Source organism: Fodinibius halophilus (genome assembly GCF_011059105.1).
GTDB classification, from domain to species: domain Bacteria; phylum Bacteroidota; class Rhodothermia; order Balneolales; family Balneolaceae; genus Fodinibius; species Fodinibius halophilus.
This window is the reverse complement of the sequence record NZ_JAALLS010000019.1, coordinates 1-95,712: the sequence shown is the minus strand read 5'-3', so window position 1 is coordinate 95,712 and position 95,712 is coordinate 1. Positions and strand designations below refer to the sequence as shown.

The window sequence follows — 95,712 nt, the reverse complement described above, 5'->3', positions numbered from 1 at the left end:
AAGAAACGGGAGTACAACTCCCTCAGAGCTGTAGTTGTTGGTGGCTGATTATATCACCAACAAAAAAGTAGCAAGGTTTTCGAAGCTGGTTGTCATATTAAAATATTACTAGCTCCAAGGGAGTTGTACTCCCGGCGGGTATTTAATGCCTTTGTGTTTTCGTCCAGCTATCTGTAGACAGCCTGTAATCAATATGATGAGAGGGGGGGGATTCGAAAATGCGTGAATCGTTAAGAATTAAAAATTCCAGCCCTGTTATTTTCAGCTTTTATTACTTAATTACCAAAAGCAATTACGTAGTTACCTAATAACCTTTAACAAATAACTGATCACTGAAGTCCCAAATTAAAAGTGAACAACGGTACAGCCTGCGCCTCCCTTTTGGATAGGGGCAATCTCATAGCTTGATACTTCTTTTCGTTTGTTCAGGTACTCATGCACAAGGTTCTTAAGAATTCCCTCGCCTTTACCATGCACAATATGCACCTCATTGCGTCCCGCTGCCAGGGCATTATCGATATAGTGTTCTACCTCCTTCATCGCTTCGCGACCGCGCATGCCGCGAATACTTAATTGGGGTTTCACCATTTTATAACGACTTCCCTCCTCAAAGTTGACCTTCACCTTCTGTTCTTTCTTCTGTTTTGAAGCATCTTCAACCTTGATGAGCTTTTTGTATTTCGTTTTGACGCGCAGTCCGCCTGCCGATATTACCGCTTTGTTGCCGTTAATCTTCTTGAGTTCGCCGGTAGTATTGGCATCTTTGAGCCTCACAAGGTCCCCGACCTCCGGTTGCTCCTTTGCATCTTGGTAGCGCTCTTCCTGTTCCTCTTCCAGTTCCTGGAGCTCCGTTTGTACTTGCTGACGATGTTCTTCTACCTCTTCACGTGCTTTTTGTATAGTTTCATCGTCCTTTTCTCCTTTTGTAACAATGCGTTCAACAGCCTCTTCGATCTTCTTGTTGGCCGAGTCCATAATCTGCTTGGCCTCGTTAAGGGCTTTTTCACGGATTTTCTCCTTTTCCTTTTCAATGGCCGATCGCTTCTCTTTGTAGCGATTTCGTTCCTTCTCCGTATGAGCCTTTAGTTTATCATATTTCTTTTTGAGCTCTTCGGCTTCCTGGCTCTTGGTCTCCAATTCTGTGATCAGCGTTTCCATATCGCCCTTAGCTTCTCCGAGTAGTGTGCGTGCATTATTTAGAAGTTGTTCCTGCAATTGCATGCGTTCCGCAATCTCAAAAGCGTAACTGCTACCCGGTACGCCTTTCTTAAATCTATAAGTGGGCGATAAGGTATCTTGGTCAAACTTCATTGACCCATTGACAGCATACTCATGGTCATGGGCAAAAACTTTGAGTGATCCGTGGTGAGTGGTGACCAATATTTTGGCATTCCGTTCCATCAGTATCTCGATGAACGCCTGAAAGAGCGCTCCCCCTTCTTCGGGATCGGTACCGGCAGCCGCTTCATCAATAAGAACCAAGCTGTGTTTATCCGCATTTTCCAGGGTATGTTTCATCCACTCCAGTCGCGAGGAAAAGGTACTCAAGTCATTTTCTATAGACTGATCATCGCCCATATCCACAAAGATACTGCTAAAAATAGGAATCTCGGAGCTGTCGCGAGCGGGAATGGCAAAGCCAGCCTGTATCATCATGGAGCAAAGTCCCAGCGTTTTTAGTGCCACCGATTTACCCCCGGCATTGGGACCCGTAATAACCAGGCATCGCTCTTCCTCTTCAAGCTCCATATCCAAGGGTACGACTTTTTCTTGCTTGCTTTCCGGAAGGCCGCGATTCTTGAGCAATAACAGCGGATTATAAGCCTCTTTAATGTACAAGTGAGAGCTCTCGGAGATGACAGGGGTAAAGCCATCGAGATCTATACTGAGTTCCGCCTTCGCCCGAATAATATCAAAGGTGGTAAGGCAATTCATATTTTGCCGAATTTTATCGCTTCGGCTACGGATTTCTCCCGTTAGTTCGCGCAGGATGCGCTCAATCTCCTGTTTCTCTTCTGACTCAAGCTGACGTATTTCATTATTAATATTCAGTGCTTCTACCGGTTCCAGGTACACCGTTTGTCCCGATGATGATACATCATGTACAAAACCTTTGACTTTACGCTTATACTCCACCTGTACCGGCACTACCATACGTCCGTTGCGAATAGTAGGTCCCTCATCAGAAGCCATACCCTTTTTTGAAAGACGTCCCATGACCCGGTTGATGGTAGTGCGAAGATCATTCTTCCGTCTATTAATTCTTTTCCGAATAGATCGCAGTTTGGGACTGGCATCATCACGGAGTTCTCCGTTTTCCGTGAGTATCCCTTGCAAGGTTTCTTCCAGCTCTTTCAAGGGGATCAGTTGAATAGAAACTTCTTTCAGGGCCGGGTAGTGTTCTTCGCGCTGCTCAATATAGGTTTTGATGCGGCGGGCCGTGATGCTGAGTTCCAGTATCTTAACAAAAGCCTGAAGCGGGATGATGCTATTCTGCGGGCGCGCCTTATCCAGAAATTGTTGCACATCATGCAAGTTATTGAGCGGAAAGGCCGAATCATTTAGCAGCAGGTCCATCATTTCGGCGGTCTGTTCCAGCCGGCGTTCAATGACCTGCCGGTCAGAAAAGGGCTGCATCGTAGCAAGCTTCGTTTTAGCCATCTCTGATCGGGCTTTGTCTTGTGTAGCCGACCGGACTGAATTAAAGCCAATTTTCTCGCTCAGATGTTCTGGAAATAGGTGCATATACAAATAAACTTCAGGCTGTCCTGTATCAAAAAAGGAACAGGTTAGGTATTTTAGATTAGCTGTCCTTCTTAGACTCTTCCCTTTTGTTGTAGACAAATAAACCGACTAAAGAAACGAGGGAGGTGAAAAATGCTGCGAAACCGAACCACGTGGCACCGGTTAATGCTAGGTATAATCCGCCACCAATGCCTATTAGTCCCAAGATAAAACCGAATATCTGACCAGCTGAATAATAGCTTAATTCCTTTCTATCCATTTTGTGTCGATGTAATTGCTCAGCCTTTGTATACTCCATTAGCCATTTTGCTCCACCATCAACAACTTTTTCATAACCTTTTAGAACTTTAGGTGGGGGTACAGGACTTGATGTAATTTGACTAAATTTAGCAATTAACTGCTTTCTCTCTTCAGGATCTTCTATATCTAAAGCATCCGCCAATTCTCCAACCGAATCAGGATCTACAGTATCACTTTCTTCACGTTTTTCAACCGAATTGTCATTGTCTTTTTGTTTACTTTCTTCTTCGCTCATTCCCTAACTTTTTTACGGTCTTCAAATTCAAAAGTAATATTGCCCCAATCTTCATCCACCTCAAGTTCTAATATCTTATTTTTTAGCTCAAGCTTCTTCTCTGGCGGTAATTCTTTTATCAATTGAATAAATGCCTCAATAAAATCTTCACGTAAGTATCTTATGTCATGATTCAAAGCATCTAAATAATTATAAAATTTTCTAGTCTTAGGTTTTTTACCCAAAACTAAAACTTCAGACATACCCTTGAGAAAAGCATTACGTAACCTTTTCTCTTCTGATTTTTTTATGTCTTCCATTTTATTGTAATAATCCTTCATTTTATAACTTAGGTAGTATTAACGCAACAATTAGCTAAAACATTCTACCTTAATTGAGAAGATAATAAACTAAGTCTTAAACGCCTAACCCTTGAATTAGCTCTCCAGACGATGATATTATCAATAATATAAAACTAAAATAGCACTAAGGGGACCCAGCATATAAAGAAATTTCAAAATTTTGCAGACATTGTTACTCATTGCCCTAAATATAAGCTTCTTTCAACGGAAATGATGAATTTGAAAAGAGGAAAATAATTGTTAATTGAAGGGGAACCACTAAATCAAAAAAACAGAATACCCATGCGATTGGATATCTACCAGGTAGATGCTTTTGCAACAAAACTTTTCGAAGGTAATCCCGCAGCCGTTTGTCCACTGGAAGAGTGGCTGTCTGATGCACAAATGCAGCAAATTGCGATGGAGAATAACCTTTCCGAGACCGCCTTTTTCGTAGAGAATGAGAACGGTTTTCACCTGCGATGGTTCACCCCTACAACCGAAGTAGATCTCTGTGGACATGCCACACTGGCAACATCTCACGTTATTTTCGAGCATTTCAACTATCCCCAAAAGGAGATACATTTTGATTGCCGCAGTGGAGAGCTCGTAGTTCAGAAAGAGCAGGACAGGTTGGTTATGAACTTTCCGGCTGCTAAGCTTGAAGAAGCTGATGTGCCCGATTTTCTAGAAGAAGCAGTGGGCGTGCCGTGCCAAGAACTCTACCGCGACACCGATTACCTGTATGTGGTGGAAAATGAACAACAGGTCCATAACCTCAATCCCGATATTCGATTGCTTGCCAAAGCAGATGTGCGCGGTATTATTGTGACGGCCTCGGGTGAAGAAGTTGATTTCGTATCCCGTTTCTTTGCCCCAAACGCCGGGGTCGACGAAGATCCCGTAACCGGTTCTGCCCATACCATGCTCACCCCATATTGGAGCAAGCGGCTGGAGAAGAACGAATTGATAGCCCGGCAGGTATCACAACGAGGAGGCACGGTGTATTGCCAACAGATGGGGGATCGGGTGCAGCTGGCCGGAGAAGCGTGCACCTATATGCAGGGTGAGATACAGTTATGATAGAGATTGCCGTACTATTGGTTTTAGGTATTATCGCCGGAATTGTTGCCGGACTTTTTGGCCTGGGCGGAGGCGTACTGTTCACCCCCATCCTATTTGTAGTTTTTAGCGATGCCGGTATTCAAGATCCCGTCGTACTAACGATAGGCAGTTCCCTGTTTTGCACCTTTATTGCCGCAGCGGGCAGCTCCGTACGGCAGTACCAGCAGAAGAATATTTTCTGGAAAGATGGACTCAAAGTGGGACTTATGGGGGCGGCCGGGGTGTACCTGGGAAAGTTAATTATCACCTCTCCATACTACAGCAAACAAGAATTTGTGATTTTCTTTAGCCTGTTGCTGTTTTATGTAGCCTACATGTTTTACCGAAGAGGTACCAAGAAGTCCGATAGTATCGAGACCCATAATAATACGGTAACTATTTCCCAGTCTTTTATTACCGGGGGTTTTGGGGGATTTGTGGCAGCCTTAGCCGGTATCGGTGGTGGGGGCGTAATGGTGCCCCTCCTTAACCTGCTCTACAAAAAGCAGTTTGTTCGTGCGGTAAGTATCTCATCGCTCGCCATTGTAATGATCTCACTGTCGGGTTGGGTGCAGCTTGGTTTTGCAGGCAATGGTATCGATACCCTGACCGCCTTTCACTGGGGCTACGTAGATTTTGGAGCTGCTCTGCCGTTGGCAGCCGGTGGTATGTTCGGTGGTTTCGCCGGGGCGCTGTTCAACCTAAAAATAGATCGGCGTTACCTGCAATATGCATTCTCTGCATTGGCCGTGGGCATGGCCATAAAACTAATCGCTGAAGTTTTCTAGGGGGTGTCAGCCTAGAAAATTTTCTACCACGCTTTTTCCTCAATATCAAAATCGTATGATTCGCTTTGTTCTGTCAAGGTAGTCTTTAAATTTTTAAACTCGTCGGCAGTTAGATAGGGCAGACGAAATCGCTCCTTGGTTCCACTCTCATAGGTAATACGAAGACCAAACTTTGTAAGGGTGAGCTTGTCCAGCTTATGCCAATAGGCAGTGCGTGTCATAGCATCTTCGGTGGTACGCAACGTCTCATCCGTAATGTTGATTTCTATATCGGATTCAATAGAGGTTTTGGTAATAGCTGCAATGATGATTCCCAAACCTACAGCACTGTTGAGCACGCCCAGTGCTGTAACGTTCCAATGCGGCAGCATCTCCGTAATTCCATCATAAAACATGAGTATTCCCCAAATACCCAGCACAACACGGAATATATTGCTATAAAAATTAGCTTTATCAGATTTAAGCGTTAGCTCAGCCATAGCTTATGATGTATAGTTTAGTTCGAGGTATTAAAAAACTGAGTTATAGGCGATACCGTTCTTTTCAGCGCGTTGTTTAATCTCTTGTTTTGCGTTTTGGATATCCCCGTAGTTAAGATATTGAATATTTATTTCTTTTTGATCATCTGCAAGTACTACAATAATGGAAGTGCTGTCTATGGTGATCTCCTTAATTATGTCCCAAGGGAGTTTTTCCTTTTCCTTTCCTTCTTCTATGATGATCTCTTTATCTGAAAAGGTTAGTTCCGGATAGGGAAAGAAATATTGTTCAAATCGGAAAAGACCGATAAATATTTCTATCGCCCCCGTAAATAAATAGATGTATGAAGTCCAATCTATATCATATTGCCAGTAATGTATTCCAACAGTAGAAAGGTGGAGGACTCCCAAGCTGATTACAAGATAACGAAGCCAAGTTAAAGATTGGTTGTCCCTATAAGTGATTGTAAAGTCATCCATTGATACAGATGAGTTTTTACCACCAGCTCTTGATTTTAAAGCGTGCTCCCTTTTGGTCGCTGAGCTGACGTAATTTCTCTTTGATGGAATCAAACTGTTTTTTGGTATAAAAGGGGAGGCGGTAGGTTGTTGTAGCGGAATGTTCATTTAATACTTCCTCCACTACTTCTATACTAAAATTATTGAGTGTTACTTCGGTAATATATTTCCAAGAAGAAAACTTTTCTTTTGCATCGTCAAAAGCGGTTTCCGGTGCTGTGTAACGAATACCTTCTTGCCCGATGGTGATAGTATCTCCTTTCCAAAAGTGATCAAATATAAGGCCGTTAAACAGGCATGCAATACCTACACCAATTCCAGCAAGGCTTGGGCCTTCTCCAAGATACAGCTTATGGAGTTCAGTGGCTAGTAAAGCCATGCCACCAATTAGCAGCATTCCTCTGGCAAAGAGCATGCTCCTGGTATCGGTATCTGTTTTATAGGTGGCCATATCCATAAGAAATGGGTTTGAAAAATAGCTCACACCTGTTTAAAAGCATGAGCTATTATTAAAATAATAATTTATGGATAAAAATCTACTCGGCTGCGTTGTCTTTCATAGTTGGTCGTTCCAGGTAGGGCAAACCATCGGTAATCCATTCAGGAGCTTCTTTGCCCAAGAGATAATGCTCGTGCCATTGGAAGGCACGGTTAGCATAGTCGATCTGGTTTTCTTCGCGGGCCAACCCGTGATTCTCTCCTTCATAGACCAGCATCACAAAAGGATTTTGCATGCGGCGCATGGTATTGTATAGCTCTACCCCTTGGTTAAAGTCCACGGCACCATCTTTAGTACCAAATTCTACTAATAGCGGAGTGCTGACACCCTCCATCTGAAAGATGGGGGAGTTTTCAACAAAGTTATCCCAGTCTTTCCACCATGGTTCAGGAAAGCGTCCCTGGCTGGTTTCAAATATTTTAGCGTCGGGAGTACCCGAATTCCAGTACACCGAATTGTACATGCTGATCATATTGGTAAGCGGCGCTCCCGCTACTGCAGAGTTAAATAGGTTGGTCTGTGTGATAATAAAGGTCGTTTGGTAGGCCCCCCAGGAGTGGCCGGTAAGTCCAACTTGGTCCTTATTAATCATGCCGGTATCAATCATCTTCTCAACAGCCGGTACAACGCTTTCAACGGCAGACATTCCGGGATCACTCAGTTCGTAGGTGATATCGGGCTGGAAAACGAAATAGCCTTCCGAAGAAAAGCGTCGGAAGTTATAGGGACTTCTTTTGGTGGGTATGCTATACCGGTGCGTTGTTTGTGATCGCTCCTCATAAATATAAGTGATCATCGGGTATTTTTTATCCGGATCATAATTCGCAGGGTAGAGAAGACGTCCTTCTAGCTGTTCTCCGTCTTTATTGGTAAAAGTGACTACTTCATCATCAGCCCAGTAATAGTCTTCTTGCTGAAGATTAGTGTGAGTCAGGGCAACAGGATTATCAAAGTCGTGATCTACGTGGAAGAAATCCGGAGAGTCGGTAGCCGATTGTACCTGGTAGATATACTGTTTGGTAGAATCTGCTTTGGAAATGCGATTGTACATCTTATCCTCATAAAACAAAGCTTTGGCTTTATCTCCATCAGAAAGACGTGCATACCCGCGTTTTTTTGTTCCATCACCATACAGAGAAAAATAGAGGTCTTCATCTTTAGCCATACCATCGTTTTCATAATCAAAGCGTACTTGACGATGGCGGATTTTATCTTGGCTGCCCGAAGTCAGCTTTTGGGTCTTACTGCCATCAGCCCAAACTTTGTAGGCATCATATTGATCATAAACAATAAACCAGCTGTCGTCTTCGGCCCATTCTCCACGACCAAAGGGACGCCGGTTTTCGCGTCCGTTGACATTCGTAAAATCTTGAAATCGCGTATCAATATTTTTGGTCAGGTTGGTATGCTTTCCTTCTTCAATATTATAAACCCACCAGTTTTTATCTTTAAAGTACTGCAGGTAATTACCGTTCGGTGAGTTCCTAACATATTCATGTTTTGTCAGAATTTTTTTGGTATCACCGGATGTTACATCAACCAGGTAGATATCTTTCCACTCTTCCTCAAAGGTGGGTTCATAGGGTTTAGGGTTGTAGCCCACCGCATATTGCTGGTTTCCTGTCAGGAATGTTTCTTCAAGTTTTTCATTTCCTATTTGTACAAAAGTGTTTTCGTCGAGGTGCCAGGCCGAAAGGTGATTTTCTTGTTTTATTTGTCCGGCCAGAACTTCTTGTTTGGCTTGGATATCGTCATCTTGCCAGTGCCAAACTTCTACATTCGAGGGATCCAGTTCATCATTCTTTTTCTCATTTGTGGAGTCTGATTCTGCCTCTTTCTCCTTTTTCTCCCATTCCTTAATCCCAAAGAAAAGGGTATTGCCATCTTCAGACCAACGGAGATCACGATAGTCAACAACCCGAAAGTCGCCCGGGAAAGAGGTCTGTTTTTGCTGGTTGAATAAATACTTTTCGGGCTTCCCATCAATATTTTTAAAAGCCAGAACATGGTGGGTCGGCTCTTTATAGTCTTCATTCTTTTCTTCTTTAAAGAATGCCAGGGCTGTTCCATCTTCATTCCATTCTAGGCCTTTGTATGCTGTAGCGTCACTATCTAGTACGGTGACTTTTCCTGATGACAGGTCATACAGATGGGCCCCATTACCGAGTGTGGAGTGAGCATCAAGCAGTACGGCAAGTTTGGTACCCCCATCATTAAATGAATAATCAGAAACATTACCTATAAGCTGGTTCGTTTCTTTATTAAGGTCCCGTAAGATGAGATCTGAGCCCTTGGTTTTTATTTTCTCAGCCTGATACTTTTTCATTGCCAGGTAACGGCCGTTATCAGAGAAGGTATAGTTTGCAATATTCTTAAAAGTATCAACTTCAGCCGTTGCCAGGTTCATGAGGCCAAGCTTGAGGTGAACCTTTTTCTCCTGTTTTTCGAGCTTTTCTTTTTGGTTCTCAGAAACGCCGATCTGGAATGCCGCCCATTGGTTGTCCTGGGAGAAGTCGAGCTTTTTGCCGTGCATAAATTTATGATCCCCGGTAGAGTCTGTGCCTACTTTTTTGATGGTAAGCCAACCATCGCCATCTACCAGGTTGATGTTGTAGCCAAACCATTGTCCATTGGCCGATAGTTCGGTTGATCCAATAGATTGCCACTGATCATAATCATCAGGGGTAAGCTTTTGCTTTTGGGCAAAAAGGGAAGAGATGACGAATAATGACAGAATTATTGTAAGGGGAAAAAGCTTGATAAACCGCATTGTAACCACATTTGTTAAAAATTGAACACACTGCTTGTAACAGTACAAAATTTGAACCGGATTGGAAAGTCGGGCTTTTAATTTCCCTTGTCAATATTTGGGCTTTATTTGAGGTGTTTTTCAAGTGTGGGAATGAGCTTTTTACCTTGCAGTGTGTTTTCGGTCTCTACTATTTTTCCATCGGGATCTACTAAATAGTAGGTTGGGTATCCCTGGACCAAAAATTGAGAACCAAAATCTCCCTCTTCATCAAGGATATGAAACCAAGGCATCTTGTATTTTTCTAAGGTTTTGGTAAGCGATTTTTCATTTTCATACGCAAATCCAACAATCTCAAAATTCTCGGTTTTAAACTGGTTGTATGCCTTTTGAAGCTTGGGAATAGCATCAATACATGGGCCGCACCAACTTCCCCAGAAATCCAAAAGCACATATTGGCCTTGCAACTGTTTTGAGCTAATGGCGTTGTTGTTTATTGTAATCCCTTTCCAAGACGGGATTTTGTCGCCCTTTTTTAAAGCTCGTCTTTTTTGGGATCTATCACCGGGGCGTAATCTAATCCATCGGCCATGAGGGTCTATATCAGCAATAGTCCAGAACTTCTGTCCCAGTTGGAAGGAGGGGATTTGATAGAACTTTTTCTTTTTGTGCATTTTATTAAAGTCAGCAACATATACTTCATTTGAGCCGGAACCAATCTCGAGCGTGTCGTTATTGTTATAGTCAACAAAAAGCCGATTAAAGGTATTAAAAGGAGATGTAGTACTGCTTATTACATAGAAGGGATTATTGTTTAATGTCCCTATACGTTCTTTAAAAGGAAGACCGTAGATAAGGTCTGGAGCACCTTTAATAGCACTGGATCGATAATTAGCCGGGAGGTTCTTTGCCAGCTTTACTTTTAAGATAACAGAATCAATTACTGTTTCACCGTCTATAATATTTCGGACCGGTACAGGACCTGACCACTTGGTATTATTGCTGTCTGCTATAGTAAAGGCATGCTCTGATTTTTCAATGATTTTATTTCCATCGGTATCTACATAGACATGCCATAGAGTATCGGTATTGGTTTTTGCTGCAGTTATAAGTTGGAGATCATCAGTAGTAGCTGACACTTTTTGATAGTAGTGTACGGTTTTTGTGAATGACTCCGGCACTTTTTTAACCGATGTGCTTTCGTCGGTATATTCGACAAATTTGCTACCCATTTGTTTATCATAGAGAAGAGTAGAGCTACCGTTCATGACTGTTCCATTGTAAGTAATGGTGGGGTTAGCGGTGTCGAGTTGGATGATTGGCCAGGAATCAGACAGTGATTTTGGAGGCTTATCACGCCAGGCTTCTACTGTGTCGTGGACTGTTTTGTCATGATCAAACTCCACTTTTCTGGCAGGTCGGAAATTGAATCCGGATTTTTCTTCGGCGTTATAGATAGATCCCCGGGTATATTTATAAGAGTGCGTACTTCCTTTTGGGGCGGTGAGGGTAACTACCCAGTGCCCATTTGGGGATGTTAGGGGTTGGGCGAATTCTTTGGAACTAAATCCAAATCCCTGGTCCCCCGGATCCCAATTGTTTAGTGATCCTGCCCAATAGATAGTTGCATTTTCGGGGGTAGATTCGGGTACACTGACTTTAAAGGTAATCTTTACACTATCCGGGCTAATGTTTTGCCCCAAGAGGGAAATAGGGAGTAAAATGGTAAGCAAAGCGAAGAAAATTGATAGTCTCATGATGAAGATGTTTGTTATCAAATAATTACTATAAGGATAGTATATATTCAGAAACGTAAATACAAGTCCATAAAATAATCTAATAAAAAAAAGGAGTCCCCGGTCAGGAGACTCCTTCTGTATTATAGCAATCAAATCCGCATAAACGCGGGAGAGATATCACTGATAAAATATCAGCATATCAACATACATACAGCAATGAACATCGCGTTCACTGTACTGCGTTAATCCATAATTTTTCGCAGAAACGCCGGTTGGTCAGAATCGGACTTGTCGATTCGTTCCCTGCGATTGTTGAGCAGTTCATCGCCCTGTTTCTGCTCGTCCTGCATTTCCTGGTTCTGGTCGTTTTCATCATCGTTATCTAAAGAGCGTACATTCTTCAGGCCACGACGATGGAATGCAGGTTGATCCATATGCTTGAGGTTTTTCTCCCCCTTATAAAATGGATCATTGGTTGCAGAATGCTTGGTTTGACCGGTCATATCTTTGGCTGACGGCATTTCCATGTCATTTGATTTCTGCTTTTTATCAGGTTTCGAGTTCGGAGCAACCCGGGCTTCGTTATTGCTTTCGGCCAGATCAAATCCAGTGGCAATGACCGTTACACGCAATTCATCCTCAAAGCTTTCGTCGAGTACAGTACCAAGAATAATTTCGGCATCTTCTCCGGCCTCTTGCTGGATAATGCTGGTTGCAGTGGTGGTTTCTCGCATTCCCAGGTTGGCACCCGAGGAAATATTGACCAGCACATTGCGTGCTCCGCGGATACTTACACCGTCAAGCAGTGGCGAGTTGATAGCCTCGCGAGCTGCAATTTCGGCGCGGTCTTCGCCGGTAGAACTTGCTGATCCCATAATGGCAGCACCTCCATCAAGCATGGTAGTGCGCACATCAGCGAAGTCAAGGTTGATAAGTCCGGGCATTAAGATCAGGTCTGAAATACCACGTGTGGCATTATACAGTACTTGGTTAGCCTGGTCGAATGCCTCAAGAAGGGTGGTGTCTTCATTGGCAATCTCCATCAACTGTTCGTTGGGGATTACTATGACGGTGTCACTGTTTTTCTTGAGTTCAGTAATGCCTTCAAGGGCATATTTCATCCGCTTGGGCCCTTCACAATCGAAAGGGGTAGTGACGATACCGACCGTCAAAATACCTTTTCGTTTGGCAATACCCGAGACCACAGGAGCGCCCCCGGTTCCGGTGCCGCCCCCCATACCGGCGGTGACAAACACCATGTCGGCGCCCTCTATTGCTTCTTCAATTTCGTGTCGATTTTCTTCTACCGCTTCTCGACCAATTTCGGGTCGAGCACCGGCACCGAGTCCATTGGTGAGGTTTGCCCCCACTTGGATCGTGATATCTGCCATGCTATTCTTCAAGGCCTGGGCATCAGTATTGAGTGCGATATACTCTACACTGGTCAAGCCTTTGTGGATCATGTTGTTAACGGCATTACCGCCGCCGCCTCCAACACCCACGACTTTAATTTTCGCATTGTCTTGACCGTCGATGTCAAAACTAAAACGAGAGTTGAGGTTAGACATAATAGTTACTCCTTATTTTGATTGCTGTATGCTGTTTATGTTGCTATTTGATTGCTAGTGTTTGTTGCTATAATTCCTTGAACCAGCTTTTCATACGATCAGCGATGCGATTCATCACCTTCTCGACACTGGAACCTTGGGTTGATGAGGGCACGATAGCTTGGTTTGCAGGACCGCTGCCCGTCTCAATGGCGTGCATCACTAAGCCCACGCCGGTTGCATAAATTGGATTATTAACTTCTTCAATAAGTCCGCCGCTGAGTCCGAGCGGCTTGCCGATTTTGGCATCCATGCCGAGTACTTCGTTGGCAAGGGGACATACGTTCTTTATCAGTGAGCCACCGCCACTAAGCACCACACCGGCACTCAGGTTATCGGCATATCCACTGCGTTTAACTTCGATAGCCACAATCTCCAGGATCTCTTCCATACGTGCCTGGATGATTTTTGCTAAAATGCTCTTTGTAATTTCTTTGGGCGGACGTCCGGCAATACCGGGTACGGTAATTGCTTCATCCTCCTGGATCATATCCACATACGCTTCGCCGTGTTCACGCTTCAGCTTTTCGGCCTGGTCGTCAAGTACGCTTAGTCCTACACGGATATCATCAGTCACTTTTTTGCCGGCAATGGCGATAACTGCTGTATGACGAATGGTGTTATCCTGAAAGATCGCTACATCAGTGGTACCGCCACCGATATCCACAAGCACAACGCCTGCTTCTTTTTCTTCATCATCGAGTACGGAATAGGAAGAGGCCAGGGGCTCAAGAATGATGTCGGCAACCTGGTAACCGGCACGTTCTACACAGCGATAAATATTCTTTGCTGCTGATACGAGACCGGTGATAATATGTACTTCGGCTTCCATTCGCATTCCGCTCATTCCCACAGGATCGCTGATACCGTCTTGTCCGTCAACGACAAACTCTTGGGGAATCACGTGGATAATCTGCTGGTCGGTAGGCAGCATAATCTGCTGACAATCTTCGAGCAGACGCTCCACATCATCTACCGTAATTTCATTATCACGGTTATTGATGGTGATAACGCCTTTGCTGCGCATGCTGCGGATGTGATCCCCGGCAATGCCGACATTTACCGAATTTACCTCGATACCGGAGGCAAGCTGTGCCTGCTCTACGGCAGTCTGTATGGCATTAACGGTCTTGTCAATATTGACAACCACACCGCGATTTAGCCCATCACTCGGGGCTTTACCAACGCCCAGGATATGGATCCGGTCCTGGGGATCGATGGATGCAACAATAGCACATACTTTGGTTGTGCCAATATCCAATCCGACGACAATTCGATCTTCTTGTTCTTCCATAATACTATCCACGTACTGTTATATGATTGATTTTCATCATGTCATGCTGTCCGCCAGCTGGCGGATCAATATCTATTCAGCAAGATTCTTTGAGATCCTGATCCGCCGTCCGACGGACAGGATGCTATTTTTCTATTCCTGTTTATGTTTCTTTTTCGCGCGTTACGATCTGCCCCTGAAAGCGCAGATCAACCGAACGCATTGCCTTAATTCCTTTCTGTTTGATGACTTTACCATAAAATGCTTCCCAGTTTCGCAGGCGGTTCGCATAATCACCTTTGCCAAAAATCAGTTTTACGCCATTTTGATTGGTCAACGCTACAATGCCTTCCTTCTTGGTCCATGCAACTTCACTTATGGTGGCATTGCTGACGTTCTTATTGTGTACCGTTTTCAAAAAGTTTGATGCATATTCAAAAGCTTTGCTGTTGAGTGTATCTCCCAGGGGAGTAGCACTAAATCCGTAAAGAATGGGCACGTCAACGGTTTTGCCCAGCACCTTGGGAAGTCGTATTCCTTCATGGTCTACATATACTTTGGTAGTCCCCTCAGCCAGTAAGGCAATAGGTTTTCTCTCGGTAATATCTACCAGCAGTTCACCGTTTGGTTCAACACTAATGTCAGCCCTGCGAACATAGGGCAGTTGTTCAAATTGGCGGCGTATATCTGCATAGTCGAGGCTGTCGGGATTAATACCCGTGGGTACTTCAACCTTTTCGAGCTCATCAGAGGAAACAAAATAATTACCTTCAAAACGAACCTGCTCTACGGTCATGTTGGCACTCCAGTAGAGTCCTCCCACGATTGCCATACCCAGAATAAGCACAGCACCAGCGATCCACGGCAGTGGATTTTTGCTACTTTTTGTATCGTTATGTGTTTCGTCTTTTGTCATTAATTACTTCATTTTATGTCATCCCGTTTCGAAAGTATTCGAGTTCGGGACCGTCAGCTTAAAGTCGAGATGCTGAAACAAGTTCAGCATGACATTTTTAAGTGTTTATTAGTTCTATTGAGTCAGTGATTCCGTGATTCATGATTTCAAAGTTGAAATTCCCGCATCTAATGCTTCTACAAACTCTTCGCCGTATTTATAAATATCACCGGCGCCCATAGTGATGATAACATCACCGGGTTCAACAATTTCTTTGAGTCGTTTGGGTAGTTCGGTCTTATCTTCCACGTAATGTACTTTGCGATGGCCGTATTCTCTTGCTGAATCGGCAATAAGCTTCCCGTTTACTCCTTTGATGGGATCTTCACGCGAGGGATAGACATCCGTAATGACAGAAACCTCCGCATCAAAAAATGAAAGCCCGAATTCTTCATATAAATCTTGTGTACGCGAGTACAGGTGCGGCTGGAATACAGCCACAATACGGCGATCTTTCCATCCTTCACGAGCAGCGCTAAGGGTTGCCTGTACTTCTGTGGGATGGTGTGCATAGTCGTCAATAACGATTACATCATCCTTTTCAGCTTTAAGCTGGAAGCGTCGGAATACCCCCTGGAACCGTTCCAGGCCGGATTTTATCTTTTCGAAATCAATATCTAGTTCAAGTCCTACGGCTACTGCCGCCAGTGCATTTTTCACATTGTGTTCGCCGGGTGCTTGAAGGACGATTTCACCCAGTTTTTTACCTTCATCGATAACGGTGAAGGTGCTGGTGAAGTGATCGATCTCTATATCGATTGCTCGAATTTCGGCTTGTGGTGTTAACCCATACGTAATAGTCCGTCTTTCTAAATCCGGGATGATGCTCCGTACATTGGGATCATCCAGGCAGAGGGCCACGGCGCCGTAAAAGGGTACCTTGTTGGCAAACTCAATAAAAGCTTCCTTCACATCTTCAAGGTTATCATAGATATCCAGGTGCTCGGCCTCGATATTGGTAATGACACCCAGCGAAGGAGTAAGGCGTAAGAAGGTGCGATCAAATTCATCGGCTTCTACGACGATAATATCTCCTTTGCCCACAACAGCGTTGGTTTCGGAAAAACTGTGCACTTTGCCGCCAACCATAATTGTAGGATCAAAACTACCATCCTGAATAACATGGCCGATCATCGTAGTGGTTGTGGTTTTACCGTGCGTACCGGCAACTCCAACACCGTACTTCATGCGCATGAGTTCTGCCAGCATTTCGGCGCGTTTAATAACGGGAATACCTTGGTCTAAGGCGGCCTTGGTCTCAATATTTTCTTCCGCTTCTACAGCGCTGGTGTAGACGACGACATCGCAACCTTCAATATTTTCTTCGTCATGACCAATGGCGATATCTGCTCCAAGTTCTTGCAGCCGCTCAATGGTCTCGCCCATACTGGCATCCGAGCCGGATACGTTATATCCTTTTTGCAGCAGAATTTCGGCCATGCCACTCATGCCGATTCCGCCGATACCTACCATATGAATATGGCGGGTTCGCCCGAATATGGGTTGTGTTTGTATTTGTTTACTCATTTAACTACTTCAGTTTTACGTATTATGTCATCCTGAATTTATTTCAGGATCTTCAACATCTAATCTATAGATGCTGAAACAAGTTCAGCATGACATTGTCGTTTATATTTCTGATTTCTTCTGTTTTACCAGTGCTAATATCTTATTTGCAATGGTTTTTGCAGCTTCCGGTCGCGCTAATTCTTTAGCTGCCCTTTTCATTTGTTCCAGTTTATCGTCACTGCTGATAACTTTTTTAACGAGGGCCGGCAGTGTTTCTTTAAGCTCTTCGTCTGCAGCCATTTCAGCAGCACCTTCTTCAACCATCGATTGTGCATTTTTTGTTTGATGATTACCCGCCACGTTGGGCGAGGGCACAAGTATGCTTGCGTTGCCCGTAAGTGCTAATTCTGCACATGAAAGTGCACCGGCACGGCTAACAACGATATCTGCTACTTCGTAAGCTGATGGCATATCATGTATAAAATCTTTGAGTAGCAGATGCTCATATGTCTGGGGGTCAATATCTCGACGTAACTGGTCGTAATATCGCTTACCGCACTGCCAGATAATTTGTAATTCCATATTATCGTGAAGCTTCTCAATATTCTGTAGCATCGCTTCATTGATGCTTTTTGCTCCTCCACTGCCGCCCAACACCAGCAGGGTCTTTTTATCTTCACTAAAGCCAAAGCTTTTATAAGCCTGCCGGCTATCAACATCGGTAAGGGATTTCCGTGTGGGATTTCCGGCTACTTCCGTTTTTTCAATGGGGAAATAGTGGTCTGCATCTTTAAAGGCCGTAAAAATATGTTCAGCACTTTTGCCCAATATACGGTTAGTAACTCCCGGATAGCTGTTTTGCTCTTGCACAATCAGGGGAACTCCTTTTTTGGCAGCGACCCACCCAATGGGACCGGCTGCGTATCCCCCGCAAGAGATAACAACATCGGGTTTGAATTTGCCGAGTATACCAAGACTTTGCACCAAGCTTGTCGCCAGTTTAAACGGGAATAGCAAATTTTTAGGCGTCAATCGACGGTGGAAGCCGCTAATCCAGATACTGGTAATGTCGTAACCGGCCTTGGGGACGGTTTTCCACTCCATATGATCTTTGGTGCCTACAAAAAGGATATCGATATCATCATAGCTCTCCCGCAGCGCATCGGCAATAGCGATGGCCGGGTACACATGGCCGCCAGTACCTCCGGCTGCTATGAGCACTTTCACTTCGCTCATAGCAGCAGAGGCTGGTCCGCCTTGTGATGATATGTCCTTTGTTGCAGCGCTATGCATAAAAAACTGCTTTCTTATTGTTACTGTGTTTCGAAATATTCATAAGGATGCCAATCATTAATCCTGCAAAAAGAATGCTTGTCCCCCCGTAACTCACAAAGGGCATGGGAAGCCCGGTTACCGGCAATAATCCGCTGGCTACGCCTGCATTAACAAATCCATATAAGACGATTGTGAGCGTACAACCCACAGCCATGAGCATGCCGAGTGTATCGGGTGCATTTTTGGCAATTTTGGCAATACCCCGGAACAGAATTACGCTAAAGAGGGTGATCAGAGAAACAGAACCGACCAGCCCATATTCTTCGGCGATAATGGCAAAAATGAAATCATTATATGGAGCCGGGAGGAAGTTACGCTGGGTACTTTTTCCAATACCGACTCCAAAAATTTCACCCTGTGCAATGGCGATATGGGCCTGCTGGGCCTGGTATCCTTCTTCTATATTAAATTCGTCGCTGTTGATATCTGTAATTTGATTGACATACTGGTCAACTCGGCTCTGGCGTTCCGGTGATTGCCAAATGAGCAGCCCGGCACCCATTACGGCGATAAGCATTAAGGAGCCCAGCTGAAGCGTGCTTATTCGACCGATAAACATTACAAGCAGGGAAAGTCCCATAAGTAGTGCGGCGCTACTGAAATCTTCAATGCCGATAAGCCCGCAAGTAATAACTACCCAAAACATGATAGGTAGAAAGGCCCGCTTAAAATCTTTGATATAATCCTGTTTTTCTTCCAATAATACAGAGATATGAATCAGCAGGGCCAGCGAAGCAAAAGGAGCCGGCTGGAATGAAAACCCACCGATGTTCAATGAGCGTTTTGCTCCAAATACCTCGTTGCCGAAAACCACCACGGCAATAAGCAGTATCCAGCTGACCACCATGCCCAGTCGACTGAATTTGGCTAACAAGTGATAATCTACTTTGGATGCAATAAGCATGGCCAAAAAGGCAATACCCAGCTTTACGGCATGGCCTATGACCAGGCTGCCTGCAGTCGTGTGTTTAGTTTCAGCGAAGTAGGCAATAGAAGAATACACCGCCAGTACCCCGATAATCATCAGGAATATCACCGATATAAGAAGCACGCGATCGCTACCCTGCTTGGGGGTATCGATGTCATCCGGGCTGGTGCCCATGATGGATGATATATTTTTATTTGGCGTTGTATATAGCATTTTTTTGTGATCAGTTTACAATCACCAGTGAAAATTGATCACTGGTCACCGTTTACTGTTAATTATTTAAAGTCTGTTTACTGCTTTCTTAAATTCGTTACCTCTGTGTTTATAATTGTCGTACATATCGAATGATGAGCAGGCGGGGCTCAGTAGTACAGCTTCACCTCGTTTTGCTCCTTTTTTGGCCTGCCGCACGGCTTCGTTCATGTTCTTGGCGGTTTTAAAATGAGGAACCACTGTTTTTAGTTGCTCTTCGATAAGGGGTTTTGCCTCGCCGATAGCGATGATGGTATGCACTTTTTTCCGGATCTGGTCAACCAGTTCTGAATAATCGTTACCCTTGTCGCGCCCGCCGAGAATGAGCGTGAGCGGCACATTAAAGCTGTCGAGAGCATACCATACAGCGTTGATGTTTGTTGCTTTACTGTCGTTAATGTACTTGACCTCGTTTGCTTCACGTACCAGTTCCAGCCGGTGTTCAACACCTTCAAAAGTGCGTAAGCTTTCACGTATCACATCATTATTAATTTCAGAAGCACGAGCAGCCAGGGCTGTTGCCAGGCCGTTTTTTAAATTGTGCTTTCCGGAAAGTTGTACATCGCTGATTGGCATCAGTACCTCTTCTTCTTGGTTAATTTTGAGAATGATGTTTTGATCGCGAACAAAGGCCCCATCGCTTTCGTCCGGTTTTTGCCGGTTCGAAAAAGCCAATAACCTTGGGGCATCGGCTTTTTTTTGGAGTTCGTTTACATAATCAGTAATCGTTGGATCATCATAATTATAGATGAACCAATCGTTGGTTGTTTGGTTTTCAGTAATTCTAAATTTTGATGCTGCATAGTTAGAAAAATTCTCTTTATATCGATCCAGGTGATCGGCCGTTACGTTAAGCAACAAGCTCACATGGGGTTTAAAAGTATCAATATGATCAAGCTGGAAGCTGCTTACTTCCAAAAGAGCATCCGTATTCTCTGTAGTTTGTGCTACAGCATCAGAAAACGCATGTCCGATGTTTCCGGCGGTAATATGTTCTCGGTTTGCCTTTTCCCATGTATGGTCTAACCAATTGGTGACGGTCGTTTTACCGTTACTGCCGGTGACGGCCACAATAGGACCTTTGTTGAACCAACTGGCAATTTCAATCTCTGAAAACACCTTTTTGCCGGCGTTGATATACTCTTGTACTAATGGTGCCTCTGTAGGCACACCGGGACTTATTGCCAGGAGGTCGGCACCGCGTGCTTTTTCGGTATGTCCGTTTTCTTCAAAAGGAATTTGCTCCTGTTCTAAATTTTCTTTCACATTCTCAGCAATAGCACTATGGTCCGTTACAAATACACGAGCCCCTTTGCGCTTCAGCAACGAAGCGACAGCCAGCCCACTGCGGGCAGCTCCTACAACAACGATATGTTTGTTTTGTACTTCTATCATCGCAGTTTCAGGGTTAAGAGGCTTAGAATGCCGAGGAGTACCGCAATAATCCAGAAACGAACAACGATTTTGGATTCCGGCAGTCCTTTTTTCTCAAAATGATGGTGAATAGGGGTCATCAGGAATACACGTTTGCCTTCACCATACTTTTTCTTCGTGTATTTGAAATACGTTGTTTGAATAATGACTGATACCGTTTCCACGAAGAAAATTCCGCAGATAATCGGCAGTAATAATTCTTTGTGCAGCATAAGCGCAAGAGCACCAAAGGATCCGCCGAGCGCCAGGGATCCGGTATCTCCCATAAAAACAGAAGCGGGGTGCGTGTTGTACCATAAAAAGCCCATGCAGGCTCCTACCAATGAGGCGCAAAAGATGGTCAGCTCTCCCGACCCGGGCAGATAGATAATGTTCAAAAAATCCGAAAAGTCGGTACGCCCGGAAACGTATGCAAAAATACCTAGTATCAGACCTGCTATAGCTGATGTTCCTGCCGCCAGTCCGTCGAGACCATCCGTTAAATTGGTTGCATTGCTAACTGCTGTTATTACAAAAATCACCATTGGGATGTAGATAACCCACCCGAGTGCTTCTCCTAAAAAGGCATAGTCAATGTTCACGCTCTTTAAAAAGGGTACTGTTGACAGCGTATTGAAACTCTGGAAGTCGGGCCAAAAGTAGAGGGTTAATCCCAATAAAAGCCCTACGGTTACTTGGCCGGCTACCTTAAACTTTCCGCTAAGGCCGCTTTTATCCTTTTTAACAACTTTGATATAGTCATCTACAAAACCGACAACGCCCAGCACGAAAGTGACAAGGATAATCATCCATGTATATACGCTGTCCATCTTCATCCAAAACAGGGCAGGGATGAGCACAGCCAATAGTATGATAATTCCACCCATGGTAGGGGTATGTGCTTTGCCCAAGTGATTGTCGAGACCAATATCTTCGCGAATAACTTCGCGCAGCTGCATTTTTTCAAGCCACTGGATAATACGGCGACCTATCATCACGCTGATGAACAGGGCCATAGCGGCAGCAACGGCAGCTCGCGTTGTGATAAATTCAAATGCGCCAAAGCCGGGCGGTTGATAGTTGATTTCCAGCCAGTGTAAAAGTTCGTATAGCATCAAGAACCTCCAATATTTTGATTGGAGTTCCTGCTTGCCAGGGCTTTACTAGCAATAGCCCGGTCGTCAAAATCGTGGCGTTGGCCTTGCACTTCCTGGTATGTTTCGTGGCCTTTGCCGGCAATTAAAATCATGGTGTGATGGTCACCATCTTTAACAGCTTTCTCAATTGCTTCTCTGCGGTCGGTTATACGTTCGGCACTATCGGTTTCCTCAAAACCGACCATGATCTCGTCAATAATTTCATCGGGATCTTCGCTTCTGGGATTATCGGATGTCACCGTCACTTTATCGCTATAGCGTTCGGCGATTTTAGCCATTTTGGGGCGCTTCGTTTTATCTCTGTCACCGCCACATCCAAAGATGGTGTGCAATAGCTGGTTTTCTTGTTTGAGTTCTGCCAGTGTTTGTACTACATTTTCAAGTGCATCAGGGGTGTGAGCGTAGTCCACTAATACAACGGGGTTATTTCCATTCGCGGATTCTTGGACCCGTTCCAGGCGACCTGCAGCACCTGATGCTGTTTCCAGGGCGTTAGCTATAGCTTCTTTTTCATATCCCAGCGCTCTACAGATTAAAAATGCCTCTGCAATATTATAGGCGTTAAAGGCACCAATCAGTGGACTTTCAATAACTTGGTCGCCTATACGGGTGACGACCCCTTCAATGCTATTTGACAAGATCTGACATTCAACATCAAGGGCCTTATTAAAGCTGAAATCAATAACCTTTGCCGAACAATCCATTGTAATAAAGGCAGCCTGGTCGTCATCCCCGTTAATAATAGCATGCGCATCGTCATCGAGATTGTCGAATAATTTCTTCTTTGATGCCGCATAGGATTTAAGGTCGTCGTGATAGTCAAGATGATCGTGGCTTAAATTGGTAAATACAGCTATATCAAAGTTAACTCCTGCCACGCGTTCTTGGTCAAGTGCATGAGACGAGACCTCCATTACCAGGTGCGTAGAATTTGTTTCTACCATTTTGGCCATATCAGCGGCCAGCTCAATAGGATCTGAAGTAGTAAGCAAGCTCCTGAGTTCTTCGTTGCCAATGCGTTTTGCTACAGTGCCAAGCAGGGATGGCTGCTCTCCCAGCTGTTGCAGTACCTGAAATACCAGGGTCGCTACAGTCGTTTTACCGTTTGTTCCGGTAATGCCGATGATGGTAAGTCGATCCGCGGGATTCCCTTCAAATGCCTGGGCTAGTTTTCCGACAAGTAATCGGGTATCTTCTACCTCCAGTACACAAACCTCTTTATCGGTATAGTATGACTCTTCACAAATGATTACCGAGGCCCCATTTTCTACTGCATCTTCAATAAAGATATGGCCGTCAACATTGAACCCACGAACGGCAATAAAAACATCTCCTTCTTCCACTGCACGAGAATCCTGGGTAAGCGCACCAATGGCAGTCGGCTCCGGTCCGGAGACGTCAATTGGCTTACAAAGGGATATGAGTTTTTCGTAAGTCACTTTGTGGTTTTGCTAGTCAGGGTTTCCATTGCTTTTGCTTTACCGCGAACCGTAATAGTCCGGCCTTGTTTCATCATATCGCCGGGCCGTGGGAACTGGCTATAAACTGTTCCAGAACCAATCATCTTGGTTTCGAATCCTCGGGCGTGAATTACTACTGTTGCTTTACGCATGCTCATGCCACCCACATCGGGTATGATGGAGTAGCCGTCAGGAAGCTCGGAGGTATCGGCAACGGCGACGGTGTTTGAAAGTTCAAGCGTGATTTTATCTTTTGGAGATAGTTTTGCACCAGCTTCGGGTTGTTGTCCGCTGATCCAGTTGCCATCTCCGTCGGTCTTATATTCTAATTCCTGTTTTGCAAGCAGTGATTGGGCTTCCTTCTTTGTGAGGCCTGATAAGTCAGGAGCATGGGCCCAGGTTTTGCTTGTTGATTCGCTTTCGATAATCTGTTTTTCAATTTCGTTATCAAGTCCTGCAATACGTTTCGCCGATTCACGGAAGATCGGTCCCGCTGTAACACCACCGTAAGGGGGGTAAGTGTCGGGGTTATCGAGAACTACAAGGCATACATATTTTGGGTTTTGAGCCGGAAAAAATCCCACAAAAGAAGATCGATATTCACTGCGGTATTGCCCGTCAATAAGTTTTTGGGCGGTACCCGTTTTTCCGGCAATAGGAAGTCCTTGGATCTGGGCATATTTTGCTGTGCCCGAGTCTGTAACAACACTGCGGAATACCGGGTACAGCTGCTCCAATGTCTCACGCTCGGCGATTTGGCGCACTTCTACATCTTCATGTTCCCAGGTGATATTGCCTTGTTTGTCAGTGATTTTATCAACAAGGTATGGCCGCATCATTTGGCCTGTATTAGCAAATGCTGCATAAGCTTGGGCCAGTTGCAAGGGCGTTACCTGGAGCTCATACCCAATAGACATCCATGGAAGTGACACTTCGCTCCATTCGTACGGTTTGGGCAGCCGACCGGTTTCTTCGTTCGGCAGATCGATATTTGTAGGGGTGCCAAAACCCAGGTTGCGGGCATACTGGTAGAACGTATCCTTGGAAAGCCGCATGGCGATTTCTGCCGTAGCCACGTTAGATGACTTCTGGATGACCTCGGGGAAGGTAAGTGTTCCCAGGGGTTCGTGATCACGCATCCACTGACCGTGAATTTTTGTTTTCCCGTCTTCAGGAGTTTCAAAAGATTCGGAAAATTGCACTTTTTGCTGCTCAACAGCGGCTATAGCAGTAACCAATTTAAAAGTAGAGCCGGGTTCGATCATATCCGAGATCGCAAAGTTCCTGCGGTTCGTGCTGTTAAGGGAAGCAGGATTATTGGGGTTGAATGTGGGATAATTAGCCATCGCTTTAATAGCTCCTGTATTGGGATCCATAACAATAGCAGAACCGTAGGATGATCTCGTTCGGTCTATCCCGGCTTTAAGTTCTTCTTCAACAATTGCTTGAATATGGGCATTAATGGTGGAGTGGAGCGATTGCCCTTGTTGTGGTTTTTTGGTCGGTGCTCCTACATATGAAGAAATACGTCCATTTCGTTCTCGCCGAACTTGCTGTACACCATCTTCACCACTGAGTCGGTTGTCGTACTTTTTCTCAAGTCCCGTGATACCTTGGGTGTTATGGTTGACAAAGCCGAGAGTATGAGCGGCAAGAGATCCGAAATTATACCGTCTCTTATAATTTTCTTCCAGAATGACACCGCGAATATTCATCTGCTGTAACGCTTGGTGTGCCTCAGGCCCTACATTCTTGCCCAGTACTATATAGCGGGAACGGGGCGATGCGCTGCGAATCTTCTGTGAGTATTGGTAGGAAGATTGCGAGGTGTATTTTGCCAGGGTATCACAAACTTGTGAAATTTGAGATTGTTCAAGTCCGCCTATTTTAGGGTCGATCGCAATTTTATAGGCTACAGAATTTGTTGCCAGCAAGCTGCCATCCGTACTATAGATGTTTCCTCTTTGGGCCGGAATGGGGATGTAGTCAATGGCTTGTTCGCTCCAGAGTTGGCGAAGTTCGGGACCTTCTATAAAGTTTACGCGAAAAAGTTGTACACCAATGGCACAAGGTACCAAAAGTACCAGCCCAAAGACGATAAACATCCTGTTTAATATGGCAGAACGTTCTTTTCGCATTTACTTTTCCACCTCAATTACTTTTTCTGCAGGTCCGCCATTGATGAATCCTGCATCTTTTGCATTTTCATAAATATCGGCCGGCCCGATCATCCGATCGTAGGTAAGCCGATAGTCTTCATGCATCCGTTTAACCTGATTGTACTCGCGTTCCAGTTGCTGTACTTCTTGTAACAACTGTTGTGTAGCGAACACATGGTTCAGGTACAGGATGCCAAGTGCGCCAATTGCAAGAGCGCCGACGATAACTTTCCACGGCTTTAGCTTGGGGAACGAAAATCCACTGTCTTGGTTGCCAGGTTGTTTTCGTCTGCCATAGTGATTTCCCTTTGAACGGGCTGCCCCTTTGATGGTACTTCGTTTCTTATCTTTCGAAGAAGAACGACGTTTATTTTGTTTTACCTTTTCTTTTTTGAGTGGAGATTTTATAAGCATGCTACACCTCTGGCTCTTCTATCTTCTGTGCAACGCGCATTTTGGCGCTTCGTGCAGCAGAATTTCGTTCTATTTCTTCTTCGGTAGGACGAATAATCCCGCCAGAGATCTCTTCTATGGGATTCTGGGGGTTGCCATAAAAATCCTTCTCGATTTTTCCTTCATGGTTGCCTGCTTTAAAAAATCTCTTGACGATTCGATCTTCAAGTGAGTGATAGCTAATGGCAACAATGCGACCATCAATGGTCAAAAGTTCAAGGGCTTGTTCCAGCACTTGTCGCAGCATATCCAGTTCTCTGTTTACCTCTATACGGATTCCCTGGAATACACGAGCCACACTTTTTATTTGGTATTGGCCCTTGACAACGGCTTCTACAGCCTCACGAAGCTCGGTCGTCGTTTCGATAGGACGACGATCAATTATCTCGCGAGCAATTTGGCGACTCATTCGCTCTTCGCCGTAGTGGAAGATGACATCACGAAGATCTTCGTAGGAGTATTCGTTAACTACTTGATATGCCGTTACGCCACGGAGGTTACTCATGCGCATATCCAGCGGACCTTCTTTTTGGAAGGTGAAACCGCGTTCTTCTTCTTTTATCTGGTGCGTAGAAACGCCCAGATCCAGGAGAATTCCGCTAACGTTTCCATGCAGTTCTGGGGGGAGCAGCCTGGAAAGATAGCCGAAATTACCTTTAACGGATGAGAAGCGGGGATCATCGCCAATGCGGGAGTTTGCTGCAGCGAGGGCTTCGTCATCCTGATCGATACCAATAAGTTGGGCGTCGTTATTGAGTGCAGATAACAATGCCTGGCTGTGTCCTCCACCGCCTAGGGTAGCATCAATATAGATACCGCTGGGGTCCGTAATAAGGTATTCTACGGACTCATCAAGCAGTACCGGATGATGTTCATAATATGTGTCATTGTTGTTCATGGCTGTCATCGTCACCCATTACGCCCTCAAAAAGTTCTTGGTACGATTCAAAGTCCAGGTCGTCATCAACGGGCTTGAGTTCCTCTGGCGACCATATTTCAACACGTTCGCCTGTGCCAATAAATATGGCTTTACCGTCGATGCCGGCCCATTCTGTAAGTTGTGAAGGAAGTGGAATGCGATTCTGGTTATCCAGGTTTACATCAACTGCAAAGCGAAGAAAGTTACGCTTGAGTGTGCGACCTTTTTTTGTAAAGCTGTTTATCTGGGAAAGCTGGTCTTCAACTTGCTGCCATTCATCTTCTGGGTAGAGATAAAGGCATTTGTCAAGACCTCGTACTATAGTAAAGTGCTCTTTCGCTTGGGGATTCAGAGCTTTACGCAGTTTAGCCGGGAAGCTAACGCGTCCTTTATTATCAACACTATGTTCGTATTCGCCTTTAAAGCTAGGCATATATGGATCCCCAGAATTACAGCATTGTTATCGAATTCGATCGTGGATATGAACTCCCACATTCTACCACTTCACCCCACAATGTACCCCGAAAGGGTGTAATATGTCAAGGGTTGATTTCAGAAAGATTAAAATATTCTCAAAAACGGTAGGCGGGATGATTTTGTCTATTACCTAAAAGGGGGGCTATAGGACGTATAGGGGATTTGGTAATCTTGTTTAGAAGATAAACCGTTTTTTGTATCGATTTGGCATTGCCGTGGTAGAAAGTGGTAGAGTTTTTTATTTAGGGATAAAAAGCTGAGCTATATAGTTGCAACGCATGATTACGTTACAACTTTTTAAACATTGGACAAAACATTGCCTTCGCATTTTCAATAGATTATCCTTGGATAAATAATTTACAGAGCACTTGGAATGTAAGAAGGATGTGCGACATTACAATTCTGAGAATCATCTTAACAATTAACTACTAATATATTATGCAACGGTTACTCATACTTTTTCTGACAGCTTTTCTTATGTCCTTCTCGGTAACTTCGGGGTGGGCGTTACAACAGGCTTCGGTTTCTGTACAAGTAGGCTCCAGTACTTCAACAGTTACGGGAGAAGATTATAAACGTGCAGAGCAGTTTTTGAGACAGCATACTTCTGACAAAGTATATAATCGGGTGGTGGGGCAAAACTGGAGTTCGGGAAACGTTTTAATATATAATACGCGCACGCCCGATGGTAAAGTATATTATAAAGCTAACCCACAGACTGGAGAGAAAGAGAAAGCGTTTGATCACAAGCGTTTGGCCAAAAGCCTGGCAGAAGAAACGAATCAGGAAATGGAGCCCGGCAAACTTCCTTTGCGCTCGGTGTCTCTCACTGATGGGGGCAATAAGTTACGCTATCATTTTATGGGGAAGCGCTATGAAACCGATTTTTCAGATTATAAAACGACAAAGCTTGCCCAAAAGAAAAAGAGGAATGAGGTATTGTCGCCGGACGGCAAAAAAGCCGCATATATCAAGGATTATAACCTTTGGGTGCGCGATACCGAAACCGGGGAGCATACCCAGTTGACTACCGACGGTGAGCGGTACTATGGATATGCCACCAATAATGCCGGATGGGTGAAAAGTGATACGCCGGTGCTGCTTTGGGGACCGAATTCTGAAAAACTTGCTACCTTTCGTCATGATAGTCGCGACGTTAAAGAGATGTATCTCTATAATACAAAGGTAGGACATTCTGATCTGCAGCGATGGAAGTACCCGTTGCCCGGCGACAGCACTGTTTTTAAAATTGAGCGCGTAATTGTGCACCTGGGTGATAATCCCGAGGTGGTGGAGCTAGATATGGATCCCGACTATCACCGCTCTACCATCTCCGATCATATTGCAGACTGGGGTGGACGCTTTCTCGATAACGAGTGGATCAATGATGGAGAGCAGCTGGCTTTTGTATCTTCATCACGCAATCACCAGGTTGCCCAACTGCGTGTAGCTGATGCCCAGACAGGAGAAGTGCGGGATGTGTTGCGTGAGGAGGTCGACACCTATTTTGAATCCGGCTATAGTACGGAAAGCTGGATGGTACTGGATGATACCGATGAGGTAATCTGGTTTTCGGAGCGCGATAACTGGGGACATTTATATTTGTATGATCTGAATAGCGGGGAGCTAAAGCATCAAATAACCAAAGGGGATTGGCGTGTTCTGGACTTGCAGCATGTGGATGAAGATGAACGCATGGTCTATTTTACCGGAGCCAACCGAGAGAAAGGGAATCCCTATTATCACTATCAATATAAGATTAATCTGGATGGCTCTGGATTACAGAACTTAACGCCCGAGCAAAAGAATCACCGGATTACCTGGTCACAATCGAAAGACTATTTCACGGATTATTATTCTACACCCGATACGCCGTCGGTAACCGTGGTTAGAAACACGGATGGCGAAAAAGTGATGACCTTGGAAAAGGAAGATATCAGTGAGCTGAAGGAGAGCGGTTGGGTTGCGCCCGAGCCGTTTACAGTGAAAGCGCGGGATGGAGAAACAAACCTCTATGGACTGATGTACAAGCCGTCCGATTTTGATCCCGACAAGTCATACCCGGTGCTAAACTACCTGTACCCCGGACCACAATCGGGTAGTGTGGGCGGACGATCATTTATGCCGTCACGTTCTGATAAACAAGCGGTAGCTGAACTCGGATTTATTGTTGTAGAAGTTGATGCGATGGGGACGCCCGGTCGATCAAAGTCATTCCACGATGCATACTATGGTGATATGGGCGATAACGGGCTGCCCGATCAGATTACTACCATCAGGCAGCTGGCCGATCGTCACTCCTGGCTGGATACTACCCGCGTAGGTATTTGGGGGCACTCCGGTGGCGGTTTTGCTTCTACCCGGGCTATTCTCGAATATCCTGATTTTTATAAGGTAGCCGTTTCAGGTGCCGGTAATCACGATAACCGAAACTATGAAGCCGACTGGGGTGAAAAGTGGCATGGTTTACTAAGAGAGAACGAAGATGTTAATAAGAAAGAGCTGGCCCGTTTTGCTCAGGGCGATAACTACGACAAGCAGGCGAACCAGTTGTTGGCTGAAAACCTGGAAGGAAAACTCTTAATTGCCCATGGGATGATGGACGACAATGTGCCGCCCACAAATACGCTGTTGGTAGCCGAAGCACTCATCAGGGCCAATAAGGATTTCGATATGTTGATGATCCCCAATGTGGGGCACGGCTTTGGGTATGCCCGTAACTACTTTATGAATAAGCGCTGGGATTATTTTGTGAAGCACCTGAAAGGCGTAACGCCTCCTGAATATGTGATCGGCGAAAATGATTAGTGAATAGGATGGGTAACAGGAACCTTTGCAAAACCAGGCAGTCATCCTGAATGTAATGAAGGATCTCCCTTTCAACGGCAGCAGATGGATACTGGAGATTCTTCGACAAGCTCAGAATGACGAAATCAAAGGTTTTGCAAAGCCCTCTAGCAATAAAAGAGGATGGGTCGTCAGATCAGTCCTCTTTTTTATACCATCAATCTGCTGTCACTCGCGGACCAAAGATTGATAACCCAGACACACAAATATGGACACTACCATGTAGGCCGTACTTCAGTGCGGCCATGACACATCTTGTATCATTCCCAAAAGTAAAACAAACATATTTATTCGCCCTTTTTCTGACCCACCCTTAGTCCCTCCCTAAAAGATAGGGAGGGAAACTCCTTTCCCAATAGAAGCAATGTCATTTCAAGGGGCGCGTAGCGGAGTCGAGAAATTTCCCAGAATAAGTTCGCGTAGTAGTTAAAGGATGCCTTTAGAATATTATAAAGCTATGTCTGGGAGACGAACACCTCCCGACCAATTCGAAACCCACGAATTGCCCCCCCTCCTCAAGGAGGGATTCCTTTTCCGAGTTGTGTTAAAGGACAAGAAAAAGTCCCCTCTGCGGAAGGGCGCTGAGGAACGAAGCGGGGTGGGTTTATACCGGGTGATTACGATATTTGGCAGTTTAGCTCAGATCGTTATTAGATGAAGCAGTGAGTTTGAGATCGGCAATCTCTCCCTGGGCTAAGCTGTAAATCCATCCATGCACGTTTAGATCCTGCCCGTTATTCCAGGCATTTTGCACGATAGGTGTTTGGCAGAGATTGCGCACCTGTTCCGCTACGTTCAGCTCACAAAGTCGGTTGAGCTTGTCTTCTTCAGAAAGATTCTCGAGCTCTTCAGAATGCAGGCGTCCCACATCCTGGATATGGCGCAGCCAGTTGTCAATAAGGCCGTGACTTTGGTCATCAAATGCTGCCTTAACACCGCCGCAGCCGTAGTGTCCACAGATAATAACATGTTCTACTTTGAGTACAGCTACCGCATACTGGATGACCGATAAGCTGTTGAAATCCGTGTGTGCAATAACGTTTGCAATATTCCGGTGCACAAACATATCGCCGGGAGCCAGGTCTATCACTTGGCTTGCAGGAACGCGACTGTCGGCACAACCTATCCACAGGTAGTTCGGTGATTGTCCTTTGGAGAGTTGTTTAAAGAAGTTGGGGTCTTCCTTTTTAATACGATTGGCCCATTCTTTGTTCTGGTCGAGAAGGTCGGTTGGTGTATTCACAGTGTCTGTTTTGTTTTAAACCATGGTTTCCGTAAATGCCTTAGAGGCTACGGATTTAACAGTATTTTTGCAAGCTTTCACCAGTTGTAATTTCGCAATCGGGGAGAAAAGGATAAGGGTAAATATTAAGAGAGACATTAATAAAAAGGGAGCTTTGCAAAACCCGGCATGTCATCCTGAATTCAGTTCAGGATCTCGGTTTTAAGGTTAATAACTGTATATGAGATGCTGAACCGTGTACTGAGCTTGTCGAAGTATCTCTTTCAGCATCTCAATCGGTAAAACTTCTACTTTTCTCGAAAGTAATTGCCGAGCTCATTTTGTAAATCTTGTGTACTATATTGACCCACACCTGCACTATCAACTTCGCCAAGGTAATAGTTTTGCAGATTATAAAAGTTTCAATGTGCTTGTTTTCTTTCTAGAATTAGAAAGGAATCTTCTTTTGTTATTCATTGTCATTTAAACTAAATAGCACGAGTGGGACGCTCGCGCTATGTTGCTCATGATTTTCCGAAGGTCTTGCTTAATGGGCATACGGTCAGGGATGACCGTGATACAGTCGGCATCGTTTCTTTTGTGATATACGCCAAGGCATCACGCAATGAAAAACATGAAAAGAAGATCTCCTTAAAAGGTTCGTGAAATAGCACTCGTACTTGGACTACTCATTGTGTATTTGGGAGCGAGCAATAAATAAGCCATAAGTCATTTCGAACCGCCGAGAGGTGGTGAGAAATCTCATCCGCCTGCCTGGCCCCCTCTTAACCATAATGCTAAGATTAGCTTCAAAATATTGTTAAAAGCAATGTCATTACGAGGAGGCCTGCCGACGAAGTAATTTCCCGGAATAGGTGTGCAAAGTGTACCAAATTATTGGCCTAGGTGTGCCTGGTATCGAAAGGATTAGAAAAAAACCACATGGGAGAGGGCTGACGAATGGCTTAGTTTATGGCAATTCGGTAGATCCCATCAGAAAACGATCACACTCGCGGGCCGCACCACGTCCCTCATTGATGGCCCAGACGATCAGGCTCTGTCCGCGACGCATATCACCGGCGGCAAATATCCCCTCGATATTGGTGCGGTAATCTCCGTGATCAGCTTTGGCATTAGTTCGACCATCACGTTCAATATTGAACTGGTCGAGCAGGGGGCTTTCCGGTCCCAAAAAGCCAAGAGCAAGTAAAATTAAATCAGCCTCCCACACTTTTTCGGTGCCGGGGATCTCTTTGGGCACCTTTTGGCCTTTACCATCTGTTTTCCACTCTACTTCCACCGTATGTAGTGCCGTGACATTCCCTTTGTCATCCCCAACAAACTTTTTGGTCATTACCTGGTATTCCCTCGGATCATCACCAAATTTCGCTTTTGCTTCTTCCTGCCCATAATCCACCTTATATATATGGGGCCATTCGGGCCAGGGGTTGTCGGTGGATCTGTTGCCGGGGGGTTTAGGCAAGATTTCGAATTGGGTAATATCTTTGCAGCCGTGGCGCATCGAAGTGCTCACACAATCGGTGCCCGTATCGCCGCCGCCAATTACAATAACCTCCTTGTCTTTAGCAGAGATATAGTTGTCATCCTCATGGTTGGAGTCCAGCAGGCTTTCCACATTTTTATGTAGAAACTCCATTGCAAAATGGATGCCATCGAGCTCTCTGCCTTCAATATCGAGGTCGCGCGGTTTAGTTGCTCCGGTTGCCAGAATTATCGCATCATGGTTATCGGTAAGTTCCCGGGTAGATAGGTCCGTGCCAACTTCAGTGTTCGTGACAAACTTAATGCCTTCTTTTTCCAACAATTCTACCCGCCGTTGCACAACCGACTTATCCAGTTTTTGGTTGGGGATGCCGTAAGTTAGCAGACCTCCGATTTTATCGTGTCGTTCAAAGACAGTAACCCAGTGTCCGGCTCTATTAAGCTGATCTGCGGCGGCAAGACCGGCAGGCCCCGAACCCACAATTGCCACCATTTTGTCCGTTCTGTTTTTCGGCGGTTCCGGTGTGACCCAGCCTTCTTCAAAACCTTTGTCGATAATGGCCTGCTCAATACTTTTAATGGCTACCGGCGGATCAATAATACCGAGGACGCATGAGCCTTCACAAGGAGCAGGGCAGGCACGACCGGTAAACTCCGGGAAATTATTGGTCTTATGGAGGCGATGCAGGGCCTCTTTCCACTTGCCGTGATAAACTAAGTCATTCCATTCAGGAATTAGATTGTGGATAGGGCACCCCATCGTACTCCCGTTTCGTTCTTCTCCCGTTTGACAAAAGGGGATGCCGCAATCCATACAGCGTGCTCCCTGCTTTTGTAGTTCATCCTCTGATGGATACTCGTGAAATTCATCCCAATCGTTAATACGTTTTTGAGGATTGCGATGCGGCTTTTCTTGCCGCTCAAATTCCATAAATCCGGTAGGCTTACCCATAACGGTGTTGTGATTTTGTACTCTGCTTATCGATTGATTACTGCTTTTTTTGTAAAAAGGCTTTCATTTCGGCTTCATCATCATTGAGACCTTTTTCTTTGGCCTTTTGAATAGCCTTTTGCATCTGCTTATAGTCTTTGGGAAGTACTTTTACGAATTGACAGATCATTTCTTCCCATTTGGCCAGCACTTTCCAGCCGCGATGGCTGTCGGTATATTCGGCATGGCGGCGAATCATCTCATAGACCTGGTTGATCTCTTCATCGTCGCGAAGCTTTACCAGTTCAACCATCTCTGTGTTGCAATACTTGTGGAAATCCTGGTCTTGGTCCAGGACATAGGCAATACCACCAGACATCCCGGCCGCAAAATTTCGGCCCGTGTCTCCAAGTACAACCACCCGTCCGCCGGTCATATATTCACAGGCATGGTCGCCCACCGATTCCACTACGGCATGCAAACCGCTGTTGCGCACGCAAAATCGTTCCCCGGCTTTGCCGCGGATGTAGGCTTGCCCATCCGTAGCCCCATAAAATGAGACATTACCCACTATGATATTGTCAGCCGGATCAAAGCGAGAATCTTTCGGTGGATACAGGATCAGCTTTCCGCCCGAGAGCCCCTTTCCAAAATAGTCGTTGGCATCGCCCTCCAGCTCCAGGGTCATTCCCTTGGGGATAAAAGCCCCGTAGCTTTGTCCTGCTGAGCCGTTAAATGTAAGGTGGATGGTATCTTCCGGGAGGCCTTCTGCTCCGTGGCGCCGCGTTAGCTCACTGCCTACAATAGTGCCAACAACCCTGTTGGTGTTGGTGATGGGGAGCGTGGCCCGGACACTTTTTCCTTCGTTGAGGGCCGGATCGCAAATATCCATCAGCGTTTGAATGTCCATGGCATTATCAAGCCCGTGGTTTTGGCAGCTCATACAGCGATTACCGACTTCCTGGGCATTTTCAGGCTGGTTGAGGATCAGCGAAAGATCCAGGAATTGTCCCTTCCAGTGATCAGTCTCTTTTTGTTTCAGCTTGTCAACACGACCGATCATCTCGTCAACCGTACGGAAGCCCAGCTTAGCCATATATTCGCGCAGGTGTTGAGCTACAAATTTCATAAAGTTGATTACATACTCCGGATCACCGGTAAACTTTTCGCGCAGCTCCGGATCTTGGGTAGCAATACCTACGGGACAGGTATTCAGGTGACAGACCCGCATCATTACACACCCCAGCGTAATGAGGGCGCTGGTTCCGAACCCAAACTCCTCGGCACCCAGAAGGGCAGCAACGGCAATATCACGGCCGGTTTTTATTTGGCCGTCGGTCTCCAGGCTCACCCGGCTTCGGAGATCATTAAGAACCAGCGTTTGCTGTGTCTCGGAAAGGCCCAGCTCCCAGGGCAGTCCGGCATGTTTAATACTGGTCTGCGGTGAGGCCCCGGTGCCCCCGTCGTGGCCGCTAATTAAAATGACATCGGCATGACCTTTGGCAACACCGGCTGCAATAGTGCCCACCCCCACAGCCGAAACCAGCTTGACGTTGATACGGGCCTCGGTATTAGCATTTTTAAGATCATGAATAAGCTGCGCCAAATCTTCAATAGAATAGATATCGTGATGCGGCGGCGGAGATATTAGACCCACGCCTGGGGTGGAGAGTCTTACATCGGCAATCCAGGGATATACTTTTCGTCCCGGCAGTTCGCCGCCTTCGCCCGGCTTGGCTCCCTGGGCCATCTTAATCTGGATCTCCTCACTTTCAGTCAGGTATTCGCTGGTGACGCCAAAACGTCCGGAAGCCACCTGTTTAACAGCACTGCGTTTGGAATCCCCATTTGCTTCGGTAGTGTAGCGGCTAGGGTCTTCACCGCCTTCGCCGGTATTGCTTTTTCCACCAATACGATTCATGGCAATAGCCAGTGTCTCATGGGTTTCCTGGCTGATGGATCCGTAGGACATCGCCCCGGTTTTAAAGCGCTTACATATTTCCGAAACCGATTCCACTTCTTCGATGGAAATAGGCTCAGAGTTTTGGAAATCAAAGTCCAGCAGTGAACGCAAGTTTGGAGGCGGATCATCCTGCTCGTCAATTAGATCAGCATACTCCTTATAGAGCTGATAGTCACCGTTTTTGGTCGCCAGCTGTAGCGTGTGTACTGTTTTAGGATTGTAGGCATGATACTCACTGCCCTTTCGCCATTTGTATTCTCCGCCCTCATCCAGTACCTGTCCGTTAGTTTGGTATTTGGGGAAGGCGCGTCGGTGTCGCATTTTCGCTTCTTTGGCAATGGTATCAAGACCAATGCCCCCGATGCGTGAGTCGGTCCAGGTGAAGTATCGGTCGATAACCTCTTGGTCAATACCCAGGGCTTCAAAAATTTGTGCCCCGCGATACGATTTGATCGTAGAGATTCCCATTTTTGACATCACCTTAACAATGCCTTTTACTGCGGCTTTGATATACCGGTGTTGAGCCTGCTGGAAGGGCAGCTCCAGGTGTCCTTCCTCAATAAGATCATACAAACTTTCATAAGCCATATAGGGATTAATCGCCTCTACGCCATATCCCAGCAGGGTACAAAAATGGTGTGTTTCCCGGGGTTCGCCCGATTCCAGTACAAGGCCTACTTCGGTACGTGTACCGGAACGTACCAGGTGATGATGCAGTCCTGATACGGCAAGAAGGGCAGGAATGGGAGCGTGATCGCTGTCGAAATCGCGATCGGAGAGAATGAGTATATTCGCCCCATCTGCAATAGCTTGATCAGCTTTAGCAAAGAGATTATCCAACGCCTTTTCTAAGCCGTCACCGCCCTTCTTAACTTCAAAAAGGATAGGGAGGGTACAGCTTTTAAATCCATCCCGGTTAATGTTTTTAAGCCGGTCAAGTTCTGTATTTTTCAGGATGGGCGTTTCCAACTTAATCTGTCGGCATGATTCTGGGGTAGGATCTAATATATTTCCATCCGAGCCCAGCATCGTTTCCGTAGAAGTGATAAGCTCTTCCCTTATGGGATCGATAGGCGGGTTGGTCACTTGTGCAAAAAGCTGCTTAAAATAGTTGTATAACAGCTGTGGTTTCCGGGAGAGTACGGCGATGGGAGCGTCGTTGCCCATGGCACCCACCGGTTGCAGCATATTTTCAGCCATCGGACCAATATTGACATTCAGGTCCTCATAGGTATAGCCAAAAGCTTTTTGGCGATGTATAATGCCTTCGTGTTCAAGATTGAGTTCATCTTTAAAAGTGTTTGGTAACTTATGAAAATCAACCAGCTTGTCATCCAGCCATTCACGGTAGGGGTGTTCTTCGGCAATCTCCTGTTTGATCTCTTCATCGCTTTTGATACGTCCCTCTTCGGTGTCGATAAGGAGCATGCGGCCGGGCTGCAGTCGGTCTTTTTTAACAATATCTTCCGGGGGGATATCGAGCACGCCTACTTCTGAGGATAGAATTACCGTATCATCGTTAGTTACATAGTATCGCGAGGGGCGCAGCCCATTGCGGTCCAGGGTTGCACCTACGACTTTGCCATCGGTAAAAGCGATAGAGGCGGGACCATCCCACGGCTCCATGATACAGCTGTGGTACTCGTAAAAAGCTTTCAGATCTTCATCCATACTTTCATGTTTTTCCCAGGGTTCGGGAATCATCATCATAATAGCATGGGGCAGTGAGCGACCGCTCAGCATCAAAAATTCCAGGCAGTTGTCAAACTTCGCAGAATCACTCCCGTATTCTTGGATAATTGGTTTTACCTTGTCGAGGTCATCTCCAAAAAGGTCGGTCTCAAGCTGGGCTTCGCGCGCATGCATGGCGTTTTGATTTCCGCGCAGGGTATTGATTTCCCCATTGTGGATGAGGTAGCGATAGGGGTGAGCTAGTTCCCAGCTGGGAAAAGTATTAGTACTAAAACGGGAGTGCACCAGCGCCAGTGCCGATTTCATCTTAGGATCAGAAAGATCAGGATAAAACTCTTTAAGCTGAGTAGGCGTCAGCATTCCTTTATACACAATGGTACGGGCTGACAGGCTGGGGATGTAGAAATAATCTTTGTCCGTAAGGGTACTTTCAGCAATTGCCCGAGCGGTGCGACGGCGTATCACATATAATTTGCGCTCAAAGTCGAGTTCTGTTTTTAGATCTTCATTTCGGCCAATAAAAAGCTGACGTACCGAAGGTTCGGCATCAATGGCAGATTTGCCGAGGTAGAAATTGTCGGTAGGCACCTTGCGCCATCCCAATACTTCCTGGCCTTCTTCTTCAATGATCTGTTCAATAAGTTCCTCACAAGGCAGGCGGTTTTCACGATCGGGAGGCAAAAAGAGCATGCCTACTCCATAGTGTCCCGGTCGAGGCAGATCAATTCCTAATCCGCTGCAAGAATGAGCCAAAAATGTATGCGGAATCTGCATGAGAATACCCGCCCCGTCACCGGTGTTCGATTCGCTGCCCGTAGCCCCGCGATGATCGAGGTTATGCAGCACGGTTAACGCTTGTTCCACGATGGAATGTGATTGTTTCCCTTTCATATTAACGACAAATCCTATGCCGCATGCATCGTGTTCATGGTGGGAGTGGTATAAGCCTTGATCGGAATCCATGATGAACTTGGTAAGGTCCTTTTAGTATGTGGTTAAATAAAATTAGTTACATCGCATTTGTTAGTTAATAAAATTAGATATTAAATGTAGCGTCTCAGAAAGTTTGGAAGCGGTTGCAGTTAGGATAAAGACCGTGCCGTCTTCAAAATATCGGCTAAAACGCCGGCAGCCGTTACCTCTTTGCCAGCACCGGGTCCCTGAATTACTAAAGGTGTTTGGTTATATAGATCAGAGAAAATCTGGATCAGGTTATCCGTTCCTTTGAGTTGACCAATGGGAGAATCTTTGGGTAGTACCTCGATCCCGATATTTACTTTACCATCTTTAAAACGTCCGGTATAACGCAGTGTTTGGCCTTTGTTTTGGGCAGCCGAAATGCGTTGTTCCCAAGTCTGGTCATAGTTGCTGAGTTGATCCAGGAACGTATCCTTGTCGACATCGCGAAGAGCTTCGGGAATCAGGGATTCAACCGCTATCTGCTCGCGTTCAATTTTATAGCCCAGTGTGCGGGCCAGCGTTAAAAACTTTCGGGCCACGTCTTCGCCGGAGAGGTCATCGCGCGGATCGGGTTCGGCATAGCCCTTTTCGCGGGCATCAACAATAGCTTCACTAAAAGGCACGCCCTGTTCCAGCTGGTTAAAGAGGTAGGTCATGGTGCCGGATACCACCCCCGATATTTCTGTGATACTATCACCGGCAGATTGCAGTTCGTTGAGGGTAGAGATCACCGGCAGTCCGGCCCCGGCCGTAGTTTCATAGCGGAAGGAGGTGTTGTTTTCTTTGATCAGAGACTGCAAATCATCAAAAAATGCCTGCTCAAACGTATTGGCAAGCTTGCTGGGCGTAACAATATGGGTGCCGTTTTCAAACAGTTGGGGATACAGGCGGGCCACTTCTTCACTGCCTGTCGCATCAACAAAAATAAGATTATTACGATGCGGCGCGGTGAGTTTATCGATCAGCAGCTCCCAATTGGTAGGTTCGCTGTCCGACCAGTCGATATCATTTTTAAGCGCAATGCCTTCTTCCTGCCACAAGGCATTGCGGCTGTTACAGGCCCCGATAAGTCGAAAGGTAATGCCTTCCGGCTCCAGGCTTTTTAGTTGTTTCAGCAGGGTATGGCCAACGGCCCCGGTACCGGCCACAAAAAGATCGATAACCTTTTGGTCGCCCTGCAGATAATCGTTGAGCAGGCGCGCTGCCAGCTGGGCATCTTGTCTGTCAAAAAGAAAAGAGATAAACCGTTCATCAAGGTTGCGTTCGGCATTAATGGGCTGCAGGTTGTTCGACACTAACAGATCCCAAATGCGTTTGGATAGCGATTCATCATCAGAGAAGTGATTGCTGAACTTTTTGACTTTGAAGAGGTTGCTTTGCAGATCCAGCACCACATCTCTGCTGGATGCCCATTGGCCGAGAAGGTTCGAAACCTTTTCAAAGAACGATTGTCTTAAGATAAATCGTGCCGGCTCGAACTCTGAGCTTGTTTTAAACCCAACTGCTTCGGAGTCGGTTTCTTGCTCCGACCATTCTGTTAGTTTTGAAAATAGTTCAAAAGCGTGTGTTTCATCAACTTGAAGCTTCACAAAAGGACCGGTAACAGTAATTGTTTTAAGTGCCCCATTCGATTCAAAACCCGAGGTGATAGAGGTGCCGGGGTGGGAGGGGTTATAGCTGTTTTTGACCAGTACAGTAGTACCTTTATCCTGTATAGGGCGTATGGTTTGCGGATGAATAACTTTTGCCCCATGAGCGGAAAGCTCCGTAATATCCCCAAAACTAAGTTCCTTAATTGACTGTGCAGTAGGTACCCAACGTGGATCAGCAGAGAGTACACCGTTCACATCGGTCCAAATTTCTAGGTGGTCGGCATTGAGGGCATCGGCGACAAGGCCTGCGGTATAATCAGAGCCGGAACGCCCCAGGGTAGTGATTCGATTTTGAGAATCGGAACCGATAAAGCCGGTAACTACGGGCACAAACTTAGATTGTTGCAAGTACTCCCGAATTAGCTTGCGGGTAGTATCCTGCTTAACCTTCGCCTTGCCAAAGGTAGAGTCGGTTTTAATAAATTGATGGGCCTCAAATGATTCTGCCGGCAGCCCGTTACTGGATAGCACCGAGGCAAAAATAAGCGCAGAGGCACGTTCGCCAATAGAGAGAATGCGATCTTTGAGAGCTCGCTTATTTTCTATATCAAGGCTGAGTTTATGCAGGTCTTGAGTAAGCTCATCAAACAGTTTGTCAAGCCGGTTGCGTTTTTTGTGCTGCCCGTCGGTAAGTTTATCAAAAATGGTCAGATGCTTTTGTCGTAAATTGTCTACACCGGTTTCAATTAAATCAGTTTTTTTGCCGATATCTTTCGTGAGCTCAATAAGAGCATCTGTAACGCCTTCAAGGGCCGAGACTACCACAAAAGGATGGGCCTGCTGGGTTCGGTCCATAACAATTTGGGTAGACTGCTTAATGTAATTCGGGTTTTGCAGTGAAGTACCACCGAATTTGAGAACATGTGTTTCAGAAGTATTCATCGATTAGTAGTGTACTATTCTTGTTGGCGTTTCTATTAAAAAGGGTTTTATAATCTTGTTGAGCTGGTCAAATTCAATCAGGAAAGCATCATGGCCGTGGGTAGATCGTATACGGCGATAACGCCCTTTGGGTAAAAGCTGGGCAAGTTCATGCTGTTCTCGCACCGGGTATAGTAAGTCTGAATTTATGCCGATAACCAAAACGGGAATATCAATATCACCCAGTACTTCTACATACGAAGATCGATTGCGGGCCACATCGTGGCTGTCCATAGCCTGGGTAAGGCGTACATACGAAACAGCATCAAACCGCTCCACCAGCTTTTGCCCCTGGTAATCGAGATACGATTCTACCTGGAATTCATCAGAATCGGCCTCTTGCAGGCGTGCAAACTTATGCTCATAATCGGTATCGCTGCGATAACTAATCATGGCAATCATACGGGCGAGTGCCAGTCCCTTTTTGGGAGGATGCTCTTCGGAGTAGTATCCTTTGTTCCAGTTAGGGTCATTGTAGATCGCCTGCCGTTGCGTATGGCTTATACCGATGGCCCAGGGACGGTGGGCTTTGCCCATCCCAATAAGTACGGCGGCCTGTGGGCGGTCATCCATGATCGTCCATTCCAGTACTTGCATACCCCCCATGGAACCGCCAATGAGCAACTCAATGCCGGTAATCTCAAGAGCATCGACCAGTTGCTGCTGCAGACGCACCATATCACGAATTGTAATTTTTGGAAAATTGGCTCGGTAAGGCGTACCGGTTTCAGGATTAATACTGGTTGGGCCGGTGGTACCGTAGCAGCTGCCCAATACATTAGGACAGATAATAAATTGGTTCGTTGGGTCCAGGGTTTTTCCGGGCCCCAAAAGTCCATTGAACCATTCATCCGCATCGGCATTGCCGGTTAGGGCATGGCATACTACCACCACATTATCACGGGCCTCATTCAGATCTCCCCAGCTGCGATATGCGATCGTAGGCTGAGGTATAGAAGCGCCATTTTCTGTGATAAAAGGCTCTTCAAAAGTTATAGTATTTTTGTTGCTCATTATAAACTCAGTGACTCTTTTGCTGGTTCAAGCGCCCGCGCGAACCAGACGTACATAATGCGCGGGCGCTCTAGACAGCAAACTTATTTATACAGGTTGTTTGATCTGCTTAAAAGCGATCTCAAAATCTTCCTTGAGATCATCAATATGCTCAATACCAACAGATACGCGGATCAGGTCCGGTTCCACACCGCTGGAAGCTTGTTCCTCTTCGCTAAGCTGCTGGTGGGTAGTTGATGCCGGGTGAATAACCAGCGTTTTGGCATCCCCTACATTGGCCAGGTGGCTTGCTACTTCTACATTTTCAATAAAGGTGCGGGCCGATTCAAATCCACCGTTAACACCGAATGTGAGTACGGCACCAAACTTGTCGCCTTCTAAATATTTTTTAGCACGTTCGTGGTAGGGGTGGTCTTCGAGTCCGGTATAGTTAACCCAGTCCACGACGTCTTGTTTCTTCAGCCATTTTGCCAGCTCTAATGCATTTTCGCAATGGCGTTCGGTGCGCAGCGATAGTGTTTCGAGCCCCTGCAGGAACAAAAAGCTGTTAAAGGGCGACTGCGCTGACCCGAAATCACGGAGTGCTTCTACCCGTGCACGGATGGCAAAAGCGATATTGCCAAAAGGACTGTCAGGGCCAAAGGTTTCCCAGAAATTAAGTCCGTGATAGGCCGGCGAAGGTTCGGTAAAGACCGGGAAGTTGCCGTTGGCCCAGTTAAAGTTTCCGGCGTCAACGATGACTCCACCGATGCTCGTACCATGACCGCCAATCCACTTGGTGGCCGATTCGGTAACGATGTTAGCGCCGTGTTTAATGGGCTGAACAATAGCTCCGGCTGCACCAAAGGTATTATCTACAATCAGCGGAATTCCGTGCTTTTTGGCGATGGCAGACAGCCCATCAAAATCAGGCACATTGCCACGCGGGTTCCCGATAGATTCTACATAGATTGCCTTGGTATCTTCATCGATAGCCGCTTCATAGCTTTCGAGCTTGTCGTCTTCCACAAAATTGACGTCGATACCCAAACGGGGTAAAGTTACTTTAAATTGATTATAGGTGCCCCCGTATAAAAAGCTGGTTGAGACAATATTGTCGCCGGCCTGTGCAATAGTAGCAATGGTCAAAAATTGGGCCGATTGTCCCGATGCAGTAGCTACAGCTGCGGCACCGCCTTCGAGTGCTGCAATCCGATTTTCGAACACATCGCTGGTGGGATTCATAATCCGGGTATAGATATTGCCGAATTCTTCGAGTCCGAATAGGTCGGCGGCATGCTCGGTATCATCAAACTCATAAGAAGTAGTCTGATAGATGGGAACGGCGCGCGATCCTGTAGTAGGGTCTGGCTCTTGCCCAGCGTGTAGCTGGAGCGTTTCAAATTGTAAGTTTCGTTCTTCTGCGTTAGTACTCATAGTGTTTTGGTTATCAGTTATTTGTTAGTTGTTACTTAATTTTATTTTCTGGATCGTTTTAAAAATTGATAACCTAATTAGGTCGTCAATTTTGTACCATTCATTGAACATTGATCACATTTTTGTTTCAGTTTTTTATAATCCACTGCAAATAAAAAAGCCTCTCCTAAGATCTTCGCCGGTGGGGGAGAAGATCTCAGAAGAGGCTTGGTAAAAATTGTTCGCAGTTTATTACGAATGACCTCATTTCTCATCTTTCCCCGGAAACCGGAGCAGGAGGTGGCACCTTTCTCACACAAAAATTTTATGTGCAGGATGGTTGCCAAGACGTCTTCGGGCCTGATCCCTCAGTCTTTCTGGATAAGAGTATTCAGTAAATGAAAAGAACTACGATCAGATACTAAAAAAGCCCTTCGGGATCTGACCGAAGGGCTTTAAAAATCTGTTCAAAAAAGTTGAATCAAATCAGTCCTCCGGTTGCAAGTATGGCATAGGCATACACATGCAACAGAGGCAAATAATATGTTTGACGATTTGATTCATTGACTTGTGGTTAGAAATTTCAGTTTTAATTTAAGCGATTATTGGATAGCAAACAAGTATAGAATAACTATTTTTTGACTTGGTTTTTTTTTTTTTAGCTAGATTAGAAAAACTATTCAATTATAATGTAAAATACAGACTATATTATGAAAAAATTAAGTTGTTTTATTGTTACTTTAATGTTTATTCTTTTTTCTTTTGCAAATATCGGAAATGCACAAGCGGAATTTTTGCAGGATGTTGAAGTTTCTTCATGTGCTTCAGATGGAGGCTGTGAGGTAATAGTCCGACAATATACTGGCCTAGTTAATGCTTACAGCATTAATGTAAGATGTATGGATAGTTCTGGTAATTTTGGATCATGGAGCAATTGGTCATATAGTGGAATATATTCAGGCAGTGCATGTAACGGTGAAATATAATCTAGAATTAAAAGGAGCTCAGAGATCCAGGGCTCCTTTTAATATTTTCAGATAATGAGATATTATATTTTTTTCCTATTTTTTCTAGTCGTATTAGCATGTCAAAAAAGTAATGATATCAATAGCTTTGATGTAAGCAAAAGCAAAGCAACTACTGTCATTGCGAATAAAATGGATATTAATTATAGCTTTTTCATTTCCTTGTATTCATTTATTCAAGCTAATAATTCGGGATTATATATTACTCCTAGCAATGTAATTAATGACACAGTTTTATATAAATATCCTAAAGAAGCGTTGAACAAATGCTGTGGTGATTTAGAAGGGATAATAAGAGAAGGTAGAGGACCGAATGAACTTTCACAAATCTTTGCAAGTTCAAAATCAGTTACTGGTGATACTTTACTTTTTTATTCCCCTAATAGTGCAAAATATTTAGGAATAAATAATGATGGTGTTGTAATTGATAGTTTGGAATTTCAAAATTCTAAAACTTTAATGAATACAGGAAATAGTTTTTCTTATAGTAAGGGCTATTTTTTGATTCCATCATTTAATAGATTTTTCAGTTCGAAAAACTTATTCTCAATAATAAATACCAACAATAATACTAGTAAAGATATTTTTGAACCGAGGGTGCCACCTGGATACGAACCGGCAATACGTAATCAAGTTGTTGCAATGGGAGCTTTACCTAATGGTTTTGCAGTTTCCTTCGTTGGTGATAGAAAAATATATATTATTGGATTTAATGGTGAGGTAAAAAAACAACTAATATTTGGTGAAAGTGAACCTATACCAGAACCATTTAAAGTAAAAAATCCTAAACAAGCTCCTTCGTCTAAACCTTATATAACAAAAATTGAATTCTATAAAGGACATATATTGGTATTAATGGATAATTTAATATGGATTCTAGATTATCCTTCATATCAAACTAATAATTTATTAAAGATATTACGTGATCCTAAAGAAAATTCAGCACCTGTTATTGATTTTTCAATAACCGAAGATGTTATCTATGTTAGAATGGGTCGCGGTGGTCTACATAGCGTTAAAACAAATCCTAATTGGTTTAAATAGTGGTGTGGCATGATTGGAAGTCTTGGTGGAATCGATATACTTATTGCAATTACAGCTTTTGTAATTATTGGATTGATAATTTACTTATTGATCAAATTATCAAATAAGTAATAAAGTTATTATTTTCTTCGCTCTGGATTATACATTTTAAATCAAAGAATTCCTCGACGCTTTGCGTCGGGGTCCGAAAAATATGTCATTCCGAACCCCGAATAGTTCGGGACAGGCTTTGATTCGGAATCTAAATAACAGAATTTCGGATTTTGACCTTTAGGTCAAAATGGAACTAGTGAAATACTCGGTAGACTTGCTTCGGAGGTCGTTTGTTCTAAGAAATTCTTTAATATTCTTTTTCAAAAGTCATGGTGAATTGGGTACCATTATCAGATGAAAATGAATACTCAGCTTTTAGTTGTTTAGCAAGTGAGTCAACGAGTTTAAGTCCAAGCGATTGGGACGATGTTACATCCAACCCCTCTGGGAGGCCTTTTCCATCATCTTTAACTTCAAGAGATACAGTGTTGTTCTCTTCAGTACATTTTATTGAGATTGTCCCACCTTCTTCATCGAAAGCATGTTTATGGGAGTTTGTTACTAGTTCATTGATGATTAAACCCAATGGCACAGCCTGCCTTGTTCGAATGGAGATCGGTTTTATATCTATCTCAAAATCGATTTCAGAAAGTCCGTCAATATTTTCAATCGAACTGTCAACTTGCCGAATCAGGTCTTCCAGGTAATCGTCAAGCGTGATGCTGGCCAGTCCTTCTGTTTCGTATAGTTTTTCGTGAATAGAAGCAATCGACTGAACTCGGTTCATACTTTCTGAGAGTACCTCTTGAACTTCTTGGGAGCTACTCTTCATAACCTGTAGCTCTAGCATCCCTGTAATAGTAGCCAGGTTATTTTTTATACGGTGATGGGTCTCTTTGATGAGCATTTCACGTTCTTCAATAATATCCTTCATCTGTTGGCGCTGTTCCCACTCTTTAGTAACATTTCGCTGAACAGATACATAATGAGTAATTTCTCCATCTTCATCCCGAATAGGATCAATACTCCAGCGGACCCTGTATGTAGAACCATCTTTTTTGTAATTGAAAGTTTCTCCTTCAAAATGCTCTCCCTTACTCACTTTTTCTACAAGCTCTTTGATAGTCTCTTTGTCAGTTTTGGGCCCTTGCAAGATGCTGAGTGACTTACCTATAACTTCTTCCCTGGAATATTGGGTAATCTCCTCAAAGGCCTTATTAACAAAAACAATTTTCTCATCACCGATTTTATCGGGCGCATCTGTCACAACAACCATCTCCTTGGTTGTTTGGATCGCTTGAATAAGTGTCTTAGCTATCCTTTGATCTACAGACTGGAATAAGTCTTCAGTTAGTTGGTTATTCCGGATGTTTTTGAAAATATCTTCAGCCATGGTAATAAGAGTAAATTCCTATGGACCTACCTTCCTGAAATAGTATAAACCCTATTCAGAAGGCCTTGGGGTAACAGTTACAGAGTCTTTTTTAACATAATAATTATAATTTATGGAAAAGTTTGCAGGTTTTTTTAAATCCAGCTTTGTATTTTTCCATTGGCTAGAGGTAGGGTATATAAAAGTATATGAGTTGCTGTCGTTCAAAGTTACTTCCAGAGGCATATCAAAATGGGCAACATCAGCATCCCAGCGATAATAGAGCAGATCATTTTTAATGTAGTATTTGAACGTAGGAATATCCGGATAATGCAGGTATTGATCGAAAATATCGTCTAAGTCTTTTCCTGATTTTTTAATGATATATCGTTCAACTTGACCAGCAGTAACCGTTTCATGGCGGAACTTTTGTTGGATCCCTCGCAGGATACGCTTCCAGGTAGAGTCATTATCTACAATTTGGCGAATGGTATGCAGCATGTTGTGTCCCTTATAGTACATATCACCGGAACCTTCATTATTAAGCCCATATTTGCCCGTAATGGGCTCTTTGTTTTGAATTCGCGTTCGTAATCCCCTGGTATATTCCGAAGCAGCTTCCTTCCCATAACGACATTCGGTGTAGATAGATTCAGAATAGCTGGTAAAACTTTCGTGTACCCACATATCGGCAATATCTTTGGTCGTTACATTATTGCCCCACCACTCATGTCCCGATTCGTGGATGATGATAAAATCCCATTTGAGGCCCCAGCCCGAACCGGATAGATCTGCTCCGTTGTACCCATTTTGGAAATCGTTACCGTAGGCAACAGCACTTTGGTGTTCCATCCCCAAGTGGGGCGTGTGGACAAGTTTAAAACTGTCTTCATAAAAAGGGTAGGGGCCAAACCATTTTTCAAAACACTGCATCATTGGCTTTACCTGCTTAAACTGCTCTTTGGCCTTTTCGAGATCCTGTTCCAGTACCCAATAGCTGAGGTCAAGCGTACCTTTTTTGCCTTGGTAGGTATCCTTAAAATTAACATAATTGCCGGCATTTACAGATACGTTATAATTATTTATGGGATTGGAGACGAACCAGCTCCAGGTTGTCATCCCGTTGTTGTGGCGTGTGGTATCCCGTAATCGCCCGTTGGATACATTTTTTATGTCATTTGGTACCGTGATGTTAATGCTCATACTGTCGGGTTCGGCAGTTTGGTGATCTTTGTTGGGCCACCAAACGCTGGCTCCCAGTCCCTGGTTTGCCGTTGCAAGCCAAGGGTTGCCCAGTGAGTCCTGTGCCCATACGAAACCACCATCCCAGGGAGCGTTTTGTGCAACTTTGGGATGCCCTTGGTAATAAACAGAGATGGTATAGGTAGAATCTATTGCCAATCCTTTGGGCATTTTTATCATATAAGCGTAACTGCCGGGTATTCGCCGGTAATCCAGCGTTTGGCCATCCTGCTTTATCTGATCAATCTTCAATGGATCCTGCAGGTCGATCTGCATGCGCTTGGGCGTATCGGTAACCCGGTAGGTAATATTGTTATAGCCGGTTATAGAAGAATCGGATGGCTGAACTGTTACATTCAGATCGTAAAACTCCACATCCCACCAGGCGCGCTGTGGAGTAATAGAGCCACGCAGTGTATCGGCTTTGGTAGCAAGTACCCCGGAATGTTGTGCTGTGGCAGACAGGTTGAGGGCAATGAGGAAACAAGTAAGGAATCCAGCCAGGATCAGGTTGTAGAGCTTTTTCATAAAGATCATTATTTGCGAAATGATGAAATCAGGTTATCGAAAGATCGTAATATCGAGAAAAGATAAGCATTCCATTTTCTTTGTAAAGAAGAAATTATAGAAACTTATTAAGTGCTGTGGCGAGTTTCTGAATTCTGCGACTTCAGTGAACAGCTTACAGTTATCAGAGACCCGCAAAAAGAACAGTAAGATTGCTGAGTGTCCTAAGTGGTTGTTTGTAGTGATCAGTTATTTGTTAAAGGGTNCTTATGGTATTACTTAGCTCTTGTGTATCCTCCTTGTCTGTAGAAACTATCAGATGGATATGATTTAACATAATTACATAGGCATAAATTTTGAGCCCTTTTTTCTCTCTGCAATATTTCAAACTCTCTATTACAATATCAAAGTAGCCATCACTTGTAAAAACAGGATATCAAGCAGTTACTGTTGAAGTAATAAAGTATAGCGATACTTCTTCAAATATCTTCATTGATATAACAGTCTTTTTATAAGTAAGACTGTTATTTGGTTAAAACCTTACAGTTTGTCAGAATATCGGGAGTACAACTCCCTTGGAGCTAGTTTTAGTAATTAAGTATTAAGTACTAAAAGCTGAAAAGTAACAGGGCTGGAATTTATAATTCTTAATTTTTAATTCTCAATTCCTAATTATTCAACCACCAACTTCTAACCTCTAACTTCCAAGCTCCAACATCCTAAATCCTGTCTTCACGCATCACTCACCCATTTTTCAAAATCCTAAAACCTATTCCCCTAGTAGCCATAATGACGAACATGACTAGGATTCTCACGCCATTTCTCTCGTACTTTCACATGCAGGTCCAGGTACACTTTTTTATCCACAAAGGCCTGTATAACTTCACGGGCACTTTTGCCCAGCTTTTTGATCGCTTTGCCGCCTTTGCCAATGAGAATTCCTTTTTGCGATTCCCGGTTTACAATGATATCAGCACTGATATAATCGAGATCGTCACGCTCATCATATTGTACAATATCAATAGTTGAAGAGTAGGGGATCTCCTGATGATAGAGTAAGAAAAGTTGCTCGCGAATCATTTCGGCAACAAAAAATCGAACCGGCTGCTCACTGAGCATATCCTTGGGATAGAAGGGAGGGCCCGAAGTGATATTTTCTTTTATGGTATCCATGAGCTGTTGCAGCCCCTCGCCGTTGAGTGCCGAAACAAAGAGCGTATCATCAAAATCGAACTTCCCTTGGATCTCTTTGGCTACCGCCTGGCACTGCTGGTCCGAAGTTTTGTCAATTTTATTAATAATCAGGAAAATCTCCTTGTTCTTCATCGAAGAAAACATCTTGAAGATTCTGCCCGGCACGTTATAATCGGTCACATCAACGATCAATAAAATAATATCTGCGTCTCGTCGTGCCCGGTCCACCGTTTTCATCATCGCTTTCTGCAGCTCATAGCTGGGGTCGATAACGCCCGGCGTATCCAAAAAGATAATCTGCAGATCCTCTTCGGAGTGGATGCCCAAGATCTGGTGTCGGGTGGTCTGGGGCTTGTGGGTAGTGATCGACACCTTGTTGCCGAGCATACGGTTCATCAGGGTAGACTTACCTGCATTGGGCTTACCGATGATAGCGACATATCCGGATCTGTGTTCAGGAGTATTTTCCATAGCTTGTATATATTGATCGCAATAGCTGCGATATCTATTAGTTCGTAGTTTGTTTTGTGGTAAGCATGACGTCGAGGAATTTCTGGACCGTATTGTCCAGACCCAAATACAGTGCCGATGATACCAGGGCATGACCAATACTAATATCGTTGAGGTGGGGCACGGTTTCTACCAGTGGAGGCAGATTGACAAGGTTGAGACCGTGGCCGGCATTTACTTTCATGCCCAATTCATGAGCTTGTATAGCCCCTTTCTTTAGACGTTCCAGTTCAGCTGCTTTTTCCTCTTCGGTGTCAGCGTTGGCATAGGTACCGGTATGCAGTTCAATGGCATCACTCCCCAAATCGGCAGCCAGTTTGATGTCCTCTTCATTAGGATCAATAAAAAGACTGATTGCGATATCTGTTTCCCGGTATGCCGGAAAAACGCGCTTTTCAAAATCGTCATAAACTACCTCCATATCCAGCCCGCCTTCGGTGGTCAGCTCTTCACGACTTTCGGGCACCAGCGTAATAAGATGCGGGTCTACAGCTTTACTGATTTTAATCATCTCATTAGTGGCAGCCATCTCAAAGTCGAGCGTGCCCTTCACATTTTCTTTTAACCTGTGAACATCATCCGTTTTAATATGACGGCGATCTTTACGAAGGTGAAAAACGATACCCGATGCTCCGGCCTGCTCACATACTTTTGCAGCTTCTACAGGATCGGGATATCCTTCACCTCGGGCATTACGTAGGGTGGCAACATGATCAACATTTACCAAAAGTTGCATAGATAAAAAATAGCGCTTATTTACAGTTGTCTTTAAACCTCTAAATATAGATCATTTAATGGAGAGTTTAAGTCAAAATTGACAGAAAATGATGATACGATTACAATTAGGGGTAATAATTTTATTAATAGGTATGTTAGCAGGCGGTTGCGGCGTTGTTCCTCGCTCCACAAATCCACCTGTGACGACGGTAAGTAAAGATACAGCCTCTTCACCGGAACCGGTTTCTACCACACCCTCATCCTCAACGAAAACGGCAGAAAAAGGAAAAAAGGAATCTGAGGCACCCCCCTCTGATTCAACTCCACCACCCTCAATGGCCGTAACTTCGCTTAGCGAAGCAAAATCATCGTTAATGAAAGCTTATCGTGAGTGGAAGGGCACCCCCTATCAAATTGGAGGGGAATCCAGCAAAGGTGTCGATTGTTCAAGGTTTATGGAAATTGTTTTTGAAGATTACCTGGGAATAGATCTCCCCAATAACACGCGAACCCAGCTTAATGTGGGCAAAGGGATCAGAAGGCCGGGGATTCGAACAGGGGATCTGGTGTTTTTTAAAACGGGACGCAAAACATTACATGTGGGAGTGGCCGTTAACAGGGGAGAGTTTTTGCATGCTTCTACCTCTAACGGCGTTATGATCAGCAAGTTGGGAAATAGCTATTGGCGGGATCGTTTTTTAGCAGCACGACGAGTTTTGTAACCTTGAATACAGCATTCAAATAATTCATAGTATGCGTAAATATATATTAGCAGCAGTTGCTCTGTTCTGTTTGTTTTCACTTTCATCTTTGGTATATGCGCAGTCCGGACCAACCTTTATTAAGGGCGGGCAGTATTTTGATGTCGAGACCCAGCAGATGGTTGACAATGATGGGATCTTGGTGCGTGGTGGCCGTTTCTATGAGATAGGCGATGTACCATCCCAAAACAATGAGGCCGAATATGAAGTTATTAGGCTAGAGGAGGATGAGTATATCCTACCCGGTATTGTGGATGTGCACGCTCACTTTCGAATGGATGCTTTTGGCTCGGAAGAAGGAAAGGAAATTGATGAGTTTAAATATAACTCACTTGTCTACCTGGTGAATGGCGTAACGTCTGCCTTTGCCAATGGCGTCTATTATCCTCATATGGAACTGGCCGCCAAACGATTGATAAATAGCGGTAAGTGGACCGGCCCTCGTATTTGGGCCTCAGGTCCGTACTTTGGCAGGGCTCGCCCCGATTGGGAAGATTACTCCAAAGAAGAGATTTACGAGCAGGTAGATCATTGGGTGAGCCTGGGTGTTGATGGATTCAAGACCAAGGGCGGAGATCCGCAAACAGTTAAACACTTGGTAAATAGGGCACACCATCACGGATTGACTGTGGCCGGGCATCTTGGTTCAGGCTATAAAGGAACAACCAATGCAATTACTGCTATTGATGCCGGTATTGATCGTGTGGAGCATATTCTTGGCGGATTTGTGCTGGAGCCCGACCGATATGCCTATCCTGTGTGGAATAAGGTAGATACGACTTCGAAAGATTTTAAGAAAACGGTGCAGTACTATCTTGATCACAACGTTTATTTTGATGCTACTATTAATGCGCCGGTTTACTTTACAACGTTGAAAGAAGGCTTTGACTACTGGAAAGATGAGAAAGGGATGTTCACTTCTTACGTACGTAGTATATTGACCCTGCGCAAAGATCAGGAGGGCAATGAGCTTATGGATGGGCTCTATAAAGCGATGCGCCGTTCTACAAAAGCATTTTATGATGCCGGGGGCGGTGACTTAATTACGCTTGGCACTGATGCGCCTACGCACGGTTACTTTTTGGCCGGTTTCGGAGCTCATCGCGAAATGCATACTATGGTAATGGCGGGTATCCCCGAAAAAGCGGTGCTGAAAATTGCATCCCAGAACGGGGCCAATGCTCTTGGTAAAGGAAGCCTGCTTGGATCGATAGAAACAGGGAAGATGGCTGATCTGTATGTGGTGCAGGGAAATCCCCTAAAGGATATTACTAATACCCGAGATGTCCAGCTGGTCATGAAATCGGGACAAGTATATGATCCCCAAAAACTACTGGAGCAGGTGAAAGGAAAAATAGGTCCCGAAAGTAAATCCGAGATCGATGACTGGTTCAAATATCCCGCATTGATGGAAGAAGTTACGCAAACGAATGGTCAATAGCATTGCCTGTGGAGATACTATAGTTGTGTCTCCACAGCAATGTAGTGAAAGCTGTTATCCTAAAACTCGAAATCGTTAATGCCCTTGGGGTTGGCACCGTATTGATTTTTGCCGGGATGGCTTTCTTCAACTAAGAAGATAAATAGGGCAATAGGACCAACTAGCGGGACAAAGTTAATGAACATCCACCAGCCACTTCGATTGGTGTCGTGTAGTCGCCGTATGGTTACCGCAAGGCCGGGTATTACAATAGCTAGCGAATACAGTGTTAAAAGGATAGCAGGTACTATAAAAGCTGTCGGTTCTGAAGTTATCAGGGCTAAAAGTCCAGAAAGAATTAAAATACCAAAGGTTATACCCATGTTAATTAGGGCAAACATCCAGTACTCTTTTCGCCGGGCTCGGCCTTCAAAATCTGCATACTGGTTTAATACTTTAAGATACCACTCCATGAATTCTGTTTTTTATTAAAAAATTATTTGATAAGTAATTTTAAACGAGCCCTAAAATATCGGTTTGTAACTGAACTGCAAGTTATTTATTTAGGCAGATCAAATTTAAAAAACACAGATGAAATTAGTGTGGTTATATTGTTACTGGCAATAATATTGGGAGCTGCTTTTTTGGTATGGCTCTGGAAAGTACCGATCAAAAAAATGGCTAATGCGATGAAAGAAAGTGGAAGCAGTACCTTTGAGGCTTATGCTATCATCTTTTTGCTTCTTGCGGGACTTACCGGGGCCGTTTATATGATCAGCCGTGTTATTTAGGTTGGGGGCTGGTTTAAAAAGGGACGTCGTGATCCATATCTGACATGTCGATAGTAGGCTCTTGGTCATTAAATGGAGCTTCTTGACTGGGAGCGCCTTCTTCACCTCGCTCTACTTTCCATGCTTTTACATCGGTATACCAGTTTCCTTTGTATTCCCGGCTTTGGATATCGATAAAGACGGTAAGTTCTTCGCCTTCCTGCACATTGAACTGGTCAATTTTGTCGCCCCAATGGGTGATGCATATTTTTTTACCATACTTGCCCTGCGTTTCCAGGATAAAGTCTTGCTTTTTCCAGGGACCGTTTTTGCCTTCGCCCGATTGTGCTTCGAGAATTTGTGTAACCTTGCCTTTAACCTGTAAATCCATAGTTCTGTGTGCTCATATTTAAATTGGTATAACCTGCACAGGATAGGCATGAACCGGCTCTATATCAATTAAAAAACATACAAATTTTGTGTTGTCAGCAATAGCAGGAGTAAGGGCGATGTTTGGTTTAGAAGTATTGATAAATTACGAGTTGTCGATTGATTACCCAGCTATTATTTCGGAACGGATATGTTTTTTGAGAGTAATGTTTTCCCGAATAACATACAGTGTAGGCCGTACTTCCAGTGCGGCCATCCCACACTTGTAGTTAGACTGGCCTCTTAAACCTTTTGGGGTTGTTATTTTAAGTCCACCGAATGCCCGTTCTTCGAACTCATTTTATGGCCCAGCCTTGGCCCCTTCCTACGGCGCAGGGTGGGGAAATGTTGTACCCAGTAAAATCAATGTCATTCCGAGGGGAGCGTAGCGGAGTCGAGGAATCTCCCAAAATAAGTTCGCGTTGCATCAAAAAAGCAGCTGTCACGCATTAACCAATCGATTCAGGGAGATAGTTCGACTACGCTCACCATGACGGGCGTTGTTGTTAGAAGCTATGGCAGCTGTTGAAGAGCAAGAAAATTAGGAGTGCCGAGGAACAAAGCGGGCGGGGTAAATAGCAATGCCATCACCGGGAGTGATGGCATCGCATAAAGGGTTACTGGTAATTTTGTTGGGCCGTTCTAGATCTCCGGCTCTTCGTTCATGTTGTAAAGGGTAAACGAAAAGATATCAGTAAGCTGCTTTATCGTTTTACTGGTCGGTGTCCCGGCTCCGTGTCCGGCGCGTGTTTCTATACGAATTAATACGGGTGTATCTCCGCTGTGGTACTCTTGCAGTCGAGCCGCAAACTTAAAAGAGTGAGCAGGTACTACGCGGTCATCATGATCGGCCGTAGTAATAAGAGTAGCAGGGTAACCGGTACCTTTTTCCAGGTTGTGGTAGGGAGAATATCCGTAGAGGTATTCAAACATCTCTTCGGAAGCATCCGCGCGCCCATAATCTGATGCCCATGCTGCTCCAATAGTAAACTTATGATAGCGCAGCATATCCAGCACGCCTACCTGTGGAATGGCAACCTGTGCAAGGTCGGGACGTTGCGTCATGGTAGCGCCTACCAGCAGTCCACCGTTGGAACCACCCATAATAGCTAACTTGTCAGAGCTGGTATAGTTTTCTGATTTCAGGTATTCACCCGCTGCAATAAAATCGTCAAAGACATTCTGTTTCTGCATCTTGATCCCGGCTTTATGCCAGCTTTTACCATATTCACCGCCGCCGCGCAGGTTCGCCATGGCAAAAACCCCACCCATCTCCAGCCACGATATCCATCGCGTACTGTAAGAAGGGGTGAGGCTGATGTTAAATCCACCATAGCCATAGAGTAGAGCCGGGTTATTTCCATCGAGCTCAACGCCTTTTTTGTGGACAATAAACATGGGGATTTCGGTACCGTCTTTGCTCTCGTAAAATACCTGTTTGGTTTCGTATTGTTCGGGATCAAATGCAACCTCGGGTTGTTCATATAGCTCAGAACTGCCCGATTCAATATCATAGCGAAAGACCGTACTGGGATAGGTAAAGGAGGTAAAAGTGTAATAGAGTTCAGTATCCTCCGATTCTCCTCCAAAGCCACCGGCAGAACCTATTGCCGGAAGGTCTACATCCCGCACATGTTCACCATCTAAAGTGAGTTGTTTTACTTTTGACTTAGCATCTTCGAGGTAGTTTAAAAATAAGTACCCACCGGCCGAAGAAGCACTATTGAGAACATGTTCTGATTCGGGAACTAATGTTTTCCAGTTTTCGGGATTGGGTTTATCAATGGTTGTCTCGACGATACGATAATTTTGGGCGTCCAGGTTAGTGTAAATGAGCAGACGGTCGCCGTCGCTGTGGAGTATGCTGTGGTTGTTCTCAAAATTATCTACAAACTGAACAAAATCGCCATTGGGATCTTCAAGATCTTTAATATAAAGTTCATTACCGCTGGTTCCTTTCCAGGGAGAGAGCACCAGGAAGCGCTCATCTTCGGTAAGTCCTGCTGAAATACCGCGACGCTGAATATCGTCGCCAAATACTACCCGGTCTTCGGATTGTGGAGTGCCCATTTCATGGAAGTATACCTTCTGATTCTTATTGGCCGCTGTAAGTGCTTCGCCCTCTTTGGGACGTTCATAGCTGCTGTAATAAAACCCTTCGGTGCCTTTCCAGGATATGCCCGTAAATTTTAGATCGGTCAAGGTATCACCGACCACTTCTTTGGTTTCAGTATTCAGGGTAATTGCTTTACGCCAGTCCGACCCACCGTCAGAGATAAGGTAGGTCATCAAAGAGCCGTCGCTAGAGAAAGAGGTGCCGGCCATAGAGATGGTACCATCCTCCGAAAAATTATTGGGATTTAGAAATACTTCTTCCTCATCACTTTTCAGATCCTTGGTGCGGTAATAGACGCTTTGGTCTTGCAGTCCGTCATTTTTGTAATAATAGTAGTAGTTGCCGTGTTTGTCGGGGGCACTTACTTTTTCATAGTCAATGAGGTTCTTAACAGTTCCCTTAACTTGGTCTCGGAAGGGAATGTCGTTGAGATAAGAAAAGGTGACCTTGTTTTGTTTCTTTACCCAGGCTTTGGTCTCTTTGGCATTGTCATCTTCAAGCCAGCGATAAGGGTCGGGTACCTCATTGCCAAAATAGGTGTCAACAGTATCAACTTTTTTGGTATCCGGGTATTGGATGTCAGAAGCGGAAGGTCCTTGCTGCTGGTTACAACTAAATACAAAAGCAGCAATAAGAATGAGGGACGGAAACAGAAGTTTGCTCTGCATAACAGCGTTTTTTTATTTGATGTCTTGGGTTAAAAGCTAATACAAAATAGATAATCAGCAGAAAAGTGCAATCTCAGAACGTAAAAGCTTGTTTCAACGGTCGTACATTAATAATCTTTAATTCGTAGTTGGTAAGACTTTTGTAATCAGGGTTGTTATCTTATTAACAGGGAGCTTTGCAAAACCCGGCATGTCATCCGGAATTCAGTTCAGGATCTCGGTTTTAAGGTTAATAACTGTATATGAGATGCTGAAACAAGTTCAGCATGACAAGATGTGACTAGTTTTGTAAAGCCCCCTAACAGAATAACTGCCAAAAGCTATACCCTTGATATTATGAGTGAACAAGCGCTGGAATCAAGTCTTTTGGATAAGCTTATAGACTACCTTGAGAAGCCGGACTTTTATCCTCACAAACCGGAGCACGTAGAGCATATTCAGACTCATATATCCCACGTATTTATCGCCGCCCCCTATGTATATAAGTTCAAAAAGCCGGTCGACTTTGGCTTCCTGGATTATAGTACCCTCAAAAAACGGAAAAAGTATTGCCACCGCGAAATAACACTAAATAGGCGGCTGAGTGATGATATCTATCTGGGAGTGGTATCGGTGGTGGAGCAGGATGGCACTTTTAAGATTATAGAAGAGGAGCCGACCCCCAATCAAGTAGTAGAATATGCCGTTAAGATGAATTTGCTGCCGGAAGAATATTTCTTGCATACCTACCTGGAAGATGATTCTTTAACTTACGATCAGCTGGAACGGGTTGCTGATAAGCTGGCAGAATTTTATAACAGTCAGGAGCCTGATGAAGAGATCTTGCAGTGGGGAGAGGTAGAAAATATCAAAGTCAATACCGATGAGAATTTTGAGCAGACCGAAGATTTTATTGGGGATACCATAGCGCAAAACAGCTTTGATGCAATACAGTATTTCACCAACGAATATTTTGATCGTCAGCAGCCCCTTTTTGAGCAGCGGATAGAAGACAAACGCATTGTCGACGGGCACGGAGATCTGCACCTGGAGCATATCCATATTACCCCCGATAAGGTGCAAATTTATGACTGTATCGAATTCAACGAGCGGTTTCGGTACGGTGATTTGGCTGTAGATCTGGCATTCTTGGCGATGGATCTGGACTTCAATAACCGTTGGCAGGAAGAGCGCTACTTTATTAATCAAATGGCTAAAAAGCTGGAAGATCCCGACCTGCCTGAGATTATCAATTTCTATAAATGTTATCGGGCCTATGTAAAGGGCAAGGTTAAGAGCCTGCAGAGTGGTGAAGAAGAGGTGCCCCAAGAAGAGCGAAAAGAAGCTGCTCAAACAGCACGCCGCTATTTTAATCTGGCATTGCGTTATGCACTGTTGGGATCCCATCCCCGGGTGCTGGTGGTAATGGGCAGGGTAGGATCGGGCAAAAGTACCATTGCACGGCACCTTGCCCAAAAACTCAATATCAAACGCTATTCCAGCGACCGCATTCGAAAGAAGATGGCCGGTTTGCCGCTCCGTGAACGGTCACCGGAGTCGAAAAGAGATGAGTTATACTCAAGGGAGATGTCAGAACAAACGTACCAAAAGCTAACAGATAATGCTTTGCAAGCGATAAAGAATGGAGAGAGCGTAATTTTGGATGCCACTTACAGTGAGAAACCTGCCCGTAATAGGTTGCTCGAAACGGTAGATGCTCCGGTACTTTTCGTGGAGACCCAAGCTCCGAATTCTACCATTAAAGAGCGCCTCGCCGATCGAGAAAGTCAAAATGAAGTGGTTTCAGATGCTCGACTCGAAGACTTTGACACGCTGAGTAATACCTTTGAAGAAGTAACCGATATTCCAGAGAGTAAGCTTGTAAAAGTATCAACCGATTGTACGGTAGAACAGACAAAGCGGCAGCTCTATCAAGCATTTATTGATATTAATATTAAGAATGGGCTCGACCGTTAATGATGGTGCATTTCCATTTTTCGCTTCTTACCTTCGATCTATGAGTGAAGATCATCCGCAGAAAGATAAGTTAGAGCGGACGCTGGGCCGATGCCAGTCAGCCTACCCATTACCATTCTAATTGTAGATACCGAGGAGCAAGATATCGATGTGGAGGGCATACAGCTGTTATCCAAAGAACAGCTTGAGATGGCCGGCTTAAAGACACGTCAGATTCACACTAAAAAGGTAGAGATCCCAAAAATAGTGAAAGTGGTTACCCAGATAGCGGGCGAGAAAGATCTGTTGGTGCTGGTAGAATCTGTTTCTCAAAAAAAACAGGCATTTATTAAAAGTTCAACGGCTAAGATAAAGGGTACGGTAACATGTCCCACGCTGGTAGTATTGCCTGAGGAAAAAGAGAGCTCAGATTAAAAGAGGATATTTCGGCCAATTGGTGATTAATACACACGCAACTTTTTAGAGTTGTACGTTAAGACCTACGCGAGTTATTCCCAGACCTATGCCAATAGTTTTTATCTGGATGTTGAGGGGCTCTATTGTGAGCATTATTGCTGATCCGGATGTGGGTCTTAATCCCAATTTTATATTTGGCCCAAACTCCATGCCCCCACTGTGGTCCTGTACAGATACTATTGCACCATCGGGGTGATCCTCATTTTCAACATATTTTTCTCCTTTAAAGTAGTAATAGCCGATAGAGGCTCTTCCGCTAAGCCGTAACTGTATGAGGCTTTTTGTTTTGGTACCGAGAATTCTGGTATTACCAACTAAGCTAATATTGTAGAAATGGTCATAGAACTTTTTATCTTTTATGAATTCTTTTGTTTCCCGTCCCCATTTGCTAATTGAAGAGCCATATTTTATTTGGGCGCCATAAGATTGAGCTCCCCGGTAGTACCCAATTTCCATACCAAATGTATGGAAATTATTTATAGAAACCCCAAACAGATAACTATAGCGAGCAACTTCTTCAATGTTATAAGTGTCTCCTGAATAAAAAACATCAACGGAATAGATGGGCTGGAAGTACAATCCATCGGGATCAACATAGGTTTTGTTCTGCCCCTTTACAGCAAAAAATGGAATTGTGAGGAATAACAATAGAAAGTAATACTTCTGGCTCATTGGTAGTTTATTAGGTGATGAATTTATACCTATATAACAACTTCTTAAGAAATATACTATCTGTTTAGTTTTCTTAATAAAAAAATGGAGTATCCCTTTCGGAATACTCCATTGCAATACGTTTGATTTTTTTATTTATGCTTCATCGCGGCACGCTTCGGCAGCCGTGGCTCCGCATTTCGAGCATTTTACGACTTCTCGAGCACATTCATTTTTAGGTTCATGTTGACAAGCTTCTAATGCGGTAGCACCGCATTCCGGACATTCATCTCTTTTGCACATAACCTCTCCTTCTTTTGTTTAAGATTATGTAATAAAGGTATCTAAAGGGGATACTAATTTCTAGCAGGAAAGAAAATATGAAACAAGTCTAAATAAAGGATGCTTTTAGTTATGTGGGTAGCGAACCTCTGGTACTACCCTAGCCAATTTTTTAATATGGATTTTACATTCTTGCAAGATTGTATCGATCTGACGAATTTCGTTACCAATGTTTTGGGGGATGGTGCTATCCGGTAAAACCCCAATACTTTCATCACCTTCGGAATCGGGGCCCAGCTGAAACTTCATGGAAGATACCCGTAGAGATAGCTTTGTGTTGGGCAGTTGAAAAGAGAGGGGGTGGGCATAGAAAGTGCCACCTTCTCCTCCGGTTTCGCGACCAATTAATGTGCCCAGTTTTTTGCGTTTAACAGCAGAGGCAAAAGTTGTAGCTGTCGAAAAGGTCCCTTCATTAATCAATACATATAACTTGCCCTTAAACCGCTTAGAGGGGGCTTTAGGTTGGATAGGCGTGTCCTCAACTTCAACCAGGGAGCCTTCTTCGGCGCGCCATATTGTTCGTCCTCTTTTATCAAAATATTGGAGAGGTAACCATCGTACGAGTCCGGGAATACGTTGCTTCATCTTTTTCTTAAACTGACTGCTTGCTCGCGGTGCAACACTAGTTTCAAGTAGAAAGGGGGCGTCTGCCAGGTAGCTGAGTAGTTCTTCGGCCTGATCGCTATTGCCGCCTGCATTATCTCTGATATCAATAATGAGGTTGTCAATATCCGATCTATTGATCTGTTCAAATGAAGAAGTCAGGAAACGATCATACTTTTTTTTGTCTTCACCAAAATAATTAATGGTTAACAGCCCGGTTTTTTCATCAACAGGTGTAAAGTTGAATGGGGGATGCGCTGTTGAGTCGCGTTGACTTCTTAAGGCGCTCCTACTAATCCCCATTACTGTTTCCTGGTAGGATTGTCCATCATGAGAGAAAACGATATCAAACGTATCGACCCACTGGTAGTTGATCCAAAGCAGGGCTTTAAAAAAATCACTCTGCTTTTCCATACGCCGTAGACGCCAAGCTTTATTTTTGCCGGCAAACATAGCCGTAAATTTGGTTTTGATCTCTTTTACAGGTGTTTCATTAATTGAGCGTATTTTTAAGCCTGCTTTAATTTGATCCTTTTTTGAATAATTGCGGTATACATAGGTCCCATCCTCCCCAAAAATGATATCAAAAGGGAAAATGCGCCCGTTATTTTTTAAGTAATAATTCACTTCCTTCCAGGGAAGACCAACTGTTGTATGTCCATCTTGGATAGCTGTAATCTCGGGGGCTAATTTCAGAAAAAACTCTTGCCTGTTGAGGCGGTGGTCCATGGTGTTTTTCAGGGAGTCAATTTGTTGTTGAAAGGACGTGACAATCTCAGGCTGATTGTAAAATGCCGGATGGACTTCCTGTATGGTTCGGGAGGTAAAATTGAGATCTTGTCGCAGGGCATCCGCAGAAAATGTTTGGGATGGTACAATTTCTGGAGCGGGGTTGGTGGTTTTACATCCCCAAAGAAAAGATGTAAGTACTAATAAATAGACAAAAGTTGATCTATTAAAAGGCATAAATTTTTCTCTTTGTGGATGTATATAGGCTCTCCTCAAAAGTTGACGTGTCAATAGATTTCAATATAGAAGAAAATAGCATTTATGCGAATTTTGTGAACAGGTTTATAAAGAGAGATAGGAGGAGGGTTTTAGCTAACTTTGAATTGGTATGGTAACAGTTTGCGTGTCGAAATATTTCAGAAAACGATGTGCTCGCTTAAAGGGATGGTGTGTTAAAGCTCTTGTTTAGGTTTTGGGAAAATCCGGACAGCCATCATTTTAGTATGCTGGCAACGGTACTTTTATTTCGGATACAGAAGCTTGTCAAACTATAAGTAGAATTTTAAACCGATGCCTCCACCATAGCTGTACGTCAGAACATTTTTACAATAGATCATATCAGCGGCAGGGGTTAGGGTGATGGCCATGTTGTTTATTTTAAAACCAACAGTGCCTGTTAGCCCCAGAAATATGCTGGCATAATGATTCGTCTCAATACTTGATGAATTCGTTTTTTTCCTTGAGTATCGCAGGATTCCGGGGCCAATTTTGGCATCAGCCTCCAATATGACTTTTCCGATTTCGGTATAGCTATTGAGGCCAAGTATCACCGACAGGTTCCAATAATTTGTTAGCATTTTTTGATAGACTGCTTGGGAGGAATCACCAGAACCCCAAACACCTGCAAGCCCAATTTTAAGTCTGTCCATTTTATATCCCAGTTCCAACGCCTTACTGTTTACGGAAATAAAATCTGGAAATATTGAATTGTGGTCAGACTTATTACTTGCACTGGCTTGTCCGGTAAGCCAGGCTGTGGATACATAAATATGGTTATCGTTAAATTGCGCCTGTTGAGGATAGAGCTGCTTTTTTGAAAAAAACAGGCTAAGTAAACAGGTGAAGAAGAGGATTCTCTTTAGAGTATTCATAACTGGGTTTGTCGTAAGAAATGAAGAGCAAAATTATGGGATGAAATTTACAGGCCAGTGAAGTTCATTTTAGTGTTTAGATTATGATTGTTTTGTAAGTAAGACGCCTGTCATCAGCCATAAATATGAGCCCTTTAAATTGAACCGGTATGTCGATAAAAGTGGGTATCTTTGCTAGTGGACTGGTTTTAACCCCAATTCAGTGAAAATGCCGTCAAGGTCACGGAAGTTAGGTATGTTAAATGTGCTTTTAACACTATTGCCGATTCCAATAAAATGGTATCCTAGCTGTTTGCTCGCCATCTTATCCCACGAGCCGTCACCAAAATATGTTTTCTTATGGGCGGTGCTCCCCTGCAAAGCACGCTGTTCGGCAATTTGCATAATCTCTATGCGACTGGGTGAGTCAGAGGCTGTTGCGAGGGGGAAATTATCAGGGTCGATTCCGATAGCCTGAAGTTTCATTCGGGCAGTTTCTTTCCATCCACCGGTGGCAATAGCAGGAATTACCTTTTTTCGCATATTGAGGGTATCAATAAGTTTTTTTGCACCTGAGATTTCAGTGACTGAACCGGTAGACCTTGATATATAGTTCTTTGTTTTCTTTACAAAACATCGACGGACTTTCCTGTGAATATCAATATCGAGGTGTTCGAAGTTATGTTCTTTAATAATTTGATCCAGAATTCCACTATCCGTAACGTGCTTGTATTCACCCCAATTGGCATCGATCTCAATATCTAGCACCTCTTGTATTGTCTCGATATATAAATCACTGTCAAACCCTTGTGAATCTACCAGAGTTCCATCTATATCAAAAGTAATAAGGTACATAAAATGTATTTAGGTGCCGCAAAAAACTTATGCATAGTCTACAATTGCCGGCATGATGATTAACTTTAAAAAATAAAGAGTATCTATAAATAGGGAAGCAAGCAACAGCCCATGCTCAACAGACTGATGATTCCTTTTTTTGCAATTCCTTAGTTAACAGTGATTTCTAGGTTGATCCACTTCATGCTTTTGTTAGGGCTTGATCCCCTTTTGTCAATACCTTTAAAACCCTGTTGGGCTTTATACTTATATACAGCTTCCCAATAGGTAGTTGGGTTACGTACTATCGAACTGACTTCGCTGTTTTCGGGGGTGTTGGGTTATGGTAGCCATCTCTTCATCCCCGGAAATGCCTGTATGGTATTTAAATACTTCAGAACTGCTGATTGATACCTTAGCCATGGTCGAATGCACCAGCAACTAGGTAGTTTCATAAGTGATGACGAAAACGGGTTTTAAACGTTTTGTAGGCTCTTGCAGCAGGCATTGGATCTGACAGCGTTTAACAGATGTAGCACACTAACTATTTTTATAACTGTTGCAACTCTTTTTGAGTTTTCTTTGGCAGTTTGTCTACCACCAGGCGGTATGAGTCCGAGATCCATTCTTTAAGAAGGTGATCCGGAACAGCTTCATCCATTTTGATGCTGTTCCAATGCTTCTTATTCATATGATAGCCGGGAATAACGAACGAGTATCGCTCCCTGAGATCAATGGCTTTTACCGGATCACATTTTACGTTAACCAACTCAAAGGTATCTACATCGGTTGCGCTAAACATTTTTCCTTTGACTTTAAAGACCAGCGTTTGCTCATCAAAGGGAAATCCCTCTGTAACACCCGGAAACGAAAGGCAGTATGTTCGGTATTCTATAATATCCATTATGTTAACGTATCTGAGAATGTGAGAATAAACCCATTGGGGTCCTGTATTGCAAACTCATGTGCTCCATAAAAAGTCTCGTGCATCTCTTTGACGATTTGAACCTCATCTTTAATATTTTGAAATAGATGGTCAAGATCTTCTGTCTTGATATAAAGCGTTAGTGCTCCGCCTTGCTGTTGAGCTTTAAGTTCAGGGTATTCACTTTTGATGGAGCTATCCTTTTGGAACATGATGAGCACGTCATCTTTTCGTACGAAGCCCCAATCTAGCTCTCCTTCTTCAGGGACCGTCTGAAGCACCTCAAAATTGAGAATACTGGTGTAAAACTCTATTGTTTCGTTTACATCCTTAACCATTAGGTTGGGGGTAAGTGATTTTAATTTCATATCATATATATGTTAGTTACGATTATTTGCTGCCAAGTTAATCGATCCTAAACAGTGAAGCTTTGTAAAAAAACGACATTATCGCATTTTCGATGGGGGCACGCCCGCCATCTTCTTAAACTCCCTTGTAAGGTGTGCGTGATCATAGTAACCGTTATCAAGGGCAATATTGAGCAGACTTTGGTTTGGGTATTTTCATATTAAAGATTTGGTATGCAGATATCGAACGATACAGGTATAGCTTTTCATGCTGACCCCAATGCCGGATCGGAAGCGCCGTTCAAGCTGCCGACGACTGATATTCAAGCTCTTTACCAACTCCTTGATAGGGATATTCCCTGCATACTCTCTGATACATGCCGCGGCAGCAGCGGCAATAGCATCAATGTTGTTATCTGAATTGTTATTCATTTTTAAAAGCAGTTGATCTAAGTGTGATACTAACTGCTGCCGGGAATTAAGATCCGCTATCTTTGCCCAGGTAGCCTTATTTAAAGTGGGCGACAGCTCCCCGGCATCAATATTTATATCCTGAATTTTGTGAAGGGGTAGGGTGGTGAGGGCACCTATGGCTCCCGTTTTAAAACGAATGCCCACAAGCCTGCTTTGAGGTGAGACCTCAACCTTTTTGCATTCGGTCATCATACCAACCGCCGAGATACTCTCGGGTGACAGCCCCGCTTGTTGAATATCCGCTGATACCGTATCCCCAAAATTGAATATCAGGTCGGTGCATCCGTCCGGTCGTATATATTGTACCTGTCGGTCAGTGGGGGCGGAGACCCAATAGCAGTCCACTATGTTTTGTAGTGCGTTTCCCGGTTCAAATTCTTGATAGATATTCATGCAAGAGTAAATAATTGGGTGTAGTAAATAAATCCTGTTTTAAAGAAACTCTTGTAGATGGATAAAGTTAATTTGCCGAGATAAGAAATGAAATAATTATGGAGAGAGAATAATTACTTGGAATTAGCACTCAAATATTTATCTAACCCGAACCTTGTTGCCAAGGCACAACCTCCAATGAATACTGAATAAAAAATTTGGTGAAGAAAACTTCTCTCACTTCCAATTAAGTAGTAATCAATTAAAAAGAATATAATTGTAAATAATACAAACCAGAGAATCAGTTTATTAGGCTTCATAAATTATAAAATGATTTTATTCCAGTTTACAGTTAACAACAGTTTGGGAATAAGCTGTGGGGGCATATGAATCTTAATCTATTAAGTAGTGAACAGAAAGTTAAAAAGCCAGGCGCTGGTAATACAAATCGTTTAAATCACTCTTCTATACAAATATCAGTTATTTTTAGCGTGTTATCATAATGGTTGTTTACCAATTCCTGTAAGTTCTGATATTCTGTTAGTAACTTTTTTTGAATACGAAAAAGTTCGTTAATTACTCCTCGCTCTCCTTCCTGATGCATTTCTTCCCCTTGTTCAAATTGAAGACCATTTGTAAATAGGGCTTCTATATAAGCTTGTACGATGGATCGATGATCACTTTGATGGGCATTGATTTCGCCAATTTTAGAAGCAAGTCCATATTCAATATATGAAGCTGCTCCAGTAGTTTTAGCAACATCCCAAGCATCGTTGCGTAGAAATCCGATTTGTATTCCCTTAGTAGTTTGCTCGCCTTTTACTACCGCTTGGTGATATGATTGAACGTTTTCAATTCGAGAACAATTTGCTTGGACTTCATCAACGACTTCTTGTAAAGAACGTTCTGCTAAATCCTGATGAGATTGGGCTTCACGCCAACTATTTAGTGCAAGTGCCAATAATACACTTAAAACTACAAGAAGGCCTTCAATGATGAGACGTTTCCAAGGGAAATTAGAAAAAGGTTTCTTAGTAAATAACATGACATGGAAACTTAATTCATTTAACTTTTTGTATAAGGATCTGGTTCATAAGGTGCCTCTGTATTGCTGTTGAATTGGTAACTAACGAAAGAAGAGTATCAAAACCAAAGTTGGCTGGCAGAGTAGTTGGGGCAAGATTATGTTTATATGCTGTATAGGTGCACGGTACTTTTCCTATTTTTTAAAATTCACAGGTATAACATATGGAACCATAACAGGCTGTCCGTCTTTTTGGGCAGGTTTAAAATCCATTTCCCGAATAGCTTCTATAGCAGCTTTTTCAAACTTCTTCGGGACCCTTAATACAGATTCAAAACATTTTGTCATTCCTTGTTTATCTACAAGAAATTTCACAATTACACGACCGGAAAAATCACCTTCAGGGTATTCAAGTTCGTTGTACAATGATTCTATGCTTCCAATTAATTCCGGATTCTTATCGACAAGTGAATCATTGCTTTCTTCTTCAAGCTTTTGCCATTCTTGATATTTCGACTGACAGTCAAGCGAGTCTGCTTGTGCAAAAGCTGATTGTGTTGAAATTAACAAACCAACAATTATTGCAAATAGTGTTCGCATAATATTTTTTCGTTTAAAAGTGTACTCAACGACTTTGTATATAAGTTACAGGCACAAGCATGTTGAAGTTATTTACAAACGAAATGTTAACCAATAGATTCGAAGCGGGCAAAAACTAGCCGCTTGTCCACCAAAGCCATTCCTGCGCTGAAGCTGTGTAGCGTAAGAGATTGAAATTTCGGCTGTACTTAATCAGCATACGAATTCTTGTGAATGCAATTGCAGTTTAATATTTGGAAGCTATAAAAATAAAACTGGAAGGGGTAGCTTAAAACTCATCCTGATCACCAATGTCGGTAGCCAGAGCTGCCCTAGTCCATGGGGATTTGCTTGATGTTTCCTTTTTGAAGGGGATAAACATATTTACGCCCCCAATAATCAAATCGGAAAATAACACTATCAGGAATTGTAAATTCTATCTTAGTTCCACATTCAATTGTATGAGTACCAGGAGAGATCGGCCCAGCTTCATTTAGTTCATATTGCCAAACTTTACCATCAACTAAGATAGGTCCACATTTGCCTCCATTATCATCAACAATAGATAGATAAGTTTTTCCATCCTCTGAGGGTTTTGTTGAACCGCGCAAATGTCTATCCCTACAACCAGAACTGAGGACAGATAGACCAACCAAGATAAAAGACAAAACGGTTATCTGAAATTGCCTCATCTAAAAAACTGGAACAAGCATTCCTTCATAATACATATCGACCGGGGGATTAAATACCTTTTCAACGCTTTGTGATTTTCGGTCAATCCAGACCTCTAAAACCGAGGTCTTGTTTATCGCCTGAAGCAATATCTTTTGTCCGTCTGCTTGACCATTGGGGCCAAAATGAGCCAGGGAGAAAATAATTTTGTAGTGGCTTTGGTTTTTATCACTTGGCCATTCATGAGTAGGTACTGTTCCTTCGGGCATTGCCATTGGTACCTCCGACACAAACAGAGATGCAGGCATCACATAGTTAATAAATCGGTGATTTGTATCCTCGTATTCATTTAAGGATGCTACAACTGACGAATCTGATTTTATGATAGTGACCATTTCGGCTATTTCATCAGGGTTAAGTTTACCAAGCGAAAGATAAACCTCTTGTTCTGTAGTGTAGGTATAAAGGTTACTTACGGTATAACCATGAATGCCCCTTGCGGCAGTAAAGGCCAAGAGTATGATAAGTACATAAAATCCAACAGTCCCAATGATCTTACCAATCCTTTTTTGAGGTCGTGGTATATAATGAAATAGCTTTTCAATACCCTGCGGAAGAAACATGCCGGTCTGCGAACGATAGTTCTCATAGTCAGCAAAAGTTTGCTTGCACTTACGTTCTTCTATTTTAGCCAGAAAAAAGTACGCAAAACATACCGTAACAAATCCAAATAGCACGAGATACCGGGGCCAGACTAGCACCATCCCAAAGCTGGAAATCATGAGGGCAAGGTATTGAGGATGGCGAATATAGTGATAGATGCCTCCGAAAACGGCTCCACTCTTTGTCAACTTATTCCAATAAATTTGTGCTGCACCTATCAGAAAGGCAGTGAGCCCTCCTAAAAACAGCGTCATTCCAATCACTTCGTGCCAGGTGATAAACAGTGATTGGCTTTCGCGGGCAATATGCGGCATAAAAAAGCCGATAAGCCAGCTGGTCGATTCCGAAAGGTTTAGCGCCTGGAGTCCAGGTCCATAAATACTATAAATATAAGCAGCAAAGGGACTGAACATATAAAAGAATTCGAAGGCTATGAGGCCGTAGTATAGTATGCTGGCCCAAAAAGCACTGCGTGTGGCATTGGTGGTTCGGTGGTTGTTATCTTCTTGTTCCATTGGTTATAAGCTATTTAGTTTGCGAAAGGCAAATTGAGGTGCAATGCGGGAGAGAAAGTAGAGCAGTTTGACCTTACCCACCTTCACCTCTTCGGCTCCTGTAGCAATTCCCGTCATCATTTTTTTGACTGCCTCTTCTGGCGAAATAGCGATATCAGGAGGGGTCCCCTTGTGCCAAGGGGTGTCAACAGCCGGAAATTGGACTTCAATAATATTAATCGGCAAATGTTCTGATTGGGATCTCAGAACCTGAGTAAATGAATGCAATGCCGACTTGGTAGCATTATAAAATGGGTAGATCGTACGCGGCACATATACGAGTCCGGTTGTGATATTTATAATAGCGGGATTTTCGTTGGTGCTCAGGATGGGGGCAAACAGCTTTGATAGTCTGATGGGAGCCATCAAGTTGGTCTGTATTTCTGTATCTGCCTTCTCAAGTATATCATCATCTTGGTGAAAATTTTCGACGTGAACAGTGGCAGCATTATTGATCAAGATATTACAATCAGCATGTTCTTCTCGGACCCAGGTGCGTAATCGCTCACAATCCGACGGATTTGATATGTCACATTGCAGGTAATGAAGGTCCGGCAATTGTTGCTTGGCTCGTTGCAGCCTTTCGAGGGTTCTGCCGCATATCAGGACTTTATTGTTCCTTTTCAAAAGCCTTTTGGCCAGTTCTAAACCAATGCCAGAACTACCCCCGGTTATAAGGATGGTGTTGTTTTCAAGTACCATAATTGTTGTATTAGTTTTTGATTATGGTACAACCTAGGGACTTACCGGTGGGCGATCATTGATCTATGTTAATAGACCTTATTTTTTTCGGATTCTGCTGAGCGATTCAGGAGTGATCCCTATGTAGGAGGCAATAATATGCTGTTTGACTCTCTTTTCCAGATCAGGATATCGTTCCAAAAAAGAATGATATCGCTGTTCGGCATTCATCAATAAAAATTCGCGTTCTCGCCGTACCTTGGCCAGATATCCTTTCTGAAGAAGAGCGACCAAAAAATTATTCCAGCAGGGATCTTCTGAAAATAATTGGCGAAACTTGTAGTAATCTACGGCCTCAATGATAGCGTCTTCCAGTGCCTCGATGGAGTAGTGGGCCGGACTGTTTTCAAGAATTGCATCATAGGCACTTAACACCGAATTAACATCAAAGAAACCCTTAGTGAACTCTACTCCATCCTCACTAGTATAGTAATACCGGAATAACCCCTTTTTTACAAAGGCAATAGTTTTAGAATTCCTTCCCGCCCGAACAAAGTGCTCTCCCTTGTTAATATTTTTGACAGAAATAAGAGCCCGAAACTTATCTTCCTGTTCAGCAGGTAAGTCCGTAATAGTTTTGATAAACTCTATAAATTCACTTTCACTATTCATATTGCCTACATTGTTTCAAGCTCTTGTATAAGCTTTTTAAAATCTGATGTTTCTAGAATATAGCAGCTATCTAGCGATATATCCCATTACATAATGTTAAGAAATAATGAGGAATAATGAACAGAGAACAAAGCAGAAACCGGCAGTGGTCTGCTACCGAAGCCATACCTGTTGCTAAAAGGAATCCCTCGGTGCAGGGAAGCGGGGCCTGTCTGTTTGAAGCGCTGGCCAGCCTGCTAAATCTACTAGTACGGTCTTCTTTTATTATCAAAAACTGATTTTACAATTACTTTCGCATCTGAAGACGGCTCCACATCAGGAAACCTTTTATTAATATGTGCAATGGCTTTTTCAATAAAACTTTGAACATAAGGGGTTTCTAAGTCCTTGTCCTTTTTTATTTTTAAATGCCGAGTTCGTTTACCGGAACCATTTAGAAGATTATCAGGATCTTCCAATGCTGTACCATGGTTAAATCCCAAATTTAGGTGCTTACTGTATAACGCGATATGGCAAAATGCATTACCTAAATCACTTGTAAAGCTGAATGCGGTAGAAAGTGCATTATATGAATCGTAGATCAGCTCGAATGAATTTGGGGCTTGCCTGAGTACCAATGCTCTTAGCCCAAGTGCTTTATTTTGCACATGATTGGGATAGGGAGTCATAAATTCTAATAACTTTTCACTTGGCCTCTTATTGAAGACATAATGAAAATGTTTTATCAGCACGTTAACGACCTTGCGAATAATTGGCATATAGAATTGTTATTAGTATACCAACTAAAGGGGTAAGGGCATGCTCACCGAAGCTTTGGGGTTAAAGCGTAGGAGAGCGAGGCACGTCCCGTTGAAGCGCGGGTTAACGCAAGCTCAGACAAACTACTTCTAAAAAGGATAGGCCCGAATTTCGCCTTTTTCAGATGCAGCAAGTATTCGACTATTGGCAAAATCAATATCAAGAACAGGAGTAATATTTTTGGAAGAAAATTTATATTTATGCAGGAGTTTACCAGCATTATTATACTGATGAATCATCACTGGACTTGTATTAACCACTAGGTAAAGATCGCCTTCATTATTACTGAATCCTGAAGAATAATATTCTAAACCAACTCTATCTCTTATATCAGGAGAATTACTCATTCGGTCCATCGCGTCAAAAAAACGGGTTCTAATACTATTCGTTTCTGTAGTATTTATATTTTTTTCCCACAGCTTCCCTCCGTTTGCAGCATACTTAGCTATTTGGGAAAGAGAACTGTAGATAACAAAGTATTCATTAGGATTGTCACGATCTTGAACCGGAAAACTGTTGGGTTTATAAAATGAGGGGACTTTTCCATCGGTCGCTTCATTTCTCAATTTTTGATTATCCAGTACAAAGGAGCTTCCCTCGGGAACTTCACCCAACTCTGAAAGCTGTTTTTTCTTCTCCCAGTCTATTATTTGAAAAATATGTTCACTTTTATCCCCTACATTCACATTAGATAATATAATATCTCCCTGCAGGTTTACATAAGGCTGGTTATCAATTTCATTTGCCGTTACTAGACCGATTCCTGGTGGCGGTATCGTTGGTTGACCCGCTATTTCACCAAAATTAAATGAGGATACGAAGTTACCCTCCATATCGTATTTATGAATCATGAATTGAACAATATCAATTATATATAGATGTTGCTCCCTCACGAACATGTTATTAACGAATAAATATTCTCCGGGACCTCGACCTGTTCTGCCTATTTTATTTATAATTGTACCTTTTTTATCCATTTTCAATACTTGTTGTTGCCTGACATCATAGACAAAAAAGGTAGAATCACTCCCATGCCTAATTATAACAGGTGTTGCTAACTTATTTTCCTCCAGATCCACAAGGGTTTCGTAGTTTTTAAGCTCCGTTGATTCTACAAAATCTGTTTTTCCCGCAGAATTAGATGAGTCTTCATGATTGCAACTTTGCACAAAACACAAAAGACATCCACATAGAAAAAGCTTAGCTTCTGGTCTTTTAAGCAATAGGTTTGTCCAAAAGAAAAAGTATTCCGAGAAAAAGTTCCTTAAAATATTCATGATAAGAACTTATTTGTAAGTAGCGCTAACGGGATGGCGGATAACCTGCGTGGCACCAAGTACCGTATTAGATTAATATTTGTACAAGTCTGCAATCAAACCGGGCCAAAAGAAAGGCCACGTCCGATTGATGCGCTTGCTAGGTACATTTTACCGTGATTTGAGGATGTTAAGATGAAGCAACTGCTCGGCTCTCATAACATGGATGATATAAATCGTACCATTGTCAATTCGGTAGAAAATGCGACAAGGAGAAAGATCCAACTGCCGATAAACTGACTCTCCCAACTCAGGAACAGCTTTTCCCAGTTTGGGATGTTGATTTAAATTCTCGACTCGGTTAAAACAACGATGAACTAATTTTTTGGCCGCAGCTGGATTATCGAGAGAAATATAATCGGCGATTTGATCCAAATCTTGAAGAGCAGGCTCGGTCCAAATTACTTGAGCCATCGTTCCATTCGCTTTTTAGCCTCCTCATGTGAGACAACACGATCTTGTAAAATAGCTTTTTCACCACGTGCTAATCCTTCGAGCAGCTTAAGTTTTTTCTGGATTTGTTCAAATTGCTCAACATCAACTAGGTAAGCGGATGGTTTTCCATGCTCGGTAATAAGCACCGGTTCTTTCTCTTCCCGAAGTTCGGCAAGAAGCTTGGTAGCCTGGCGTTTCAATGTGGTCACGAGTTCTGTTTTCATAGTGATACTAAAGTAGTACTTTTTTAGAAAGGAAACAATTTTCGGAAATGTGCCTAACGGCCTGACGGATAAGCTGCGTGGTGATTACAAGTGAATTTAGAAGATAATACGGGAACTGCAAGGGAAGGGGTTGTTGAAAAGCCCGTACCACATCAGGTTAATCTGCTTGTTAGCGAATCCTATTCGGGTTTATCTGGTAATTCCTGGCTCGTATGCCAAATAGTAAGCATATCGACTTGGTTGGTCTTGACTTCGTAAATCAACCGGTAATTTCCATGAATCAGTTCCCGGATTTCAGGTTGTCCAAATTCCGGAACAATACGCCCACTTTCCGGATGAGATCGCAGTTGTTCACATTGGTCAAAGATCTCATTTGCCCAATTTACAGCCGTTGGAATATCATTAAGCGCTATATAATCTGAAAACTCTTCAATACGCCCCAGAAACCGATCTGTTAAAATTATTTCCATTTAGACAGGTGCTTTTCAATACGTTTCCTGGCTTCATCCATCGTGTAGGTTTCTCCTTTTTCTACCTGTTGTTTGGCTTCGAGTAAGTCTTCCAGCAATTCCAACTTCTTGGAAAAGCGCTCGTATTCGGTCACATCCATCAATACTGCCGCACTTTTACCGTGTTGTGTCAGAATGATGGGTTGTTTTTCTTTTTTAAGGCGCTTAATAAAATCAGCTGATTTCTTGCGAAACTCCGAGAGGGGTTCTATATCTTTGGATATCGAAATGGAATTCATAATGGTATATATTTTGTCTTTTTATATACTATAAATATACTGAAAGAAAGCACAGGTGACAAAGAGAGAATAGGTTAGCTAGCGGGATGGCGGATAAGCTGCGTGGATGCAAATCCGCTATTGAATTAATATTTCTACAAATCTGCAATCAAGCTGGGCCAAAAGCAAGGTCACGTCAGGTTGATGCGCCTGGTAATGTGTACACGGCTATGGGGCAAACATTTCGTGAAGAGTACTTAGCGTTTTTTCTTGTGCTGTTGAACTAATCGTTCCCAGCTTTTTGATGAGTCGTTTTTTGTCGACCGTCCGGATTTGATCTAACACGATTTGTCCGCGTTTTTTCTGCAAAGTTATGGTCACGCGTGTTGGATAGTTTTTAATAGCTGAGGTCATCGGGGCTATAATGACCGTTCGGATATGCCGGTTCATTTCATCAGGGGAGATGATCAGGCAAGCAGGTGTTTTTTTGATTTCAGAGCCTTCGGTCGGATTTAAGGAAATAAGGTAAACATCAAATCGTCCGATCTTTTATTTTTCTACCATTTCCACTCAGCAAGCAAAACTTCAAGCCCAGATCGCTCGCGTGGAGCCGCGATTAGATGAGTTGGCTGAGGAACATTACAAACGTAGGTTGGCTGCGTTGCTAACAATTCTGGGGATTGGTCGGGAAACAGCAATTCTGCTGTTATGCATCACGGATGGGTTTCTGCGATTCCCAAGCGCCCGCCAGTTAGCCAGCTATGTTTGCTATTTGGCAGTAAGAAAACAAAACGAGCAGGGTCGGGCGAGGTGCGTCTTATGCCTTCTTTTTAAAACTTTTATTTGACTCTTAGCTAAGGGTAAGCGCCGGTTAGGTGTTTGCATTATATTTCCAGGGATTGATCAATTCTACCCCTGAAGCTTTCATATCGTTTGTATTTCCGGTTACGACAGCAAAGTCATGGACCAAAGCAGTTGCTGCAATTAATGCATCGATAGCTGGAATCGCCGTTCCCATTTTTTCTGCTTTGGCTAAAACTTTTCCCCATTGGTTTACTTCGGTCAAGCTAACATCTAAAACTCGATTTTTAAATCGATGCAACAAATCTTCGTTTATCCAGTGATTAAGCCTACGTTTTCTTTTGGAAGAAGGCAGCTTTTCGATTCCTTTTCGTAGTTCTCCAAAAGTAATAACACTCAGATACAGGTCAAACTCATTATGATCGGAAAACCACTGGATAACATTTTCGTCAGGATTTGATTTTGCTAGTTCAGAAATACAACACGTATCAATCAAATAGCTCATAAAGAAATATCTCGGGCAGGGGATTTATCTCGTTCAAGGTCCAAATCAACGGAAGCAAGGGGAGATTGTTGGAAAAAATCAACAAGACTCGTCTTGGGCTGTTCCATTTTTTGGTAGTCTTCCACTGAAAGCACGACCACACTGTCTTTCCCGTGCTTGGTGACGGTTTGGGGACCTTCTTCAGTGGCTTTTCGGACGACTTCACTGAATTTGTTTTTGGCTTCTTGGAGTTGCCACTTTGCAAGCTTCATAGTTACCTCCTGTTTTTATGTCTAGTCTGTCTAGAAAATAGATATTAATAACTAAAATAAGAAGGAATTATTTTCCAAAAGATGGGAGACTGGACAAACACCTAACGACCTGGCGCATAAGGGGCGTGCAAAATAGCGTTGTATTTGTTAAAAATGTACTACGGAAACTGACTTTATTAAATGCCTGGGAGTAATCCCGGCCGGAATGCTATTTAGGTTTTGGTAATACCATCGGCGGGAGGACTGACTGGGGCGTTAGGCTCGAGGCCTTATGCGCGGGCTAGCCTGTCTCCCGCCGTGCTGGTATTGTTAAATATGAGAGATGGTTTTGCACATCTCAACTCGGTAGGGTAGTCTAATAAATGCGCTGGTTAGGTTTAACTTATTGCCCGTAATGGACTTCTCGATGACAATTTGGGCACAATGCCATCGCATTTTCTACTGTGTCATTTCCACCTTCTGCTAATGGTTTTTTGTGATGAATTTCTAAATATGGTGTCCCATCACTGGCTCTCAAAAATGGAGCATCGTCTTCACATCTTTCACATTCACCATCGGCTCTTTTTAAAACTTCCACAATTACATCTGGATTTCGACGATAACCTTTCGATAAAACCTGGATCTGTTCTGGTTTTTTCGATGCTTGAGACAGTCTCTCTTGTCTAGCCTCATCACTTAGTTTTGAGGATTCTTCAATTCCCTTTTCTAATTCTTCTTCAAGATTTTCTTCTGTTGAAGTTTCTTCTAAGCCAAACCAGTTTGGTAACTCTTTGACATATACCCAATTACCAGATTGTTTTCTAGGCTTAACTGGTTCACCATTTCTGGTTTTGATGAGATTTTTAACAGAAAATTGGTTAGGTAGTTTTTTAAGATTGACTATTGATATTAGGTTAACGGATTCTGTCCCATTTGCAGTGAGATAAATCTCTTCCTCTTTAGGTTGGTACTTACTAATGTGATTATTTAAGACTTCTCGCCGTTTAGGAGGGATTTCTTGCTTATTTTCCCAATCAATAATTTCAGCTGAATAACAAATCTTATCTAAATTTTTTGTTGTAGAAATGTAGAGAGAGGTTGGATTATCTTTTGTTGGAGGATTCTCTTTTAACTTTACAATTCGTTGACTTGAGTGAGGCTGAAGGTAGAAAGTCTTGCCAGGGTGATCCTTTTGAGCTTCTAAAATTTCTTCTAGGACACTTTTAAAAACACCATTTAGAAAGAGAGAATCTTTCATTAGCAGAAGTTTTAGTTAAACCTAACCTATAATTATATCAACTAGGTATTTGTATAATAATATTATCATGCAGAGCTATAATGTGCCTAAATCTGTTTAAAAGCCAAAAAATAATATTATACGGGCATGTTATCTCAACTGAATGCAGCATAACATGTTGACATAATATGACGGCTCGTAGGTCTAAGAAATAGGGCGGGGGAGAGCATAATCACAAAATAAAAAAGCCGTACCCGGTGGGGTACAGCTTTTAGCGGTGTGCCCAAGAGGAGACTCGAACTCCTACGAGCGTTAGCTCACATGCACCTGAAGCATGCGCGTCTACCAATTCCGCCACTTGGGCAATTATCACTATGTCAACTTTTTCAAGATCGTCCTCCGAAGCTTCTGCGCAGGTGGACGCCACTTGGGCTCAACGAAGCTTTAGCATAGTTGAGCTTTGCATCTGAGTAAATAATAAAGTTCAAAGGACAAATATTAAGTCTTCAAGTTATTTCTGGAGAAGATATCGTATTGTCTTTTTGAGCGGTTCCAAATATAGGACTTTTAATAATGAATTTGAAACCCTTTGATCTACTTTTTTAGGATGGGCATTGAAACCGGCCCCGGCAAGGGGTAAACTGTTAGGGCAGCGGTAGAAATGGAAGTGAAAAACCCCAAACATCCCCAAACAAAAAAAGCCCGCTTAAAAAAGCGGGCTTTTTAGTATCAAAAAGAATAGTAAAAACTATTTGTAGTCCAAGCTTCGGACGTTAACAGCGCTTAATCCTTTAGGTGTCTCTTCAACGTCGAACTCAACAGCTTCGTTGTCTTCAAGTCCTTGGTTGTAATCTAAATTTTCGACATTGTTTCTGTGAACGAATACGTCTTTACCACCGTCGTCGGGTGCAATAAATCCAAATCCTTTCTGAGTGTCGAAAAATTTTATTTTGCCTTGTGCCATAATATATAACTGTGTCTTTGTGTACACCTATCGAGTGGTATCAGATGAAAGGAGTTGAATTAACGCGTCGTTCCAAAAAATATACTAGTAGGTGGGTAATTAAATGTAACGCTCCATGATACGGCTAATCTGGCACAATACCTAGTGTTATTTTCTTTTTTAATTCGCTGGTTGTTTAAAGCGCAATACAATGCGGGTTGCACCTTTTTCGTGGGACTCCTATATATGGTTTGCCGGTTTATCAGGCGGTACCTTCGTGGTGTTAACGGTGGTTGGGGGTATGGCGAGTAGGTTACTAAAATATTTAATCAAGCATTTTTTATATGGCAAGGCAATCATTTCAGTGGGGCAACGGCATCGGTTTTATGGCAGGTATTGTGGTATTCGTGTCCCTTTTATTGTTCCCGGTTCCGCAAGGTCTGTCGGTTGAGGCCTGGCGCACAGCGGCACTGGCTCTGTTGATGGGGGTATGGTGGCTCTCCGAGGCCTTGCCCATCCCCGTAACGGCCCTGCTGCCCATTGTGCTGCTTCCGGTACTAAATATTACCTCTATTTCCGGGGCTACTTCTCCTTATGCCAATCCGCTAATTTTCTTGTTCCTGGGAGGATTCATTATCGCCGTGGCCATGGAGCGCTGGGACCTGCATCGCCGAATTGCGCTGAATATCGTTCGGTTTGTGGGAACGCGTCCTGCTTCTATTATTATGGGATTTATCTTGGCCTCTGCCTTTTTGAGCATGTGGGTCAGTAATACGGCTACGGCCCTGATGATGCTGCCTATCGGGCTTTCTATTTTAAAGCTGGTTGAGAATCAGAAAGAAGGTGCGGGAAAAATGAATTTTGAGATCGTGCTGGTTCTGAGTATCGCCTATGGTTGTAATATCGGTGGGATGGCTACCATTATCGGTACGCCGCCCAACGCTTTACTGGCGGGATTTATGAATGAAACCTACGGGCTTGATATCGGTTTTGCCCAGTGGATGATGGTAGGGGTTCCGCTAATGGTCGTGGCGCTTCCCATACTCTATTTTATGTTAACGAAAGTTATCTATCCCATCGAAATCGACGTACTTCCCGGCGGTAAGGCCCTTATTGATGAGCAGCTGTCAAAGTTGGGGGCCATAAGCAGTGCCGAGAAGAAGGTAGCCGCAGTATTTATAGGTACGGCACTGTTATGGATTACGCGTCCGTTATTAGCAGAGGTTCTTCCGGGTTTGTCGGATGCGGGCATCGCCATTGCAGCGGCTTTGACGCTTTTTATGATTCCGGAGAACGTTGCAGAAGGGCGGTTCTTGCTTTCCTGGACCGATGCTGAAGAGTTGCCGTGGGGTGTACTTATTCTATTCGGCGGGGGATTGAGCCTGGCTTCGGCCATCAGCGAGACGGGCCTGGCAGACTGGATAGGAGGTGGCGTCGGGAGCTTGGGCAGCTGGTCGATCTTGGCATTGGTCGGCTTGGTTGTGGTGATGATCGTCTTTTTGACGGAGATAACGAGCAATACTGCTACAACGGCGGCTTTTTTGCCTATTGTGGCTTCGGTGACTATAGGATTGGGAGAGAATCCATTATTATTAGCAGTACCGGCCGCCTTGGCAGCAAGCTGTGCCTTTATGTTGCCGGTGGCAACGCCGCCCAATGCCATTGTGTATGGCAGTAAAAAGATTACGATTCCCGAAATGTCGCGGGCAGGCTTATGGTTGAATATGATTTTTATTGTACTGTTGACGGGCGCTGCTTTCTCGCTGATAACCTGGGTTTTTGGAATTGAAACAGGGGTTCTGCCTTCCTGGGCCGGCTAACTCAGGAGATTCGGTTTTCGAAAATATGCGTCATCATTTGTCGGTATTCGTCGGTCAGCGGAACGTCTCGGCGAACCATCATTGCTTCCATCGCCTCAAAGGCTTTGTCCAGTTTATAGGTCTGGATCACATTGGAGCCTACCCAGCTGAAAGAAGGAATTAGTTTGGGCGGGAAATTTGCGGAAAAGATGTTGCAGCTTAGCCCGCAAACGGTACCGGTATTGAGCTGGGTGTTGATAGCTGTTTTGCAGTGGTCGGCCATAATAGTACCAATAAACTGTTGGCCGGTCTCAACCTGTTCGCGACTGTTCCAGTTGGTCATGCGAATGGTGCTGTAGTTGTTTTTGAGGTTCGAGGTATTGGTGTCGGCCCCGATATTGCACCACTGCCCGATCAGCGAATTCCCCATAAAGCCTTCGTGGCCTTTATTAGAGTAAGAGTGGAAAATGGAATTTTTGATCTCGCCCCCCACCTTGCAGACGGGACCAACGGTGGTGTCTTCATAAATGCGGCTGCCCATTTTAACAGTGGCTTCTTCACAAATGGCTACGGGACCACGAATATGTGATCCGGCCATGACTGTGGCATTCCGGCCAATATAAATGGGACCTTTTTCGGCAATGAGAATGCAGCCCGGTTCTATAGTCGCTCCTTCTTCAATAAATATTTTATCAGGGTTGTGGAGCACGGCATCTTCAGAGATAGTGATTTCAATATCTTCTTCCAATGGTACCAGGGAGGTATCGAAGCGTATCTGTTGTCCGTTAAGCTGAAACAAATCCCAAAGATAGTTTATAGAAAGGAAGTCGGATGTCTCCAGAATAAAGAGATTACTAAAGTCAGTGGTATTTTTTTTGTGCCATTCGGCTGATGTGGCCCCGTCGACACAAGCGGCAATTACAGTTTGCCCGTGTTGCAGGCATTGCCCCACGCTCAATTCATTAACTTTTTGAATCAGGCTGTTGCTGGGCAGGTAACGGCTGTTAAGCCACAGGCATTGCTCCGAAGCATTGATAGTACCCCTGGAAAAAACGGTTTGCAGATGGGAACGAAGCAGTCGGGCCGGGGCAGCAGCATCTAATGCCAGGGCCCATTTTTTGGAAATCGTATGTATCCCTATCCGTAAATCGTCAACCGGACGTGTAAGGGTAAGAGGTTGGAGGTTCTCAGAAATAGTATCTTCAAAAAAGCATAATTGCATGTTTATGCAAGTGACTAAAAGTTATAAGGAGTTTGTTTTAAAATATAATATAGAATGATAACTTTACCCATGGTTAAAAACTGACTCGGAGAGGCAGTATAACAAAAATCTTTACGCAAATTATAGGATATACCATATGTGCGGAATTGTAGGATATGTTGGAGAAAATAAGGCAAGTGATGTTATTGTTAAAGGGCTTGAGCGATTGGAGTATCGTGGTTATGATTCTGCCGGCATCGCTTTATACAATGGGCAGCTAGATATCAAGAAAGGGAAAGGCAAGGTCCAGATCCTGAGAAATAAGTTGGAAGCCGACCCTTCTGACGCCTGTATAGGTATAGGCCATACACGCTGGGCTACGCATGGGGCACCCAACGATGTGAATTCTCATCCCCATGTAAGTGGATCCGGGAAGATCGCACTGGTCCATAATGGTATTATCGAGAACTATAATTCACTTAAAAAAGAGCTTAAAAATAAAGGTCGCAGTTTCTATACCGATACCGACACGGAAGTCATCGCCCAGCTTATTGAAGAGATTTATGAAAGTGAGGAGGATATCGATTTTGAAAAAGCAGTACAGCTGGCGCTGAAACAGGTTGTTGGAACCTACGGGCTGGCAATTATGAATGTAGAAAAGCCCGACCGCATTATCGTGGCCCGCAAGGGTTCGCCCTTGTTGCTGGGTGTTGGAGATGGCGAGATGTTTATTGCTTCGGATGCTTCGCCTATTGTAGAGCATACGAAAAAGGTGGTATATCTCGACGACGGTGAGATGGCTATTGTAACTAAAGATGAGTACCAGGTGAAGACCATTGAAGATGTGTCACTCACCAAGAAGGTGCATGAACTGGCCATGAGTGTAGAAGAGATTGAGAAGGGCGGTTATCCGCACTTTATGCTCAAAGAGATTTTCGAACAACCCCGGGCTATTTCCGATTGTTTGCGCGGACGCCTCGATGTGGAAAGCCACTCTGTTCAGCTGGGAGGTATTGCGGATGTGCTTGACAGGCTTGTTAATGCCAAAAGGGTAATTATTGCAGCATGTGGAACCAGCTGGCATGCCGGCCTTGTTGGCGAATACTTGTTTGAACATCTAGCAAAGTTATCTGTGGAGGTAGAGTATGCGTCAGAATTCCGATATCGTGAAGCCCTTATCGATGAAGATGATGTGATGCTCGTTGTTTCTCAAAGTGGGGAGACTGCCGATACCCTGGCAGCTCTACGTACCGCCAAACGACACGGGGCATTAACGCTGGGCGTTTGTAATGTGGTGGGATCAACCATTGCCCGTGATACCGATGCAGGAGTGTATACCCATGCCGGCCCGGAAATTGGCGTTGCTTCTACCAAGGCTTTTACCACCCAGGTGTCGGTGCTGGCGATGATGGCGATTATGCTGGGACAGCGAAGAGGGACACTAGATTCAGAATATGCGGCTCGCCTGATTGAAGAGCTTGATCGTATTCCTGATAAAGTAGAGAAGATTCTTGAGCAGAAAGATTCTATAAAAGAGATTGCAAGGTTATTCACTTATGCACCTAACTTCTTGTACCTGGGCAGAACCTATAATTTTCCGGTGGCCCTCGAAGGTGCATTAAAGTTGAAAGAGATTTCCTACAGCCATGCCGAAGGGTATCCCGCTGCCGAAATGAAACATGGGCCGATTGCCCTTATTGATGATATGATGCCGGTGGTGGTAGTGGCAGCTACGGATCATACCAATGAAAAGATGATCAGTAATATCGAAGAGGTTAAGGCGCGCGACGGACGTATTATTTCTATAACCGGTGAAGATAATAGCGAGGTTATTGATCTTTCGGAGTTCTATTGCTCTATTCCGGAGACCGAAGATTGCTTGTCTCCGTTATTAACATCTATTCCGTTGCAGCTGCTTTCTTACTATATCGCAGTGAATCGCGGTTGCGACGTGGATCAGCCTCGCAACCTGGCCAAAAGTGTGACGGTAGAGTAAGTCGGTAAAGTGTATGGATCTTTCGAACGGGGAGAAAGATCAAGGCAGCTAAACGAAATTGTAAAGCTCCTCGTTGAATAATCCTATGGCTACTGTAAATATCAAAAATATGGTGTGCGATCGCTGTATCGCATCGGTGCAAGATCTGCTCGTGGATATGGGCTATACCATTGAATCGGTAGAGCTGGGCAAGGCTGATATCACCGAGGAGCTTAACGCCAAAGAGCGAGAAAAGATCGCCCGAGAGTTGCAGGAGCGCGGTTTTGAGCTGATCCGGGAGTCCAAGGATCTACTCGTTGAAGAGGTTAAAGCCCAATTAATTACCTACCTGGCTCTTACAGAACAGCAAGATGATGCTCCTAAACTATCCAAATATTTGTCGAGGAAGCTTCATCGAAATTACAGCTATTTGAGCAGCCGTTTTTCTGAGGTCGTGGGCATTACCATTGAACGCTACGTGATCCAGCTTAAAATTGAACGGGTCAAAGAGTTACTGAGCTATCAGGAATATACCCTGAGCGAGATCGCCTGGAAATTGAACTATAGCAGCGTGCAGTATTTATCGAATCAGTTTAAGGATGTGACCGGTGAAACTGTAAGTAGTTTTCGTACCCACCTTGATACCGCTGATCGCCGGTCACTCGATGACGTAAGCTAAGTCACCCAAAAATTTTACACATCTATTTTATTTAATTGTAATGGGCTGTGCCTGGCAAATCTCTATGTTTAGAGCGATCACAAAAAACCAATAAAAAAATATAGTATGAAAAAGTCGTTGCAGATTGAAGGGATGCACTGTGCAGGCTGTGCTAACAGTGTGGAAGATGCACTTTCGGAAGTTGAAGGCGTAAAACAGGTATCGGTGAACCTGGCTACCGAAAAAGCCCTGGTTGAATTTGAAAATGGTGCTGTAGAAGAGAGTCTGCTGCAGCAGGCCGTGCAAAGTGTCGGTTACGATGTGAAAGAAGAAGACGAGCAAGGCTCTATTGAAGATTCCGACAATGAAAAGCTGGAAGCGGCTCGCACTAAGATGAAGTGGGCGTGGGGGCTAACGATCCCTATTATGCTTTGGATGCTGCCCGAAATGATTTGGGGTACAACTATTGGTGGAGAGTCGTTATACCATGCTATAATGATCGCCCTTTCTACAGCTGTAATCTTTTATCCGGGCATGGAAACCCTGCGAGGTGCATGGAAGTCGACCTTGAATGCCGCACCCAATATGGATGTCCTTATCGTTATGGGAAGTTTGGCTTCGCTGGCTACAGGCATTGTTGCGTTGCTTCATTCTTTTGGGATGGCTCCACCTTTTCACAGTTTTGCCGCTATTGCCGGTATGATTATGGCTTTTCACCTGACGGGACGATATGTAGAGACGAAAGCAAAGGGACGAGCATCGGAAGCAATTAAAAAGTTAATGACGCTGGAAGCGAAAGAAGCCCGTATTATCCGTAACGGTAAAGAGATGACCGTATCGGTAAGAGATCTTAATGTGGATGATGTAATGATTGTACGTCCCGGCGAAAAAATACCGACCGACGGGAATGTTATTGAAGGAGAAAGTAGGGTGGATGAATCTATTGCTACGGGCGAATCGATGCCGGTGAAAAAGTCAAAAGGGGATGAAGTGATTGGGGGTACCATCAACCAGAATGGTACCATGAAGGTGCAGGCGACCAAAGTGGGCGAGCAAACCTTTTTGAGCCAGGTTATTCGGATGGTAGAAGAGGCACAGGGCTCAAAAGTGCCTATACAGGAGTTTGCTGATAGAATTACAGCTATCTTTGTACCGGTAATTCTGGTTCTGGCAGCCGCAACCTGGGCGGCCTGGATGATATTCCCTGAATTCTTCCACCAAATTGTGGTCTGGGGTTCCAACTTTATCCCGTGGATCAATCCTGCTATGGGTGATGTAGCCCTGGCTTTTTATGCGGCCATTGCTGTTCTGGTAATCGCGTGTCCGTGTGCTTTGGGATTGGCAACGCCTACCGCCCTTATGGTTGGTACCGGACTTGGGGCAGAAAATGGTATCCTCATACGCCAGGGCAAGGCGGTGGAAATTCTCCGTGAGATCGATACGGTCATTCTTGATAAAACCGGTACGATAACGAAAGGTACTCCATCAGTGACAGATGTTGTTGCTCATCTTGAAAAAGAGAAACTCCTCAAATACGCGGCTTCGGCAGAAAAAGGTTCTGAGCATCCTATTGGTGAAGCAATTGTCAATTATGCAGAGTCCGAAGGAATTGAACTGTACGATGCTACTGAGTTTGAGGCCGTGACGGGAAAAGGAGTTCGAGCCCGAATAAATGGCGAAGAAGTATTGATTGGCAATCAAGCATTTATGAAAGAGGCTGATGTAGATGTTTCCGCTGACTTTTCGGAGCAGGTTATTGCCTTGGAGAATGAGGCAAAGACAACAGTATTGGTTAGTATAGAAGGAGCATTTGCAGGTATTTTATCGGTGGCAGATCCCATAAAAGATGATAGTGCGCAGGCGATAGCTCAATTTAACGAAATGGGATTAGAGCCGATAATTATTACAGGTGACAATGAACGTACGGCAAAAGCCGTGGCCCAGCAGGTAGGAATAGATAAGGTTATAGCTGGCGTGTTACCGGATCAAAAATCGGAGGAGATTAAAAGACTCCAGCAGCAGGGCCGAAAGGTGGCCATGATAGGAGATGGAATTAATGATGCCCCCGCTTTGACGCAGGCCGATATTGGTATCGCTATAGGTACCGGTACAGATGTGGCCATTGAATCCGGGGATATCGTCTTGGTAAAAGGGGAGCTGTCTTCGGTAGTGCAGGCAATGAAATTGAGCCAGGCTACTTTCCGAAAAATAAAGCAAAACTTGTTCTGGGCCTTCTTCTATAATGTGGTTATGATTCCGCTTGCCCTTTTAGGAATGATGCACCCGTTGTTGGCAGAAGCGGCGATGGCTTTTAGTTCTGTTAATGTAGTCTTCAATTCACGTCGTTTGCAGAAAATTGATCTGTCCGGTTAGTCGTAGCCTCGCCTGTGGATAACTATGTGGATAATTAGAAGATTTTAATAAAAAAAGATTAATTTGTAACAAAAGTGCTTCTAAATACTCTTGACAATAGATGATAAACATGTATGGAGTATGCGCGTCTGTGGATAACTTGATATTACGTTTTGGATTGATTATACACAGATGTGTTCTTTAAACGGCTAAAAATAATTTAAACTTATGGGGATGGTTTAATGAAAGATTGGAAGGCACTAATTTTTAAAATAACGGTATTAGTACTTATAAGCATTGTTATGCTAACCGGCTGATAGTAATAGTTCTTGGGATGGGACATTACAGGCCATTATTGTTTCAATAACAAAATTAACTAAATAGGAAAAAGTCTTGAGCGATTATCAAGTAACGGATTTGTCATATCTTCGTGAGATGACAATGGACGATGACAGTATTATCAAGGATACAACAGAAGCTTTCCTGGAGAATATGCCCGGTTTAGTGCAACAGATGAAGCAGTACTATGCTGATGAAGAGTGGCAAAAACTTGGAAAGGTAGCCCATCAGATCAAGCCCAACATGACCTATATGGGTATGGATAAGGGACGATCAATTGTGTTGAATATCGAGAAGCAGGTCAAGGAGAATAATATTTCTGAGGATTTGGATACTCAGCTAACAGAGTTTGAAAAGCTTTGTAATCAGGCATGTACTGAATTGGCTTCGAAGTTGGAAGAGCTCAACTGAATATAAGGCAGAAACAATTCTATAGGGCGTTCGTACACCTGTAAAATTTCAATAAATACAGGTGTGTGTTATGATCATGTCATTACTGTTCAATGGACTCGGTATCTTTGTAATTGGCTACTTTTTGAAGGGAGTAAAAATTGAGAGCTTTTTAACGGCTCTCGGCGTAGCTATTGTACTGGGGCTTGTTAATACTTTTGTTAAACCGATATTAGTTTTTCTGACATTTCCAATTACGATGCTAACCCTTGGGCTGTTTATTTTAGTAATAAATGCCCTTATGCTAATGTTGGTTGATGAACTTATAGATGGAATAAAAATAGAAGGTTTTGGCTGGGCTTTCCTGTTTAGCTTCCTGCTTTCAATTCTAAATTTAGGCTTTTTCTAATTAAGCCACATTAACACTGTCAGAGGCAACGGTATTACCGTTATTTACTTCCAGAGTATATACTTTGGCGGGCGGCAGGTTTAAGAAAACGATCTTTTCATTTTGACCGTATTTCTCTACAACTTTTTCTTCAAAGTCGCTCTTGAAATCCCGGAATTTTACATATTTGAAGTAGCTGATATATGCCTCCGGGGAGCATAGGTTAAGTTTTTTCTCCCAAATCTCACGCGATACTTCTTCCGGCATATTCTCATAAGGAAGGCTGGAAAAAATAAAGTCATATTGGTAGTTGGGATCAAAGTGTAGTATATCGGAGTGGTATGCCTGAACGTTTTTTTGCCGATATTTTGTTTTTACGATTTGGAAAAACTTTTTATGAATCTCAACAATATCCAGCTGGTCTTTTGGTCGCAGATGTTTGATTATTTGTTTCGTAAGCGGCCCTGTTCCTGCGCCAATTTCTAATATTTTTAGTGGTGCACATTCATCGTTGGTAAGTCTTTTTTTAAGCTGAGAAACCAGATCTTTAGCAAGAAATTTCGAGCTGGGAGCAATAGCTCCTACTTGTTTGAGATCCTTAAAAAAGTAAAGCAGATGTTCCAATCGACCTCTATTTTTATCATTATTAATTGCTTAATGTAACAAAGCTAGAGGATTATGGCTAGCCCTGTTATTAAAATTTTGATTTCATTATGTTCAGCCGGCATGCTGCGAACGAATGACCGATAGTATTCGTACAGCGTTTTTTACCGGTATTAAAAATGTTTTTACATATTGCGACAGCAAATGATTTTGAATCATTTATATGTAAGTGTATGCTTGAAGGTGTTAACAAAAAATAAAAATTAACCTAAATAATCCATTATGAGTTCTAAGATAGTACAGAACTTTAAGGGGTTTGGTGTATTGGTGCTCGGAGTGATTTTTTTGGCATCTTGCGCTACCTCGGAAAAAGTGAAAAGTTCTTCAAAGAGTAACGGGAAGAACGGCCCTAAATCTAAAAATGGGCTTAAGCCGTATAGCGAAGTAATCACGGATAAAGCCAAAACAGACAAAGGGCTTTTTGATGTCCATAAAATTGAGTCCGATTATTTCTACGAAATTCCTGATTCGTTGCTTAGCCGCGAAATGTTGTTGGTTTCGCGTATAGCAGAAACACAAAATGAGATTGGGTATGGCGGCGAAAAACTGAATACCCAGGTTGTTCGCTGGCAAAAGAAGGATGACAAAATATTGCTGCGCCATGTTACCTACGAAAATGTAGCTAGTGATTCTTTACCGGTTTATGAGGCGGTTCAAAATTCAAATTTTGAACCTATTATTGCCTCTTTTGATGTTAGATCACTGGGTGAAGATTCGACAGGAGTTGTAATAGATGTTACGGATCTGTACGCCAAAGATGTGCCTTCGTTGGGACTGCAAAGTAGCCGGCGCGAGCAATACCGGGTACGCCGCCTGGATACCGATCGTTCTTTTATTGAACATATTCACAGTTATCCCCAAAATATTGAAGCCCGTAACTGGATGACTTATGAGGCATCTGAGCCGCCTTCAAGTGCCTCTACGGGGACGATTTCTCTGGAGATCAATCACAGTATGGTGTTGTTGCCTAAAGAAAAAATGGATGCCCGTTCGTATGACAATAGAGTAGGCTATTTTAGTGTGCAACAAACTGACTACGGGACCAATGCTCATAAGGCGAAAAAGAAACAGTTTGTTACCCGCTATAAATTGGTACCCAAAGATAAAGAAGCATATCTGAACGGGGAACTGGTAGAGCCGGTAGAACCCATTGTATATTATATAGATCCGGCTACACCCAAAAAATGGCGCTCACATCTTAAAGAAGGAGTGGAGATGTGGCAAGAGGCTTTTGAAGCAGCAGGCTTTAAAAATGCTATTATTGCTAAAGATCCCCCATCTGAAGAGGAGAACCCTGAATGGAGTCCGGAAGATGTGCGATATTCTGTAATCCGGTATTTCGCATCTGATATCAGAAATGCATACGGGCCGCATGTGCATGATCCGCGAACGGGACAGATTTTAGAAAGTGATATCGGTTGGTACCATAACGTGATGAGCTTGCTCAGAAATTGGTACTTTGTACAGACAGCAGCAGCTAATCCCGATGCCCGGTCGGTACATTTTAAAGATGAAGTAATGGGTGATCTCATCCGTTTCGTTTCGGCGCATGAAGTGGGGCATACTTTAGGGCTGCCACACAACTGGGGCTCCAGTTATGCATTCGCTGTTGACTCGCTGCGTTCTCCGTCCTTTACCTCCACGCATGGAACGGCACCATCTATCATGGACTATGCACGCTTTAATTACATAGCTCAGCCAGGCGATGGGGTTGAAAGTTTTGGACCCGATATAGGAGCGTATGACAAATGGTCTGTTAAATGGGGCTATTCGTGGTTCCCTGAGGATATGAGCAAAGAGGAGAAAGAGGCCAAACTTAATGAGTGGACGCGCAAGCGAGCTGACGATCCGGTCTACTTCTATGGTCGTCAATCAGGCAGTAAAATTGATCCCCGATCGCAAAATGAAGATCTTGGTAACGATGCCATGAAAGCCAGTGAGCTCGGTATTGCCAACCTCAAGCGTATTACCGCTAACCTGGTAGAATGGACAAAGCAGGATGGTGAAGATTTTGCGGAGCTTGATGAGCTTTACGGTAGCGTGTTTAATCAATGGGGACGGTATATGGGACACGTAACCAAGAATATTGGAGGGGTCTACGAGAACCATAAGACCTATAACCAAGACGGGCCGGTTTACGAGTTTGTTTCTGAAGAGAAACAGCAGCGTGCCATGGATTTCCTAATCGATTATGGATTCCATACCCCGGAATGGGCTCTCAACAGTGATGTGCTGGATCGGATCAATCAGTCAACAGTTGTAGATAATATGCGTGATGCACAGGTGGATGTACTTAATGAGGTCACCGATCCGCAGCGCATCGCCCGACTCATTGAATTTGATGCACGTTCTTCTGAAGATACCTATGATGCCTTTGAGATGATGGATGACCTTCGTCATGGTATCTGGAGTGAGCTCGATGACAACGATGCCATTGATGTATATCGACGAAATCTGCAGAGAGCGTATATTGAACGCATGGAATACCTGATGACGGAGGAGTTGCCAAGTATTCCCGATGCATTTAAGGAGTTTATTGGCTGGACCGATGTTGATGTGAGTCAGTCGGATATTCGTCCTATTGTACGTAACCAGCTTGATCTGTTGCTTGCCGATATCCAGAATACAAAAAGAAGAGTTAGGGATCGGGCTACCAGGGTGCACCTGAATGATGTTGAGGTACGTATTGAAAATATTCTTAATCCCAATGATTAAGTTTTATTTACCTTAACGGGAACACACAACTTGTTTCAAATAGAAAGCCCCGGCAGTCTTCGGGGCTTTTTTTATTAACAACATTTTTTTACATCACAGTCTTGCAACTCGCTTTTGCATTCAATAGCATAAGTAATCTTAAAACAGCAAATAATTCAGAAACGAAATTGAGGGTATATGAAAACTTCTTTACTTAAAAAGGGTATGAGCAGGATCATGCTAACAGCGTTAATGGCGCTGTTTTTAGCTGCCGGGATGAATGCTCAGAATCTCGATATGGATAAACTGAAAGATATGGAACCGCGAAATATCGGTCCGGCAGGTATGAGTGGTCGAATTACCGCCATCGATGTGGTTACAGATAACCCGGATGTTATTTACAGCGGTGCTGCTTCAGGCGGATTATGGAAGTCTGAAAGTGGGGGTGTTGATTGGAAGCCTATTTTTGATGACCAAGAGGTACACTCTATTGGTGCTATCGATATCTATCAAAAGAACCCAAGTATTGTTTGGGTAGGAACCGGTGAAGGAAACCCCCGAAACAGTGCAACTATGGGAGGCGGTGTTTACCGAAGTATCGACGGTGGCCGAAGCTGGGAATATATGGGCTTAAAAGAAACTCGAACCATTCACCGTATCATTGTACATCCCGAGAACCCGGATGTTGTTTATGTAGGTGCACAGGGTAACCCCTGGGGAGATACGGAAGCTCGTGGAGTATACAAGACTACTGATGGCGGAAAAACCTGGGAAAAGATTCTTTACAATAACGACAGAACAGGAGTTGCTGACTTAGTGATGGATCCGTCGAATCCCAACAAATTGTTTGCAGCGATGTGGGAATACCGCCGATGGCCGTGGTTTTTTGAATCGGGGGGAGAAGGATCCGGATTATATCGCTCGATGGATGGCGGTGAAAGTTGGACAGAGATTACTGCTGATGATGGCTTAGCCAAAGGTCCATTGGGACGTATTGGCCTGGCTATAGCACCTAGCAATCCCGATCGTGTATATGCTTGGGTTGAGTCTAAAAATAATGCGTTGTATCGCAGCGATGACGGAGGCTACAGTTGGGAGAAGACTGTTGAGATGTCGGAGGACAGTGATATGGGGAACCGCCCATTTTATTATGCTGATATCTATGTAGATCCCCAGAATGAAAACCGGGTGTATAGTTTGTATTCGTTTCTATCGGTAAGTCAAGATGGAGGAAAGTCATTCGAAAGTATCTATCCTTATTACAACTATATTCATCCCGATCATCACGCCTTTTATATTCATCCGGAGGACCCTTCGTTCCTGATTGATGGTAATGATGGGGGAATGAATATATCTCATGACCGTGGGGAATCATGGCGGTTTATCGAGAATATTCCTGTTGCCCAGTACTATCATATCAATGTGGATATGCAATACCCCTACAATGTGTATGGCGGAATGCAAGATAATGGTTCTTGGCAGGGGCCGGCCTATATCTGGCGCCAAGGCGGAATTCGGAATTCGTATTTTCAAGAACTCTATTTTGGGGATGGGTTTGATGTTGTCATCGATTCCAGTGATGCCCGATATGCTTATGCAATGTCGCAGCAGGGAAATGTCGGCCGTGTAGATCTGGAAACCGGTCACTCACGATTTTCTCAGCCTGTAAATCCGGAGGGAGAAGAGTTGCGTTTTAACTGGAATGCTCCTATTGCACTGGACCCCTTTGATGATAAAACCGTTTATTTTGGGAGCCAGTTTGTTCATAAGAGTACCAATCAAGGGGATAGCTGGTCGATTATTTCACCGGACCTGACAACAAACGATACGACCAAGCAGAAGCAGCACAAGAGCGGTGGGCTAACTTATGATGCTACCGGGGCTGAAAATTATACCACCCTTACTGCTATTGCGCCCAGCCGTTTACAAGATCAAATTATTTGGGCCGGTAGTGATGATGGGAATGTTCACGTCAGCAGAAACGATGGCGAGAGCTGGACAAAGGTTTCAGATAATTTCGATGATGTGGCAGAAGGTAGTTGGGTTACACAGATTAAAACCTCCCGTTATAATGAAGGAGAAGCGATAGTGGTACTCAATGATTATCGGCGTAATAATTGGGCGCCATACGTTATGCGTACGACAGACTATGGTGATAGCTGGGAAAATATTGTAGAAGGAAAAGGGCTTGAGGGGTATGCGCTTTCTTTTGTGCAAGATCCTGTAGAGCCTAATCTGATGTTTACCGGTACCGAGCTTGGTCTATATGTAAGTATTGACGGCGGCGAACACTGGACTAAATGGACTAACGGATATCCTACTGCTTCGACCTATGATATGGTGATTCATCCCCGCGAGCATGATCTGGTAATAGGTACATTCGGCCGTGCAGCATGGGTGCTGGATGATATACGTCCGTTACGTGAACTTGCTCGCAAGGGTACAGAAGAGCTGGATAAGAAAGTGAATGTGTATCCTGCTCCCGATGCCTATTTAGCATCTACTTTCCAAGCTTCGGGAACGCGTTTTGCCGGAGATGCCATCTTCAAAGGTGAAAATCGTCCGATGGGAGCTCGTCTTACGTATTCTGTTGTGAAAGATGAAAGCAGTGATGATGGCGAAACAGATAAAAAGAAGAAAGAGCAGAAAGTAACCATAGAAATTTATGACAACGCAGGTGGAAAAATAAGGACATTTGAAGATACTCCTGAGCACAATGGAATAAACAGAACAACTTGGGGCTTAAGAGAAAAGGGCGTGCGTGGACCCAGCCGTCGAATGCCAAAAGAAAATGCCCCGGAGCCTGCCGGTCCTGAGGTATTGCCGGGCAAATATAAAGTGAAAATGACCTATGGCGAACAGTCTGATTCTACAACGGTACAGGTTCACTTTGATCCTCGTATCGAGTATGATATAAACGATCTAAAAGCTGTGAAGGAGATGCAGTATGAATTAATGTCGCTAAGAGGTACTGCCGCCGAAGCAACAAACCATCTTCTCGAGGCAAAAGAAATGATCCAGACAGCCGAGAATCTTATCGCTGATGCCAAGAAAGCAGAGAGCATCAGTGAAGATCGTATAGATTCACTTGAAGCCGAAACAAAAGCAGTACAGGATTCTGTAAAATCATTGTTGAACTTTGTATTAGGAGAAGAAGATGACGACAAGCAGGGAATTGTTCGAAATCCTGAGCCAACAGTAGTACGCGATCTCTGGGCGCCAAGTAGTTATCTGAGAGGGGCTATTGGCGGACCGACCCAGAAAGAGAAGCGCTTGATGGAAAAAGCCCGGGGATCTGTCGAAGAAGCAGTTACTAAAATTAATAGCTTCTTTGAAACAGAATGGCCTGTGTATATTGAAACAATGGACAAGGCCGAATTGAGCCCATTCAAGCAGTTCAAATCGGTAGAGTTCTAGTGATTCTGTCTATCCTTATTTAAAAACAAAAAGCGCAACACCTGTACTGGCTGTTGCGCTTTTTTTATGCTTAGAAAGTAGGTGGTAATACTAGAATGTCCATCGCATAGCGAGGGTGGGATTTATCATTACCCCTTTATGTGCCCCAAAATTGGAACTGATTTCAATTTCAGTACCCGCAGATAAATGGTCATTAAAGTTGTACCAGAGTTGTGGTTCTGTTAGGAATACAAAGTCAGCTTTAGAAGCTGTTCCTGAATCATCAAAAACGAGATGGTCTTCTTTCCAGAAGTCTGAGAAGCCGGTAAAAGAAACCTTGCCGTCGAAGAAATCTAGTCCCCAAACTGCTGTTAATTGGAAATTGTTATTCTGTTTCTTGTTATCAATGTACTTATACATAGCAAGCAGTGTCAGAGTTTTAGAAAAATCACTGTTACTAAATGTATAACCACCCCCTAACAAGTAGGCGCTGTGTATTGGAGCTGCAAAATTGCTGGTGCGCAACATGCCACTGTTGTATTCGGCATGGATGGTAAACGGATTATCCCAGAATTTTAAATCCCGGGCAATTTCCAGGTACGACAGGGATACCCCATCGACGTTTGCAGCTTTTCCTCCGTAATTGAAATCAACAAAGAAGAAGGTGCTTCCATAATCATCGGCCTTAAACATTTCTATAGTGGTAGTAAGCATCTGACGGTCATCGCCCAAATCATAATGCGTTTGGATGTTTTGAGCATTGACCGAAGAGTATGTTACAGCTAAGAGAACGAGTAAAAAGAGCTTTTTCATGAGAGTAATATCTATTTAGGTAATAAATTAGTTAGTCAATTTTTAGAAGTCACTAAAGTCGCCATCATCAAATGGGATTAGTTCCTCGGCATCAGAATCATCGTTGGATGAACTTGTGCTGGAGTGTCCATTAGTTGGTGAGTTATTACGCCCATTTTCGCTTGTACTATTAGTGCCATTAGAAAGGTTGCTGAATTTGTTAGCAGTCCGCACATTGCTATGATCATCACCGGCGAGGCTTTTGAGTTCTCGAACGATATCATTGAGCTCATTGGCTTGCGATGATAACTCTTCGGCAGAACTGGCAGATTCTTCAGAAGCCGAAGCATTCTTTTGGACTACATTGTCCATTTCGGTCATGGTAGAATTCATTTGTTGGATACCAACAGCCTGTTCTTTGGAAGCTGCTGAAATTTCAACAACCAGCGTACTAACATTAGAGACACTGTCTTCAATTTTTTCAAGATTTTCCGATACCTCTTCTGCAACATCGGTGCCGCGTTCGGTACTGTCTTGTGATTTTTGAATAAGCTCTGAAGTATTTTTAGCCGCTTCTGCACTTCGTTGTGCCAGGTTTCGAACCTCTTCGGCCACTACGGCAAAACCTTTGCCTGCTTCTCCTGCTCTTGCTGCCTCAACAGCTGCGTTAAGGGCCAGGAGGTTTGTTTGGAATGCGATATCGTCAATGGTTTTAATAATCTTGGACGTCTCCAGTGCCGACTCTTTAATCTCTTCCATGGCTCCAGACATGCGATCCATCGCTTCAACTCCTTCTTTAACCAGGGGCTTAGCTCGTTTCATGGCTGTTTCTGCCTCACTGGAGTTTTCATCGGTCTGGTTAATTTGTGCAGACATCTCTTCGAGTGAAGAAGTAGTTTCTTG

84 protein-coding genes, 1 tRNA gene and 1 riboswitch are annotated in these 95,712 nt (G+C 43.8%); of the genes, 20 read left to right on the top strand and 65 right to left on the bottom strand.

Annotated features, from left to right (window positions below; translation table 11 throughout):
• Nucleotides 1-345 precede the first annotated feature (345 nt).
• From G3569_RS13835 to G3569_RS13825, 3 genes are read right to left on the bottom strand one after another with little or no spacing between them, the layout of a single operon-like run.
• Complete coding sequence (locus G3569_RS13835; RefSeq protein WP_165270173.1) at nt 346-2,745, bottom strand: endonuclease MutS2; 2,400 nt, start codon at nt 2,743-2,745, stop codon at nt 346-348.
• A 58-nt stretch (nt 2,746-2,803) separates the two neighbouring features.
• On the bottom strand, nt 2,804-3,280 hold the full coding sequence (locus G3569_RS13830) for a DUF2335 domain-containing protein (protein WP_165270170.1): 477 nt from the start codon (nt 3,278-3,280) through the stop codon (nt 2,804-2,806).
• Entirely contained in the window at nt 3,277-3,579 is a 303-nt protein-coding gene (locus G3569_RS13825; protein ID WP_165270168.1) for a hypothetical protein, read from the bottom strand. Before G3569_RS13825 ends, G3569_RS13830 begins: the two co-directional genes overlap by 4 nt.
• 324 nt (nt 3,580-3,903) lie before the next feature.
• On the opposite strand from G3569_RS13825, the gene G3569_RS13820 reads away from it, so the two are divergent.
• Nucleotides 3,904-4,683, top strand: coding sequence for a PhzF family phenazine biosynthesis protein (locus G3569_RS13820; protein WP_165270166.1), 780 nt, complete (start codon nt 3,904-3,906; stop codon nt 4,681-4,683).
• Nucleotides 4,680-5,492, top strand: a complete 813-nt coding sequence (locus G3569_RS13815; protein WP_165270164.1) for a sulfite exporter TauE/SafE family protein — start codon at nt 4,680-4,682, stop codon at nt 5,490-5,492. Before G3569_RS13820 ends, G3569_RS13815 begins: the two co-directional genes overlap by 4 nt.
• A gap of 23 nt (nt 5,493-5,515) precedes the next feature.
• Here the strand turns inward: G3569_RS13815 and G3569_RS13810 are convergent, their stop codons facing one another.
• The 18 genes from G3569_RS13810 to mraZ form a co-directional block, all read right to left on the bottom strand.
• Entirely contained in the window at nt 5,516-5,971 is a 456-nt protein-coding gene (locus G3569_RS13810; protein ID WP_165270162.1) for a hypothetical protein, read from the bottom strand.
• Between the two features lie 30 nt (nt 5,972-6,001).
• On the bottom strand, nt 6,002-6,451 hold the full coding sequence (locus G3569_RS13805) for a hypothetical protein (RefSeq protein ID WP_165270160.1): 450 nt from the start codon (nt 6,449-6,451) through the stop codon (nt 6,002-6,004).
• A gap of 16 nt (nt 6,452-6,467) precedes the next feature.
• Nucleotides 6,468-6,947, bottom strand: a complete 480-nt coding sequence (locus tag G3569_RS13800) for a hypothetical protein (RefSeq protein ID WP_205720211.1) — start codon at nt 6,945-6,947, stop codon at nt 6,468-6,470.
• Between the two features lie 79 nt (nt 6,948-7,026).
• Complete coding sequence (locus G3569_RS13795) at nt 7,027-9,759, bottom strand: alpha/beta hydrolase family protein (RefSeq protein ID WP_165270156.1); 2,733 nt, start codon at nt 9,757-9,759, stop codon at nt 7,027-7,029.
• A 104-nt stretch (nt 9,760-9,863) separates the two neighbouring features.
• Complete coding sequence (locus G3569_RS13790) at nt 9,864-11,495, bottom strand: redoxin domain-containing protein (RefSeq protein ID WP_165270155.1); 1,632 nt, start codon at nt 11,493-11,495, stop codon at nt 9,864-9,866.
• A 224-nt stretch (nt 11,496-11,719) separates the two neighbouring features.
• Complete coding sequence (ftsZ, locus tag G3569_RS13785; protein ID WP_205720210.1) at nt 11,720-13,045, bottom strand: cell division protein FtsZ; 1,326 nt, start codon at nt 13,043-13,045, stop codon at nt 11,720-11,722.
• Between the two features lie 67 nt (nt 13,046-13,112).
• Entirely contained in the window at nt 13,113-14,378 is a 1,266-nt protein-coding gene (gene ftsA, locus G3569_RS13780; RefSeq protein WP_165270153.1) for a cell division protein FtsA, read from the bottom strand.
• A gap of 142 nt (nt 14,379-14,520) precedes the next feature.
• On the bottom strand, nt 14,521-15,273 hold the full coding sequence (locus tag G3569_RS13775; RefSeq protein WP_165270151.1) for a cell division protein FtsQ/DivIB: 753 nt from the start codon (nt 15,271-15,273) through the stop codon (nt 14,521-14,523).
• A 138-nt stretch (nt 15,274-15,411) separates the two neighbouring features.
• Nucleotides 15,412-16,812: a UDP-N-acetylmuramate--L-alanine ligase gene (gene murC / locus G3569_RS13770; protein WP_491523261.1), complete on the bottom strand. Its 1,401-nt coding sequence runs from the start codon at nt 16,810-16,812 to the stop codon at nt 15,412-15,414.
• A 129-nt stretch (nt 16,813-16,941) separates the two neighbouring features.
• Nucleotides 16,942-18,114 (bottom strand): undecaprenyldiphospho-muramoylpentapeptide beta-N-acetylglucosaminyltransferase, encoded by a 1,173-nt coding sequence (murG, locus tag G3569_RS13765; protein WP_240894725.1) that lies wholly within the window; start codon nt 18,112-18,114, stop codon nt 16,942-16,944.
• On the bottom strand, nt 18,107-19,297 hold the full coding sequence (locus tag G3569_RS13760) for an FtsW/RodA/SpoVE family cell cycle protein (RefSeq protein ID WP_165270147.1): 1,191 nt from the start codon (nt 19,295-19,297) through the stop codon (nt 18,107-18,109). Before G3569_RS13760 ends, murG begins: the two co-directional genes overlap by 8 nt.
• A 66-nt stretch (nt 19,298-19,363) precedes the next feature.
• On the bottom strand, nt 19,364-20,731 hold the full coding sequence (gene murD / locus G3569_RS13755; RefSeq protein WP_165270145.1) for a UDP-N-acetylmuramoyl-L-alanine--D-glutamate ligase: 1,368 nt from the start codon (nt 20,729-20,731) through the stop codon (nt 19,364-19,366).
• Entirely contained in the window at nt 20,728-21,864 is a 1,137-nt protein-coding gene (gene mraY / locus G3569_RS13750) for a phospho-N-acetylmuramoyl-pentapeptide-transferase (protein WP_165270143.1), read from the bottom strand. The genes murD and mraY overlap by 4 nt, the downstream gene beginning before the upstream one ends.
• Nucleotides 21,864-23,345: a UDP-N-acetylmuramoyl-L-alanyl-D-glutamate--2,6-diaminopimelate ligase gene (locus G3569_RS13745; RefSeq protein WP_165270141.1), complete on the bottom strand. Its 1,482-nt coding sequence runs from the start codon at nt 23,343-23,345 to the stop codon at nt 21,864-21,866. Before G3569_RS13745 ends, mraY begins: the two co-directional genes overlap by 1 nt.
• The gene (locus G3569_RS13740) at nt 23,342-25,504 is read right to left on the bottom strand and encodes a peptidoglycan D,D-transpeptidase FtsI family protein (protein WP_165270139.1); all 2,163 of its coding nucleotides are present in this window, start codon (nt 25,502-25,504) and stop codon (nt 23,342-23,344) included. Before G3569_RS13740 ends, G3569_RS13745 begins: the two co-directional genes overlap by 4 nt.
• Nucleotides 25,505-25,939 (bottom strand): hypothetical protein, encoded by a 435-nt coding sequence (locus tag G3569_RS13735; protein WP_165270137.1) that lies wholly within the window; start codon nt 25,937-25,939, stop codon nt 25,505-25,507. It abuts the gene before it with no gap.
• Nucleotide 25,940: 1 nt separating this feature from the next.
• Nucleotides 25,941-26,876: a 16S rRNA (cytosine(1402)-N(4))-methyltransferase RsmH gene (gene rsmH, locus G3569_RS13730; protein ID WP_240894724.1), complete on the bottom strand. Its 936-nt coding sequence runs from the start codon at nt 26,874-26,876 to the stop codon at nt 25,941-25,943.
• On the bottom strand, nt 26,863-27,330 hold the full coding sequence (gene mraZ, locus G3569_RS13725) for a division/cell wall cluster transcriptional repressor MraZ (protein ID WP_165270133.1): 468 nt from the start codon (nt 27,328-27,330) through the stop codon (nt 26,863-26,865). The genes rsmH and mraZ overlap by 14 nt, the downstream gene beginning before the upstream one ends.
• Nucleotides 27,331-27,812: 482 nt before the next feature.
• Here mraZ and G3569_RS13720 point away from each other — a divergent pair, with 482 nt between their 5' ends.
• Nucleotides 27,813-30,182: a S9 family peptidase gene (locus G3569_RS13720; protein WP_240894723.1), complete on the top strand. Its 2,370-nt coding sequence runs from the start codon at nt 27,813-27,815 to the stop codon at nt 30,180-30,182.
• Nucleotides 30,183-30,855: 673 nt separating this feature from the next.
• Here G3569_RS13720 and can read toward each other — a convergent pair.
• From can to G3569_RS13690, 6 genes are all read right to left on the bottom strand, one after another.
• Nucleotides 30,856-31,464: a carbonate dehydratase gene (gene can, locus G3569_RS13715; RefSeq protein ID WP_165270131.1), complete on the bottom strand. Its 609-nt coding sequence runs from the start codon at nt 31,462-31,464 to the stop codon at nt 30,856-30,858.
• A 949-nt stretch (nt 31,465-32,413) separates the two neighbouring features.
• The gene (locus G3569_RS13710; protein ID WP_165270129.1) at nt 32,414-33,898 is read right to left on the bottom strand and encodes a glutamate synthase subunit beta; all 1,485 of its coding nucleotides are present in this window, start codon (nt 33,896-33,898) and stop codon (nt 32,414-32,416) included.
• Between the two features lie 37 nt (nt 33,899-33,935).
• Nucleotides 33,936-38,495 carry a glutamate synthase large subunit gene (gene gltB / locus G3569_RS13705; RefSeq protein ID WP_165270127.1) on the bottom strand — a complete coding sequence of 1,520 codons (4,560 nt, stop codon included), beginning with the start codon at nt 38,493-38,495 and terminating at the stop codon, nt 33,936-33,938.
• A gap of 119 nt (nt 38,496-38,614) precedes the next feature.
• Nucleotides 38,615-41,026 (bottom strand): aspartate kinase, encoded by a 2,412-nt coding sequence (locus G3569_RS13700; protein WP_165270125.1) that lies wholly within the window; start codon nt 41,024-41,026, stop codon nt 38,615-38,617.
• Nucleotides 41,027-41,029: 3 nt separating this feature from the next.
• Nucleotides 41,030-42,082, bottom strand: coding sequence for a homoserine O-acetyltransferase MetX (metX, locus tag G3569_RS13695; RefSeq protein WP_350356567.1), 1,053 nt, complete (start codon nt 42,080-42,082; stop codon nt 41,030-41,032).
• An 84-nt stretch (nt 42,083-42,166) separates the two neighbouring features.
• Nucleotides 42,167-43,495 carry an O-acetylhomoserine aminocarboxypropyltransferase/cysteine synthase family protein gene (locus G3569_RS13690; RefSeq protein WP_165270121.1) on the bottom strand — a complete coding sequence of 443 codons (1,329 nt, stop codon included), beginning with the start codon at nt 43,493-43,495 and terminating at the stop codon, nt 42,167-42,169.
• 247 nt (nt 43,496-43,742) lie between these two features.
• Nucleotides 43,743-43,862: riboswitch (SAM riboswitch) on the bottom strand.
• 322 nt (nt 43,863-44,184) lie between these two features.
• On the opposite strand from G3569_RS13690, the gene G3569_RS13685 reads away from it, so the two are divergent.
• Nucleotides 44,185-44,460 (top strand): hypothetical protein, encoded by a 276-nt coding sequence (locus tag G3569_RS13685; protein ID WP_165270119.1) that lies wholly within the window; start codon nt 44,185-44,187, stop codon nt 44,458-44,460.
• Between the two features lie 54 nt (nt 44,461-44,514).
• Nucleotides 44,515-45,543 carry a hypothetical protein gene (locus G3569_RS13680; protein WP_165270117.1) on the top strand — a complete coding sequence of 343 codons (1,029 nt, stop codon included), beginning with the start codon at nt 44,515-44,517 and terminating at the stop codon, nt 45,541-45,543.
• Nucleotides 45,544-45,883: 340 nt separating this feature from the next.
• Here G3569_RS13680 and G3569_RS13675 read toward each other — a convergent pair whose 3' ends face one another.
• The 4 genes from G3569_RS13675 to G3569_RS13655 all read right to left on the bottom strand — a co-directional run bounded on the left by G3569_RS13675 (nt 45,884) and on the right by G3569_RS13655 (nt 51,137).
• Nucleotides 45,884-46,969 carry a sensor histidine kinase gene (locus G3569_RS13675; RefSeq protein ID WP_165270115.1) on the bottom strand — a complete coding sequence of 362 codons (1,086 nt, stop codon included), beginning with the start codon at nt 46,967-46,969 and terminating at the stop codon, nt 45,884-45,886.
• A 51-nt stretch (nt 46,970-47,020) separates the two neighbouring features.
• Entirely contained in the window at nt 47,021-48,718 is a 1,698-nt protein-coding gene (locus G3569_RS13670) for a M1 family metallopeptidase (RefSeq protein ID WP_165270113.1), read from the bottom strand.
• A 756-nt stretch (nt 48,719-49,474) separates the two neighbouring features.
• Nucleotides 49,475-50,362 carry a GTPase Era gene (gene era, locus G3569_RS13660; RefSeq protein ID WP_165270109.1) on the bottom strand — a complete coding sequence of 296 codons (888 nt, stop codon included), beginning with the start codon at nt 50,360-50,362 and terminating at the stop codon, nt 49,475-49,477.
• Nucleotides 50,363-50,399: 37 nt separating this feature from the next.
• On the bottom strand, nt 50,400-51,137 hold the full coding sequence (locus G3569_RS13655; RefSeq protein WP_165270107.1) for a pyridoxine 5'-phosphate synthase: 738 nt from the start codon (nt 51,135-51,137) through the stop codon (nt 50,400-50,402).
• An 88-nt stretch (nt 51,138-51,225) separates the two neighbouring features.
• Here G3569_RS13655 and G3569_RS13650 point away from each other — a divergent pair, with 88 nt between their 5' ends.
• Both G3569_RS13650 and G3569_RS13645 read left to right on the top strand, forming a co-directional pair.
• A complete protein-coding gene (locus G3569_RS13650) occupies nt 51,226-51,840 on the top strand; it encodes an NlpC/P60 family protein (protein WP_165270105.1) in 615 nt (204 codons plus the stop codon).
• A gap of 31 nt (nt 51,841-51,871) precedes the next feature.
• Nucleotides 51,872-53,320 (top strand): amidohydrolase family protein, encoded by a 1,449-nt coding sequence (locus G3569_RS13645; RefSeq protein WP_165270103.1) that lies wholly within the window; start codon nt 51,872-51,874, stop codon nt 53,318-53,320.
• A 59-nt stretch (nt 53,321-53,379) separates the two neighbouring features.
• On the opposite strand, the gene G3569_RS13640 is transcribed toward G3569_RS13645, so the two are convergent.
• A complete protein-coding gene (locus tag G3569_RS13640; protein ID WP_165270101.1) occupies nt 53,380-53,772 on the bottom strand; it encodes a DUF805 domain-containing protein in 393 nt (130 codons plus the stop codon).
• Between the two features lie 129 nt (nt 53,773-53,901).
• On the opposite strand from G3569_RS13640, the gene G3569_RS13635 reads away from it, so the two are divergent.
• The gene (locus G3569_RS13635) at nt 53,902-54,090 is read left to right on the top strand and encodes a hypothetical protein (protein WP_165270099.1); all 189 of its coding nucleotides are present in this window, start codon (nt 53,902-53,904) and stop codon (nt 54,088-54,090) included.
• Nucleotides 54,091-54,103: 13 nt separating this feature from the next.
• Here the strand turns inward: G3569_RS13635 and G3569_RS13630 are convergent, their stop codons facing one another.
• Both G3569_RS13630 and G3569_RS13625 read right to left on the bottom strand, forming a co-directional pair.
• Complete coding sequence (locus G3569_RS13630) at nt 54,104-54,460, bottom strand: DUF3127 domain-containing protein (protein WP_165270097.1); 357 nt, start codon at nt 54,458-54,460, stop codon at nt 54,104-54,106.
• A 680-nt stretch (nt 54,461-55,140) separates the two neighbouring features.
• Nucleotides 55,141-57,282 carry a prolyl oligopeptidase family serine peptidase gene (locus G3569_RS13625; protein ID WP_165270095.1) on the bottom strand — a complete coding sequence of 714 codons (2,142 nt, stop codon included), beginning with the start codon at nt 57,280-57,282 and terminating at the stop codon, nt 55,141-55,143.
• Between the two features lie 336 nt (nt 57,283-57,618).
• Between G3569_RS13625 and G3569_RS13620 the strand changes: the two genes are divergently transcribed.
• Nucleotides 57,619-59,238, top strand: coding sequence for a bifunctional aminoglycoside phosphotransferase/ATP-binding protein (locus tag G3569_RS13620; RefSeq protein ID WP_165270093.1), 1,620 nt, complete (start codon nt 57,619-57,621; stop codon nt 59,236-59,238).
• 90 nt (nt 59,239-59,328) lie between these two features.
• Nucleotides 59,329-59,652, top strand: a complete 324-nt coding sequence (locus G3569_RS13615) for a hypothetical protein (protein ID WP_165270091.1) — start codon at nt 59,329-59,331, stop codon at nt 59,650-59,652.
• A 45-nt stretch (nt 59,653-59,697) separates the two neighbouring features.
• Here G3569_RS13615 and G3569_RS13610 read toward each other — a convergent pair whose 3' ends face one another.
• The 15 genes from G3569_RS13610 to G3569_RS13545 form a co-directional block, all read right to left on the bottom strand.
• Nucleotides 59,698-60,366 carry a hypothetical protein gene (locus G3569_RS13610; RefSeq protein ID WP_165270089.1) on the bottom strand — a complete coding sequence of 223 codons (669 nt, stop codon included), beginning with the start codon at nt 60,364-60,366 and terminating at the stop codon, nt 59,698-59,700.
• Nucleotides 60,367-60,501: 135 nt separating this feature from the next.
• The gene (locus G3569_RS13605; RefSeq protein ID WP_165270087.1) at nt 60,502-60,648 is read right to left on the bottom strand and encodes a hypothetical protein; all 147 of its coding nucleotides are present in this window, start codon (nt 60,646-60,648) and stop codon (nt 60,502-60,504) included.
• A 105-nt stretch (nt 60,649-60,753) separates the two neighbouring features.
• Nucleotides 60,754-62,256 carry a S41 family peptidase gene (locus G3569_RS13600; protein WP_165270085.1) on the bottom strand — a complete coding sequence of 501 codons (1,503 nt, stop codon included), beginning with the start codon at nt 62,254-62,256 and terminating at the stop codon, nt 60,754-60,756.
• A gap of 311 nt (nt 62,257-62,567) precedes the next feature.
• Nucleotides 62,568-63,170: a hypothetical protein gene (locus G3569_RS13595; protein ID WP_165270083.1), complete on the bottom strand. Its 603-nt coding sequence runs from the start codon at nt 63,168-63,170 to the stop codon at nt 62,568-62,570.
• A 174-nt stretch (nt 63,171-63,344) separates the two neighbouring features.
• The gene (locus G3569_RS13590) at nt 63,345-64,004 is read right to left on the bottom strand and encodes an HAD family hydrolase (protein ID WP_165270081.1); all 660 of its coding nucleotides are present in this window, start codon (nt 64,002-64,004) and stop codon (nt 63,345-63,347) included.
• A gap of 276 nt (nt 64,005-64,280) precedes the next feature.
• The gene (locus G3569_RS18825; protein ID WP_276611354.1) at nt 64,281-64,406 is read right to left on the bottom strand and encodes a hypothetical protein; all 126 of its coding nucleotides are present in this window, start codon (nt 64,404-64,406) and stop codon (nt 64,281-64,283) included.
• Nucleotides 64,407-64,533: 127 nt separating this feature from the next.
• Nucleotides 64,534-64,887, bottom strand: coding sequence for an MmcQ/YjbR family DNA-binding protein (locus G3569_RS13585; protein WP_165270079.1), 354 nt, complete (start codon nt 64,885-64,887; stop codon nt 64,534-64,536).
• Nucleotides 64,887-65,276, bottom strand: coding sequence for a VOC family protein (locus tag G3569_RS13580; RefSeq protein ID WP_165270055.1), 390 nt, complete (start codon nt 65,274-65,276; stop codon nt 64,887-64,889). Before G3569_RS13580 ends, G3569_RS13585 begins: the two co-directional genes overlap by 1 nt.
• 195 nt (nt 65,277-65,471) lie before the next feature.
• Nucleotides 65,472-66,122, bottom strand: coding sequence for a DUF6597 domain-containing transcriptional factor (locus G3569_RS13575; protein ID WP_165270053.1), 651 nt, complete (start codon nt 66,120-66,122; stop codon nt 65,472-65,474).
• A gap of 436 nt (nt 66,123-66,558) precedes the next feature.
• The gene (locus G3569_RS13570; RefSeq protein ID WP_165270051.1) at nt 66,559-67,146 is read right to left on the bottom strand and encodes a hypothetical protein; all 588 of its coding nucleotides are present in this window, start codon (nt 67,144-67,146) and stop codon (nt 66,559-66,561) included.
• Nucleotides 67,147-67,320: 174 nt separating this feature from the next.
• Nucleotides 67,321-67,725, bottom strand: coding sequence for an energy transducer TonB (locus G3569_RS13565; RefSeq protein ID WP_165270049.1), 405 nt, complete (start codon nt 67,723-67,725; stop codon nt 67,321-67,323).
• A 311-nt stretch (nt 67,726-68,036) separates the two neighbouring features.
• Complete coding sequence (locus tag G3569_RS13560; protein WP_205720209.1) at nt 68,037-68,315, bottom strand: hypothetical protein; 279 nt, start codon at nt 68,313-68,315, stop codon at nt 68,037-68,039.
• A gap of 81 nt (nt 68,316-68,396) precedes the next feature.
• Nucleotides 68,397-69,554 carry a methyltransferase family protein gene (locus G3569_RS13555; protein ID WP_165270045.1) on the bottom strand — a complete coding sequence of 386 codons (1,158 nt, stop codon included), beginning with the start codon at nt 69,552-69,554 and terminating at the stop codon, nt 68,397-68,399.
• A gap of 3 nt (nt 69,555-69,557) precedes the next feature.
• Nucleotides 69,558-70,295, bottom strand: a complete 738-nt coding sequence (locus G3569_RS13550; RefSeq protein ID WP_165270043.1) for an SDR family oxidoreductase — start codon at nt 70,293-70,295, stop codon at nt 69,558-69,560.
• A 78-nt stretch (nt 70,296-70,373) separates the two neighbouring features.
• A complete protein-coding gene (locus tag G3569_RS13545; protein ID WP_165270041.1) occupies nt 70,374-70,946 on the bottom strand; it encodes a Crp/Fnr family transcriptional regulator in 573 nt (190 codons plus the stop codon).
• A 116-nt stretch (nt 70,947-71,062) separates the two neighbouring features.
• On the opposite strand from G3569_RS13545, the gene G3569_RS13540 reads away from it, so the two are divergent.
• Nucleotides 71,063-71,224 carry a hypothetical protein gene (locus tag G3569_RS13540; protein WP_165270039.1) on the top strand — a complete coding sequence of 54 codons (162 nt, stop codon included), beginning with the start codon at nt 71,063-71,065 and terminating at the stop codon, nt 71,222-71,224.
• Here G3569_RS13540 and G3569_RS13535 read toward each other — a convergent pair.
• The 7 genes from G3569_RS13535 to G3569_RS13505 all read right to left on the bottom strand — a co-directional run bounded on the left by G3569_RS13535 (nt 71,192) and on the right by G3569_RS13505 (nt 74,992).
• Nucleotides 71,192-71,704 carry a DUF1801 domain-containing protein gene (locus tag G3569_RS13535; protein ID WP_165270037.1) on the bottom strand — a complete coding sequence of 171 codons (513 nt, stop codon included), beginning with the start codon at nt 71,702-71,704 and terminating at the stop codon, nt 71,192-71,194. The genes G3569_RS13540 and G3569_RS13535 overlap by 33 nt on opposite strands.
• Nucleotides 71,705-71,833: 129 nt before the next feature.
• A complete protein-coding gene (locus tag G3569_RS13530; protein ID WP_165270035.1) occupies nt 71,834-73,021 on the bottom strand; it encodes a 6-bladed beta-propeller in 1,188 nt (395 codons plus the stop codon).
• A 150-nt stretch (nt 73,022-73,171) separates the two neighbouring features.
• Complete coding sequence (locus tag G3569_RS13525; RefSeq protein ID WP_165270033.1) at nt 73,172-73,474, bottom strand: type II toxin-antitoxin system RelE/ParE family toxin; 303 nt, start codon at nt 73,472-73,474, stop codon at nt 73,172-73,174.
• On the bottom strand, nt 73,462-73,719 hold the full coding sequence (locus G3569_RS13520; protein WP_165270031.1) for a type II toxin-antitoxin system Phd/YefM family antitoxin: 258 nt from the start codon (nt 73,717-73,719) through the stop codon (nt 73,462-73,464). Before G3569_RS13520 ends, G3569_RS13525 begins: the two co-directional genes overlap by 13 nt.
• Before the next feature lie 179 nt (nt 73,720-73,898).
• A complete protein-coding gene (locus tag G3569_RS13515; RefSeq protein WP_165270029.1) occupies nt 73,899-74,189 on the bottom strand; it encodes a type II toxin-antitoxin system RelE/ParE family toxin in 291 nt (96 codons plus the stop codon).
• Complete coding sequence (locus tag G3569_RS13510) at nt 74,180-74,467, bottom strand: type II toxin-antitoxin system Phd/YefM family antitoxin (protein ID WP_165270027.1); 288 nt, start codon at nt 74,465-74,467, stop codon at nt 74,180-74,182. The genes G3569_RS13515 and G3569_RS13510 overlap by 10 nt, the downstream gene beginning before the upstream one ends.
• Before the next feature lie 207 nt (nt 74,468-74,674).
• Entirely contained in the window at nt 74,675-74,992 is a 318-nt protein-coding gene (locus G3569_RS13505; RefSeq protein ID WP_165270177.1) for a type II toxin-antitoxin system PemK/MazF family toxin, read from the bottom strand.
• Between the two features lie 58 nt (nt 74,993-75,050).
• Here G3569_RS13505 and G3569_RS18980 point away from each other — a divergent pair, with 58 nt between their 5' ends.
• Complete coding sequence (locus G3569_RS18980; RefSeq protein ID WP_165270025.1) at nt 75,051-75,293, top strand: transposase; 243 nt, start codon at nt 75,051-75,053, stop codon at nt 75,291-75,293.
• A 24-nt stretch (nt 75,294-75,317) separates the two neighbouring features.
• Here the strand turns inward: G3569_RS18980 and G3569_RS13495 are convergent, their stop codons facing one another.
• The 5 genes from G3569_RS13495 to G3569_RS13475 all read right to left on the bottom strand — a co-directional run bounded on the left by G3569_RS13495 (nt 75,318) and on the right by G3569_RS13475 (nt 78,183).
• Entirely contained in the window at nt 75,318-75,752 is a 435-nt protein-coding gene (locus G3569_RS13495) for a type II toxin-antitoxin system VapC family toxin (RefSeq protein ID WP_165270023.1), read from the bottom strand.
• Entirely contained in the window at nt 75,749-76,003 is a 255-nt protein-coding gene (locus tag G3569_RS13490) for a type II toxin-antitoxin system Phd/YefM family antitoxin (RefSeq protein WP_165270021.1), read from the bottom strand. Before G3569_RS13490 ends, G3569_RS13495 begins: the two co-directional genes overlap by 4 nt.
• Before the next feature lie 382 nt (nt 76,004-76,385).
• Entirely contained in the window at nt 76,386-77,240 is an 855-nt protein-coding gene (locus G3569_RS13485; RefSeq protein WP_165270019.1) for an HNH endonuclease, read from the bottom strand.
• Between the two features lie 259 nt (nt 77,241-77,499).
• Nucleotides 77,500-77,583 (bottom strand) — tRNA-Leu (locus tag G3569_RS13480).
• 384 nt (nt 77,584-77,967) lie between these two features.
• Complete coding sequence (locus G3569_RS13475; RefSeq protein ID WP_165270017.1) at nt 77,968-78,183, bottom strand: cold-shock protein; 216 nt, start codon at nt 78,181-78,183, stop codon at nt 77,968-77,970.
• Between the two features lie 323 nt (nt 78,184-78,506).
• Between G3569_RS13475 and G3569_RS13470 the strand changes: the two genes are divergently transcribed.
• Nucleotides 78,507-79,982 carry an SLC13 family permease gene (locus G3569_RS13470; protein WP_165270015.1) on the top strand — a complete coding sequence of 492 codons (1,476 nt, stop codon included), beginning with the start codon at nt 78,507-78,509 and terminating at the stop codon, nt 79,980-79,982.
• A 1-nt stretch (nt 79,983) separates the two neighbouring features.
• Here G3569_RS13470 and G3569_RS13465 read toward each other — a convergent pair whose 3' ends face one another.
• On the bottom strand, nt 79,984-81,183 hold the full coding sequence (locus G3569_RS13465; RefSeq protein ID WP_165270013.1) for a putative sugar nucleotidyl transferase: 1,200 nt from the start codon (nt 81,181-81,183) through the stop codon (nt 79,984-79,986).
• Between the two features lie 136 nt (nt 81,184-81,319).
• Here G3569_RS13465 and glmS point away from each other — a divergent pair, with 136 nt between their 5' ends.
• The 5 genes from glmS (at nt 81,320) to G3569_RS13440 (ending at nt 87,285) form a co-directional block, all read left to right on the top strand.
• The gene (gene glmS / locus G3569_RS13460; RefSeq protein WP_165270011.1) at nt 81,320-83,158 is read left to right on the top strand and encodes a glutamine--fructose-6-phosphate transaminase (isomerizing); all 1,839 of its coding nucleotides are present in this window, start codon (nt 81,320-81,322) and stop codon (nt 83,156-83,158) included.
• A gap of 85 nt (nt 83,159-83,243) precedes the next feature.
• The gene (locus tag G3569_RS13455; RefSeq protein WP_165270009.1) at nt 83,244-83,816 is read left to right on the top strand and encodes a helix-turn-helix domain-containing protein; all 573 of its coding nucleotides are present in this window, start codon (nt 83,244-83,246) and stop codon (nt 83,814-83,816) included.
• A 105-nt stretch (nt 83,817-83,921) separates the two neighbouring features.
• Nucleotides 83,922-86,168: a heavy metal translocating P-type ATPase gene (locus G3569_RS13450; RefSeq protein WP_165270007.1), complete on the top strand. Its 2,247-nt coding sequence runs from the start codon at nt 83,922-83,924 to the stop codon at nt 86,166-86,168.
• A gap of 372 nt (nt 86,169-86,540) precedes the next feature.
• Nucleotides 86,541-86,897: an Hpt domain-containing protein gene (locus tag G3569_RS13445; RefSeq protein WP_165270005.1), complete on the top strand. Its 357-nt coding sequence runs from the start codon at nt 86,541-86,543 to the stop codon at nt 86,895-86,897.
• A 70-nt stretch (nt 86,898-86,967) separates the two neighbouring features.
• Nucleotides 86,968-87,285, top strand: a complete 318-nt coding sequence (locus G3569_RS13440; protein WP_165270003.1) for a phage holin family protein — start codon at nt 86,968-86,970, stop codon at nt 87,283-87,285.
• Here G3569_RS13440 and G3569_RS13435 read toward each other — a convergent pair whose 3' ends face one another.
• Nucleotides 87,286-87,888, bottom strand: coding sequence for a class I SAM-dependent methyltransferase (locus G3569_RS13435; RefSeq protein ID WP_165270001.1), 603 nt, complete (start codon nt 87,886-87,888; stop codon nt 87,286-87,288). It lies immediately after the preceding gene.
• A gap of 261 nt (nt 87,889-88,149) precedes the next feature.
• Here G3569_RS13435 and G3569_RS13430 point away from each other — a divergent pair, with 261 nt between their 5' ends.
• Entirely contained in the window at nt 88,150-90,642 is a 2,493-nt protein-coding gene (locus tag G3569_RS13430; RefSeq protein ID WP_165269999.1) for a zinc-dependent metalloprotease, read from the top strand.
• Between the two features lie 177 nt (nt 90,643-90,819).
• Complete coding sequence (locus tag G3569_RS13425; protein WP_240894722.1) at nt 90,820-94,038, top strand: WD40/YVTN/BNR-like repeat-containing protein; 3,219 nt, start codon at nt 90,820-90,822, stop codon at nt 94,036-94,038.
• A 90-nt stretch (nt 94,039-94,128) separates the two neighbouring features.
• Here G3569_RS13425 and G3569_RS13420 read toward each other — a convergent pair whose 3' ends face one another.
• Nucleotides 94,129-94,830, bottom strand: a complete 702-nt coding sequence (locus G3569_RS13420) for a DUF5020 family protein (RefSeq protein ID WP_165269997.1) — start codon at nt 94,828-94,830, stop codon at nt 94,129-94,131.
• Nucleotides 94,831-94,872: 42 nt separating this feature from the next.
• Nucleotides 94,873-95,712: methyl-accepting chemotaxis protein (locus G3569_RS13415; RefSeq protein ID WP_240894721.1), on the bottom strand; the 840-nt coding region annotated here is incomplete at its 5' end.

Bases quoted from the DNA above. Each gene is read 5' to 3' on its own strand.
- G3569_RS13675 (WP_165270115.1), bottom strand. From the start codon at position 46,969: ATGGCTGAAGATATTTTCAAAAACATCCGGAATAACCAACTAACTGAA.
- G3569_RS13575 (WP_165270053.1), bottom strand. From the start codon at position 66,122: ATGAATATCTATCAAGAATTTGAACCGGGAAACGCACTACAAAACATA.
- G3569_RS13650 (WP_165270105.1), top strand. From the start codon at position 51,226: ATGATGATACGATTACAATTAGGGGTAATAATTTTATTAATAGGTATG.
- G3569_RS13700 (WP_165270125.1), bottom strand. From the start codon at position 41,026: ATGAATACTTCTGAAACACATGTTCTCAAATTCGGTGGTACTTCACTG.
- G3569_RS13535 (WP_165270037.1), bottom strand. From the start codon at position 71,704: ATGCCAATTATTCGCAAGGTCGTTAACGTGCTGATAAAACATTTTCAT.
- G3569_RS13590 (WP_165270081.1), bottom strand. From the start codon at position 64,004: ATGTACCTTATTACTTTTGATATAGATGGAACTCTGGTAGATTCACAA.
- G3569_RS13540 (WP_165270039.1), top strand. From the start codon at position 71,063: ATGAACAGAGAACAAAGCAGAAACCGGCAGTGGTCTGCTACCGAAGCC.
- G3569_RS13775 (WP_165270151.1), bottom strand. From the start codon at position 15,273: ATGACAAAAGACGAAACACATAACGATACAAAAAGTAGCAAAAATCCA.
- G3569_RS13600 (WP_165270085.1), bottom strand. From the start codon at position 62,256: ATGCCTTTTAATAGATCAACTTTTGTCTATTTATTAGTACTTACATCT.
- G3569_RS13440 (WP_165270003.1), top strand. From the start codon at position 86,968: ATGATCATGTCATTACTGTTCAATGGACTCGGTATCTTTGTAATTGGC.
- G3569_RS13815 (WP_165270164.1), top strand. From the start codon at position 4,680: ATGATAGAGATTGCCGTACTATTGGTTTTAGGTATTATCGCCGGAATT.
- G3569_RS13670 (WP_165270113.1), bottom strand. From the start codon at position 48,718: ATGAAAAAGCTCTACAACCTGATCCTGGCTGGATTCCTTACTTGTTTC.
- G3569_RS13510 (WP_165270027.1), bottom strand. From the start codon at position 74,467: ATGAATTCCATTTCGATATCCAAAGATATAGAACCCCTCTCGGAGTTT.
- G3569_RS13830 (WP_165270170.1), bottom strand. From the start codon at position 3,280: ATGAGCGAAGAAGAAAGTAAACAAAAAGACAATGACAATTCGGTTGAA.
- glmS (WP_165270011.1), top strand. From the start codon at position 81,320: ATGTGCGGAATTGTAGGATATGTTGGAGAAAATAAGGCAAGTGATGTT.
- G3569_RS13820 (WP_165270166.1), top strand. From the start codon at position 3,904: ATGCGATTGGATATCTACCAGGTAGATGCTTTTGCAACAAAACTTTTC.
- G3569_RS13490 (WP_165270021.1), bottom strand. From the start codon at position 76,003: ATGAAGCTTGCAAAGTGGCAACTCCAAGAAGCCAAAAACAAATTCAGT.
- G3569_RS13630 (WP_165270097.1), bottom strand. From the start codon at position 54,460: ATGGATTTACAGGTTAAAGGCAAGGTTACACAAATTCTCGAAGCACAA.
- G3569_RS13580 (WP_165270055.1), bottom strand. From the start codon at position 65,276: ATGAAATTAAAATCACTTACCCCCAACCTAATGGTTAAGGATGTAAAC.
- G3569_RS13450 (WP_165270007.1), top strand. From the start codon at position 83,922: ATGAAAAAGTCGTTGCAGATTGAAGGGATGCACTGTGCAGGCTGTGCT.
- G3569_RS13465 (WP_165270013.1), bottom strand. From the start codon at position 81,183: ATGCAATTATGCTTTTTTGAAGATACTATTTCTGAGAACCTCCAACCT.
- G3569_RS13720 (WP_240894723.1), top strand. From the start codon at position 27,813: ATGCAACGGTTACTCATACTTTTTCTGACAGCTTTTCTTATGTCCTTC.
- G3569_RS18825 (WP_276611354.1), bottom strand. From the start codon at position 64,406: ATGGCTAAGGTATCAATCAGCAGTTCTGAAGTATTTAAATACCATACA.
- murG (WP_240894725.1), bottom strand. From the start codon at position 18,114: ATGCATAGCGCTGCAACAAAGGACATATCATCACAAGGCGGACCAGCC.
- G3569_RS13760 (WP_165270147.1), bottom strand. From the start codon at position 19,297: ATGCTATATACAACGCCAAATAAAAATATATCATCCATCATGGGCACC.
- G3569_RS13515 (WP_165270029.1), bottom strand. From the start codon at position 74,189: ATGGAAATAATTTTAACAGATCGGTTTCTGGGGCGTATTGAAGAGTTT.
- G3569_RS13710 (WP_165270129.1), bottom strand. From the start codon at position 33,898: ATGGGTAAGCCTACCGGATTTATGGAATTTGAGCGGCAAGAAAAGCCG.
- G3569_RS13735 (WP_165270137.1), bottom strand. From the start codon at position 25,939: ATGCTTATAAAATCTCCACTCAAAAAAGAAAAGGTAAAACAAAATAAA.
- G3569_RS13790 (WP_165270155.1), bottom strand. From the start codon at position 11,495: ATGAGACTATCAATTTTCTTCGCTTTGCTTACCATTTTACTCCCTATT.
- G3569_RS13555 (WP_165270045.1), bottom strand. From the start codon at position 69,554: ATGGAACAAGAAGATAACAACCACCGAACCACCAATGCCACACGCAGT.
- era (WP_165270109.1), bottom strand. From the start codon at position 50,362: ATGGAAAATACTCCTGAACACAGATCCGGATATGTCGCTATCATCGGT.
- G3569_RS13795 (WP_165270156.1), bottom strand. From the start codon at position 9,759: ATGCGGTTTATCAAGCTTTTTCCCCTTACAATAATTCTGTCATTATTC.
- G3569_RS13570 (WP_165270051.1), bottom strand. From the start codon at position 67,146: ATGTTATTTACTAAGAAACCTTTTTCTAATTTCCCTTGGAAACGTCTC.
- G3569_RS13810 (WP_165270162.1), bottom strand. From the start codon at position 5,971: ATGGCTGAGCTAACGCTTAAATCTGATAAAGCTAATTTTTATAGCAAT.
- G3569_RS13455 (WP_165270009.1), top strand. From the start codon at position 83,244: ATGGCTACTGTAAATATCAAAAATATGGTGTGCGATCGCTGTATCGCA.
- G3569_RS13625 (WP_165270095.1), bottom strand. From the start codon at position 57,282: ATGCAGAGCAAACTTCTGTTTCCGTCCCTCATTCTTATTGCTGCTTTT.
- G3569_RS13595 (WP_165270083.1), bottom strand. From the start codon at position 63,170: ATGAATACTCTAAAGAGAATCCTCTTCTTCACCTGTTTACTTAGCCTG.
- G3569_RS13525 (WP_165270033.1), bottom strand. From the start codon at position 73,474: ATGGCTCAAGTAATTTGGACCGAGCCTGCTCTTCAAGATTTGGATCAA.
- G3569_RS13585 (WP_165270079.1), bottom strand. From the start codon at position 64,887: ATGGATATTATAGAATACCGAACATACTGCCTTTCGTTTCCGGGTGTT.
- G3569_RS13805 (WP_165270160.1), bottom strand. From the start codon at position 6,451: ATGGATGACTTTACAATCACTTATAGGGACAACCAATCTTTAACTTGG.
- G3569_RS13420 (WP_165269997.1), bottom strand. From the start codon at position 94,830: ATGAAAAAGCTCTTTTTACTCGTTCTCTTAGCTGTAACATACTCTTCG.
- mraZ (WP_165270133.1), bottom strand. From the start codon at position 27,330: ATGCCTAGCTTTAAAGGCGAATACGAACATAGTGTTGATAATAAAGGA.
- G3569_RS13485 (WP_165270019.1), bottom strand. From the start codon at position 77,240: ATGAAAGATTCTCTCTTTCTAAATGGTGTTTTTAAAAGTGTCCTAGAA.
- G3569_RS13565 (WP_165270049.1), bottom strand. From the start codon at position 67,725: ATGCGAACACTATTTGCAATAATTGTTGGTTTGTTAATTTCAACACAA.
- ftsA (WP_165270153.1), bottom strand. From the start codon at position 14,378: ATGGAAGAACAAGAAGATCGAATTGTCGTCGGATTGGATATTGGCACA.
- G3569_RS13520 (WP_165270031.1), bottom strand. From the start codon at position 73,719: ATGAAAACAGAACTCGTGACCACATTGAAACGCCAGGCTACCAAGCTT.
- G3569_RS13690 (WP_165270121.1), bottom strand. From the start codon at position 43,495: ATGAGTACTAACGCAGAAGAACGAAACTTACAATTTGAAACGCTCCAG.
- mraY (WP_165270143.1), bottom strand. From the start codon at position 21,864: ATGCTATACGAACTTTTACACTGGCTGGAAATCAACTATCAACCGCCC.
- gltB (WP_165270127.1), bottom strand. From the start codon at position 38,495: ATGGATTCCGATCAAGGCTTATACCACTCCCACCATGAACACGATGCA.
- G3569_RS13825 (WP_165270168.1), bottom strand. From the start codon at position 3,579: ATGGAAGACATAAAAAAATCAGAAGAGAAAAGGTTACGTAATGCTTTT.
- G3569_RS13685 (WP_165270119.1), top strand. From the start codon at position 44,185: ATGAAAAAATTAAGTTGTTTTATTGTTACTTTAATGTTTATTCTTTTT.
- rsmH (WP_240894724.1), bottom strand. From the start codon at position 26,876: ATGAACAACAATGACACATATTATGAACATCATCCGGTACTGCTTGAT.
- G3569_RS13430 (WP_165269999.1), top strand. From the start codon at position 88,150: ATGAGTTCTAAGATAGTACAGAACTTTAAGGGGTTTGGTGTATTGGTG.
- G3569_RS13645 (WP_165270103.1), top strand. From the start codon at position 51,872: ATGCGTAAATATATATTAGCAGCAGTTGCTCTGTTCTGTTTGTTTTCA.
- G3569_RS13495 (WP_165270023.1), bottom strand. From the start codon at position 75,752: ATGAGCTATTTGATTGATACGTGTTGTATTTCTGAACTAGCAAAATCA.
- murD (WP_165270145.1), bottom strand. From the start codon at position 20,731: ATGATAGAAGTACAAAACAAACATATCGTTGTTGTAGGAGCTGCCCGC.
- G3569_RS13475 (WP_165270017.1), bottom strand. From the start codon at position 78,183: ATGGCACAAGGCAAAATAAAATTTTTCGACACTCAGAAAGGATTTGGA.
- G3569_RS13620 (WP_165270093.1), top strand. From the start codon at position 57,619: ATGAGTGAACAAGCGCTGGAATCAAGTCTTTTGGATAAGCTTATAGAC.
- G3569_RS13610 (WP_165270089.1), bottom strand. From the start codon at position 60,366: ATGAGCCAGAAGTATTACTTTCTATTGTTATTCCTCACAATTCCATTT.
- G3569_RS13425 (WP_240894722.1), top strand. From the start codon at position 90,820: ATGAAAACTTCTTTACTTAAAAAGGGTATGAGCAGGATCATGCTAACA.
- G3569_RS13640 (WP_165270101.1), bottom strand. From the start codon at position 53,772: ATGGAGTGGTATCTTAAAGTATTAAACCAGTATGCAGATTTTGAAGGC.
- ftsZ (WP_205720210.1), bottom strand. From the start codon at position 13,045: ATGTCTAACCTCAACTCTCGTTTTAGTTTTGACATCGACGGTCAAGAC.
- G3569_RS13615 (WP_165270091.1), top strand. From the start codon at position 59,329: ATGCCAGTCAGCCTACCCATTACCATTCTAATTGTAGATACCGAGGAG.
- G3569_RS13550 (WP_165270043.1), bottom strand. From the start codon at position 70,295: ATGGTACTTGAAAACAACACCATCCTTATAACCGGGGGTAGTTCTGGC.
- G3569_RS13530 (WP_165270035.1), bottom strand. From the start codon at position 73,021: ATGAATATTTTAAGGAACTTTTTCTCGGAATACTTTTTCTTTTGGACA.
- G3569_RS13605 (WP_165270087.1), bottom strand. From the start codon at position 60,648: ATGTGCAAAAGAGATGAATGTCCGGAATGCGGTGCTACCGCATTAGAA.
- G3569_RS13470 (WP_165270015.1), top strand. From the start codon at position 78,507: ATGGCAAGGCAATCATTTCAGTGGGGCAACGGCATCGGTTTTATGGCA.
- G3569_RS13835 (WP_165270173.1), bottom strand. From the start codon at position 2,745: ATGCACCTATTTCCAGAACATCTGAGCGAGAAAATTGGCTTTAATTCA.
- G3569_RS13545 (WP_165270041.1), bottom strand. From the start codon at position 70,946: ATGAATAGTGAAAGTGAATTTATAGAGTTTATCAAAACTATTACGGAC.
- G3569_RS13740 (WP_165270139.1), bottom strand. From the start codon at position 25,504: ATGCGAAAAGAACGTTCTGCCATATTAAACAGGATGTTTATCGTCTTT.
- G3569_RS13655 (WP_165270107.1), bottom strand. From the start codon at position 51,137: ATGCAACTTTTGGTAAATGTTGATCATGTTGCCACCCTACGTAATGCC.
- G3569_RS13800 (WP_205720211.1), bottom strand. From the start codon at position 6,947: ATGGATATGGCCACCTATAAAACAGATACCGATACCAGGAGCATGCTC.
- G3569_RS13680 (WP_165270117.1), top strand. From the start codon at position 44,515: ATGAGATATTATATTTTTTTCCTATTTTTTCTAGTCGTATTAGCATGT.